A 114,924-nucleotide genomic window follows, 5' to 3' on the forward strand; every position below is an offset into this window, starting at 1 on the left:
GATAAGCGTACGCCGGACATCGCATACTTCGGACAACTAGAAACACGAAACGCGGCATGAACATAAACCAGGTGCATCTTAGCAAAGCCGTAAACCTGTCCTAAAAAGCAGGACCACTTCAGTCGTCAGAATGCCCTTTTGTTTTCGGACATCCCAAACCAGAAAATTCACAAATGGACAGCAGATGGGATCACTTCCATTTTTAGGGCCGCCTCAAACTTTGCAAACGGTCACGCACTCGACCTTCAAGGGCGTCTAGTCACATGCGAACATGGGACACGTTCAGTCACGAGAACTGAAGAGAATGGTCAGATTACGTCGCTCGCAGCCTCACACAACGATAAGCCGCTAAACTCGCCAAATGATGTAGTGGTGAAATCGGATGGCACCGTTTGGTTCACTGATCCAACCTATGGGATCAAAAGTGACTATGAAGGGTATCCTGCTCGGCAGGAACAGGAAGGGCGCTACGTGTTCCGTTTAGAGCCAGACAATGGACGATTGGATGTAGTTGCAACTGACTTTACACAACCAAACGGGCTAGCATTCTCGAAGGACGAAAGCCTGCTTTATATTGCAGATTCAGGACTGAGCGATGACCCCGAATTTGCACCTATTGTCAGGCGTCATGTTGTAAACGATGACGGGACGCTTTCCGACGATGGCATTTTCGCGACAATGGACCCAGGCATCCCCGATGGCCTACGTGTTGATGAACATGACAACGTTTGGATATCAGCTGCCGATGGAGTGCATTGTTTGGACAAGGATGGTCAGCTTTTGGGAAAAATTAAGGTGCCTGAAATCGTATCCAACCTTAACTTTGGTGGTGCCCACGGAAACGAACTCTTCATCACGGCAACATCAAGCGTCTATGCTCTCCAACTTAATACCAAGTCAGCGATCGCAAAACGATAAATCAAAATGGCCAATGTTAAGGCGAGGCATGGGGTAGCCCTGAAAATACGTCATTTCCGAGGACTCTCTCAGAAGAGGTGGTCCAAAGTTTTCGACCAGTTTGCAGCCTTGTTAAGGTGGATCAGGGCTTCATGTCAGGCTGCTAATCTCATTAGTGTCTGACGTCAGTGGCTTGTTTAAGCTGGGTATGATCCTGAAGTCAAAGCTATCTAGGCTTTTGGTGCTGGGGATCTTCGCCGCTTTGATTCGCCGTTCAATCATCCGGCGCTCGCGATCAATAAACTCCATCTCACACAGGCGTGCCAGGTAATGAACGTGATCCATTGCCCGACAGGGCATTGCACAGCAATGCACGAGAGGGGTTGTTCTCAGTAGCACATATCTGCGCTTGCTTTACGTATTCAACTTGGAACGTCGGCAAGCGCAACTTCTTAAGGTGATGTTGCAGAAGGATTTGGGGAGCCACTGTCATGCCACGGCCCCTCCCATCAGGCTCATGTAGCTTGCCGGACGTGTTGTGCCAACATTTGCCTTTGGCAGATAAGGGTAGAAGTCCAAATCCAATCTTGGTGCCCGCTTCTCAAAACGGCACAGCACAAGATGCTTTACGGCATCCATTGACCGGCAGGAGATGCGTGCATCACCGAGAGGGGTAGCCTATTGCCCCATATCAACCGCCTGCTGGATCGCACTCAGCTCAACGTCCTTCTCAAAGGTTTCCAGCAGGCGTAGAACTTGCACCCTCGCCATTGCCCTCGGACCAATGGCGGACAATTCCTCGCTCGTTCCCTCGCGTAGGCCTGCCGAACTTGTCATCAAACAGGCAATGCGATTGCAACTCGGTAAAACTCGGTGTCCGCACACGGGGTCGGACTCAAAGGATACGCGCAACAGCGATCTTGGTATTGTCATAAAGAATGGACTGCGGGATGCCATCAAAGAACGCAAAGGCAGACACGTGGCCATCACAGAACGGCTCGGTTGTCTCCGCAGGGTATCTCTTCACAAAAACTGCGTTAGAATGCGGCAGGCTCATCCCCCAGGCGCACAAAGATGCGCTTGGTTGTGTGACGCGGTTTTTTGATTTGGGCTTTGTCCACGCGCAGCATCTTCGCTATCGTCTTACGGTCCTTGTTGAAATAACGCGCGGCTTCTCGAGCAGACATACCGTCCTTCAAACAAGCACGACGCAGACGACTATAAATATCCACAGAATATATCCCCCGCCCTCCGAGTAAACGAGGGACACAAACTGGTGGAATTCTACTGAGCTACAACTGCGATATGCAGCCGCTTCTGCGGGCCATATTGCTCTGCCGTTCACATCTGTGCGATTTGAAAAGAAAGGCTGACTCCGTTGAGGCAATGGCGCTTGCCCGTCGGTTTCGGACCGTCGTCAAAGATATGACCTAAATGGCTTCCACAGCGACGGCAATGCACCTCTGTGCGTTTTGAAAAAAACGTGTTGTCATCCTTGGTCCTGACGGCATTGGACAAGGATTTATAAAAACTCGGCCAGCCCGTGCCGCTGTCATATTTTGTCGAGGCATCATAGAGCGGCAAATCGCAACCTCTGCAGGCGTAAATCCCATCGCGGGTTTCCTTGTCCAAAGGGCTAGAGCCTGCGCGTTCAGTCTTTTCTTCGCGCATCACAAGGTATTCTATTTCACTCAATTGCGCGCGCCATTGGGCTTCGGTGCGCGTGATTTCAAACGTGCCTTCAGTGGCATGAAGTTTTGTAGCCACCATGGCGGCGGTACCGGACAGAAGGAATAATCGGCGTTTCATGAGAGCCTCCAATTTGGATTTCAGGGCGTGCCCACTCTCGCAATTTAGACGCGGAAGTGGGCGACATTATTTATTTAGGCAAAAGAACACGGTTAACAACGTGGATAACGCCGTTGGACTGGTTCACGTCAGCGATGGTGACAAGACTGGCGTTGCCGCTTTCATCAAAGATATAGACTTTGCCATTTTTGACTTGCGCGGACAAGGCATCGCCCGAGACAGCTTCGAAGTGATAGAAACCATCAGAGCTTTTACCCGCAGCGCTGATGATATTAGCGGCGGACCATTTACCTGCAACCACATGCGATGTGAGGACTTTGGTTAGGGTGGCTTTGTTTTCTGGCATCAGCAAGGTTTCGACCGTGCCTTCAGGAAGTGCAGCAAATGCGGCGTTCACGGGGGCGAATACGGTAAAGGGACCCGCGCTCTGAAGCGTCTCAACGAGGCCAGCCGCCTGAACTGCGGCCACGAGGGTTGTGTGGTCTTCCGAGTTTACAGCGTTCTCGACAATGTTTTTGGACTCATACATGGCAGCGCCGCCCACCATTGGGTTTTCGGCATATGCGGCCGTCGACAAGAAGCCAGCAACAACGGCAACGTTGAACGCACGGAAAGTCGTTTTTGCGATTGAGAGTTTCATTGTGATTTCCTTTTCAAAGGGTTGGTTTGTTTTGGTTGTGATGAAAACACGCAACCCACCAATGAAAAGTTTCAAAGTAATTTGAAAGAACGAAAAATGGCCGTTAATTCTTTGAATTTAAAGCAAATAAAATTTTAAATTGTCCAAGCGGACCCGTTGAACACTCATCAAATCAGGACGAAATGATCGTTCCAACGGCCAGAACCGCCCCTGTTGGCGCTCCAGTGGGGGAGCCGCCAGTGGGCTCGTCACTGATCGCAAGCGTTCCGCCATTCATGGCCGCGATAAGAGTTTGCGGCACGGATATCATCGCATTTTCGCTCGCTGGTAAGACCCCCAGAGACACAGGCGCAGGTGCTCCGTCAGCAATGAGCCACAACTCTAGAACCCGCCCTTCGGCGGCAGAGCCAACAATCCGGTTGATATCAATTTCGCCAGAGTTGGGATCAAAGCTTGCCGTGACGACCAGTGCACGATCCTCTGCTGCAATCTCGGCGGTATAGGTCGGCGCTTGTGTGTCATCCAGCATGGAGGGGCCGAAATACGCGGCCAAAACCAGCATCGCAACGACGGCAAACACGCTGCCCTTGTGGCCAAAGAACCACGCCAGCGAAAACCTTGGCGCGGGTTCGGTGGCCCCAAAGAGGCGCGCATCAATGGCGCTCTTGAGGTGAGCGGGGGGCGTGACTTCGGGGATATCATCCGCCAAATGCACAAGCCCTTCGTCCCACTCGCGCAACAAAACACGTAAATCGGGCTCATCACGCAGACGCTTTTCAAACGCAAGACGGCTCTCCGCATCCAGAAGATGCAGCGCATATTCCCCCACGAGGGTAGTATCGTCGTCGTTATGATCGCCCGATTGGGTCATCTGCTTAAACAGTCTTTCAGTTTCGCAAGGCTTCGACGAAGCCATGTTCGCATTGTATTGATCGGCACACCCGCGCGGTCTGCCAAGTCTTGATATGTGTCGCCGTCAAGATAAGCGCCGCGTATTGATGCGGCGTGGTCAACATCCAGTTCGCCCAAACAATTATCGATCTGCGTGCGTTCGGAACTTTGCACTGCGGCGGCTTCTGGTGTCGGTCCACTATCGGCTAGCTCGACAACATCCTCGATAGACGCAGTGGAGATTTTGCGGGCTCTGAGTCTGTCGATTGACAGATTTCGCGCCAACGTAATCAACCACGTCATAGGGCTGTAACCGTTGACGACATAGCTGTTTGCCTTCTGCCAAACCCTGACAAAAACATCCTGCAAGGCGTCTTCTGCTTCGGCCCTATTGTTCAAGACACGTAGGCAAATACCAAAAAGTTTCGCAGAGGTCGCAGAATAAAGGGAAGAAAACGCCGCGCGGTCGCCCAAACCGGTGCGTACAATAAAATCCTCGATGTCAGCGACAGTGTTCATCTTGCTACGCTAATGCGAGGCCAGCACCGTGTAAACGAGCAAGTCAAAAAGTTACGCAAACACCATTGCGAAATCGACTAAACCTACCGCTAGACACTCTGCTCAAATTCTTTTCTTATTTCAGGAGTGGGGGGTTATAAATTTCCGAGACCAAGGAAAGCTTACGCTATGATCACAGATCCCGAGGACTATTTTTTGATTGGATGTGGGCGCTGCAAACGCTTTGCTACGCCAGATTGCTCGGTGCGTAAATGGGCGGATGGGCTCAAGCACTTGCGCCAAATCTGTCGAGAGGTTGGGCTTATGGAAACGGCTAAATGGGGCCATCCGTGCTATATGCACAACGGGCGCAACATTGCGTTGCTCGGCGCATTCCGTGGCGACTTTCGGTTAAGCTTCTTTAATCCCGCGTTGATGAAAGATCCCGAAAATGTCCTCGTGAAAAGAGGTCCAAACACGCAAAATGCAGGTATGATGAGCTTCACAGACAGTACCGCAGTGGCAAAAATGGAACCGATAATCGTTTCCTATTTAGCAGAAGCTATTGGCTATGCGGATGCTGGGTTAGTACCAGTTAAAGAGCCAGTGGAAATCGAATTGCCTGATGAATTGGTTGAGGCCATGGATATCGATCCCGAACTGGCTGAGGCCTTTCACAAACTGACACCAGGTCGTCAAAGAAGCTACGTGATTAATCTCAATGGTGCAAAAGCGTCTGCGACACGCACCACGCGTATTGAGAAGTTCCGTGACAAAATTATCTTGGGCAAAGGCGCGATGGAAAGGTGAACAATATCCGTCCAACAGCCCAAATAAGCGGCGAATTATAAGGCCTTAACCCACTTCGTTTGCTTTTTTTCCCTTTGCCTGTTACTGTCGGCTTAGGCGGATTTTCCGTAAACGCGACTTGAATCGCCAGTTGCAGGACAGTGTCCAAAGCGACTCGCGTCGGTTCTGGAAGGATAACTTTTGACAGATTCCACAAACGACCCGAGCACGGACGTGCCTCAGCCTATTGATACAGACTTTGAGATAGGGCAACACAACGTCACGCCATTCGGCTTTGATATCCACAATCCGGTTTTCGGGATTTCGAGTATCGCTATCATTGTTTTCGTCATCGCAACTCTGATGTTGCAAGGCCCAGCCACAGAGTTTTTCAGCTGGTTACGTGATTTCCTAACGTCGAGTTTCGACTGGTTCTTTCTAAGTGCGGCGAATGTTTTTGTACTTTTCAGTCTGTTCCTTGTGCTTTCGCCTATGGGTAAAATCCGGCTTGGTGGCAAAGAGGCGCGTCCCGATTATGGCTACCTCGGTTGGTTCGCCATGCTTTTCGCCGCCGGTATGGGTATCGGCCTGATGTTTTTCGGCGTGTCCGAACCGATGTCGCATTTTGCATCCTCGATGGGCGGCACAACGGTTGAGGCTGGCGCGCGTACCGATTGGGCCCCCCTTGGTGCTGCGGTTGGTGACACCATCGCCGCACGCGATCTTGGTATGGCTGCTACGATCTTCCACTGGGGGCTGCATCCGTGGTCAATCTATGCAATCGTTGCCCTGTCGCTGGCGTTCTTCACTTTCAACAACGGTCTACCGCTGACATTGCGTTCGGCGTTTTATCCGCTTTTGGGCGAACGGGTCTGGGGTTGGCCGGGGCACGTCATTGACACTCTCGCCGTGTTCTCCACGCTTTTCGGTCTTGCCACCTCACTTGGCTTTGGGACCGAACAGGCGCTTGCTGGGTTCAATTTCCTCTTTGGTTGGGGCACTGGCAATATCGCCAAAGTCGTCCTCATTTCGGTCATCACCGCACTGGCAACCATCTCGGTGATCCGCGGCCTCGATGGTGGGGTTAAAATCCTATCTGAGATCAACATTGGCCTCGCCTTGCTGCTCCTCTTGTTCGTAATCGTCGTTGGGCCGACAGCCATAATCTTTGATACGATTGTCTCAGGTGGCATTGCTTATGCACGCGAAATCATTCCTCTCTCCAACCCCTTCGGACGTGATGACACCAACTTTATGCAAGGCTGGACAGCGTTCTATTGGGCATGGTGGATTTCTTGGTCGCCTTTCGTGGGCATGTTCATCGCGCGGGTTTCTCGTGGCCGGACAGTGCGCGAATTCCTGACCTGCGTTATCTTGATCCCAATGCTCGCCAGTGTCGTTTGGATGGGTGCCTTTGGTGGTGCCGCTGTATCGCAAGTGATGGCGGATGCGGCGGCTCCCGTGATTGGTGTCGCACAAGAACTCAAGCTCTTTGTCATGCTGGAACAGTTGCCCTTTGCGTCGATTACGTCGCTTCTGGGTATCGTGCTGGTGCTTGTGTTCTTTGTGACGTCGTCGGATTCCGGTTCGCTAGTGATCGACACAATTACCGCTGGTGGCAAGATTGACGCCCCCGTACCCCAACGAGTTTTCTGGTGTATATTCGAAGGTGTGGTTGCCGCGACTCTGCTCCTTGTTGGCGGCAGCAGCGCGCTTACGGCACTTCAGGCGATGGCTGTTTCGACGGGCTTCCCGTTCACCATCGTTCTCCTTGCGATGTGTGTTAGCCTTTATATCGGTATGCGCAGATACGTTAAAGCAATGACCTAAACGTTCCGTCTGGCTCCCTGTTTTGGGGGCCAGACACCACTTCACAATTGCGAAGCCCTCAACGGCTACGGCTCGTCTGGATTCTTCCGAACCAGCTATATACGGTCCAAATAAGTTTGATATTCCACATCGGTAACCATAGCAGAAAGCTTTTGAATTTCTGCCCGACAGCAAGCGGTAAAGACCCTTCGGTACTCTTTTCCAAACACGTCCACAGCCGCAGTCGAGCGTGAAAACGCGTCAACAGCTGGAACCCAAGTTCCGTACAGGCGCTGTTTGATTGCCCCCCCTTCATCGATAGGCTTCCCCGGGTCAATTTTATTTTTTAATCCAATCAACGCTCCACCCAGAATGGCCGTCAGCGCGAGATAGGGGTTCACGTCCGACCCTGAAATGCGGTGTTCAAAACGGGCTGCTGGTCCCTGACTTTCGGGCACACGAACGCTGGCGCTGCGATTGTCTAAGCCCCAATTTGGCTGTAGCGGTGCATGGCTGCCTTCTTGAAACCGCCGATAGGAATTTAGATGCGGCGCGAAAATAACCTGCAATTCCCGCATGGTCGACAAAAGACCGCCGATGGCGTGGTGCAAATTTTCTTTGCCACCGTCTTCAAGTGCAAAGATGTTTTCGCCGTCTTCATTGATCAAGCTTACGTGGAAATGCATCCCACTTCCGGCGTCGTCTCCATAGGGTTTCGCCATGAAGGTCGATTCCAAATCGTGGCGTTGTGCACATCCCCAAACGAGGCGCTTGAACAAAATGGCGTAATCCGCCGCCGCAATCGGATCTGGAACATGTTTGAAATTGATTTCAAATTGGCCGGAACCTGACTCCGCAATGATAATATCCACGGGGAGATCCAGGGCTTCGCACCCCCTGCGGATTTCGCGCAGCACGTCTTCCAACTCATCCATCGCATCCAAATCATAGAGCTGGGTACCCATGGAGCCAATCGGGGGGATGGGCGCTGAGCCCAGGTTTTTGCGTTTGCGAAACAGATAGAATTCCATTTCGGCGGCCACAACTGCGGTCAGCCCAATTGCGGCAAAGCGCTCAACCATCGACGACAATTGCTGGCGCGGGTCATAGATACAAGGCGCGCCGTCTTCAGTTTCCAACGTCATCAAGAGCTGGGCCGCAGGTGTTTTGGTCCAAGGCAGCCGCTTGAGTGTGCGCATAATCGGAACACCATAACCATCAGGGTCGCCAGTGGCGAGCGCCAGTCGGGTTTCGTTCACGTCGTGCCCCCACACATCCAGCGCATACGAGGAAATAGGAAGGCGCACGTCCCGCGTCAGGAGCTTCCTCGCTCCGTCCGGTGGCATCCATTTGCCACGGAAAATCCCGTGCATATCTGGGAACAGGAGCTCAATGCGCTCAAGGTCTGGGTTCTCGGCTAAAAAATCTAGAAGGATTTTACGATCTTCAGGGCTGGGTGTCTTTGGCATTCTATTAACCTCAAGCGCCGCAATCTCGGCGTCAAATTAGTTGCTCGTCCTTGAAAAAATCGTTTGCAATTTCTCGATTTAGTCTTCAGGAATAATTTGATCAAATATTGAATTTGTGTCAAGATTGAACATGAAAAACCCTTTCGATTTCCTAAAAGCACTCGTCCCGTTTCTTTTCCAATTTCGCGCGCGATGGGGCTGTTTTTGTAGGGTTCTTGTCAACACTTTTCCATATACTAACACGTGCCCAGTGCTTTAAAATAATTTGATCAAATATGTGGTGAGTTGCAATGGGCGTCCATGCCCGCCAGTTTTTAGCTTTCACAGGAGTCCCCTAAAATGCGAGCAACAGAGATAAAATCCATCGTCGCGCAATTGCCCGATCACCTTCAGGAATGGTTGGCGGGGCGCAACCCAGAAGAAATTGAAGCTGTTGTGCCGGACATGGTTGGCATTGGGCGTGGAAAAGCCATGCCGGGCCGAAAATTTGCCAGCGAGCAAACCATGTTTTTGCCAACGTCGATTTTTTTTCAGACGATCACTGGAGGTTATGCAGACGTCGCCATTGCAAATGCTTGGGCGGAATCCGATTTGGTTTTGGTGCCGGATTTATCAACTGCGCGGGCGGTGCCGTGGACGTCTGATGTGACCATCCAAGTGATTTGCGATGTTCACACCCAAGACGGAAAACTTAGCGGTTTGGCACCGCGCAATGTACTCAAACGGGTGCTCGATCTCTATTCTGCGCGCGGGTGGAAACCCGTGGTTGCGCCTGAAATGGAGTTCTATCTTACCAAGCCCAATGTCGATCCTGATCTTCCGATTGTACCGCCGATTGGACGCTCGGGGCGCCAAGGAGTGGGGCGGCAGGCCTATTCCATTAGCGGCGTTGACGAGTATAGCGCCGTGGTCGATGACATCTACGATTTCGCCGAAGCACAGGGCCTTGAAATCGATACGGTGATGCAGGAGGGCGGGGCTGGGCAGCTTGAGATTAACCTCAATCACGGCGATCCCCTAAAACTCGCTGATCAAGTTTTCATGTTCAAACGCACCATTCGTGAGGCGGCGTTACGGCACGATTGCTATGCGACCTTCATGGCGAAACCGATGGAAAACGAGCCCGGAAGTGCGATGCATGTGCATCAAAGCGTTGTCGATATCGAGACGGGCGCAAGTGTATTTAATGATAAAAACGATCAAGCGACTGAGCTTTTTCATGGCTTTCTTGCAGGGCAACAGACCTACTTGAATTCGGTCGTGTGCCTGCTCGCGCCCTATGTAAATTCCTATCGTCGCCTCGTGCCAGGGGAATCCGCACCGATCAACCTTGAATGGGGCACGGACAACCGCTCGACGGGCCTGCGCATTCCGATCTCCAAGCCTGAATCACGGCGAGTGGAATGTCGGGTTGTGGGTATGGATGCCAATCCGTATTTAGCGATGGCGGCCTGTCTGGCCTGTGGATACTTGGGTATGGTTGAGAAGCTCAAACCCCGCGAACCAATCGTGAGTGATGCGGGCGATTTGCCCCATGAATTGCCCCATGATGTGAAGGAAGCATTAAAGGCCTTTGAGAACGCGCCCAAGGTTCAGGAACTGCTTGGGGTCGAATTCAGTCAGCTTTACATCGCAATTAAACGGTCGGAACAAAACGACTTTTTGCGTGTGATCAGCCCTTGGGAACGGGAGCACTTGCTGTTGAACGTATAGAAAATGAATGGCACCCTGCTTTTCAATCCGCAAGTAGTTAAATCCTCAACTTGGTGCGTGACAGCAATCATCCTATCGAGAAGTTTTTTCCATCTCCGGTCGCTGCATGAAATAAGGAATTGGTTCGTTGGATCGCATTTCGGATCGCGTTTTCGTTAAAAAGGACAAGAATACCACACCATCTTCCCGCAATTGATTGCTTTTAACAATATAATCGTGATTCTATTGCTGGTAGCGGTTGGAAGAACCCGCGTCGCTTTTAGAGGGCCAGCTTTGAAAGTCAGAGTCATTGGGCACACCCTCTGTTGATTGAAAGTATCACTAATTGGACACTTTGGTGAGACTAAGCGCCAGCGGAGAGGTTGCTACAACCATTTTTGGGAGAAGTGGCAATCCGAAACCACAGAAGGAACCGCCGTTGCGATGCGCGTAAATTCTACTTAGCCGACAGCATTAAGGCGGTGCATCTACGGGTCAAAAAGGACCGCAATTGAAACGGTAAAACTGTGGCGAAAATGGCGCGGGAGTGTATAGTGGTGCAAAATTGGGTAAGTTTTCTTTCATTTTGGGAAGAGTAAATGGTCGTGGCACGCGCACTGTGCCATAACGGGAATACGAGAATGTTGATGTCGCGGCTGCGCGCCAATTCTGAGTGGCCATGGTTCACATGGCATTAATACTATTCGATATTTAACCAAGGCTAGAACATAGATCTTGGAGGTTTTTTTTGGAGGACGTGAGAATGCGAAGTAATGTGCTGGGGCTGGTTTTAGCCAGAGTTTTCCTTGTTATTCTGGCGTTGGCGGTTGGGCTGTCAGAGCCTGTAAACGCTCAGACTGGACCGTTTTCAGGTGGCTGGAATCTCCAACCCGAAGCTTCATCCTTGGAGTTTCAATCTGTTAAAAAGCAGACCGTAGTTGAGTCCAGCAGCTTTGCCACATTAGCGGGCACAATCGATGAAAATGGCCTTGCCAAAATGTCGGTGCTGCTTGATTCCGTTGATACGAAAGTTGATTTACGCAATGTTCGGATGCGTTTTCTGTTCTTTGAAACATTCAAATTTCCCGAAGCGACAATCACAACCCAGATCAACCCCGCAGATTTGACCGATTTGGCTCAGGTCCGCCGCAAGCAGATCCCGTTGACATATTCGATTGATTTACATGGCGTTTCGAAAACATTTGAAACTGTGGCAACCGTCACGTTGTTGAGTGATGACCTAGTATCAATTGCAAGCCGGACACCGATTTCGGTGGCAGTGGAAGATTTTGATCTCACCGACGGTTTGGCGAAACTGCAAGAGGCCGCCAATGTTGATATCGTCCCGTCGGCGACTATATCGTTTGATTTCTTGTTCGCGCGCGCCACATCGCAAGCTGCCGTGGAACCCATATCAACCGAGCCAGCTAAGCCCGCCTCTGTCGCCCTAGAAGTTGTCGGAAATTTTGATCAGAAAGCCTGTGAAGGGCGTTTTGAAATTCTTTCGCGCACTGGCAGCATCTATTTCTCCTCCGGAAGCGCCCGCCTACAGGACACGAGCGCTCCCTTGTTAAATAGCCTCGCAGAGATCATCGCCCGTTGCCCCGATTTGAAAATCGAGGTGGGCGGCCACACGGATTCGGATGGTGGGGACGCACAAAACGAGCGTCTTTCCCGTTCGAGAGCGGCGTCTGTTGTCGATTATTTGCTCGCTAAAGGCCTTAATCCTGACATGTTGGAAAGCAAAGGTTACGGCGAAAGCAACCCCATTGCCACGAACGACACCAGTGAGGGAAAATCCAAAAACCGCCGGATCGAATTTAAGGTATTAGGTAGCTAAATGAAAAACGTTGTAAGTCCCATTCTTCAATTCCTATCGCGACCCGCCGCTTGGCTTGTGTGTGCTCTGGCATTTTCTATGTCCGCACAGACCAGTTTGGCCGAGCCACGGATCGCGCTTATCATGGGAAATGGGGCTTACTCATCCGTGACGCAACTCGACAATCCCGTGTCCGACGCGCGTCTTATGGAAACCGCGTTGATCGAAAGCGGCTTTGACGTTCGCGTTATCACCGATGCCTCTCAAATCGACATGAACCGTGCCATTGCACAGTTTGGACGCGATTTGCGCAGCGGCGGAGAAGAGACAACGGGGCTGTTTTACTACGCAGGACACGCGGTTCAATCGTTTGGCTCGAACTTCTTACTTCCCGTCGACACGCAGCTAACGGATGCTGCCGATTTAAGTTTGGTTGGTGTTCCCGCTGACGCCGTTTTGCGACAAATGTTTTCCGCCAGCAATCGCACGAATATCGTGATTTTGGATGCGTGTCGCAACAATCCGTTTGAGTCAATTCCAGCTTTGAATGACAACGGCCTTGCCGAGATGAACGCCCCTCGCGGCACGTTTTTGGCCTATTCTACGGCACCAGGCGCTGTCGCGCTCGACGGATTAGATGGAAACAGCCCGTTTACCAAAACCCTCGCAACGGAAATTACACGTGAAGGGGTATCCCTTGAGCAGACATTCAAGAGCGTACGGATTGAAGTTGTTGCGCTTACGAATGGTCAGCAGACGCCTTGGGATACATCTTCGCTCACGTCCGATTTTGCCTTCCGCGCGTCACAGCCTTTGACCCAAGAGCAAGTGCAGGAAAAACAACTCTGGGATTCCGTGCGTCATAGCGACGATCCGGTACCTATCATGTTGTTTTTGCGAGCCTACCCTGCAGGCATATTCACGGTAGAGGCGCGGGATTTGTTGAATGAGATAATGCGCGCCGAGTTGGCGGGTGGCGAGAGTGATACCACTACGGCACAGGTTGCTGCGCCGACCGTTGAGCCTGAAGTCGCTGAGAATACGGGCTCAATTGCGGATGAGGAAGCCTTGATTGGGGCCGCCCAAAGCTCGGGGAAATCCGAGGATTATGAGGCCTATCTTGAAGCTTATCCCAACGGTATCTATGCGGAACTTGCGGGTTTTGAGAAGGATATTCTCGCCCAAAAAGCCGCAGCAGCGGCTGCGCCCGTCGCGGTTCCAGAGAGTTCCGTGGCCGCGGTTGAAAGCTCGCAGCAAGACGTGACGTTTACGACACCACTTACCTCGCAAGATCCAGAGGTGGTTGGTCGAAGCATTGCGCAACTCATTGAGGGATCGCCTGCGTTCCCGCCTTTTGAAGGCTTGCCCGAGGAAGCGTGGAATGGGAAAACGTGCTCCAATTGCCACGAGTGGACTGCTGAAGCGTTGTGCACGCAGGGGAAAACCTACCTCCTAGCCAGCAATGAACGTTCCCTGTCGAAATCGCACCCTTTAGGTGGAGCGTTCAAGCAAGGATTACGTCATTGGGCTGGGGGCGGATGTTTACCCTAAGCGTGCCACGAGTTACTTCGCGGTTATTGTTCGGCGGTTGAGATGAAAAAATACACCCATTCCCCCTTGAAGTCTTTGTGTTGTTCTCGCGCCTCAGTAACCTGAGCTTTGAGGAATTCGAGATAGTTTTCGGCCGGTTCTTGCAAGGGGCGCGGATCATCATAAAGCACGACAGACGAGGCAAAGGCCGCCGCGATTTCTTGCCCGTATGGGGGCCCGATTGTCAGCTCAAGCGAGGGCTTGTCCCCACGGTCCGTGCCCACCGAAAGGGGGCTTTTGGCGTTAGAAAACTCAAGCGGGACAATCTCGTTGGGTTGGAGATGGATAACCATGCCATCGGCTGTAAAAAAATCGACGTAAACATAGCCGTCGTAGTCGGGTGCCACCAGTTCAAGCGAAAGACGTTGACCCGCGAAATACGTGTAGTTTTGGGCAAATCCAGACGCGCCAATCACACGCGGATTTGTGAGTTGTTCGGTCGATTGGGGAAGGCCCACATCGGCAATACCAGATAGGGCGCTACATTGCGGTCTAGGTAGAATAAGTAATTGATCCGTAACAGGAATTGCACTGCCAATCTGTTGTTTTAATGCGGCCAATACGGGCCCGCGCAAGGCATCTTCAGGAATGTGGCCGCGCAGCTCAAGCTGTCCAGTTTCGGGCAGAAATGTCGCTTGCAAGCGTGCGCAGGGAACGGAGGCCAGAATGGTTGCAATCCCGTCTCGTACTTCACTATGGGCACCACCGGCTTGCATCAGATCACTAGGTTGCATGAACGCCTGAATAGCGCTGAGTGACGCCGCTTCAACCACGGCATTGTCGCCACCAGACCAAGCGAGGGAGGCCTGTCCCTGCTCGGAAGGTATGTCGAGAGAGGCCGAGGGTATAGCTTGATCGGAGGGCGACGTGGAAATGGAGGCTTCGCCTGTCGCGGGGATTGCATTGCTTTCCTGTGCCGGGGCTTTCAATTGTGCGGAGGTTTCACCCCGGGGTTGGGTCGATTTGATGGTCGTTGAGGGCGGAGGTTTTGCGGCCTCCGCTACCGCTTTCGGGAGAGATGTTGCGATCTGTGTTTTCTGGGGAACCACTGGTGCTGTGGGAATTGTCGGTACCTCGGAGGGGCTCGTTTTCTGCGACGGCAATGGCTTGGTCGGCACAGAAAGACCTGCTGTTTGTAGGGTAGCGGCATTTGATTTGGGAAAGGCCCCCAGACCCAGAGTTTTGGAATCGGGTTTGCTTTCATTTGCTGCCTCAGGTGCGGTTTGCGTTTCCTGAGCTGCGACGCGTTTCACGTCTTGTGTTTTGATGTCGATTTGAGATTTAGGGAGGTTTTGTGTCTCAAACGGATCGGGCGTGACGAGATATGCGATGGCTCCGAGCGCCACGAAGTGGAGGGCAACCGAGGCGGCCATGGCGGCCAGCCAGAATGTTTTGGATTGCGTGTTCATGGCATTTCTGGCGTCACAACAAGCACCAAGTCGCGCGCACCGAGGGCTTCAATTTTTGCCATTAACGGCAGGACATGCGCAAGGTCGGCATCCTGATGTGCGTTGATGCGTACCAGCAAGTTCGGATCGTCCACAAGGCTGACGGACAGTTGTCCAAGCAGGGAGTCCAATGCGGATTCGGCACTGTTCAGAGCGAGTTCCCCTTGCGCACCAATTGAAAGGGTCGCACCGCCACCGGGCATCTCGGTGCCTGTGGTGGAGAAAGCGGGATAAACTGCAAAAGGGGCGGTGGCGTCCATTCGACCGATGAGCATGAAGAAAATGAGCAGGAAAAACACGACATCAATGAGCGGAATGATGGTTTCTGGAGGAAGACGACGGGGGCGACGGGCGAGTTTCATTCGACCGCAGCCAATTGCAAAATGCGCAGTTGAGTGACGCCTGAAGCCGTTATTGTGTCGAGCAGTGACACGAGGGATTGGGTCTTTGCATGGGGCGATGGCCAGATCAAAACGGAAGTATCCGGAAATTGCGCGACCAGGGTGGTTAGGAGCGCGGCGAGGTCGGGGAGGCGCGCTTTCTGCCCTTTAAGGCTGGGCTGCCCGTCAGAATTTAACCGAATGAGCAGTGGGGCATTGGCAGAAGGAGCTCCCTCATTTTCCGGTGTAATTGTGGTGTCAGAGGACTTCACAACGGGGATCATTCCAAGGTTGAGATATGTTGATGTCACCATGAAAAACACCAACATGATTAGCAATACGTCAATCATAGGCACTAAGGATATGATCCTTTTGGGCTCAGTGACTCGCGTAAGTTGCATATCGCTTCCTTCTGAAAATTGGGTGTCGTTTTGACTAGGGTTTCTTTTGGTTCAGTGCAAAAAGCTGGCCTGTTGAGGATTCAATTTGCTGGGCCACCCGCTCGACGCGCGTATTGAGAAGGGCCGCGCCGACGGCCGCAGGAATCGCGACCAAGAGGCCCGCTGCTGTGGTTAAAAGGGCTTGCCAAATACCGGCCGCCAAAAGGGACGCGTTTGCGGCACCCTCCGCCAAAGCGAGTTCCTGAAACGACTGGATCATGCCGAGGACTGTGCCAAGCAGACCCAACAAAGGGCTGATCATGGCGATCAATTCCAAAAGCGGAATGTGCCGCTGCAAGCCGGATATTTCTTGATTGCCGCGCCATTCTAGATCGCCGTCGATGGCATCCGCATTTTGGCCCGATGCTAAAGCCTGCATGGCTACGAGGGTAATGTTGTCAGCAGGTGTCGCCGCTGATTCCATGCATTGAATGGCTGCGCGTTTGTCGCCCGTGGCCCATTTTTCAAGCGCGGCCTTCTGCGCTTCACCATTGGAAATTGTGCCCCGAAGCTGGACGAGTTTGACACCAATGAGCGCCAGAGAACACACCGAAAGAACGAGAAGAACCAGAACGATGGGCCCCCCGCTGGTCAAGATTCCGAGGAGCTGTTGCATAGGCTATTTCTCCAGACTGGCGTTGGTGCGACTGACCAAGTCAAGGAGGGGAAAGCAGTCCATTTCCTCGGCGTTTTGTGGGCGACAAGAGGCAAGCTCATGCAACAAAAGCGCTGATATTCCGTCGCAAGTCGTTTCTGGAATTTCAAACAGTTTCAAGGTCGTGCGCGCGGCTGGAAGCGGGGCCGCGTCGATTGTGAGGAGGCGATCAATAACCCCCTCATTGTTGAGAACGGCGAAGGACATTTCAAAACCTTCGAAAGTCAGATCCGTCTGGTTGCGAAAGAGGAAGAAGGCTTGGCATCCTCCATTCTCATTTGATTCAAATTTATTCAACTCAATTGAGAGCTGTCCTGTATCCGCGCGGGCGAGTGTGGGATGCGCGAACATTGAAGATGTAATTGTGCCTGTTATTAAAGCAGCGGTACGAAAAGAATTCATGGATTAGGCTCCTCTACCTCGGTCCTTTTCACGATGCGTGGAGAGACTCGGAGCGGTCAAGGAATATTTTCTCTCCCATTCATCAGATAACTTCTGGAAATGTTTGATTTATCTGATAGCGTAAGGGCTGATATTGCGAACAAGACCCGCAGGAGTTCAAACTCGTGCTTATATAAAACTATTTTCATGAGCTAATTGGCTCTTTTATAATAATATTCCGGAGCGGTGTTTTGCGGTCCTGCACCTCAAAAAGATTGTACTGTAATCTGGTTTAATAATAGATTTGGGGTTCTGTGAGCCCAAATTGTCGGGGGAGTCTGATTTGAATTCGCTTTTAGTAAACTTCGGAGATGATGCTCCGAGTGGTGAAGATTTAGAATATGACGCTATTTTTGCCTCCTTGTTGCTTGCGGTACAGCCCGGCGAAGAGCGTCAAGTTGGAGATCAGATCATTGAGGCGGAAGCGCCCAAAGACGCGGAAATAATTGAAAAAGCGACGGCCGTTTTGGAGCGTAGTCACGATTTGCGTGCGGCTGTGTATCTGGCGGCGTCTCGTGTGCGCACGCAGGGCTTTGAAGGACTTGCTGATGTCACGGGCTATATTCGCGGCTGTTTGGAGCAGTATTGGGAAAGCTGCCATCCACAGTTGGATGACGAAGATGATGATGATCCGACGCTGCGTGTGAATACAATTTTGGGAATGTCTGATTCCGATATGATGCTCAAATGGATTCGCCTCGCGCCTCTGACTATGAGTCAGGCGTTTGGACGCATTTCGTTGCGCGATATTGCGATTTCAGAGGGTGAGGCCACGGCCTCTGCGGGCGCTGAACAGACGCTCGATGCCGCTGGGATTTCTGCAGCATTTCAAGACACAGACAGTGAAGAATTGAGGCTCATTTACGATAGCGCCCTTGCCGTACTTGAAGACGTGCGCGCGATTGACGGTATCTTTGATGAGAAAATTCCGGGCCTTGGTCCTGATCTTTCGCCCCTAGTGAAGATGGTCAATCGTGCCGTGGTGCGGTTGGGCAATGAGGTTGGCGCGGACGTTGAAGAAATCGCAGAAGAAGTTGAGGAGGGCGGCGTCGCGCCCGTCAAGGCAACCTCTGCGCCCGCTGGTACAATTTCAACACGCCGAGATGTCGAAAATGCAATCGACAGGATTCTGGCCTATTATTCGGCCAACGAACCCTCCAGCCCCGTCCCGGTAATGTTGCACCGCGCCAAACGTTTGATTGGCGCTGATTTCTTGACCATCATGAAGGATATGGCCCCTGACGGAGTTGATAATGTCATGCGGGTTGGGGGGATTTCCGACGAAGAATAACAAGGCCGAGGCACTTTGCCGCCACGAGTGCCCGAAAGTGAAAATGTACCGCTAAGTCCAACAAAACGGAGAAATATATGTCAAGTTCACAGAAGTTTATTGCGCGAAATCGAGCGCCACGCGTACAGATCGAATACGATGTTGAATTGTATGGTGCCGAGAAAAAAGTTCAACTTCCTTTCGTTATGGGCGTTATGTCGGACCTCGCTGGAAAATCGGAAGTGCCGCAACCCGGCATTGCTGACCGAAAGTTCCTGGAAATCGACGTTGATAATTTTGATAGCCGCATGAAGGCGATGAAGCCACGCGCTGCATTCTCCGTTCCTAATACCCTAACAGGCGAAGGCAATATGTCGGTTGATTTGTCGTTTGAAAGCATGGACGAATTTTCACCCGGTGCCATTGCCGCCAAGGTCGCGCCGCTCAAAGCGTTGATGGATGCGCGCAACGAATTGTCAAACCTGATGACATACATGGATGGCAAGCCTGGCGCCGAAGAATTGATCGCCGACGCAATGAATAATCCTGAACTTCTGAAATCTCTGGCGGCAATTCCTGCTGCTACAGATGCAGACGCAGGGGAGGAATAACCCATGGCTGAAGAAGCAAAAGTCGACGAAGTTGGCGCGACACAAACTCAAGAAGCCGATTTCGCGAGCCTGTTGACCAAAGAATTTAAGCCGCGCACTGATACTGCAAAATCTGCGGTCGAAACTGCGGTTAAAACACTTGCGCAACATGCGCTTGCGAACACGGGTCTGATTTCTGACGATGTACTTCAATCGATTGAATCTATCATCTCCGAAATTGACAAAAAACTGTCCGTTCAGATCAATGCGATCATTCACAACGAAGAATACCAGCAGTTGGAAAGCGCATGGCGCGGCCTTCATCATCTGGTGAATAACACTGAGACAGACGAGAACTTGAAAATTCGCGTCATGAATATCTCGAAAAAGGATTTGCACAAAACGCTCCGCAAATTCAAAGGCGCAGCTTGGGATCAATCACCGATCTTCAAGAAGCTCTACGAGGAAGAATTCGGTCAGTTTGGCGGCGAGCCTTATGGCTGTTTGGTTGGCGATTACCACTTCAACCACTCCGCTCCAGATGTTGAGCTTCTTGGCGAAATGGCCAAAGTCGCCGCAGCGGCACACGCGCCGTTCATCACGGGCGCTGACCCTTCTTTGATGCAGTTTGAAAGCTGGCAGGAATTGGCGAATCCACGTGATTTGACCAAGATCACCGGCACACCTGAATATGCCGCGTGGAATTCCCTCCGCAAATCAGAAGATTCAAAATACCTTGGCCTGACAATGCCACGTTTCCTTGGCCGCCAGCCCTATGGCGCGAATTCCAATCCTGTCGAGGAATTTGCCTTCGAAGAAGACACTGGCAATGCTGAATCCGAAAACTTTGCTTGGGTAAATGCGGCTTATGGCATGGCAACCAATATCAACCGTTCCTTCAAGGAATATGGCTGGTGTAGTCGTATCCGGGGCGTTGAATCCGGCGGGACAGTTGACAATTTGCCAACACACACCTTCCCAACGGATGACGGCGGCGTTGATATGAAATGCCCAACCGAAATCGGTATTTCGGATCGTCGCGAAGCAGAGCTTGCCAAAGGCGGGTTGATGCCTCTTATCCACCGTAAGAATACAGATATGGCGGCCTTTATTGGCGCGCAATCTCTGCATCTTCCGGCGGAATATGATGATCCGGATGCGACATCAAACGCAAACCTTGCGGCACGTTTGCCATATCTTTTTGCGACATGTCGTTTTGCACACTACTTGAAGTGTATGGTGCGTGACAAGGTCGGGTCGTACAAAAGCCGCGAAGATATGCAGCTCTTTTTACAAAAATGGATCGACCAATATATCGACCACTCGTCGAATATCTCAAGCGAGGGCGAAAAAGCCCGCAAGCCGCTTGCAGCAGCAAGTGTTGTGGTTGAAGAAGTCGAAGGAAATCCAGGGTACTACACTTCGAAATTTTTCTTGCGGCCGCATTACCAACTTGAAGGCCTTTCGGCTTCTTTGCGGTTAGTTTCAAAGCTACCGTCAGAAAAATCCTGACCGTTGGCGCGCCAAAATCGGCGCGTCATCCATCATTTTTACCGCGGAATTTACCGCAAAATTAGTTTAGGAGAATACACATGGCATTAGACATGTTTCTTGATATCGAAGGCGAAATCACAGGCGAGTCAAAAGATGGCACGCATAAAGGTGAGATCGATGTTCTTGCGTGGTCATGGGGAATAAGCAACGCAGGTAGCTTTCACAGCGGCGGCGGCGGTGGCTCGGGCAAAGCAAACTTTCAAGACATAAGCGTTACGAAATGGCTCGATTTGTCATCGCCAATTCTCCAGCTCTATTGCGCGAATGGTGACCATTTTCCTTCGGCGACTCTGACTGTTCGCAAGGCTGGTAAAAAGCCTCTCGAGTATATGATCATCAAAATGGAAAACGTGTTGGTTACTTCTGTAAGCAGTGGCGGTTCGGGCGGAGAAGACCGTTTGACAGAAAATGTCTCATTCAATTTTGAGAAATTTGAAGTGAAATACACTGAGCAAAAAGACACTGGCGAATCCGGCACAGTCAAAGAGTTCAAGTGGAACATTGGTGCAAACGAACCCAAATAGGGTTTGTTTTAGGAAATACGTCGCCCCAAAATCTTGGGGCGACGACCTTATTTTTAGAGAATTCTAGGGGAGAACGCTTTTGACCGCCGATGCAAGAGAGTTGTTACAAGCTAACGATTTGCGGGGCGCCCTCGATGCGCTTCAGTCCGCAGTTCGCGCCAATCCCGGTGACGCAAAATTGCGGATTTTCCTGTTTCAATTGCTATGTGTGATGGGTGACTGGAAACGTGCCGTGGCACAGTTGAAACTGTCTGCCGAGCTTGACCCTATCGCCATTCCAATGGCACAGGCCTATCGCGAGGCGATCATTTGCGAAGTATTTCGCGAAAAGGTTTTCGCCGGCGAGAAAGACCCCCTCATTTTTGGCGACCCGGTTCAATGGGTCGCGCTGATGATCGAGGCGAACAAAGCCTTGGCCCTCGGGAATGCCGGACAGGCCGCGGATTTACGCGGCAAAGCCTTTGACCTTGTGCCGGATATGGGCGGCGTCATTAACGGCCAGCGATTTGAGTGGATCGCGGATGCGGATATGCGGCTTGGCCCTATCTTGGAAATCATCGTCAACGGGCGATATTTTTGGATGCCGTTTAGTGCCATCCGTACCATGACCGTTGAAGCGCCCGAAGATCTACGGGATTCTGTGTGGACCGCTGCGCAACTCACTGTTCAAAATGGCGGCGAGTTTGTTGCCTTGATTCCAACCCGTTATACGGGAACTTACCAATCGGGCGACGATGCCGCCATGCTTTCACGCGCAACAACATGGTCGGACCTTGGGTCGGAGACGTTTGTCGGAAACGGACAGCGTTTGATAACGACGGATGCTTCGGAAACCCCGCTGATGGATCTGCGTTCCCTTGAAATGGATGCGCTACCGGTTGGCGAGGGGGAAACCGATGGCTGATAAGACCATAACAGAGAGATTGCAGCCCTCTTTGTTAGATCGATTGACCGATCTTGAGCCTGAAAACAAGAACGAGACCCATGATGCGCGGGTGATCAATTTACGGCGGTTGCGCGACATCATTCGGCGTGACCTTGCATGGCTGTTGAATTGCAATAATCTGGACACGATCATTGATGAAGACGAGCATCCTCAGGTGCGTAAATCGGTACTAAATTACGGTGTCAGGGAAGTATCGGGCGACTTTTCAACAGAGAAAAGAGCCGCAGAAATTCGCAAGTCGATTCATCGTGCGATCACCCTTTTTGAGCCTCGTATCAAAGAGGGTACTTTGGAAATTTTGGAACGTAAGAACAAAGATGGCAGTCAGACGATTGTTGAGTTCGACATTCGTGCGGACATGTGGGCACAGCCCCTTCCGATGGAGTTGTACCTTCGGTCACAGGTTGATTTGACAACAGGTCAGTTACAGTTGGAAAGCGATTAATAGGACAGAATGGACACACGCCTTCTTAAACACTACGAACAAGAGCTGACATTTTTGCGCGAGATGGGGGCGGAGTTTGCCGATTCCTATCCAAAAATCGCAGCGCGTTTGGGCATGGATGGTGTCGAAGTTCTAGACCCCTATGTTGAGCGGTTGCTTGAGGGAAGTGCCTTTCTGTCGGCGCGGGTGCAGCTTGAACTCGAGATGCAATATCCGGCGTTTACCAGTCATTTGCTCGAAATTATCTACCCGCATTATCTCGCGCCAATTCCGTCGATGATGGTTGCGCAACTCCAGCCCGATATGGAGAATGCGTCGCTTGCAGATGGTCACGTCATGCCCCGCAACACACGGCTTCGGTCGCGGTTAACCAATGGATTACAGACGGCCTGCGAATTTCGAACCGCTGCCGAAATGACTTTGTGGCCCATTGAAATATCTGAGGCCGAATACATTGATGGGCGCGGCGCGTTGGTTGCCGCTGGGGTTGCGTCAAATATCGAGGCGCGCGCAGCGATTAGGCTACGGATTAAACGCCACGGAAATGCCCCCATAGGTGAATTGGGGCTGGACCGTTTGAACCTGTTTTTGGGTGGGAAAGGTGCGCTGGGCTGGCAGTTGCATCAGCTTTTGTGCACTGAAAACACAGGCATCGTTGCGCGCTCTACGGATCCGCGTGCGGATTGGACCAAGCCCCTTAAGTCGCGGGTTGAGCCACTTGGTTTTTCGCGGGAGGAAGCCCTCTTGCCAACCCCGCGTCAATCCTTTGATGGATACCGTTTGTTGCAAGAGTATTTTGCAATGCCGGAGCGGTTTCATTTTCTTGAAATCGGCGATCTTTCGGCGGGGCTGTCCCGTGCGGTTGGCGACGCAATGGATGTCTATATCTTGCTGCGAGACGGGAAGCCGGAAATCGAATCTGGGGTAACGCCAGAGGCGTTTTCCCTCAATTGTGTGCCTGCGATCAACCTGTTTGAAAAGCGATGTGATCGGGTTCAGGTTTCGAGCAATAACGTTGAACATCATGTTGTGGCGGATCGCACTTCAGGCCAAAGTTTTGAAATATATTCCCTGTTGAACGTGATGGGCATTCGCGCTGAGGGCCAAGAGGATATTGAACTGCGGCCATTTTATTCCGCGGATGACTTCTCTCCGGCGGGCGACCAGCATGCGTCGTTTTATACAATAAAACGCAAAATGCGGCAGCGTACGGAAAAAGAGCGCCTCAAGGGTGCGCGGACAAGTTACTTAGGTTCCGAAGCCTATCTCACTTTGGTCGACGCGAACCAGGCTCCTTATAGTGCCGAAATGTCCCAACTTTCGGCGCGTGCGATGGTTACAAATCGCGACCTGCCGATCCTACTCCCAACTGGCGAAACCGATCTGTTTCACCTGCCCGACGGCGGGCCCGTGAGCATGGTGCGCACCCCCATAAATCCCACGCGTCCCCGTCCGACATTGGCACAAGGCGACGCGGCGTGGCGGCTTATCAGTCACCTTAGTTTGAATTATTTGTCGATCGCCGATACCGACACGGGCGAAGGCGCCGCCGCATTGCGGGAATTGGTTGGCCTTTATGCACCCAAAGGGGATCGCGCGACCAACAAGCAATTGGAGGGGATTACTTCGGTTTCAAGTCGCCCGATTGTGCGGCGAATAAGTGACGGCGGCCTGTCCACCGCCGTGCGTGGTTTGGAAATCAAGCTCGAAATGGACGAGAGCTTTTTTGAAGGTGCGAGCGTTTATTTACTCGGCTCGGTTTTGGAGCGTTTCTTTCGTAAATATGTGACAATCAACAGCTTCACGGAAACGGTTCTCACAACCCAGCAAAATGGCGAAATCGCCCGTTGGCGTCCGGAAACCGGACTGGGGAGGGTGATTTGACGCATTTCGAAAACCTCACAGAATCCCCAGAGTCCCACCATATTTTCCTCGCGCTGCGGATCATCGAAGCGCAGTTTCCCGACTCACCAGAGCTTGGGCGCTCACGGCGTCCGCGCGAAGATGCGGTGCGTTTGGGTCAAGAGGCGCGCATGGCGTTTCCACCAACGACGATCCGCTCATTTACCCCACCAGATGCCAACGGTCCGGCGCAATTGATCAATCGGTTCTTCGGCTTTTTCGGCCCGAACGGCCCACTACCTGTGCACCTGACGGAGTATGCGCGCGAACGCCAAATCAACAATCGAGACCCATCTTTCGTTGCCTTTGCGAATATGCTGACGCATCGATTGATGAGCTTGTTATACCGCGCATGGGTCACGGGGCAGCCTGCAGTAGATTTTGATCGGGGAAGCGATTCCGAGTTCGAAAGCCACGTCGCAGCGCTCGCTGGATTGCACGGCGAACACCTGCGCAACCGAGATGCGATGCCCGACCTATCCAAACGCCATTTCTCCGGCCAATTGGCGCAGGGAGCGAAAAATGCTGAGGGGCTGGTTGCGCTGCTTTCGAGTTTTTTTCACGCGAAGTTTCATTTGCAGGAATTTGTCGGCAGTTGGCTTGAGCTTGAACCAGAAGATCGCTGGCAACTTGGCGCGCCCGGTGGGCTTGGGCAAACTACAAGTGTTGGCACGCGGGTATGGTCTCGGGCGGCTAAGTTCCGGCTAATTGTCGGACCGGTTTCCCTTGAGGAATACAAACGATTGATGCCGGGCAGCATGGCGATTGAAAAACTGGTGGCGATTGTGCGCAACTATGTGGGCGATGTGTTGGATTGGGATGTGAACATTATTCTGCGCGGGGACCAAGTGCCCGCGATGATTTTAGGCCAAGATGCGCGCTTGGGGTATACGACGTGGGTCGGCGAGCGTGACACGAATAAAGATGCAGGTGAATTGTATCTAGAACCGAGAAATTTACAAAAAAACTAGCAGCCGGAATTTAGCAGGGCAGCTGTAATGGGAAGGACAATATTATGACCGAGATCAGTCGCGTTGCTTTGTTTGGAAAGCTGAATTCGCTGGGGTATAAATCCGTCGAGGGTGCCACAGTTTTTTGTAAAATGCGGGGCAACCCCTATGTTGAAATCGTACATTGGTTGGCGCAAATCGTACAGCTTCCTGACAGCGATTTTCATAAAATCATCACGCATTACAAAGTCGATCAATCGCGCCTTGCTTCGGATATGACGCGTGCATTGGATGCGCTTCCGCGTGGCGCAAGCACGATTTCCGACCTGTCCCAGCACCTCGAAGATGCGATGGAGCGGGCATGGGTTTACGGCTCGCTGTTGTATTCAGCGTCGCAAGTTCGCACCGGTCACTTGGTTCTCGGGATGATGAAAACCAAGCAGTTGCAGAATATTTTTCTTGGAATTTCAAAAGAGTTCGCGCGTATCCTTCCAGATGATTTGGCCGATAATTTCGCCACCATCACAGAAGGGTCCCCCGAAGAGTCATTGGTAGCGATGGACGGCTCGCAGACGGGTGGCGGTGCGGTTCCGGGTGAAGCATCAGGCGCGATGTCTCCTGCGTCGATGGGCAAGGAAGAGGCCCTTCAGCAGTATTGCACAGATATGACCCAGCAAGCCAAAGACGGCAAAATCGACCCTATTGTTGGGCGCGATCAGGAAATTCGCCAGATTGTCGATGTGCTTATGCGCCGTCGGCAAAACAACCCGATCCTCACGGGCGAGGCGGGTGTTGGTAAAACGGCGGTCGTTGAAGGCTTTGCCCTTCGGATTGCCCGCGGCGATGTACCGCCTGCGTTGCAAGGTGCACGCCTTTTGGCGCTTGATGTGGGTCTATTGCAGGCGGGTGCCTCAATGAAGGGCGAGTTTGAAAACCGTCTTAAGGCCGTGATTGAAGAAGTTCAGGCTTCTGCCACGCCGATTATTATGTTTATCGACGAGACGCACACGCTTGTTGGTGCGGGTGGCGCTGCGGGAACGGGCGATGCCGCCAACTTGCTCAAACCTGCGTTGGCACGTGGTACACTTAGAACGATTGGCGCGACAACTTGGGCCGAGTATAAAAAACATATCGAAAAAGATCCGGCATTGTCGCGTCGTTTCCAAGTGGTTGCAGTGGAAGAGCCCAGTGTCCCTAAAGCGATTTTGATGATGCGGGGCATCGCGTCGATGCTCGAGAAACACCACGGCGTTCAGGTCCTTGATGAGGCAATCGAAGCTGCAGTTAAGATGTCTGCGCGGTATATTCCCGCCCGCCAATTGCCCGACAAATCGGTAAGCGTGCTTGATACAACCTGTGCGCGGGTCGCGATTAGCCAACACGCCGTTCCAGCCGAAGTGGATGATTGCCGCAAGCGCATCGATTCTTTGACCACCGAGCTTGAGATTATCGACCGCGATGGTACCGCCGGTTATGACGTCGAAGATCGGCGTATGGTCATTTCGGAACTCAAGAAATCCGAAGAAACGCGTCTCGCTGAGCTGGATGTGCGTTGGGAAGCGGAGAAGGTTGTCGTCAAAGACATCCTCGACTTGCGAGCTCAGTTGCGCGAAGGCGCGGCGGCGGTTGATACTGCGAATGATCCCGTGGCCGAGGCTGTGCAAAGTGAAGACCTTCCAGAAGGGGAGGAAGCGCAAGCGGCTGAGACGTCTGTTCTGGATGCAGAAGCGCGCGCCGAGTTGATGGCGCAACTCAAAGCCAAAAATATCGAACTTCAGGCGCTTCAAGGCGAAACAGGCCTGATCCTTCCGATTGTCGATGAACAGGCCGTCGCGACGGTTATTGGGGATTGGACTGGGATTCCGGTTGGGCGCATGGTGAGTGACGAGCTGGAAACAGTTTTGAACCTTGAAACGCATCTCGCCAAGCGGGTCATCGGCCAAGATCACGCGATGAAAATGATCGCCAAACGTATCCAAACCAGCCGTGCAAAATTGGACAATCCGTCCAAGCCAATTGGTGTTTTCCTTCTGGCGGGGACATCCGGCGTGGGCAAAACGGAAACCGCTTTGGCAATCGCCGAAGTTCTGTATGGCGGTGAGCAAAATGTCATCACGATCAATATGTCCGAATATCAGGAAGCGCATACGGTCAGCAGCCTGAAAGGGGCACCTCCCGGCTATGTGGGCTACGGCGAAGGCGGCGTTTTGACCGAAGCTGTGCGCCGCAAACCCTATTCCGTTGTGCTTTTGGATGAGGTTGAAAAGGCCCACCCGGATGTGCACGAGGTGTTTTTCCAAGTCTTTGATAAAGGTGTCATGGAAGACGGAGAAGGACGGGTCATCGATTTCAAGAATACATTGATTTTGCTTACGTCAAATGCGGGCTCTGACCTGATTATGGATATGTGCGCCGACCCAGAATTGATGCCTGAAATTGATGGTATAACCAAGGCGCTGCGGGAACCGTTGCTCAAGATTTTCCCAGCAGCCTTGTTGGGTCGTCTTGTGACCATCCCCTATTATCCTTTGTCTCCGGATATGATCGGCAAGATCACTGTCCTTCAATTGAACCGTATCAAAAAGCGGACCATGGAAAATCACGGTGTTCCGTTTGAATATACCGACGCTGTGGTTGATGAAATTGTGAATCGCTGTCAGGAACTTGAGTCTGGTGGGCGGATGATCGACACTATTGTGACCAACACCATGTTGCCTGAAATTTCTTCGGAATTTTTGACGCGCATGATGGAGGGCAAGCATGTGTCCAAAGTGTCCATCGATGTGAAAGACCACGATTTTGTCTATAGCTTTGAATAAATAGACATTCTCGAATATGGTAGGCACACCTGAGGGTTCTTGGGTTTGCCTGCTAGCTTTGAATAAACTGAAAATCGGCCTGACTTGGGCACGATCGGCGCCGTAATCAAAAGGGGGATGGCATGAAAAGCAAATCAAATTATGCCATGGAGATGACTGCCGATGGGCAAGAACTTCCTGTCAAACTTATTGCCGGAATCGTTGAGGGGGCAATGAATACCGTGCCCCTAGCGCGGATCGAATTTGTGTCAAATGATCTCTTGTTAGATTTGGGTGAGTTCGTCGGCAAAAGTATGGATGTCAAGATTTTCGGAGAGGACGAAAAACAGCAGTACTTTTGCGGTATTTGCGTGTGTGCGGAATATTTGGGGTCGTCATCGGGAAATGGTCATTACCTCGCCGAAATTCGACCATGGATTTGGTTTTTGTCTAGGAAGCAAGACAATCGCATTTTTCAGAACCAGACAACCACCGAAATTGTAAAGAATGTCCTGAGCGAACACGGTTTTAGCGCTAACTTGAAAACTTCCCTTTCGGGGGCTGAGGCGGTACGCGAGTATTGCGTTCAGTACCGTGAAACGGATCTTGAATTCATCACGCGCCTTCTTGAGGAAGAGGGAATTTACTTCTTTTTTCAATACAAGGATAGTCAGGCGAAAATGGTACTGGCGGACTCGATCGCGGCGCATTCTAACGTGAAAGTCGACAGCAAACTTCCCTTTCGCGACGACGAAGCAGAACTGCAATTGGACCATTTTTATCGATGGGACGCGGCGGAGAAGGTTGTCAGCGGAAAAGTAACTCTGGATGACTATAATTTTGAGAGACCTAAAGCAGATCTCACATCTGTGGCCTCGAAGGACAGTGGCAGTCACACCTATAGCGATTACGAAATTTACAAATATCCAGGCCGCTATCTTGAAACCGAAGTTGGGGAAAATTTTTCGAAATATCAGATGGATGCGACGGCCGCAGCCTTTCAATCGTGGAGTGCCGAGGGGAATATTTTGAACCTCGGTGTTGGTGATACATTCGAGTTGATTGATCATCCTCGGCACGACACGGGGTCTGAAGACTTCATGATAACTGAACTCAAGCAATATTTTCTTTTGGAAGCAGGGAGTGGTTCCAAAATAAAGCCTTTGCTAAAAGAACGAGAAGCTTTTGGGCTGAGCGAGTATGAGCACACACGTATTCAATGCAAAGTTGTTAGAAAAGATGCCGCTTTTAGAATGCCGGAGATTACTCCTAAGCCAGAAATACACGGTTTTCAAACCGCCGTCGTAACGGGGCCGAGTGGCGAGGAAATCCATACGGATAAGTATGGTCGTATTAGGGTTCAGTTCCATTGGGATCGCGAAGGCAAATACGATGATAAGACGACGTGTTGGATCAGAACAATGATGCCAGTGGCTGGTAAAAACTGGGGCACAATTGCGATTCCTAGAATTGGCCACGAAGTTGTCATTCAGTTTGAGGAAGGAAACCCCGATCGCCCAATTTGCACAGGAGTGCTATATAACGCAGACAACATGCCACCGTATGAGTTGCCCAAAAACGCAACGCGGATGGGGATGAAAACCAACAGTTCCAAGAGCGGCGGTGGCTTTAGCGAACTTATGTTTGAGGACAAGAAGGGCGATGAGTTGGTGCGGTTTCAGTCCGAAAAGGACTACGTTCAAACCATCAAAAACAGCGCCCACGTCAAGGTCGGATACCCTTACGAAGAGGATTGCCTTAAGGCGGAAGCTGATGGCGAAAAGAGTATGAAGGTTGAGATTGAGAACAATCTGGATGAGATTATTGAAAAAGGTAATCACACATTTACCGTATCAGCGGGCGAACAAACGATTGCGGTCAAGAAGGACAAAACTGAGACGATCGAGGGGAAGTCTACGCAGGTAATTACCGGAAATGTGACCGAGACCGTCAAGCAAGGCAACGTCAAGCGAGAGATAAAATCCGGCAATGAATCCACAACGATTTCGATGGGCAATTTCACTTTGGACACTAAGGCTGGTAAAATTGACATGACGGCAATGCAGTCGATCACTTTGAAAGTCGGCCCATCAAGCATTAAAATTGACCCAAGCGGGGTAACCATTAAAGGGCCGATGATCAAGATAGAGGGCACCGCTATGATCGAGGCCAAAGCGCCGATGACCCAAGTTAAGGGCGATGCGATGCTTGTTTTAAAGGGCGGTTTGACCACCATCAACTAGGGGAGGCGCAGGATGACGACAGATTACACCGACCTCAAAAAAGTCCCAAATCAGCCCGCCGTGCGATTGCTTGCTATGGCGAATGCGAAACTGGGTACCAAAGTAAAGGCGCCCGCGAACGCCAGCGTTTCGACCGTTTTACAGGAACTCGACGGCGCGGAAGCCTATATCGATATTTTGCGTTTGATGTCTGTTGCTTTGCCGCCGCGCGAACGGTGCTGGTGGGCATGCCTTGCCGCACGCGATGTTGCTGGGCCAGATGTTGAAAGCCTTCCAGCCCCCCTTTTGGCGGCGGAAAAATGGGTGCGTAGCCCCTCGGATGAAACAAGAGAGGCGGCGCGTGTGGCCGTTGAGCTAGCGGATATGGATGACGACACAGTGCATTGCGCAATCGCGGTTGTCTTTAGTGCGGATACGCTTGGACCGGGAAACCTTGCGCAATACCCAGCGCCTGCGGGGGCCTCTCAGTCGTCGGCGTTTGGGATGAATATTATCGCAATGGGCATGGGCGAGGATATCGCGGTGACGGCGAAATTGTTGATCGACCGAGCGCTGAATATTGCCCGTGGCGGCAATGGCAATGTTACGTTAAACAAACAAAAAGACACACAGGAGATGCCGTCTTGACGCCCGCAGCTCGTATTACAGATATGCACGTTTGCCCGATGGTTACACCGGGAATTCCGCCGATTCCTCACGTTGGGGGGCCGATTGCGCCGCCCGGGGTTCCGACAGTTTTGATCGGAATGATGCCTGCCGCTCCGCTTGGAAATATGGCGATTTGCGTTGGTCCGCCTGATGCTCTGGTCAAAGGGTCCGCGACTGTTATGGTCGGCGGGCGACCCCTTGTGCGGATTGGCGATTCAACGGCTCACGGTGGCGCTGTCGCCGGGCCGGGATGTCCAACCGTTCTTGTGGGGGGATAGCCGCTACAATGACCGTTATCTTACATTTTCAATCGACGGGTACCATTCCGGGCAATGCACAGCCATTTCGGATGTCTGGGGCGTCGATGACGATTGGGCGATCCGATCAAAACGACCTCGTTTTGCCCGACCCCGACAAAGTGATTTCGGGACGCCACAGTGCGATTGAGGATCATGGCGGCAATGTTGTGGTTATTGATTTCTCGACCAATGGCACCTTCTTAAATTACAATAAAGCCGCGCTTGGCCCCACGCCCACCCCTTTGAATGACGGCGATATTTTGTCGATTGGCACCTATGAGTTGTTGGTCGAGATCGCGGCTGGAGTGCCTGCTGGAGTGCCGGATTCCTTTGAGTCACAATCTGATTATCAATCCGCCCCACTGACAACGGGCGCAGCCCAGATTATGGATGTCCTAGACGATTCATCGGGCGATGATTTCTTGGATGACCTCCTTGGTCCGAGTACGCCGATTCAGGGCCACCAAAGCGTGATACGCGACCAGATAGGGGATGACGGACTCATGCCGCCGATGGGCGATGACGACGACGATTTAATGATGCCTCGGCAAGAGGAAAATCGCGATCAGGGTGCGAGCATTTCTGAACATTCTTCCTCTTTGGAGGACTCCTTCTCAGCGTCCGCCCCAGCGTCAAGCGCAATTCCTGACGACTGGGATTTGGGCGATTTGGGCCCGATTGATGGTTCAGATGCACAGGATGCTTCGCCTTTAGACCCCTTTGCAGTCCCCCCTGTTCCCACGCCCATCGTTGAAATTCCAGAAGAGCCATTGGATGTTGCACCTGTCGCTCCGCCGCCCCGCGTTGAAGTAACATTAACGGCGCAAACTGTTGCGACACCGGTTGCCACCACAGGGGATGATCGCGCCGCGCGTGCCTTTTTGAACGCGCTGGGCGAGGGGGCTTTGTCCTGTTCGGACGATGCTCTTGAGGAAACGATGGACCGTCTTGGGAAAGTTATGCGCACGATGATCCTTGGTGTGCGCGAAATTCTCATGACTCGCGCAACGATCAAATCGGAATTTCGGATTAATCAAACCATGATCAGTCATGGCGGGAACAACCCGTTGAAATTTTCCGTTAGTCCCGAGCAAGCCATTGAGAGTATGGTGAAACCAACGACCAAAGGATACATGGATGCGGTCGCTGCGTCAGAACAAGCTCTGACGGATATCAAAGCGCATGAAGTCGCAATGATGACGGGAATGGAAGCCGCCTTGAAGGGGGTTTTGGCAAAAATGGAGCCAAAAGCTCTGGTGAAATTGATCGAGTCTGATCGTGGTTTTCGCTCTCCTTTGACGAATAAAAAGGCCAGCTATTGGGACGGTTTTGAACATAAATATCAAGAGATAGTGGATCAGGCGGAAAATGATTTCCAAGATCTATTTAGCAATGAATTCGCAAAGGCCTATCAAGACCAACTTGATAGGTTGAAGTGATGCACAGCCTAGCTGGGAGTTGAAGCAACTATATGTCGTGGGATAGCAAAGTATTGTGGACCGAGGGGCTGTTTTTACAGCCTCACCATTTCCAACAGGCAGACCGATACACCGAAGCTCTCATTGCCGGTTTGGCGCGGCGTATTGCACCTTATGCATGGGGCGTTACTGATCTCGAGATTGATCAAGACGTTCTAAAGGTTGGTCAATTCGCGATTAAATCCTGCTCGGGTTTGACACAGGACGGCACCGTGTTTCGCGTGCCCAATGTTGAAGATCACCCGCCAGCGTTGGATGTTCCCGCGGGCATCAAAGATTGTGTTGTCTATTTAAGCGTTCCGCAACGCCGTCAGGGCGCAGCCGAAGCCGATACCAGTGGGACCGAATTGTCGGCGACACGGTTTCGCTCCTCTGAGGTTGAAGTTACCGATACTACGGGCTCCGGCAAAAAGGCGGCGACGCTGACCGTTGGGAAATTACGTCTGCAATTCGCGCTTGAGGTTGATGATCTGGCCGACCGTTTGGTCATTCCGATCGCGCGGATTGTTGAGGTGCGCCCAGACCAAGAAGTGATTTTGGATGGCGCGTTTATTCCGTCTTGTCTTGACTTGCGCGCGGCCCAAACCCTCGACGGGTTTATGCAAGAGCTTGAGGGTTTGTTGAACCATCGGATGACCGTTTTGTCAGGCCGCATGAGCCAAAGTGGCAGTGCAAAAGGGGCGGCGGAAATTCAGGATTTCCTTTTGCTTCAGACAATCAATCGCGTCTTGCCCGTGATACGCCATCTCCAGATGATTGAAAATGTACACCCCATTCAATTTTATCGGGACTGTGTTTCGCTGGCAGGCGAGCTTTCGACGTTCATGGCACCGGAAAAACACCCGCCGCAATTTCCGGCGTATCAGCACCACGATCTCTCGGCGACATTCGCGCCCGTAATCCGACTTTTGCGCCAGTACCTCTCTGCTGTGTTGGAGCAAACAGCGGTTTCCATCCCGCTTGATCCACGCAAATACGGAATTTCCGTTGGTGTGATTGCGGATCGTAAACTGTTGAGTACGGCTGGATTTGTCCTTGCCGTGAGCGCGGATATCCCTGCCGAAAACTTGCGGCGGCATTTCGTAGGGCAATCCAAGATTGGCCCTGTTGAGGAAATTCGCCAGTTGGTAAATTCGGCTTTGCCTGGCATTCCGATGCGGCCCCTTCCCGTGGCGCCGCGCCAAATCCCATTCAACGCGAATTGTGTGTACTATGAATTGGATGGCACCAACCCCTATTGGGGAAAAATGACCACTTCGGGCGGCATCGCCGTGCATGTGTCTGGAGAGTATCCGGGGCTTAAAATGGAGCTCTGGGCGATCCGTAAGAGCTAGAAGAATTGTGAGATAACGATGTCAGATGACGACCCATTTGCGGAACCAAACGACAACGAACGCACAGTGATCCGCCCCAATCCGGGAGGGCGGAGGCCTGCGTCAGCGCCTTTTGGCACAACGCCTGCCCCCGCTCCGGCGGCTCCTAGTCCTGCGGATTATAATGACCCCGCGGGGTTTAACGCGCCCGCTCCCGCGCCAGCGGCGCCCGCCCCAAGCGCGCCGTCACCTCAGCAAGATCAATCCGCAGTCGAGGATTTTACGGGCCTAAATCCGATCCATGCAGCAGCTTCTACATTGTTTTCCCTCGTAAGCCGTATTCGCAACCGCGCCCAGCATGCCGATCCAGAAACTATGCGCCGTTCGGTGATTGCGGAAGTGCGGGCTTTTGAGAACCGCGCCATGCAAGCCAAGATCGATCCGCAAACGATCAAAGTTGCGCGCTACGCCATTTGTGCCACATTGGACGATGTTGTCCTCAACACGCCGTGGGGTGGCGCTTCCACGTGGGGCCAGCAATCTTTGGTCGCGACTTTCCATCGTGAAACTGTCGGCGGCGACCGTTTTTATGATCTTCTTGCACGTCTTGAAAAAGACCCCGCGCAAAATATCGACCTGTTGGAATTCCTATATGTGTGTCTATCGCTGGGGTTCGAGGGCCGTTTGAGGGTCGAGGCCGGCGGTGTTGATAAACATATGAACATCCGCACGGGGCTGGCGCGGATTATTCGCACGCAAAAGGGTGACATCGAGCATGATCTGTCGCCTCATTGGATGGGGTTGAATAAACCGTTGCGCCAGTTGTCAGCGTGGAAGCCTTTCTGGATATCGGTGGGCGCGCTGGCCGCCGTCATGACGATTGTGTTTCTAGTGCTTTCAAACCTGTTGTCGAACTCTACGGACAAAATATTGGCGCAGTTCACGGTGATTGATCCCACGGGTATTGCCGAATTGGAACGGCGCGCGCCGCCTGTTGTGGTTGAACCTTCTGTAGAAGTTATCGCGCAGAAAGACCGTGTGTCGGAGATTTTGAAGGCTGAAATCGACGAGGGATTGGTTTCTGTTTTTCAGGACGCCAACACTATTACAGTGCGGATCAAGGGCAAGGACATGTTCAAATCCGCATCGGATTCGCTCACTCCTGCCTTCTTGGTGCCGCTCTCTCGGGTCGCCAACGCGCTCAATGACACCAGAGGACAAGTCATTATCGCCGGACATTCTGACAGTTCCCCCATTCGGTCGGCGCGGTTTAAAAACAACATGGCTTTGTCGTTGGCCCGTGCGGAGATGGTTCGCAAAAGCATTTCACCCGAATTGGATGAGGCCAGCCGTTTGGTCGCCGAAGGGCGCTCTGATACGGATCCGATTGCGAGCAATGATACGTCGGAAGGCCGCGCTGAAAATCGGCGCATCGAAATTATACTGCTGCGCGAGGAACTGACGGAATGAAGAAAGTGCTTAAAGCCTTAGGATCGGGGATTGGCATTACCGTCATCCTCTCGCTCATTTTGTCGGTTTGCCTTTGGTTCCTCGGGGGCTTTCTAGGGTTTGGCGATTGGCATCCATTTGACAGTGTTATGGGGCGCCTTATTGGGTTGGCCCTTCTCTGGATTGTTGCGCTTCTGATTATTCTCACGATTTTGTTGGTCCACAGCAAACGTGACACTGACCTTGCCGATGACTTCGCAAGCATGGCCGATGAGACGGGTGCGCCAGATGAGGCCGTGACCGAAGAACTTGGTGAAATGGGCGCCAAGCTGAAGGCCGCGATGCTCGGTCTGCGCAAATCCAAACACGGGCGCAAACACTTGTACCAGCTGCCTTGGTACGTGATTATTGGCCCACCCGGTGCGGGGAAAACCACCGCGATTGTCAATTCTGGTCTGCAGTTTCCTCTCGCGGATGAAATTGGAAAAACCGCTGTTGGCGGTGTTGGTGGCACGCGAAATTGCGACTGGTGGTTTACGGACAATGCCGTTTTGGTCGATACGGCGGGACGCTATACCACCCAAGAAAGCGATGCCGAAGCCGATAACGCCGCGTGGCTTGGATTTCTGGGGCTACTTAAAAAACATCGCAAAAGACAGCCGATTAACGGGGCCATTATTGCCATCAGCCTGTCTGATCTTTCGATGCAAGATGAGCTAACCCAAAAAGGCCACGCGGTCGCATTGCGCCGTAGGTTACAAGAGTTGCGCGAAAAACTTGGGGTGCATTTCCCTGTTTACGTGCTGTTTACCAAAGCCGATTTGATCGCGGGTTTCTCCGAGTTTTACGAACCTTTGGGCAAAGTGGAGCGCGAGCAGGTCTGGGGCTTCACGCTGCCGTTGATCACCAAAAAGGCCAAAGTGTCGCCGATTGCCGCGTTTGACGAAGAATTCTCGCTGTTGTTACAACGCTTGAATGCGCAATCTTTGGAACGGATGCAAAACGAGACCGACATTCAGCGCCGTAGTATGATCGCAAGTTTCCCTGCACAGGTGGCCTCGGTTCAGGGTGTCGCGCGGACGTTTTTAGCGGAGCTCTTTCAAGAGAATAAATTCGAAGATCGCCAAATGCTTCGGGGAATTTACTTCACGTCGGGCACCCAAGAAGGCACGCCGATTGACCGTTTGATGATGGGCATGGCCCGCACCTTTGGCATTGGCCGTCAAGCGATTGGCTCGGGGCGCGGAACGGGGCGATCCTATTTTCTGACGCGCCTTTTTGATCAGGTGATCTTTCAAGAAGCGGGTCTTGTTTCGGCGGACGACAAAGTGGAGCGTCGGTATCGATGGACCAAACGCGCCGCTTTTGCCGCCGCTATTTCCGCCGCTATCTTTATGGGTGTCGTTTGGGCACAGAGTTTTCAGGGCAATACCGCCGTTGCAAAGGCCACCCAAACAGACCTCGATGCCTATCGGTCGGCCATTGCTCAAATTCCGCCAAACCCCGTCGGTGACACCGATCTGGCCTCCATTATCCCCGCGCTCAACATTCTGCGCGATCTTCCTGACAATCCACAAATGGACGCTGATCTATCGTCCGAAGGCAGGGGATGGGGCCTGTTTCAAGGCAAAATCATGAACAACCAAGAGCGCCAAAGCTATCGGGCGTCGTTGAACCAATTTTTGCTGCCACGGCTTTTCTTGCGACTTGAAAACCAACTGCAAACAAACATCAACAATCCCGATTTGCTCTATGACGCTTTGAAAGTTTACCTCATTTTGGGGCAGGTTGGTCCGCTCAATCGCGATTTAATCATCAACTGGATGCAATCCGATTGGGAACAGGCGTTTCCAGATACTCGTGGCGAACCCATGCGAGAAGACTTGCTTGGGCATTTGGACGTTCTGTTATCTGCGCCCCTTGACCCCATCGCGCTGAATAATGATTTGGTCGAGGCGGTGCAACGTGTGTTGACGCAAATGCCACAATCGCAGCGGGTGTATAACGGGATTATCAATTCCGCCGCAGCGACAGAGCTTCCTGCTTGGCGGCTCACGGATATCGGTGGCCCTGCTATTACGCGCGCCTTTAGTCGCTCATCGGGCAAGCAACTTAACGACGGGATTCCCGGCATTTACACCTACGCCGGCTTCAACGAAGTTTTTCTGGAGGAAGCTCTAGGGATCGCAACCCGCATTCAGCGCGAAAGCTGGGTCCTCGGAGAAAGCGCGCAACAGGAACAAAGCCAAGCCGCGCTTATGGCAATGAGTCGAGATGTTTTGGACCTCTACTATGGTGATTTCGTCTTGCAATACGACACGTTGCTCGGCGATCTCGATATCATTCCCATGAGTGACTTGGCGAATGCTGTCGAAGTTACCAACGTGTTGTCTGGGCCAACGTCACCCATTGGCAATGTTTTGGAAGCGGTATCTTACGAAACAAACCTAACCGCCGAGAGCGATGAAGGGAATGGTACAGCGGCGGTTGCAGATGGGGCGCAAACCATCGGAACGCGTCTGGCGCGGCGCGGGCTTTCCACGAATGGGCGGATTTTCCTTGAGGCCATGACCTCAGCGCAAACTGAAACAGGCGGTAAACCACAACCTCCGGGCCAGTTTGTCGAGGATCACTTTGCGTGGCTGCACCAATTGACAAACAAACCCGAAGGGCAAGGGTCACAGCTGGACGAATTGATCGATATCCTCAAGGATGTGTATCAGGACCTTAGCAATCTTAATTTCGCGGGTGGCATCGGTAACCCACAAGATTCAAGTGTTGCACTCCAGCGCTTTCAGGCAGCCGTCGGTCGGGTTTCAAACGGACCTATGAAGCGGTGGTCTTCGCAAATTGTTGTTGGTTCGTCAGGAATTGCAACGGAGGGAACGCGCGCTGGGATAAACGCCCAGTGGCAGCAAACGGTTCTGCCAATCTGCGAACGCGTCGCTAACAACACGTATCCGTTTACACACCGCGCCCGTGCCGAAGCAGCCATTCCAGACTTTTCGGCTTTGTTCCGGCCCGACGGGGAGATGGACAAGTTCTTCAAGGATAACCTCGCAAAATTTGTGGATGTTCAGACAAGCCCTTGGAGCTTTAAACAGGTCAACAATACCGACTTGGGGATCTCTCAGGCCGTGTTGCAGCAATTTGAAAACGCGGCCCAAATTCGTGATGCCTTCTTTGCGGGATCGCCTGTAATCAACGTTGGCTTTCAAATGACGCCCGAAGCACTCGATCCAAAAGCGCGCGGAATTCTATTGGAGATTGATGGTCAGCCCGTGACTTTTCAGCATAAAGATAAAATCCCTCGACCGGCGGCTGTACGTTGGCCCGGACCCGTTGGTGGTGCACGCATATCGTTCACTCCGGAGAAAAGAAATTCGGAAAGTGCGATCACACAAACGGGTCCGTGGGCGTGGTTTCGCATGTTAGACTCTGCGGAGGTTCGCAACACGAATGTTCCCGATAGAAAGCGGGTCATTTTTAATATTGGCGGGCGCATCGCTATCTTTCAGATGCAGACCAGCACGGCCCTCAATCCCTTTGCTTTACCGGCGCTGACCAAATTCAGCTGCCCGAAATCTTTTTGATCGTGGCTGGGTTTGGTGCCTTTGGGAAAATTCCCAGTTTGGGAGATTTCTTCCGAATTAATGTTTCGTCGGACTTTGTGCGACCGTGGGACCAGTGGCTTCAGATGGGCCTGAGTAATGTGCGCAATTCACTCGGGGAGGAGTGGCAGGCCTGCTATATGTCCGCGCCGATTTGGCGGTTTACGTTAAGCGCTGGGCTTGCGGGGCAAAATGCGGCGATGGGCGTTCTAATGCCGTCAGTGGATCGGGTTGGGCGGGCGTTTCCTCTTACGTTGGTCACGCCAATCGCCTTGCTAACTGAGGTTTCTGACGCACATTTGTCCGCAACGGCGACCTTTGAGGAATTGGAACTTGTCGCCCTAGATGCGCTCGAAGACAGCATGACCACCGAGGCGTTAAGCACGTGTTTGAGTGCCATTCCGCTCGTTGGGGAAGGTCCTCAGGCTTCGCCGAAATCCCGCAGCATATCGCCTACCAGCGTTTGGAGCGCGCGTCTTGACGAGGACACGCGGACTATCCGGTGTTCTGGGTTGCCGGATGAGCGTGAAATGGAAGGGCTTTTTAATTTAGAGGCCGCAATTTGGAACACAAATGACCAACGGATAGGGGCACAGACATGAGGGCGATACGCCATAACGCAGTGACCCATGTTGGGAAAGTTCGCAAAATCAACGAAGACAGTATCCTTGCATTAGGGGACCAAAATATCTGGGTCGTGGCCGATGGTATGGGAGGGTATTCGGGAGGCGATTTTGCGTCGCAAACGATTGTCGATGCCGTTGCGATGCTGCCGCTTGACCTTGAGCCTGCCAATCGAATGGTAGCGTTGCGTAAGGCTATTTTTGATGCGCATCAAATCATATTGGACGAGATTGAATCGCGCGGCGGCGGTACCATCGGTGCGGCCGTGGTTGCGCTGATGATTTCGGGGCAGCACCTTGTTTGTTTTTGGGCGGGGGACTGTCGCCTTTATCGGTTGCGCGACGGTAAAATTGAGCTGTTAACCTCGGACCATTCGCTGGTAGCCGAACTGGTCCACGCGGGGCAGTTGACGTGGGACGAAGCCGAGCACCACCCACAATCAAACGCGATTACGCGAGCTGTAGGGGTCGGCGATGACCTTGAGCTTGATAAAATACGTGGAACCTTGGAGCCTGGTGACCGGTTTTTACTGTGTTCAGATGGCTTGAATAAATACGCAGGGTTTGAAAAACTGCAGCAAGCGATCACGGGAGCGCCGATTGAAACCGTTTCCGAGAAGCTTCTGAATATAGCCTTGGAGGGCGGTGGCGCGGACAACATTTCCATCATCGTTGTGGATGTCGCTTAGCGAGCGGCCTACGCGTTTTGCGCGCAGGCCGATCTGATTTATGGCCGTTCTGCCGTGGTGAGTATCCGGCTGTCAAGCGAGCGAATTGTGCCTGAACGTGCCTTGAGAGCCGCCGCATAACCGCCAGCTGATTCCGTCGTTGGGCGTATGCCATCGAATATTTGCGTGTCAGAGTAGATCGCGATAATTTGGGTTTTCCCCAGCGACGTGGCATCGACATTAAACGCCAATTTACTGCCATCTGCCGCGTCATCAAGACTGTAAGCAACCCGAATGTCGATTGGTCCGCTGCGCCCATCGCGCAAGGAGGCGATGCTGTTATCTTTGATCAATACGTTGGGCAAAAGGTGAAAAACACTACCCGAAACATCCAAGGCAGATACGAATAAATACCCATCCGTGAGGTCGGCGGGCAAGGTGATGTCGATGATGGGATTGTCCCCAACAAAGAATGTGCCCGTTGGGTTTGGTGTGTTGTCTGGCCCCAATCCAAAGGTGACGCCAACGCCGCCCGTCGGGACCATAGGCAGGGCGCCACTTATCGAACAAAGAGTGGGATTTAGCACCTCGAAGTCTAGATCGAGGGATCGCTCGCCAATAATCGCGGCCAAAGTTTCCGCCAAATTTCCCTTCGTGGTCTCGTTCGCAACACGGCCCGTGACAGTGATCACGTCGGCATTGGAATAGCCAATAGCGGGCGGGTTGATGACTTGTAACTCGCCGCAATCGGCATAGCCGTTGAGTGCTGGCAGGAGCGCGGCAACCGGTAGGATTCGGGGGCCCAGTTCAATATTCGCGGTACCGGTTAAACCGGCGGGAATACCGTTTCCGGCGAATAAATCATTTAGGCGTTGCTGTTCAGACGCGTCATTGGTGAGGCCCGTGATGCGCACTTGATTGGCATTCAGGAGGACGCGCCATTCGGGCAGGCCACTAACATTATTGACCAACTGCAGGACATCTTTCCCCCAAGTTTCGGCAATCTCTCCACTGGCCAAAGTCAACTCTGCTGAGCCGCCCAACTTGGTCATTAATTGGGTCAGTTCCAGCTGTATGTCTTCGGAAGGAACGTTGCCAACCGCCTGTGCAGTTCCGTTTTCCGAACGACTGGCCACGAAGGTAAAGGGATCGGCAACAGGGTAACTCGTCGTGACAAGTCCGCCGAACAACCCAGAAAAATATCCGCCGGCGCCGCCTGCCAAAACCAGCAGGACCGCTAGAGTAGGGATAAGGAGGCTGCGCGATTTTTTAGGAGGCTGTGGATCTTGGCGCGCACTCTTGTTCTCAGTTGTTTTAGGGGAGGCGGAGGGTGTGGTTTTGGGCTTGGCTTTGGAAAGTGGGACGATGACTGTGCGGTCCATGTCCTCCAATTCCGCCGGAATTTCCGAGGTGCTATCCTGTGGGTTCTGAAGTCGATCAAGGACTGCTTGTGCCGATTGCAAACGAAACTCGCGGTCGGGATGCGTCATGGCATCAAGGAGCGATTTTAAGGGTTCCGGAACGCCAGATGTATCAAGGACCTCTGACTTTCGCTTGATGACCTCCATCGGGTTGTTGCCAATATCGGGCGCTTTACCTCGGTAGGTCGCCAGCAAAAGCGCGCCGAGGGAATAGATGTCCGCACGGGCATCCGTTTGACCGCTAAGTTGTTCGGGTGCGGCATAGGCATACTTCCCAGCGAATTCATTGCCAACAATCGTCTCGGCACCAGGGTTGGTATCCTTTGCAATGCCAAAATCAATGATCACCGCATCATGCGGATTACCGTCGCGCAGAATTATATTATCTGGTGAAAGGTCACGATGAACGATGTTTTTCTTGTGGGCCGCGACCAACCCTTCGGTGACGCGTTTGCACAAAATGAGCAGCTCGTCGGCGGGCATCCCACCGTCCTTGATTTTTCTATCAAGTCCCGGCCCTTCGACATAATCCATCACCAAATAGATCAGCCCGCTGTCGGTCTGTTGGTTGTCATAATACCGTACAATTGCATCATGACGGATTTCGCGCATGTCCTCCTCGCGAGTCATCAGCGCGCGAAAATCCTCATCCAACGAGTACTCTGGTCGCAGCGCTTTGAGCGCCATGACGCGACCAGAAATCACACTGGTGGCGAGGTACACTTCGGATGTACCACCGCGACCAAGGACTTTTTCAATTCTGTAAGTATTGTTCAGCACATCGCCGATCTGAAAAATACCGCGATTGCTATTTGAATTCACAGAATATCCTTGCGCGATTCTTTAGGGAGTTTGGAGGAACGGCTTGCACCGAATTTAGCCAAGAGCCTGAAACTCGACCCTACGGTTTTTATCGGCATTGGGGTCTGCGGGATCAAACAGATTGCGTTCGCCAACGCCAAGCGCTTCCATACGATCCTCAGGGAACCCGCAGTCAGTGACAAGGAAACGTTTAACTTCTTCGGCCCGCAATTTTGAAAGGCGTTCGTTATACTCCGCAGAACCGGAGGCATCCGTGTGCCCAAGAATACGAATTTGTTGAACATCGGCCGCTTTAAGAGCTGAACACAATTCAACCAGCTTTGGGAGTTGATCGCTACGCAAGGCCGCTGAGTCAAAATCAAAGGAAACGTTCAGATTTACTTGTTCGTCTTTGGGGACAATATCCGTGTTCAGTTCCGCTGTTGGAGCGACGGTGGCCGCAACAGTCTCTTGTGCCGCAGCATCGGTTTCGGTCGCATTTTCGTTGGCGGGAACCGCAACAACAAGGCCACGGGTTTTTTGGGCACTAAACCGTTCCGTCATTTCCTCAGCGGTCATATCGTTGTTGGATTGTGAAAATACAGGGGAGCCGAAAGTCGTGAGCGCCACCATAGCTGATGTGAAAAGGATTAAACCGTGTTTTGTCATGCCTAAAGACTCCATTGAAATGGAACATAAATGTTCTTCTTGATTACCGTAACATGGCTAGATTTTAAAATCACTTTCATAATTCTTGAAAACGGCCAGTATCACGCTGTATGTCGCGTGACTGTTGACACGCGGCAAGGCTTACCGCAAACATAAAACGAATAATTTAATCAGGAATATTTCCACTGAAGCGCCTCATCCCCATTGTTGTCCTGACGATTGTTTTGCTTTTGGCTGCCCTAGCTTGGCTGGTCATTCAAACAAGTGGCGGACAGGACGATTATTCCAATGAACCCGGAATTGACAGCGGCGCGCGGATTGAGATTGAAGGGTTGCGACAGCAGATCGAAGCGCTTCGTGGCCAGATCGAAGCTCTGCAAAATCAAGTTCAGCAATTGGGGTCGGCTCCGCAGGCTATGCCTCAGATGAACGACCAACCTTTTGTCAAAGAGGGACCAAATACCATTTTGGATGCTTATGCACAGGTGGTTTTGATTGCGAACCGACGCGAAGTAAACAAGGGAATTGTGGTGGGTGGGCCGTCTTTTTTGGAATCTTTCTTGGGGCGACCGAGGGAAGTTCTGAGCGACGATTGCGAACCGATGACCAATCCAAAACTTAAGGATTTATTGGTTTTGGCGGATGTGGGTCCGATAAAAGTGAATATGCTTCAGCCTGCGGTCGATAGTTTGAACCGCGTGTTTGAAAAAGTTCGCGCGACCGACCCCGACCTTTATGAGCGTATAAATACTGCTGGCGCGCTTTGTGTGCGGCAAATTCGGGGCACCGTTGGGCGCACGTCTACCCATTCCTTTGGCCTGGCCGTTGATCTAAATATCGACGGACACCTTGATACGCTGGGCGATGGAAAGACCCAATTGGGCCTAACCATTTTGGCGGATTTTTTTAACGAAGAAGGCTGGGTCTGGGGCGCGGGTTTCACCCGGGAAGATTCGATGCATTTTGAAATCAGTCGGCAGATGCTGGAGCAATGGCGTTTGGAAGGTAAGATTTGACGCGATTATCCTTCCATTCATGTTGCGTGTCGCCGAGAGAGACTGCCTAAAATCTAGGGGCGAAAATTGAAACAAGTCGGTGAACTACAGTCCGAGTTGAAGGACATTTTGGGAGAGCTTCGTGAATCGGTCGAAGTTGTCGGTGCCGAGTTGATCAAATCGGAGCAAGCCGATACGGCGCGCGTCACGTTGGCGATGAGTCGAATCTCAATGGTTGCCCGAAAGTTTTTGTTTTTTGTCCCCGAAATAGCGAATGCGCGCACTGCTGAAGTCGAATTGAACGGTTCGCTCTCTGCTCTTGAGACGCAGAAATGGGCCGAACTGACCAGTGAAGCCACCCATTCTCGCACATGGATGACCCAATGGTCCGCAATTGAAACCCTCATCCGCAATCAAATTCCGCCACAAAGGCGCAAATTGTTTAAACCTTCCGTTGCCACGGATGATATTTCGATTTCCCAGAATATGGTCAATGACCAATTGTTGGATTCCCTTTACAAAACTTTGAACAATACCAAGCAGAATGAAACGGCCTGCGAGCATGGGTGTTTTGCCGACATCGCCTTCCCACAGAGTGTGTTTATTGAGCATGTCCATGCCGCGCGACGTATCCTGTTGGCGCGACGTCCAAGGCATCCGGTTCGGTTTCTGGATGTGGGATGCGGCGGTGGGTTGAAAGTTTTGAGCGCTTCGGCATTTTTTGATCGCGCAGATGGGCTCGAATTTGATCCAGGTTACGTTGCCGCCGCTGAGACTCTCTTTAAGAATACCCGAGCGGATCGCTGTAACGTCATCGAAGCAGATGGGTTGAATTATGCGCATTATGATAACTATGACGTTGTGTATTTTTACCGACCCATGCGCCATATCGAAATGCTAAGACAGCTAGAGGATCAGATCATAAAAACCGTGCGACCGGGCACTTTGATCATCGCACCATACACTATTTTCGAACATCGATTTAAGGAGCTTGGATGTGCGCGGGTCGAGCGTCAAATTTATATCACCCAAGTGAGCCAATCAGATGCAGACAAATTGCGCCGCGACGCCGAATTTACCGGCAGTTTTGCGCAATTTCCCCCGCCCATTGCCTCCACTATTTGGGACCCGATCCTCAAGGCGTCGAGAGCGATGGGATTTAAGGCCGGTGTCTAATCCAAAATGAAGGTTAAGTTGGGTCAATACAAATTTGGCCTGCGATTTCACTAAAGGCGGATACTTTTGCGGGTGTGTCGTCCTGCACACCGATAATTGCCATGCGGACGTCCGAGCGACCTTGCGTGAGATCATGCATGGCATGGAGATCGTGACAGTAGAATGTGTTGCACAGAGGTGCACGCGAGGTGCGTTCAAGGGTGCAGCCTTGATCCGATTGAAACACGCAAGCCGCCCGAACGGATGCTTGGGGAAGGGCGTCCGTATAGTGGGCAATAACGTCCTCCTGAAGTAATTCCTGATTCTGACTGAGATACCCAAGAATTGTTTTTACGGTGAGGAACGCATGGTTTTCACCGCCACCTCTCGCACAACAGAACCCTTGGCAGGTACTACAGGCAGCATCGATTATTGAATGCTCGGCACTGGAATTTGGTGAAATTTCGGCGTTCTCAAGGGCACTTGAACCAAGGGCGAACGCCTCTTCGACGATTTTTTCCAAATGCTGCCGGAAGGCTTCGCGGTGCGCGGGAGGGAGGGGCTCAACTGGGTTGTTTTGGAAGGGGACGACCGCAATCAGAAGGTCGTCCGTATCGCAATTTAGGTGGAACGCGGCTGTTGCAATGGCGGATGCCTTCCCTTCTTTTGCAGAGTTTTGTCGTTCAATATAGTCTTGTTCTCTTTGGTCTTTTTGCGCCTGAACACCACGGGAAATATGCGCAAGGAAGCAAGGCTCAGCGCCACAATGCCCTGGCTGCAGGAGTTGATGCGTGGAAATGGCTGCAGTGCAATAGGGGCAAACGGGGGATGTGAGCGCTTTTTTGAAATCTCCAAACTCTTCGTCTTGTTGCATCACATTGTCCCGTGTTTTCGGTTCTTAAAAGGTCTTAAGCCGCAAGTTTCGCCAATTCAGCCGAGAGGGCCTTGGCATCAGAAATGGTTTTTTGCAAAGCCGCAAGCTTGGATTGGTCCGTCGCTCCAGAAGGTTTCGCATTCAGCACCGCATTCACACGTGCGCTGGTTTGCGGGTCCATTCCCGACAGCGCATTTTTTTGCTGGAGGATTGTGAACTTCAGTTTCGCAAGCTCACTTTCAGACGCCTTGATTTGCGCCTGTAAGTTGGCTTGCTCGGCCCGCAAATCCGAATTGCGGCTTTGGGAGGCGACAACGGCTTGCTCACGCTCATCAATCCGCGCGTCATAGCCGCCAGACGAAATTCCTTGAACACCATTAAAAAAACCGCCGTCCGCAGGATCGCTGCTTGAAACACAGGCGGACAGAAGGAAACTACAGCCGAGAATTGGTAGAAATTTATGCATCTATTTGCCCCTACAACTGGTTTTCTAGATCATTGGCGATGGCTTTCATCGACGTAATTTGTTGCGCCAAGGCGGCGAGGTCGGGGTCGATTAAGGATGTGTTATTGTTGGCCAACACAAGGCCACGAACCTGACCTAACTCGGCTTGACGTCGGTCCGCCCCTTCAATAGCCAACTGCATATTGAGCAAGTTCGCATTGGCATCGGCGAGTTCGGCGTACAAAGCTTCCGGCGATGCGCCACTATTTACCCGCGCGCGCACGGATTTAAGCTCCGCTTCCTGAACGGCCAGAACTTCCCGCATGACATTTATTGTTTGTTGAATTTCGGCGGAATTCGCGTCGATATCAGACTTCACAGCGTCGAGGCGTTGCTCATTGTTGCTGTACTGTTTCTGAAGAAACGCGACGTAGGTTCCCGCCGATCCGCCGATGACCATGCCAAAGCCAATGGCAGGGCCGATTGAAATCGCACCCCTTCTGTTCGAGCTCAAAGCCCCTGCGAGGAGAGCCCCTGCGACCGCACCTTCTAGGATGGTTTTTTGCATCGCGGTGGCTTGCCGTTGAAGTTGCTTTTCCGCGGAACTTGCTGAGACGGTTGTCGTTGGCGCAATGGCCATCTTTTTAGGACTGGTTTGCGTCGGGCCGCAGGCGACAAGGGCAAGCGAAGCCACGGTTGTAAGGAGTGTTAGCCCTCTGAAATAACGTCTACGAGCCATGCGTAACTTCCTTTTTGTGATTCATTCGCGTCAGAAATATGTTTCAAAAATAAATTTGCGTCGTTGAATAGTCGTTGGTTATTTAGCCCCATATCGCGGGAGCGCTCTTCGCCGCCAATGAGGGCGACCGTCGCCCCTTTGGGCATAAAGAGTACGGCCCGATTGAGGATTTCGTCGTAATATGTGCGACTTTGATCAAGCCTTTGTAAAATCGTATCACGAGAGTCCTCAATGGCTTGCATATCTTTTTTGGCAATTTCCAAAATGGGGAGGGCATCGGGGTTGGTCAGGGCAATTTCTGTGATTTGCACAAGCGCAGTTTGGGCGATGACACGGGTGCGATCAACGCTGCGCAGGGCAACGATATCGGTGCGCATGCGTTGCAGGGTTGTGGCGGCAAGAAACATTGAGCCTTGGCCTGCGTCGGTGAATAACTGTTCAAGGCTCGCGTCATTGGGGAGGGCCAATTGCGTACGATAGGCATTCATTGCGACTTCGATGTCGGCATTTAGATTGCGGGTTGTGCCCGCTTGCGCGGTGTCACTGGACGCGTAGAACCCCAATGCGGCCAGCGCGGCACTCACTTGTTCAATATCGGCAGAGGCGAGAAGGTCTTGGCTGTTGCCAGAAATTGTCTGGCTTTTTTGCAACATCGCCACGCGGTCGCGGGCAAAATCCGCAAACAGGCCATCGGGGAACTGCTCCAAATATGCGCTGAATTCGGCAGGATTTGTGCTGCTGGAGATTCTGCGCCATTCGGCGAATTCGAGCGTATTTGGGTCCTTCGGGGTCGCATCAATACTTGCTGGAACGAAATAATGCTCGCCCAGTACGGCTTCCTCCACCCACGGCACCTGTTGGCCCTGCGTCTCAAGAACCACTTGTTGGCGCACCCGACCCAACATTAATCGCGCCTCAAGTCCGGGGGTCGCCAAGTTTTTCAGAAGAGCAGAGGTAAACACACTGTTTGCGCCCGTGCCATCAAAGGCAACATTTCCGGGATCAGTGGCATAGGCGATGAGCAAACCCGCGCCCCCTTTGGTGCGCACCAATCCTTTTTCCACCTGCCCTGCATCGGCGAACGGGTTGTTGCGGCATGCGTCCAAAATGAGCATCCCAATGTCTGGCGCTGCGGCCTCAAAGACGTCGCGCACTTGGGTCAATGTCATCGATGCGCGGCGTAGGTCTTCTTCATTGATTGTGTCGATATCCGTGCCGATTAGGTAGTTTTGGCCTCCAATCTGAACGCCATGCCCTGCATAGAAAAACAACGCGATCTCTGCGGAAGCCGCCTCGGCTTGAAAGGCAGACAACGACACTTGCATGCCCTGCGAGCTTTGGTCGATAACTTCAGTCACGGAAAAGCCCAAACTTCTGAGGGACTCGGCCAGCGCGATAACGTCATTCTTGGGGTTTGGAAGCGCAAGATCTGGGCGGCTATAGTCTGAATTGCCGATCAAAAGGGCCACGCGACCATCCGCGAGGGCAACCGTAGGTGTGATTGCCAGTATTGAGATAAGGAGTGCAATAATAATGCGCATTTACGGTCTTTCAAAATTCAAATTGGCGATTTTCAACCCCATGTTAGCCACACCATAGGTGTAAGTATATGTTCTCATATCCGTAAATAGTATGGATTGCGATGGGTGCGACTTGAATTGCCAAGACAAGAGAGCGGTTGCAAACAGTCCTCTAGCCTGCATAAATGCCTAAAATTCTCTGGGTTTACTGGGGAGGTTCCAATTGATTAAAGGACCACGATGATGGCGAAAACTTCAGTTCTTGACGATATGTTGACCGATATGGAGTCCGCCCCGCAAGAGTTTAAACCGACGAACTTTTGGAACAGTGGCCTCAAGAAAATTGTAGACGATATTCAGGAATTTGGGATTTCCAGTTTCCGTACCCATCCCTCTGCGCGCTTCTTTTACGTTCCGGTCTATGCGTCCAATACCTATGGTCGCTGGCGCCACATTCTGGACCCGATTTTGGCCAAGCTGCCACCGCGAAAACGCAAGCGCTGGGCCACGAGACTCACGCATTCTGATCGCGCCCGCGCGGATTATCGCTTGTACCGCGCCAGTGAGCGATCGGGCGGTTTGGATCTGGATAAGGTGAGTGAAAGCACCGATGTTGACGGTGAACGTTTTGAATTTGATGGGCGGGCCTATAGTTATCCCATGCTCAATTACATGCGCGCTCTCAACCTTTTGAAGCGCGAAGTCGACACCTCGGATTTTGCAAGCTGTTTGGAAATTGGCGGCGGATTTGGCACGCTTGGCGAGATATTCCTCAAGGCCCAATCCAATGGAATTTATGTCAATGTCGACATCCCGCCCGTTGCGGCCGTTTCGACGTGGTACCTACAACAGGTTTTTGGGGCGGATCGTGTGTTGGATTATTCCCAGAGCCGCTTGATGGATGAAATTGATCTTGAGGACCTGAAAGGTAAGTATAGCGCCGTGGTCCTGTGTCCGTGGCAATTGCCAAAGCTCAAAGGACAGTTTGACCTCTTTGCGAATTTCATGTCGTTTCAGGAAATGGAACCTGACGTGGTGGCCAATTACATATCGATCATTAAGCCACTGATCGCGCGAAACGTATTGGTCCGCAATCATGCGATCGGCAAAAAAGTCGCCGAAAAGAGTGGGGATATCGGGGTTCTTGAGCAGGTCACAACTGGCTTCATCGTCGAGAAATTTGATGGTTTTGACGTCTTGGCCCGCGATAGTTTTGTTCATGGCGCCCTATCTGAGGATGGGAAATACCAGTCCGAAGTCATCGTTTTAGAACGCAGTCCTAAATCCTAAATCGCGCGCCTTGATTACGTGAAACGCTTGTTGTGGACATCGACTTGCGCGAGGTTTAAAAACTTCTAACGCTCACCTAAGTAAAACGAGCAATCAACAACCTCATAAGGGACAAAATATGCTGACCGGCTCTACAATTCTCCTGACTGGCGGAACTGGCTCTTTTGGATCGCATTTCGTTCCTATGACGCTTGAAAAATACAATCCTAAGCGAATTATCATTTATTCGCGTGACGAGATGAAACAATGGGAAATGGCCAAAATCTATGGCGATGACCCACGTGTGCGGTTTTTCATTGGCGATGTCCGCGACCGTGACCGCTTGATGCGCGCGCTGGATGATGTGGACTTCGTGGTCCATGCGGCGGCCACAAAAATTGTGCCAATCGCGGAATATAACCCATTTGAATGTGTCAAAACCAACATCAATGGCGCGATGAATGTGATCGACGCCTGTATCGACAAAGGCGTGAAGCGCTGTGTTGCCTTGAGCACGGATAAGGCCTCGAGCCCCGTGAACCTTTATGGCGCGACGAAATTGGCGTCCGACAAGCTGTTTGTTGCGGGGAATTCCTATTCTGGCGCTGATAAATGCCGCTTTTCTGTGGTGCGTTACGGTAATGTTATGGGCTCGCGCGGGTCGGTTATTCCGTTTTTCGATAGCCTCAAAGAAAAAGGGTCGCTGCCGATCACCGATCCACGGATGACTCGCTTCATGATTTCCCTTGAAGAGGGCGTTGATCTGGTTTGGCACGCGTTTGAGGATATGGTTGGCGGCGAAACTTACGTGCGCAAAATTCCGTCCATGAACATCCTCGATATTGCATCGGCGGTTGTTCCCGGAGCAAAACAAGAGACCATCGGTATCCGCCCCGGCGAGAAATTGCACGAGCAGATGATCGGTGTCGAAGATGCGCCCCACACCTATGAATATGACAAATATTTCAAAATCATTCCTGCGATTCACAATTGGTCAAAAGACCCATATCGGATTAAAGATGGCAAGAAAGTTGCTGAAGATTTTGAGTATACTTCGGACGGAAATTCTGAATGGATGGGCGTTGCGGAGCTTCAGGAATGGATTGCCGCGAACAGTGGTAAAATCGGTAAATTCTAATGATCCCATATGGCCGCCAAGAGATTTCGGATGAGGATATTGAAGCGGTCGTAAGGGTTTTGCGATCAGATTACCTCACGCAAGGCCCCACCGTTCCAGCCTTTGAAGCAGCGGTTGCCAGTTCCTGCAACGCGGCTTTTGGCGTCGCGGTGAATTCGGCGACGTCAGCGTTGCATATTGCCTGTATGGCGTTGGACCTTGGGCGCGGCGATTGGTTGTGGACCGTTCCGAACACCTTTGTCGCCTCGGCAAATGTGGGGCTATATTGCGGTGCAGATGTTTCGTTTGTGGATACGGATCCGCAAACCTACATGATGTGTCCCGACGCCCTTGCCGACAAACTGGCTGCGGCGGAACGTGCTGGAACTTTGCCTAAGATCTTGATTCCTGTGCATTTTGCGGGGCAAAGCCCAGCGATGGACCGGATTGGGGCGCTTGCCAAACAATATGGTGTGCGCATTATCGAAGACGCATCCCACGCCATTGGCGCCGCGTACAAAGGCCAACCCGTGGGCGATTGCACGCATAGTGATATCACCGTGTTTTCCTTTCACCCCGTAAAAATTGTGACCACCGCAGAGGGCGGGCTGGCGACCACCCAAGACCCAGAACTTGCACGGCGTATGGAGCTTTATCGCTCGCATGGTGTAACGCGCGATCCGGCTTCATTGACCGGTGAAGAGCTTGATGGCCCGTGGGCGTATGAGCAGGTTGCCTTGGGATACAACTATCGCATGACCGAGTTGCAGGCCGCGTTGGGTTGTTCGCAAATGACTCGCCTTGCGGAATTTGTGGAACGTCGTAATCAACTGGCAACGCGCTATGACAGGCTTCTGGCGGACCTCCCGCTGACCTGCCCAGCCCAATCGTCTGATGCTTATTCTGCGTTCCATCTCTACCCTATTCAGGTGGACAATCGGGCGGAGGTTTTTGCGGCGTTGCGGGCGGCGGGGATTGGTGTAAATGTGCATTATATTCCGGTCCATACGCAACCGTATTGGCGCAACCGTGGGTTCAACTGGGGCGACTATCCCAACGCAGAGGCCTACTATAAGCGCGCGATCAGCATCCCGTTGTATTTCGGTCTAAGCGATCAAGATCAGGACCAAGTCGTCTCGAGCCTCTCGGCGGCATTGAATGTCTCATAAACCCGTCCTGTTGGCGTATCTCAACGGAATGCCGGATGTAGAGAGCACTTATCCGGTTCTCGCGCGCCTGCATAAGCGCGGCAACGTTGATGTGCGCGCTTTCGTTTACTCGAAACTGTTGCGCAAAGAAAAGCGTCTTACACAAGCCTTCAACAGCGAAGGTTTCATGCCCGAACCGGCGTCCAAATGGCGGATGAAACTCTTTTATAAAAGCGACATCAACAAAGCCGATGCGGTTCTTACGATTGCCGATCCAAACTGGGATTCGACCACTCGCAAACAACGCGGCACGCATATTCGCACCAACGGACAACAGAGCATTTTCCTACAACACGGCGCCTATCAATTGGGTGTGAACGGGCCTCTTACGGATGGGCCTATGGCGTATTATTCGCAGCGCCTTTTGTTTTGGGAACCCCTTGGAAAAAACAGAAGCCTGTTTGAGCCTGCAAGTGCGGAGCGCGTTCAGGTTGTTGGATTTACGAAGAAAAACATCTTGCCTTCAAATGCATGGGGTCCTGAAGTCAACGACTGGGTCGCTCGATATCCCAAACGGTTGTTGGTGTGCCAATCCTTCCGTTGGGGCAAAGGGCGCTATTCTGGTGACCATATTTCGCATTTTTACAACCTGATGGATTCCATTCTCACGAACCATCCGGATATGGGGATCATCATTCGGTCACACCGTGGAAAAGTGCGTAAAAACCACCGTAGTCATGACAAAGCCCTCGCGCAGAAGCATCCGAATGTACTGTTCTCACACTACTATTCAGGCCCCTTGGCTAAGGCGTCCATTCACGACGCGATTGACCTGTGCGACGCGATGATTTCGCCGACTTCAACGACTGTGCTGGATTGTATCTATTCCGGGAAACCTGCTGCCGTTTTTGCCGAAGACGTGGAAATTTTTTCCGAGTTGCAACAGATTTCGGACGCGGAAACGCTGGAGAATTTCGTGAACTCCCTGTCGGAGCCCGATCCCGTTTATGATTTAATTCGGGCGCGGTTTGGCGCGTTTGATGCCAATTTGGACCGCGCCGCCGAAGCGATCGAAAGCCACATGTTTGATGTGCAGGCTGGTTAAGAAAACATATCCCAAGCCAAAGGTTCACCCCGTTTAAGAGTGCGATTTGCCGTTTTGCCAAGGGCGCTGGGCAGGTGTTTGGGCGCGAGGCCCAAACCAGGGCGGATTGATCTTAGGTTTTCATCCGTCAAAACTGCGCCTTCCGCAACGTCTTCAACAATATAAAGCGATCGCCGGAAGGTCGCGTTTGTACCGCCAACGCCTGCACGATCAAAACGTGGTTCGCCCAATGCTGCGTGCGCCATGCGGCAGTCGGCGACCAATTGCGTAAACTCGTCTGGCTCAAGCGAGAAGTCCGCATCTGGTCCGCCGTCGGCGCGCGCGAGGGTCATGTGCTTTTCGATGACGGTCGCTCCCCGTGCAATCGAGGCCACAGCGACCGCTGATCCCAACGTGTGGTCGGAAAGGCCAACCGTCACGCCAAAGGCTTTTGCCAAGGCTTCAATGGTGCCGAGGCGCATTTCCTCTGGTTTGGCAGGGTAGGCCGAGATGCAATGCAGGAGGCAAATTTCGGTGGCCCCACCCTCACGGGCGGCGCCTAATGCGTCTTCAATTTCGGCGTAATTGGCCACGCCAGTGGACATGATCATTGGTTTTCCTTGGGTAGCGACCTTGCGAATGAGCGGTGTATCCACGAGCTCGAAGGACGCAATTTTGTAGGCGGGAACATTAAATCCAGCGAGGAAATCAACGGCGGTGGGATCAAAAGGCGAAGAAAAACAGTGTAAATTATAGGACTTCGCGCGGGCGAAAAGGGCTTCATGCCAGTCCCAAGGGGTGCTGGCCTCCTGATACAATTCATGCAGGCTGCGACCATCCCAAAGCCCACCTGAAATGCGAAACTCGGGGCGATCAACGTCAATGGTAATCGTGTCGGCCGTGTAGGTTTGCAGCTTTACGGCGTCCGCGCCGGTTGTCGCTGCAGCATCCACCAACGCCAATGCGCGATCAAGGTCGCCGTTATGATTGCCTGACAATTCGGCAATGATATAAGGAGAATGCTCCGTTCCAATGGACCGTCCTGCGATTGAAAATTTAGGGTGCATCGCTGTTTTCTCCTTTGACTGGCTGCCAGATACCCGCGGCCAATTTCACATCGCATCGGTCAAGTCGGAACGCAAGGACTTGAGGATCATCGACGCCTATTTGACGAAATCCGAACCGCTTGTGCAAGGCAATTGAACGTGTGTTTTCAACGCGGACTTTTGCTTCAAGCGCGGTAACATCCCGCCGGTCAAACAGGACCTTCAGGAAGGTCGCCAACATACGTAGTCCGGCACCGCGTGGCGCATTTTCCGCGCCCACATAAAACCCCCACGACCAGGTTTTTCCGGCCACGATTTGCGCATTCACGTGTCCTAAATCGCGCGAGCCTTCGCTATAGATCATCCACAGACCTTCGTTTCCGCGCAAGGTTTTCCGCATCCAGCTTTCGTGATTGCTCCAAACAAGTTCATCCGTGTCGAGGCTGGCAGCACGAATATGCGATTGGTTTCGCCAGTCGTATAACGTTTGGGTATCGCCCAATTCCATTGGCCTCAGCTTTGCTTCAAGTACGTCCATCACGCGTCCAGCCCCCAAGCCGTCACACAATCCAGCGGCTGCTTTCGACATATTTCGGCACTTGGAAATTGTCCGGATGAGGGCGTGGTGTAATATGTTGGGATTGCGGGCTTGCTCCAAGGAAAGCGCAGTCACGGCCCCCGCGCGATCAAGGGCGTCGAGCACGGCTTTCTGGTTGTCCGCGGTACAAATGGCCATAGCGGGAAGGCCGAGACAGCAACGCTCCCAGCTCGTCATGCCTCCCGCTCCGATACATAAATCGGCCCGCGCCATGCGCTCGGCCATGTTGTCGGCATCCAAAGCGAGCGTCGCCTTTGGACGTGTCGCCAAAAGAGTTTCGACCTCGATTACGGTTTGGCTTGAAGATCCCATAACGACTTCGACTTCGATATCAGGAAATGCGGCGAGCGCTCGCAGTGCGAGGGGGGCCAATCCAGAGCCGTCGACCATACCCGGCGCAATAAGGATGCGTGTGACGGTATCATTTCGGCCGGCGAGGGCCGTGGGGCGCAATGCAGCGAATTCGGGTCTAAGAAGGGCAAAACTGGCACCTGTAAGTGTGGCATCGGCGGGATTGAGGCGCGCCGTTTCTGACATTCGAGTTTGATCAAGAACACGCTCGGACCCCAACGCGCGGTCATCCAAATCGTCGATCGCCATGAATTGCGCTGTATAAGTCGCGCTTCGAACTTCGTGGGTCCAGCGTGCATCCAGCCCATAGTGATCCCAAATGATCCAGTCGGGGCCGAGTTTCTGGGCGGCCTCAGCCGTCGCCCTTGCGTCCTCTTGCCATGAAGTCGCCAGCCAATTGCTGTGGGCAGGGCCCGCCGGGTCATGGGGGGGAGGTGAACTTGGACTGATATCGTGGACCTTGAAGCCAGAATCCCGAACCCGTTGTGACATGGTATTGAGCCTTGCAGCCATAACAAATTCAACGTGGTGCCCGCGCTCCGTCGCCTCGTTCGCCAATGTTAGGCACCGCATGACATGACCGCCACCAATGATCGTATCGCCGTCAGTCCGGATGAGAAGACGCATTTTTCTCCATTTCCAAAAGGGCAAACTGATGCTCGGCGCGACGCCAATCTGTAGGCGTGTCTATGTCGATACACCGTTCCGGCGGCAAAATCACCGAAGCTGCTCCGTCCCAAACGCGCGCGTTTTTATCGAGCCAAGTTTCTGCTCGGGCCCAATAGAACTGCCCCGCGTCAAAGTACGCGGGTTCCAAATCTTGGGAACGCATGGGCATTTTTTCGGGGTGCCTTGCTGCGACTCGCTCTGTTGCATCGATCATTGTATATGCGCGGTCAATCGGCGTGGCATACTCGCCAAGAGACAAAACCCAGTCAACATCCTCGGTCAATTGGTCTTTTCCTCGGGCAAGGTCGTCTCCCGAAAGAAAGAGTGCCGTCGGGTATATGCAGCATACAAGGGTTTTTGGCGGGAGGTTCAGTTTTTCCACCGCGTCACGGATCACATCCGTCGTTCCCGTGAAATCGTCAGCCAATGTGGAGTCCCGCAAAAAGGGAACTTCGGCCCCATGAGTTTGAGAGACTCGGGCGATTTCGGCATCGTCCGTCGTAACAATAACTCGGTCAAAACATGCACTCTGTTGGGCAGCCTGAATTGGCCATCCGATTGCTGGTTTCCCATGGAAATCAAGAATGTTTTTCCGCGGAATGCGCTTTGATCCACCCCGCGCAGGAAGAATTGCTATGGCTTTTTCGTGCACTGCGAACTTCCTTTGGCTTTGATCTCAAGTCGTTGACAGCAATAGATCATATCCTGTTTCACGGAACAAGGTACAGAACGCGGGCGCTCAATTGCCTTGGAACGTCGGATGTTTCAGGTATATAGCGTTGAAAGAAAAAGAAGTGATCGCCCCATGTCGCAAGAGAACCTACACGAAACCACGGCTGATCCAAAGCCAGATGGCCCGTTTCGGGATCGTCTGTTGTTCTGGTTTATTCGGATCATTTTGGCGGTGTTGCACCTCGTGCCCTATCCGTTGAGAATTCGAGTTGGTGGCTGGTTTTTTAAACATATTGTCGCCCCTGTCGCTGGATACCGGCGCCGAATCCGCGTAAATCTTGATCTTGTGCTCCCTAATATTGATCCCGTCGAAAAAGAGCGTTTAACTCGTGCTGTGCCAGAAAATTTTGGGCGCACGATGACCGAGTTGTTTTCTCCGAGCGAGTTTTTGGAAATTGCGCGGAAAACAACACTCAATGGACCAGGACTTGAAGCTCTTGAAAAGGCGCGCGCATCAAAGCAATCCGCGATTCTTGTTTCGGGGCATTTTGGGAATTACGATGTTGTTCGCGCGAAAATGATTGACCAGGGTTTTGATGTTGGGGGTCTCTATCGTCCCATGAAAAACGTGTTCTTTAATGATTACTATGTGTCGACCATTTCCAAAATCGGGCAGCCGCTCTTTCAGCGTGGGCGCCGCGGAATGGCGCAGATGGTTAAGTTCTTGCGCTCTGGGGGAACTCTGGCGATCTTGATTGACCAGCATATGGGACAAGGTGCACCGCTCACTTTTTTCGGGCAACCTGCGCAAACCGCGCTTTCTGCTGCGCAGTTGGCCCTAAAATACAACGCTGTTTTAATACCCTGTTACGCGATCCGCCAAGAAGACGGGTTGAATTTTCGAATTGAACTTGAAGAACCTGTCCCGATTGGAAGTGCCGAAGAGATGACACAGGCTCTAAATGATAGTCTTGAGAAAAGGGTTCGGGAAAACATGGATCAATGGTTGTGGATTCATCGCCGATGGAAAGCCGCAGGTTCGCTGGAGTAGGGCATTCAGCTGTTTGCTGTTCCGTGATTGATTTAATTCACAATGAACTCCGCATGCAGGGCACCGGCAGCCTTAATTGTTTTTAGAATATCTATAAGATCCCGCGAAGAAACTCCTAAGGCGTTCAACCCTTGAACGACTTCCGAGAGAGAGGTTCCACCCGACACTTCGGCTAATCCTGTTATTGGATCCTGTCGTACATCAATATTTGTACGGGGAACAACGACTTCCCGCCCATCTGAAAACGGGTTTGGTTGCGCAACGAGAGGTTCTTCCTGAATGCGAATGGTTAGGTTCCCCTGTGACACGGCAACTCTGCTAATTCTAACATCCTCGCCCATAACGATCGTGCCAGATCGCTGGTCGACCACAACGCGGGCTTTTCTTTGTGGCTCCACATCAACGTTTTCTATGCGCCCAATTGCATGAGCTGCGGAGGCCATTTTAGTGGCAGGAATATCAATTTGCACGGTTCCTGCATCCAGCATTAACGCGACCCTGCGACCGAATTCCCTATTAATCGCCCTCTCAATCCGCTCGGCAGTTGTAAAGTCCGGCGTCCGAAGTGCAAGCCGCATTTGTTTGATGGCAGCAAAGTTAAAATCAATTTCGCGTTCAACCCGCCCTCCAGCTGGAATTGTACCTGAAGTAGGTACGCCCCGCGTTATGCTCGCTGACTCTCCTTCTGCGAAAGCCCCTCCAGCAATAATCGAGCCCTGACTGACCACGTAGATTTCACCGTCTGCGGCGTTCAACGGTGTCATAACAAGCGTGCCACCAGCGAGGCTCTTTGCGTCGCCCATTGTGGAAACAGTTACGTCAATCATACTGCCCGCTCTTGCAAACGGCGGGAGGGTGGCTGTTACAAATACACCGGCAACATTCTTAGGTCGGAATTGTTCACCGGTTACATTTACCCCAAGCCTCTCGAGGATGTTTGACATAATTTCTTCTGTAAAGGGCGCGTTTCTTAGTCCGTCGCCGGTACCATCTAGGCCAACAACTAATCCATAACCAACAAGGTCGTTACTTCGGACGCCATCAAACTCAACCAGATCTTTAATCCTGACGGGTGATGCATGGGTGAGGCCGGTTGAACTCACCAGTAGGATAGTAAAAAGTGCCAGAATTCTTCTGATCATCTTAAAAAGTCCACTAGATTTAGGCGCGATAGTCGCGCAGTTACTGTGTAAAGCGTCTCGAGTTGAATTTGCACAGCTTCAAGTTCCGTCGCTGCAGTGTAGGGATCGGCTCCCAGTACTCTCGTGCGCGCCAAATCCAACGCGTGTATTTCTGTTTCGTTCTGAACGCGCATTTCGTCGATATGGGCTTCGGCAGTGCCCGTTGCTGCTCTCAAGCCTGATATTTCGTTCTCATTTGACAAAAGGGCCTCGCCAGCACTTTGAAGGAGGATTTGCCTTTCGGAGGCGAAGGCACTCATAGTCCCCTCGGAAATGAGAGCCGCGATAGCAAGACCTTTCAATACACCCCGAATTCCGGGATCGGCTGCTGTAATTTCAAAATGTGCTTCTCGCCCCGGACCAATCTTAAATGGCGAGAGCGTGGTCTGTGAGCCCGTATACCCAATTGTCTCGAACCCCCCACCCGCGTCGTCAAACCAAGAATCAATAACTGCAAGCGCCCCTGCCGCCGTTGTTTCGGTTGCAAGAAGTGGTGTTAAATCCGCGAGCATATCGTCCACGGAAGCAAGAGCGGCTGTGTCAGTCGCCCTTCCGGAAAATAGTGCTCGGCCTGTTGTTTGAGTATTTAGAGCGGAAACTACAGACTCGAATTTCTGTTTGGTATCGGAGGTGGTGGCGTCAACGAGTTCATTGTTGTTGGTATTTGAGGCCATAAGGAGCGCTGGCGCCGCCTCACCAGTTAACCCTTGAATGAAGCCAAGAACTGACTGCGCATTTTCCACGAATAATGCCGCTTCCGAATTCGCGGTTTTATACGCGCCCAGGGAAGCCGCCGCTTCTTCAATTTCACTTAAACCAGTAAAATCCCCGCGAACAGCCTTGGAGGTGTCGGCGACTCTTCCGCTAGAAAGCTCAAGGGAGAGCCTATCCATTTCTGTCTTGAGCTGTGCGTTCTGACGGCTAAGCATGAAAGTGCGCGCTTGGTCACCAAATGAGGAAAACATCATATTTTAAAGCCCCATCAATAAGTCAAGCATTTGGTCAATCGACTGAATAACCTTGGCATTCGCGGCATAACTGCGCTCAACAAGAAGAAGTTTTTGCATTTCCTGATCGGAGTCGACTCCATATGCCTTCTCCTGCGATTGCAGCGCGGTTGTTTTTGTGGCTGCAAAACTAACGTCACTTTCACGCGACTGTCTTTGCACCCCAATGGACGAAAGAAAATCAGCCGACAGATCATTCAATGAGCGAGCTGAAGACGCGAAACTGCCCGAAGCTGGTGCGATTGGGGAGCGCAGGGCATCAATCATGGCTTGAAGCTTTGACGCATCACCAACCTCACCTGCAGTCGCCGCCCCAAGACCATCTCTTAAGCGCCACACTTCGCCCCCTTGGGCTGGGTCAACAGATGCTGTTAGCGCCAAACGAGTGGAAAGTGCAGCCTCATTCAAGGGGTTAAAGGCTGCCCCAGAATCGGTGAAGAGACCTCCTGCACTGGTGTTGTCTACAGCGGGGTCGGAAAATCTCTCTACAAGATTGCGTGCAATGGCGTCGAGATCGGATTGTGCCTGAACGGCGATTTCATCCCGGACTTCGAACAAAGAAGCGAGGGAGCCGCCATTAATGCTGTTTCGTTCGGCGGTCGTATCAATCGGGTACCCGTTGAGCGAAATCCCCGAGAGCGCCCCTGATTCGAGAGTCATTTGTGGAACGATCGTGCTGACGCCAGCGAACTGAAACTCACCAGCACGGCCGTCAAGGAGCACTGCGCCACCTGTGGTGAAAAGAGCAACTGTGTTCCTGTCGCGTGCCACCTCTTTTAATGGAACAATTTCGGCAATCTGGTCAATCATGGCCTGCCGTTGATCCATCAAACCGGTGGCATCATGACCAGAAGATGTTTGCGCAAGAATGTGGTCGTTTAGCTCTTCAATCTTTTGTAAACTATCATTGAGAAACGCCACCTGCGCACCAATTTCATGGTCTGCGGACATTCGCATGTTCTGTATGTCATCAGACACGGTTTTGAATTTTTGCGTCACATCATTTGCCGCAATCAAGACGGCATTTAATCGCGGCGTGGAATCCGGCCGACTAGAGGCCTCGATGAGTGCGGTTTCAAGGGCACTGATTTCCTGATTTAGGGAGCCCGCGTCCTCAGGAATGCCAATTGTCCGCTCTAGTTCGCCAAGGAACTCGCTTAATACAGAAGCGTTTCCCAATTCCGCTTGCGCCACCCGACGATCAGAAATGAGGCCGGAGTCAACATTTCGAAATATGCCTTCGATTTGCACCCCAGCCCCATTCCCAGCCAATGACTGGGAAGAGAGCTCGAGTCTGCGGGTTGCGTATCCCTCGGTGAGGGAGTTGGCAATGTTTGAGGAAACGACTTGTGCGGCTCGCGATGAAGCCGAAAGCCCACTCAGAGCGTTCGAAAATGAAGATGTTAAACTCATTGCTTTTCCTCACTCATTTCCCCCGACTATCGCTTAATGTTAGTCGTCTCTTGCAACATTTCGTCGACGGTTTGGATGACTTTCGCATTTGAAGAATAGGCTCGTTGGGTTTGGATCAAGTTCGTGAGCTCGCCTGCGACATCTGTAGTTGAGCCCTCACGCGCAAATCCGGAAACCTCGCCGGTTGGGCCGTCGCCAGCATCCCAAAGGAAAAATGAACCTGAGTTTGGCGATACTTGAAATGCTTGATTGTTAAGGGACGTCAAAGCATTAGGGTTTGCCACGTCAACCAAGGGAACCTGATAAATCGTCCGGGTGAAACCTGTATCGTAGGTCGCGTTGATATAGCCATTGGCGTCAATCTCCACTGATGTCAGGTTGCCCACTGGTGAGCCGTCTTTCGTAATGGATGTCGGCGCAAAACTGTCTGAAAGCTGGGTCAAGCCGTTTGGATCCCCAAGCGTTCCAATGGTCATTTCCAAATTGCCACCCGCGACTACGAGGTCCAGCGTCCCATCGGTCGCATTATATGCCCCACCTGAAACGGCAACAACGGATTGCAACGTACCCCCATTTGCGCGACTGTCATCGAAAGTCAGAGTATACTCCCCGACCGTCCCACCAGCCTGTGCCGAGTCCGTAATTAGCATTGTCCATTCGTTTGAGGACCCACTCCCCGGTACCGTTGGCGTGAAAGTTACACCTAGTGTTTCCGAAGTTCCCAAGTTTCCAAAATACTCTACGGACAGCGGCAAGGTCTCGCCGGATGAACCGGCCTCAGTTTCTGTCGCGGGAAGGTTCACACCAAGATTGAGAGCGGTAGTAGGGTCGCCGGCGGATTGGTTCACATTGATAACGACGGGTTCGAGGCCGGACGTCGTATCCCGAGCGAATGTTGGAATTGTGCCATCTGCATCTGCAGGCCAGCCCAAAAGAACGAGGCCCGTTTCTGTTTTTAGAACTCCATTTGCATCTGTCCGAAAGGACCCGGTGGTAGTCATCATCATGGGGTCGTCGCCGGTCGCAGATATAGAAACCTCCGCAGTTACGGGCAACATACCGCGTCCGGAAACGGCAATATCTAGAGGATGGCTTGTGGCAATGAGAGGGCCGCGCTCGTCAATAAGACGACTTGTGGTAGCACGAACGCCCCCTGCGGAATAGGAGCCTGCGCCTGGCTCACCATTAATAACAAAGGATTGAAAAGCCGCAGTCGCACGTTTGTACCCATAGGTACCAGAGTTAGCGATGTTATCTGAAATAGTAGCCAAACGGGTTGCGTTTGCGCTAAGCCCGGCTACGCCGGCACTTAGGGAAGATGATATCGTCATGTAAATGCGCCTTTCTGCTGCACTGACCAATGGTCTACAACGACATCTACATGCGCATGCTTAACGGCCCCCTAACAATTAAAATGCGGTCTAATTTGTTTTTGCGCCGCGTTTTAGAAATCTGATCGCAGCAGGATGAGTTCAAGCCGATTGTTTCGATAAGACATTGGATCAGGGTCAATGGTTTTGCGAGATGCAAATCCCGTAACGCGTTGAACCCGTTTTCCTTCCAATCCTTCCTGCTCCAAAAGTTGGCGCATTGCCATGGCACGCGCCGTCGAAATACTCCAAGTACTGTCCGTGAGTGCGACGATAGGGACGGCTTGCGTGTGTCCATTCACGGCGACCTCATTGCGCACCAACTTAAATACACGAACCATCATCTCTGCTATTTCTCTTGTAATTTCAGTTGGTTGCGACGTTCCTTCGATGAAAAGCGGCTCCCCCGGAATATCAAAAACTTCGATCACCAACCCTTCGTCGGTCAACCGCGTGAGAACATGCGTAAGCGCTTGGTCCAGCAGGATGCTTTCGCCACCAGCCCCTAGTAAGATTTGTTGAGCTTGCTCTAGATCTGCCTCCTCTGCGGCACGCGCAGCGCTTTCCTCTTCAGATTCCAAGCCACCATTTGCACCGTCAGTCTTACCTGTTTGCTCTAGAAGTTCTTCCGGCAATGGGTTGGATGCACCAACACCGTTGTGTGCCAAAGTTTCTTCGGGAAAGGGGCTATCCCCACCAAAAAAGCTACCACCTCCACCCGAGTTCCTATTGATTGTAATTGTTGGATTGAAGTAATCAGCAATCGCTTTGCGCTGCTTCTCGTTTGTGGCGCCCAGCAACCACATAAGAAGGAAAAACGCCATCATAGCGGTCACGAAATCGGCGTAGGCCACTTTCCACGCACCGCCATGGTGCCCCGCGGCAATAATCTTCTTGCGTTTAATAATAATCGGACGCTTGCTGTTATCAACAACGCTCATGTCACCACCTCTTATATTCACCCAACCTTTTGATATCAAAGGGGTGTGAAAGTGGCGTTAACCCTTCAAATCCTAACTAATTTTTGGTTTGAGCTGCGATTGCAGATCCTGCAGCCCAACCAGACGACCATGCCCACTGGAAGTTGTACCCGCCGAGCCACCCAGTGACGTCGACCACTTCTCCAATAAAATAAAGGCTAGGAACTAAACGTGATTCCATTGTTTTGGAGCTCAACTGATCGGTGTTCACCCCTCCCAGAGTCACTTCGGCCGTGCGGTAACCCTCTGTCCCCGTTGGAAAAAGCTCCCAAGCGGACAAATAGGTCGCAATAGCTCGCAAATCCACGTCGCTTTGGTCTGCTAGGTTTCCCGTCAGGCGCATTTGGTCGGAAAAATAGTCCGCAAGCCGAGTGGGGAGCACCATGGCCAGAACGTTGGAAATTGACTTTTTCCCGTGCTCCTTGCGCAACGCTCGGAGGTCTTCAAAAAGTGTCCGTTCGGGTAGGATATGCACGTGGATAGGGTCTTTTTCATTCCAGTAACTGCTGGCTTGCAGGATGGAGGGTCCGGATAACCCACGGTGTGTGAAGAGTAAGCCCTCACTAAAGCCAGTGCCATTTGCTGTGACGCGCGCGGGCACTGAAAGACCAGGAAGCGGGCTAAAATCCTGTTTGGTATCCTCGCCAAACGTTAGCGGCACAAGGCCGGGGCGTGTTTCAATGATCGAATGGCCATACTGCTCTGCAATTTGATACCCGATGCCCGTCGCTCCCATTTTTGGGATCGATTTTCCGCCAGTAGCGACGACAACGGAGGAGGCTTGGAGCGTGCTTCCATCGTTTAAGGCGAGATCAAAAAGGCCATCGGAGTGGCGCACCGACGTCACCGAAGTTTGAAGCCGAAGCTCCACGGACGCCTTTTTCATCATCCGCAAAAGCATCGCGATGATATCTTTCGCCGTATCATCGCAAAACAACTGCCCAAGCGTTTTTTCGTGCCATGAAATGCTGTGCGTGGAAATTAACTCAATGAAATCCCACTGTGTGTAGCGTTTTAAGGCGGATTTGGCAAAATGGGGGTTTTGCGAGATGAAATTCTGAGGGCCACAATGGAGGTTCGTGAAATTGCAGCGTCCCCCGCCGGATATCCGAATTTTCTCACCCGCAGCTTTTGCGTGGTCAAGGATAAGGACAGTTTTGCCGGTGCTCGCCGCCTGGGCCGCACACATCATGCCGGCAGCGCCCGCCCCCATGACGATTACATCGAATTTTGAAATGCCACTCATACCTTGCTGAACCACAGCTGCCCATTCAATGCAAGGGGATGCTTAACCAATAAAGAGTTGGGTTAAGTAGATTGAGCCACAGTGGGACCCCTTTGGATCGACGGCTGCGCCCGTTGCGGTCATACGCATTCGGTTGCTCATGAAGTTTTCACGGTGTTTGGGCGATTCGATCCACTGGCGGGAGGCCTCACGCGCGAGACTTGCATAACTATGGGGAGGCAGCGTGTTCCCTTTGCCGTCAGCAAAGTCGCAGGTCGCCATATTCTTTACAAAAAACGGGCCACCCGTCAGCTGATATCGGTACATTCTAATAATGTTTTCGGCACCAGTCTTGACCTTGATCCCCGAATTCATGATGCGATTTTGCGTAGAGTTTTGCCCCCTAACATTGGACTTGTGTGACAGGGTGCTGTTTTTTGCCATCCACTTCGAGTGCTTCGTCGCAGGCTTTGTGAGCTTAGAGTCGCTTGATAGCGCGGGAAGTCCCGAACGACAGCGTGCGTAGTTGACTTCGATAAGGACCGCGTTGTTTAACAAGGATTCGTTGATTTTTCCAGTCGCGGGTATCGCTTTATTCGATCCCGCAATGAGTGTCCGTTCGCAGGCGGCTCCTGCAACGCTTGATAGAAAAATTACGCTGACGACGAGGCAAAAGCTACGGGCAATACTTCTCATAATTAAGCTCCTAAACTGGTTTTAAGGCCAAACCGCCTAATCTATTTCGTAAGAGCAGCAACGCCGACTACGGCGCCAAACAAGCCCACAATCGAGCTTGCCGCTGTGACAACTGATTCGGTTGCAAGCACAACATCACCGGGAACAATTTCGAATTTCTTAGCGCCAAACAACCCTTCTGCAGAAGTCAGGTCGATGGAAAACACGATTTGATCGCGTGCAGGGCCCGTTCCATCCAAACGGATCGCGGATGTGGGATAGTTTCTAAGCACGAGAATTCCCTCTGGATCAGCTCGCAAATCGTTCAATCCACCCATCATCGCGATCGCGTCGAGCGCAGTGATGTTGTCTTTGCTGAAATAGATAGTTGCCTCGTTTTTTGATGCCCCCATTCCTACAAAATAGCGCTTTTCTTCGTCGACAATAACCTTATCCCCGCCACGTAAAGTTGTGTCACGGCTTGGATCCTCATAGAGGTTATCAAGGGAAGTTCCGTAGGTCGTGTTATTGCGGACGAGGCGAATTTGTGGATTTCGGACACCACGGTCAACCCCGCCGCCTGCGGACAACAGGCTGAGGACGGTGAAGTTGCGATCTGGCAACTGGAAGCTTCCGGCCTTCATAACGCCGCCCACGAGGTCAACGGAATTCTTGCGGCCTGACACATGGACGAGTTGAACCTGAACGGCGGGAATAAGCGTCTCGATCTTGACTTGCAATTCCTTTCGAGCGCCCTCTGGGGTGAGGCCCGTAAGCAATACGTCCCCAACATACGGGACATAAATGGTGCCGCTTGGCGAAACAACGAGACCTGCGAGCTCAGTCGCTTTTTGCCCATCGGTGCTCAAAAGGGAGTTCTCTCCACTGTCCCAAATCCGGAGGCTCACAATATCACCTGCCGCAATGATGGGGCTCGCGGGTCCCGCCTGGTGTGAGATCCAAGGATATGATTTTGAAGACTGATTTCCCGGCCACTTAGCGAATTGCGTTAGGAAATCTGGTGATATGACATGCAGGGCGAATGGGGAATTTGCATCTCCAGCGCCACTAATCACCTCGCTCGAAACCGCGGCCCCCCTTGGGAGTGAGCAGGCGGCAATGCCAAGTCCTGCTACGAGTGCGAAGATTAGGTTCGTCAGCCTTGTCATTTTGGTCCCCTAAGGCCAGATTCTCGCACTATCTTGTGCCAAACCCGAAGAAAATTTTAGTTTCACACAAGATACTGTGTGCAGGGACAAGGTCAATCATACATTTAATATATGGCTATAATTGTCGGCATTAAGCGATCCTCGAAGTGTGGTGGAGTACATGAAAAACACTCTAGAGGCCAAAGCCTAAGAATTTGCTAGCAATTTTGGAACAGGTCACTTCCGCTTTTGGGAAATGCATCCGAACGGTTGAGGTTGACGCATAAATACTGCAAAACAAAATCGGAAAACATATGCGCGCGGTCCGGAAGACTCTCTTCATATTATCGGCGCAGGAGATTGTGTGTGACTTGGCAGAAACGTAGTTTGGACATTTTTCTCGCGTGTGTGGGAATTCTCTTTTTTGCCATACCCTTTGCGGTGTTGTTCTTGTTTCTTATGGCTGTCCAGGGGCGGCCAATTTTCTACCTTTCGGAGCGCATGAAGTCCCCAAACGAGGGTTTTTTACTTTGGAAATTGCGCAGCATGGAAATGTCAGCGGTAAATTCTGGTGTGACCGGTGGGGACAAACAGGCGAGATATACGCGGTACGGCAAACGTTTGCGCCGTCTAAGGCTTGACGAAATTCCACAGCTTTGGAATGTGCTGAAAGGAGATATGAGTCTTGTTGGGCCGCGCCCACCGTTGCGGCTGTATGTCGAAGATTTTCCCGAACTTTATCAGCGGGTTCTCACCTCGCGGCCTGGAATTACGGGCTTGGCCACGCTTACTTACCACCAGCATGAAACTGAACTGTTGGCGAAATGCGTGACGGCCGAACAAACCGACATTGTATATCGGCGTCGCTGTATTCCCCAGAAAGCGCGTCTAGATTTAACCTATCAAGAGCACCAATCAGTGTGTTTCGATCTGGAAATTCTGGCCCAGACGGTTGGAAAAGTCTTTTCCGTACGCAAGTCAAGAGCTCGAAAATAGTTTGAAAACAAATGGTTGCGTAGAAAATAAAAAAGCGGGCCTCATTGCTGAAGCCCGCTTTTGGTAAACCGAGGTATCAAAACTATGACACCCCGAAATTCCAGTTCACAGAACGACTTAGGTGTCGTCGTTGTTGCTTGCTACAACCGCAGCAACGGCTACGAGGCCGAGCAATGCGAGTGGTAGCCAGTTATTGCCTTCTTCTTCAGCAATGAAGACGTCTGGCATTGGCTCGGAAACAACTACTTCAGGGCTGCCGGCGAATGCTGTAGTGGCGGAAAGCGCCAAAACAGCGGTGAGTGCTGTGATTTTTTTCATGTTAGCTCCATTAATATATGCACGTACGCGAGAAAAGCATATCGTGGCTTGGGTTTACGGTAAAGTTATATTCTGTTGGTTACTCTAAAATTACTAATAGTGACACATAACCAACAGTTTCGGATACGAATTGGCGGGATTGACGAGCGATACCACTAGAATCGAGCCAATAGTCGTTTTTGAATTTGATTTCGCCAGCAACACACGATTCTTTATAGTGTTTTGTGGCATAGGATTTGTTTAAAATTTGCGTCGTTTCGGCCCCAACGAACTTCCATGTACATACAGCCTGAAGCGGCGCCACTTGATCATCGCCATCGAGATAATAGTGCGTGCGGCTATGAGAGCCTGAACTTTGAATCGATGCGGGAACGCTCGCGGACACCAGATCGGCACCAAGGGCTTTCGTACCGGTGACAAAGGGCCCCTTGAACGTATAGGAGGCTCCATTTTTGGTGCGCCACGTTTTATAGGGCCCGTTCTGTACCTGAAACGAGAGGAAAGCCATGCCTTCTATTTTCTCGACAAGAACAATAATCAGCGGTTTGGTGTTCGTTTCGATCCATGAAAGGTCGCCTTTGGCCGGAGAAGAGGATGCCGCCGTTGCCGCACCTTTGCTCGGTTTGGCCGAAGACATATATCTGCCCTTTAAGTCGCCATAAACTGCCGTACCTATGGTTTCGTCACGCTCTTCTGAGCTACAAGCAGCCACAGCCAATAGGCAGGCGGCAAGCGTTAACTTACGAGTAATAGTCATCACCGCCAGACTCTCCCTTGGCCATCTCTAATCGCGGCCGCATGATTGACACGAATACGGTCATAAAGACGGTCGTTGACGATGAGTTGAGCGCCGCCATCCCGTGACAAGACTTGCAATGCAACTTCCTGAACGCGACGCGAAGGTTTGCCTGTGAGCCAGCTTTGGGGGATTTCAAGGATGACTCCTTTATCAAAGGAGCCTTCGCCATAATCTTCTGCGCTCAGGTCGGTTAATGTTGCAAATGCCCCAACGCGCCAGCCATTTGTAAACTCACGGCGCACGGTAAAGGTTCCGCCCACATCCCCCGCCAGATACTTTCCGGCGCTGAGTTGGAAATCAAATCCACTTGCTTCGTGTTTGTAATACACCGAGGCATGACCGGTTGCGACGCCGTAGTCTTGGAAGCCGAGATAGGAGTCTGTTTCGCGTTGAACGACATAGTTCGCCTCAATACCAAAGGCGAAGGGCTGATTGACAGGCATCCAAAGCAGCTCGGATGAAATGCCGCCGAACATACGTTCGAGGTAACCCGCGCTCACGCGTCCATAGATCTCTTCCGTTGGCTGAAAGAAATACCCCAAAGTAAGATACTGGAGGGAAACAGGGCTGAAGCTCTCGTAAAGGTTGGCATCGCTGCGCACGGGTTGGATGGCGGATGTTGAAGGAGATTCATCCTTTCCAAGAGTACCAATCAGCTGGGCTTGGATCGATCCAGATAATTCCAAACCGGGAGCAAGGAACTGAAGTGTCGTGGCTTCAATACCAGCGCCCCAGCGAATGGGGTCGTCTGGATCGAACAGGCTGAAATCCATGTAGGGGTCAATAGCCCACTGGAAATCCGGATAAACGCCAGGGGCATAAATCAGGTTGGCGGGTTTTGTGGGGACAATGTCTTCAATGACTGCGCTCGCCATGATGAGCGCTTCGCCATTGGGGGCCGTTGAGTATTTTTCAACGTCACTGCGCTTCAACTTAACAACCGATGTTGCCAGCCCATTGACCATATTAACGATCTCAAAAGTTTCAACGGAGGGCGGCATGGTCCGAGTCAGCGCGCGGGCTGTGCGGCCAATTGCTTGGGCGCTATTGATGAATGTCTCGTTGCGAATGCGCACTTCAACCGATGTGCCGCGCATTGCAACAGCTTCCATTTTGACGTCGTCGAACTCCATGTGTTTTTGGAGGTTTTGTGCCAGAATTTCCTGAGATCCGGGTTCTGTCATCCAGATAGTCGAGTATTGCTCCGGGTCGTCAGCATAAACAGGACGAGGTTGCACGGCCAAGGGGGCAGGACCATAGCTCCCCAAAACCGCAGGGCGCTTGGGGCTAAATTTCATCGAGAGGCTTGCGGCGAGTTCGGATCCATACATATAATATACGCCAGCCGATATGATATCGTTGAAGCGATATTCGGCGCCGAAATTAAGGGGTGACTTACGGTCAAACAGGTCTTTTTCGCCAGCTTCAAGGGTGTAGTCGTCCGATGAATACTCTACCTTGAGCGAGAGTTTTTCTGTTGGCCGATACTCGACGCCACCGAAAACCGACATTGGGCCGCGGAAATATTGATTGGTACTAAAGGTACCGCCCTGGCCAACATCAATTGGCGGACGGGTGCCAAACGGGGAGCCAATTGAGTTGTAAGAACCAAGCCGGCCCCACCCCAATCCAATTGTCGCCCGTATTTTTGGCGAGAAGTTTTTCGTGGCGGCAATGTATTCTGCGGAGTAAATTCCTGTGCCAGCGACATCCATGATACCAACGGTCACTGCGGGCAAATACTCGGTTTCCGTCAAAAATTGATAGCGTAAATCAAAACTGCGGTCGTAATATGTTGGATACTCAATGGTGTTCCAATTATCGATCCGAGAATACCGAAATGTTCCAGATAGGCGCTTGGTTATTTGGAAAGTGCTAGACGCGCGCGTGCCCCCCGCAAAGGTCGACATTGTCACCGCAAGTTCGGCGTCCGGCATCGCTTCGCCTGACGGCATGTCGATGAGGCCCGCAATGCCCGCCAAGTTATAGGACGCGTCAGAGGCCGCAGTCGGAACCGCCAAAACAAGAGAAGCAATGCAAAGACTCGGCGCGGTGCTGCGCAGGGCGAGTCCCCGATAGCTTACTTTGTTTCTTTTGTGGCCCAGCATAAATCCTACCCGTCTAGTGTTGTTCATGGTAAAACATACCGTGAATCGTGGGGCAAGTAACAATACCCAACGGCCTTCGCTATAAGCAACAATCGTCTTGTTTACATCACATTTCGACTGCGGGGGGGGAGGCGGCTTCGGCATAACCTTCGACGCATCCATAAAGAATGTCCAAGGCTGCATTCCGATCGGTGGTCGCGATCGCGTGGCGCAGGGCCTTGAGGGCGGCGGCCACTTCAAGTTCGGATAATGATTCTTCGCGCGCACAGAAAATCTTGGCATGGGGAGTCGTAATATTGCCCTCGCCAAGCAAAAGCTCCTCGTGCATTTTTTCGCCTTGGCGCAGGCCTGTCGTCAGAATTTCAATGTCCCCGTCTGGGTTTTCTGCCGTTTTGACTGTACAACCGCTGGCTTCAATCATGCGCCGCGCAAGGTTCAGAATTTCGACGGGTTCGCCCATATCCAAAACATAGACTTCGCCACCCTGCGCAAAGGTTCCCGCCATAAGAACAAGACGACTGGCCTCTTGAACTGTCATGAAATAGCGCGTGACTTCACTGTGGGTCACCGTCACAGGACCACCGTGCGCAATTTGATTGCGAAAGAGCGGAACAACCGAGCCTGACGACCCTAGTACATTCCCGAACCGAACCATCGAAAAGACCGTATTTGAGCGCGAGGCTTGATCCTGAACGACCAATTCGGCCATCCGCTTGGATGCGCCCATAACATTGGTTGGGCGCACAGCCTTGTCTGAGGACACAAGAATAAACCGTTCCGCGTTGGCGTCATGGGATGCTTTCGCGAGAGTCGCAGTTCCAAGAACATTGTTTTCAAGCCCTGCGAGGCTGTTGATCTCAACCATAGGCACGTGTTTGTACGCCGCGGCATGAAAAACGACATCAATCTTATTTTCAGCGAAAACAGATGCAACCAATCTTGGATCGCTCACGGACCCTAGAACGGGTTTGACCTCGATTCCAAGTTCATTGGCGAAACTCGAAATGTCCATATCCGCGTTGTATAAGGCAAATTCACTGCTATCCAAAAGGATGATTTGCTTTGGTCCACAGGACAAAAGCTGCCGGCAGAGTTCAGAGCCAATTGTCCCGCCTGCGCCCGTGACAAGGATATTTTTGCCACGATAATTGTCCCCAAATTCGGTCACTTTGTGGTCGACTTTGGCCCGACCAAGTAGCTGTTGATGGTCACTCAGAGAGAAGACTTGCCCCATTTCCTCATCGCCAATCAATTCGGCAAAGTCAGAGGGTGTTAGGACTTCGAGACCAAATTTTTCAAACCGTCGAACAATGGCAACTTGCCGTGCAAACGACAGGGACGGCATGGCAAGGATGACTTTGTGCGCCTGCTTTATCTTGGCGATATGCGGGATTTGGGAAGGGCGCGCAATCGGGATGCCATCAATGGCAACGCTCTGAATGGCGGGGTTGTCGTCGGCGTAGCTTAGAATCTCATAGTGCTCTTTACTTTGGATCGCTTTGGCAAAATTCATACCTGTCTGGCCCGCGCCATAGATAATGAGGCGTTCCCGAGGATGCCCCGCGAGATAAATCATCTCGAGGATTTTCAACATCATTACGCGGCTTGTGACCGCAAACAAAAAGTAGCTATTCCCAAAAACCATGATAGTTCCCAAGGGATACTGCAGGCCGAAAAGCTTGCCAGTTGCCATAAAGGCAAGCGACAAAAGTATGGATAGTTGGGCGGTCTTGCCCGCAGCGCGAATTTCATAATCGCGAAGCCGAAAGTTTGGTATTTTAAGATAGGTCGTAAAAAGCGCCGCTAAGCAAACGAGGATTAACGTCTGGGCAATGATACTTGTGTTTGAGCCAAAGGGTTCAGTGGATGTTGATTGAACGAGAAGTGTAAATCCAAGCGCGACTGGAAGGAGTGACGTGTCCACAAACAAAAACACAAAACGTTTCTGCGCGCGTGTGAGTTTTTCAATTCTACCAAGCAATGACACTAAAATGGCCTCTTAAAACTTTTTCCAAGCGTTAAAATTGAAGGCCTGAAATGGCATACTTCAATACGTTCGCTCGGTCCCCACCGTGGGCCGCCAAAATTTCAGCGGCAATAGGTACGGGATGCTAGTGAGAAAAGAGGAAATTCGCTAGCTTTTTGATGCGGCAAGCAAAAAGACGCCGACATCGGGCTAAATTTAGCACAGATTTAGCCCGAAAATGGCTCAGTTAGTTTTGTTTCTGCTGGCTTCGACCATTTCGATCATTGTCGGCATTTCAATCATACCCGGTGCCAAAGCGTCACCAATCACAAAAGAGGGTGTTCCCCCAAAGCCAAGAGTTTTCGCAAGCGCATGAGTCGTTTCAATGTGTTCGTCGACCTCGGGCGCATTCATATCTTCTTTCAAGCGATCTAAATCTAGACCAATGCTTTTGGCAATCTTGAGCACGGACTTCTCGTCGAGCCTGCCGCGTTGCTCCATCATCTCCCAATGGAATTCCTCATATTTTCCCTGCTCGCGGGATGCCAATGCGGCGCGGGCGGCATATACTGATCCTTCACTTAGGATGGGCCACTCGCGGTAAACGACGCGTACATTTGGGTCGTTGGCGATCAATTTTTCAACGACATCGGCCGCTTTTTTGCAGTAGGGGCAATTGTAGTCAAAAAATTCGACCACCGTCACATCCCCATCAGGGTTGCCCAAAACGGGCGCATTCGGGTCTTGTTCCAGCATTTGACGTTGCGCTGCGAGGGTCTCAACTGCGGCGGCGGCCTCGGTCGCTTGTTCTTGCTGTTGCAGTAGAATGAGAGCCGAACGAATGACGTCAGGGTTTTCCAGGATTGTTTGAAGAACAAGCTCTTTAATTTGCTCTTCGGTGAAATCTTGGGCTTGAGCCGCTGGAACGAATCCAAGAAAAGTAATGAGGACAGTGGCGGTGATACGGCTCAGCATATTGGGACCCTTTGAAAGATAGTGTTGCAGCCCCTTAAAGGCGGTTTGATAAATGTGCGCAAGCATTTGTGGCGAATTTGCTCGTAAACTCACCGTGAGGCAAGCCAAGGTCCCCCGTTAAAATGTCGCGTTTCCCATCGTTTGGTCCCTGTGCCATATGTCTGTCATATCAAAAATGTTCACGACGATCTGATTTGCATGTGTTCCAAGTAGGCTCCACACATGCCCGAGTTAATTACGAGGCTAAAATGCGCATGAAAATTCTTTTGGCGGCTCTAATGACCGTGTTCGCAACGAGTGTTCTTGCGCTTGAAAGTGTTCCCTATCAATCGAATTCTCTCAATGCGAAGTTACGGTCCGCACAAGACGGAATCGCATCCGGAGCACATACCTTTTCGGCGGGTCTGCATTTAGAACTCGAAGATGGGTGGAAAACTTATTGGAGAAGCCCCGGCGAAGTTGGCCTGCCGCCAGAGGTTGATTGGAGCGCGTCGGAAAATATTGCGTCGGTAGATTTTCAGTATCCTGCGCCAACACGGTTTCGCGCCTTTGGCATTGAGAATTTCGGATATGCGCATGAAGTGCTTTTTCCGTTGCAGGTGACCTTGGAAAACCCCGGAGAAGCCGCCGTGTTGCGGGGGAACTTCTCGCTTCTTGTCTGCGCGGAAGTCTGTATTCCCGACGCCTTTGCGTTGGAGCTACCCATCGGTCAGGGGGAGGGAATTGATACGATCTCTGCTGGGTATATCGCCGAAGCGATGGCGCTTGTTCCATCCGAGCCTTCTGAAAATCTTATCGCACGCTCACATATGTCTGACCAGATTTTGACGCTGGAAATCCGTGATGAAGTGCCCTTTCAAGCGCCGGATATTTTTCCAGAGTTCGGGATGGGTTCGGCCTTTGGGGCGCCTGATATTCGGCTGTCTGAGAATGGTAAAACGCTGTGGGCTGAGATCCCAATTCTCGCGTTGGATGACGAAGTTGACGTCCAGGCGCTCACCGTCGTAGATGGCGAACGGGCGTTCACATTTGACGCGCTGCTCGGCGAAGAAATTCCCGCACCACCTTACGAGATCAGTGGCAAAGGGAGCCAAACCTCCCGCATTTGGGTCTACTTTCTCGCGCTTCTAGGCGGGTTGATCCTCAATGTGATGCCCTGCGTCCTCCCTGTTTTGTCGATCAAATTTGCATCGGCCCTCAAGGTGCGCGACCAAAGTCTTGCCCGTGTTAGGCGCGGTTTTTTGGCGTCGTCCTTCGGGGTTCTAACCTTCATGTGGGCGCTTGCCGCAGTGCTTCTCTTGATGCGCGGCATGGGGCAAACGGTAGGTTGGGGGCTTCAATTTCAGAGCCCGATTTTCCTAGTCACCATGCTTGCGGTTCTGACTGTTTTTGCCGCCAATATGTTGGGGTTATTTGAAATCTCCCTGCCGCAGTCTTGGATGACAAGGATGAACGCGACGGGAACTGGCTCGGGGTATATCGCGGATTTTTCAACCGGCGCATTGGCCGCCGTCTTGGCGACCCCCTGTTCCGCTCCCTTTCTAGGTACGGCCGTGGCCTTCGCCCTTGCTGGGAGCACGCTTGATGTTTTGGGTATCTTTACCGCATTGGGCATCGGGCTGTCCGCCCCCTATCTCCTCGTGGCATTGCGGCCCTCCCTTATCCGCGCTCTGCCCAAGCCAGGGCGCTGGATGATCACGGTAAAGTTTGTTCTTGGTCTTTTGCTGGTCGCAACAGCGCTTTGGCTGGCGAGCGTTCTGGCCACAGTTTCTGGGGTGAAGTCGGCTGGGCTTGTCCTTTTGCTGTTGGTCGGTTTGGTTCTTGTTCTGACATTTGGTCAGCGTGTGAAAGCACCCGTGAGTATCGCAATTTTTTTAGCGGCTCTTGGGGTGCCACTCGCGCTTTCTGCGCCAGAACAAACAACTTACGCTTCCAGTTCCCAAATCGAATGGCAAAAATTTGACCGCGGAGAAATCCCCAGACTTGTCGCATCGGGTAAGACGGTTTTCGTCGACGCCACAGCCGATTGGTGTCTTACATGTAAGGCGAACAAAAAACTGGTCCTAACACAGGGAAAGGTTGCGGAAGTTTTGCAACAAGAGAACGTTGTTCCCATGATTGCAGATTGGACGCGCCAAGACGAAGATATCGCGCGCTTCTTACGGTCCAACGGGCGGTTTGGTGTGCCGTTTAATATTGTGTACGGGCCCGCAGCGCCGGACGGTATTGCCCTACCCGAACTACTGACATCGGATATTGTTTTGGACGCGTTCAAGCAAGCTGAGGGCTAATTTCGCGCACGACTGGTTTTGATCATTGGCCCAAAACCACTCAAGCAAGCGCCAAACGTGACGCTAGGGGCACATTTGACTGCCTTTGCGATTGAAAGCTACAAATATGCGACACGGTTTCGGGCTTTTTCGCATTCCCCCTAGCAAATGACGCACCAAGCGAATATTGCCAGCGCAAACGCGAGAACAGGGCCACGACGTGCCCGAAATGGCCGGAGATACCCATGAATTCTGATTTTTTACCTCGAATGCGCCAAGATTGGCTGGGCAATATCCGTCCCGACCTTATGGCGGGTCTTGTTGTAGCGCTTGCGCTAATCCCCGAGGCGATTGCCTTTTCGATCATTGCAGGTGTGGATCCCAAAGTGGGTCTTTACGCGAGTTTCTCCATTGCGGTGATTGTGGCGATCACAGGCGGCCGTCCTGGGATGATCTCGGCGGCCACGGCTGCGACGGCGGTTTTGATGGTGACCTTGGTGAAGGATCACGGACTTGAATATTTGCTTGCAACGACGGTCCTCGCGGGACTGCTACAGATCATTGCCGGCCTTTTGAAGCTTGGAAGCGTGATGCGCTTTGTGTCAAAGTCGGTGATGACGGGTTTTGTGAATGCCTTGGCTATCTTGATTTTCATCGCGCAACTTCCCGAGCTTAATCCCGCGACAATCGGTGTGAACACGATGACCTTTGTGATGCTCGCGCTGGGCCTTGGGATTATCTACCTCTTTCCCTATTTGACTAAAGCTATCCCATCTCCCTTGGTGACAATCGTCGTTCTGACGGCGTTGACGATGATGTTGGGGATTGATGTGCGCACAGTTGGCGACATGGGAGCGCTGCCAGATACGCTGCCTGTTTTCCTGATCCCGCAAATCCCTCTTACGCTGGAAACATTGCAAATCATCTTCCCAGTGGCGGCTGCGATTGCAGTTGTTGGCCTGTTGGAAAGCCTGATGACCGCGCAATTGGTTGACGATTTGACCGATACTGTTTCGGACAAAAACCAAGAGTGTATCGGCCAAGGTATTGCCAATACGGCGACGGGTTTCATTGGCGGCATGGCGGGTTGTGCGATGATCGGTCAGTCGATGATCAACGTTAAATCCGGTGGACGCGGACGTTTGTCTTGCTTTGCGGCGGGTGTCTTTCTGTTGATCCTCATCGTCGGGTTAGGCGACTGGGTGGCGCGTATTCCAATGCCAGCGCTTGTGGCGATTATGATCATGGTTTCGATCGGGACGTTTAGTTGGTCGAGCATCAAAGGCTTGCGCGACCATCCCCGCGCCAGTTCAATTGTTATGTTGGCGACCGTGTTTGTGACTGTGTTCTCGCACAACCTTGCGCTGGGTGTTTTGACGGGTGTGCTGCTTTCGGGTATCTTCTTTGCTTGGAAAATCGCGGCGGTGTTCCGCGTGACGTCAACGTTGAAAGATGGCGGTCGCGAGCGGGCGTATTTGGTCGAAGGACAGATGTTCTTTGCCACCGCACCCGACCTTGCGCCTGCGTTCGATTTTGGCGAAGTGCTTGAGCGTGTGACAATTGATGTCAGCCGTGCGCATATTTGGGATATATCATCTGTTGCCGCATTGGATATGGTGGTGCTGAAGTTCCGCCGTGAAGGTGCCGAAGTTGAAATCTTTGGGATGAACGAAGCCAGCGAGACCTTGATGGGTCGTTTGGCCGAACACGACAAACCGGGCGCGCTTGAGCGTCTGATGGGCCACTAGGAGGTGACTATGTCTAAGATTATCGCATTGGTGGACGGTTCGGTTTATTCGGAAAGCGTTTGCGACCACGCCGCTTGGGTGGCGACACGCAAAGGCTCCTCGGTTGAGATCCTCCATGTTTTGGGGCGCCGCGAAGCGGGCTCCAAAAATTTGTCGGGAAACATCGGATTGGGCGCGCGCAGCAAACTCATGGAAGAGCTCGCGGATTTGGACGCCCAAAAGGCCAAACTCAATATTCAGCGTGGCCGTGCAATCCTTGAAGATGCCGAAGCGCGGGTACGTGCGGATGGTGTGAGCGAAGTGCAAACCCGCCTCCGTCATGGCGACCTAATGGACGAGTTGCATACGGCGGAACAGGACAGCGATCTTGTTGTGATCGGCAAACGTGGCGAGGCTGCAGATTTTGCGAAACTGCATCTTGGCTCAAATGTTGAACGCGCGATCCGCACCAGTAAAAAGCCCGTACTCGTGACGTCGCGCGCCTTTCGGCCAGTAAAAACGTTTATGATTGCGTTTGATGGCGGCGCAAGCTCGATCAAGGCGGTCGAACACGTAGCTCAAAGCAATGTCTTCGCAGGTTTGGCATGCAAATTGATCTTTGCGGGCGCAGATACGACGGCAAATCGCGCCACTCTTGCAGGCGGGAAAGCAATTTTGGCCAAAGCCGGATATGACGTCGATGCGCAAATCCATGACGAACGCCCCGATGTTGCGATCCATGAAGCCATCGAAACGTTGTCTATCGACATGCTTTTGATGGGGGCCTTTAGCCACTCGCGTATTCGTAGCCTGTTCATCGGCTCGACGACGACGGAAATGGTGCGCTCCTGCTTGGTGCCATTGTTGATGTTCCGCTAAGCGCCTTTCTGCGTATATATTCACGATTTGCATATCTGATCGCACAAAATAAAGCGGTGTGGGCCTTTCCACACCGCGCCGGATGCGCTATTTGAGCCGCGTCCTTGTGACCGTAACGAAGGAGTCCCCATATGGGCTATAAAGTCGCCATCGTCGGCGCTACAGGTAATGTAGGCCGCGAAATGCTAAATATTCTGGCCGAACGCCAGTTTCCAATTGATGAGATTATCGCGCTTGCGAGCCGTAAATCTATGGGCTCGGAAGTAAGCTTTGGCGACAAGACGCTCAAGACGAAGGACCTCGACACGTTCGATTTCACTGGTTGGGATATGGCGCTTTTTGCCGTTGGTTCCGAAGCCACAGCGAAGTACGCCCCGATTGCGGCGAAAGCTGGTTGTTTGGTGATCGATAACTCATCTCTGTACCGCTATGACCCACAAATCCCGCTGATCGTTCCAGAAGTGAACCCCGATGCGATCGAGGGTTACAAAAACAAAATGATCATCGCGAACCCGAACTGCTCCACCGCCCAGATGGTGGTTGCCCTTAAGCCCTTGCATGATCGCGCCAAGATTAAACGCGTTGTTGTGAGCACGTACCAATCGGTTTCTGGCTCCGGCAAAGAAGGACTCGATGAGCTTTGGAACCAAACCAAGGGCATGTATGTCCCCGGTCAAGAGGTTGCGCATAAGGTCTTCACCAAGCAGATCGCCTTTAACGTGATCCCGCATATCGATGTTTTCCTCGATGACGGTTCCACCAAAGAAGAGTGGAAAATGGTCGCCGAGACCAAAAAGATCATCGATAAGTCGATCAAAGTAACCGCGACCTGTGTGCGCGTACCGGTTTTCGTTGGCCACTCCGAAGCGATCAACATCGAATTCGAAGAGTTTATCGACGAAGACGAGGTGCGTGACATCCTGCGCGAGGCCCCAGGCGTCATGGTGATCGATAAGCGCGAAGATGGTGGCTATGTGACCCCGATTGAATGTGTGGGCGACTACGCGACGTTTATCTCGCGCATCCGTCAGGACAGCACGATTGATAATGGGATTAACCTGTGGTGCGTTTCTGACAATCTGCGCAAAGGTGCGGCTTTGAATGCAGTTCAGATCGCCGAGCTTTATGGCCGTCGGATTTTGAAAAAGGGCTAAGTCTCGGCCGTGAGGCCCAAGATGTTACCGATTACAATAACGCCTTCCGAGTTAATCTCGGGAGGCGTTTTACATTTTGGGAATGCCGAACTTTTAAATGGGCGCATGCGTTTATGACGTGAACTATCCCGATAACAATTTGTTAAGTTCTTGTTTACTTGATTCTTTTCCCAACCAAGCGCATTCGAGAAATTCCATGTGGCGGTGGGTTGTTCGGAATATGGCGAAGAAACCTTGAATTGAGGCGCAATTGGATAGGTATCTTGCTGGGTTAAAACAAACTTTAGTCGTTCCTATACCATTGGAGGCCCGTCCTCTGCTCTTGGTAGCCGTTTTATCCCTTTGCTTGCTCGTTTTTTGTCAAGTTTTGGGTAACACTGGTTAGCAAGAACTTAATCAAACTACATCATCTGGAGATACAAAATGACAAACGTTAGCCTTCAAGAAAAAGCCCGCCTTGGTCGTACTGTTGCTCTTGCTCGTTTGAAAAGTGAACGTGCACGTCAAAAATCTCTCGCTATGTTCTGCACTATTCGCGACACATCCGGTACGCCAGAACACTTCCTGCCAACTTACGACAAACCCGTGCTCCTCGAAGCGTCCCGTTTGGCCGCCTAAGACGCCGAGGGATTGCGGGTTTAGACGGGAGCGAAGAGACCAGTTTTTGGATTGTAGTATTCCAAACCACCTTCGCCAATATCCGTCCAAAGACCATGCAGGCTCATTCGTCCTTCTTCGACGGCATCCCGCACAAATGGGAATGTCATCAGGTTTTCGAGGGACACAAGAACCGATTGATGCTCAAGCGCCCTTGTGCGCTCGGCCTCATCTTCAATATGGACAACACGCTCAAAGCCGGGACGTAGAATGTCCATCCAACGGCCAATAAAGCTGGTCTTTTCCTCAAGCTCGGGGGCAATGCCGGAACACATATCATGGCAGCCACGGACGCCGCCACAACCCGAATGGCCCAGCACCACCATATTGGTGATGTGCAGAGCCGAGACAGCATACTCAACTGCGGCAGATGTGCCGTGGATATCCCCATCCGGTTTGTAGGGTGGCACAAGATTGGCAATGTTACGATGTATAAAAAACTCGCCCTGATCGGCGCCAAAGATCGAGGTCACGTGGACGCGACTGTCGCAGCACGAGATCACCATGGCCCTAGGGCGCTGGCCTTCGTCGGCCAATCGCTGATACCAAATTCTGTTTTCGGCATAGGTGGTGGCTTTCCACCCCATGTAGCGCTGAACAAGATAGGAAGGTAACGGTTTCGCGTGTTCCATAGAGTTTCCTTTGACCAGTATTCAAAGTGTTCTAAGGCGCATTTGTATGGAATTCGAGAGATTTCTGTATTTTGCGTAAACTCTTTCTAAGGTTACGCGACCTTAAATGAAATTGCCGTGGGGGCTATAATAAACCGGAGGGTGTGGTTTTGGTGGAAGCAGTTAATCTTCGACCCGATGAAAATGTGCGTCTCAATCCAAGTCGTTTGACGGAGTTGTTTGTTCAACTTGGCAATCGAGGAGCTGAGGATGTTGTTTGTCGGGCGATGGAGGAGCTAGCCGTTAGGTTGGCCGATATAGAAACCGCCTATTGGCAAGGAGAGTTCTCCAAGGTGAGCAAAGGTTCTAGGGGGCTGATTGCTATTGCGGATCAGATTGGATTGAACGGATTGGCGCAAGTTGCGCGTCACGTGGCCGCCACTGCTTCGCGCAATGATCCCACTGCTATCGCGGCAACGGTTTCGCGCCTCGTCCGTATGGGGGATAAGTCACTTACCGCGGTTTGGGAGGCGCAAAATATGACCCTGTAGCGCGGAATTTCAATTTCGACTGTATTGTTGTCCTTGCAGCTTCCAAGCATGTCTTTAGTCTGTGTGAGGTCTTTACCCTAGCACAGGCTACCCTATGTCGATGAAATTTGCCCAACTCTCCGCCGCATCTATTCCGTTGCATGTTATTTCCAAGCCGGAATGCGAATCGTTTCTATCGGGCTTGCCTGCGGCGTCGCAAAACTGGGTGGCCGCGCAGGGGTTCACTGGAAGTTTGGGAAGCTTTTGCGCGCTTCCGAATGCAGACGGAGGAATTTCCGCCGTTCTGGTCGGGTACGGCGACGCATTGGGCCGCGAGCGCGGCCGTTTCCATCTCGGCGGTGTGGCGGCCAATTTGCCAAAAGGCGCATACCATATTGCCCAAAGCCCTGAAGGTTTTGACGTTGAAGTCGAAGCACTTGGCTGGCTACTGGCGGGATATCATTTTGACAAGTATCGCAAACAGCCTGCTAGTGGCGCTGAACTTGTAGCGCCTGAGTCGGTTGATGTTGCCCGCATTGAGGCGATTGCCACCGGTGAAGCCCTCACGCGCGATTTGATCAACACGCCAACCTCGGATATGGGGCCTGAACAGCTTCAGGCGGCCTTTTTCGATCTGGCAAAAGCCCACGGAGCCGTGGCAACCGCTATCGTCGGAGAGGACTTACTCGCGCAGAATTTCCCGATGATTCACACGGTCGGGCGGGCCTCCGCCCAAGAGCCGCGTTTGCTTGAAATGCGCTGGGGGACGGCGGGGCCAAAACTTACCCTCGTGGGCAAAGGCGTGTGTTTTGATACCGGCGGGTTGAACATCAAGCCTGGTGCGTCGATGGGACTTATGAAGAAAGATATGGGGGGATCGGCGGCTGTTCTTGGGCTGGCACAGATGATCATGTCGCTTAAACTGCCCCTACAGCTTCGAGTTCTGGTCCCTGCCGTTGAAAACTCGATTGATGGATCGGCGTTTCGTCCCTCCGATATTTTGATGTCGCGCAAGGGGCTGACGGTTGAGATCAATAATACGGATGCCGAAGGGCGGTTGGTTTTGGCCGATGCGCTTGCACTGGCCGACGAAGAAGAGACCGATTTGGTGATCTCAATGGCAACGTTGACTGGGGCTGCGCGGGTTGCTGTGGGTCCGGATTTGGCCCCCTATTTTTGTGGCGATTTAGACACGGTCGCAGCATTGGAAAATTCGGCAAAGCGCGTGGCAGATCCCGTATGGCGCATGCCCTTTCACACCCCGTATGAAGCTATGATCGAACCCGGAATCGCGGACCTTGATAATGCGCCAAGCGGTGGGTTCGCAGGATCTATTACGGCGGCGTTGTTCCTGCGCCGGTTTGTGACGGATGCACCTCGATATGCCCATTTTGATATTTATGGTTGGCAGCCTACGGCGGCTGCGGCCCGCCCCAAGGGTGGTTGCGGGCAGGGAACGCGCGCTATTTTAGAAGCGTTGCCAGCAATCTTGAAACTATGACGGATCGTCGGACATATTTCGCAAATGAACGCGTTGCTCATGTCGGGTTGCGGGGGCAGGTAGACGCCGCGCATTTCGTCGAGGTTGCGGCGCGTCGGGTGTTGGTCCCTGTTGTGGACGTTTGCGCCGCGCCGCGCGGGACGCGGGTCTCCCAGTTGCTGATGGGTGCGGGGTTTGACGTTTTGGAAACGCTCAACGGGTGGTGCTTCGGGCGCGTCGTTGCGGACGGTAACGTTGGATATGTGGCTGAAGTTTCCTTGGGCGAGGCCGTCGCACCAAGCCATTGGGTTACGGCGCGTAGTTCGCATATTTACACCGAATCCAGTTTGAAATCGGCTGATAAAGCTGCGGTATCGTTTGGCTCGTCGCTGAGTGTCGTTGCCGAGTTGGAAGGGTATGTTGAGCTTTCGGGGGGAGGTTTTGTTCCTGTGCCGCATGTATCCCCTTTGTCGGAGCGGCCTTTGGATGCAGCTAAAACGGCTCTGACGTTTCTTGGCGTGCCTTATCTTTGGGGTGGGGACAGTGTGTTTGGGATCGATTGTTCGGGGCTTGTGCAGGCTTGCTTGCGCGCTGTCGGCACTATGTGTCCACGCGACAGCGATCAGCAGGAAGCCTTTTTCACCGCAGATGTGGCACCTAAAGATTTACGTCGGGGCGATTTGGTTTTTTGGCGCGGCCATGTCGCGATGATGTTGAATGAGAGAGAAATGATCCACGCAAATGCGCATCATATGGCCGTTGCGATAGAACCGTTTGAGGTGGCCCGCAGCCGTATTGGCGCGCGTGAGTTTGGCGAGATTACCTCGATGAAGCGCCCCTGAGGGGTTTTATTTTACCGCTCGGATGAGTTTTTTCTCAAGGACGCGCAGGACGGGTGTAAGTTCATGTCCGCGTTTGAGGATTTGTCCGTCCATACCGATGACTGCATAAAGCCCCTGTTTTAATCGAAGCTTGGGGCGTTTTTCGATCCGGTACAGCGGGTTTTCGGCGCTGCGGCGGAAGATTGAGAAGACGGCGACTTCTGGTAGGTGTGAGATTCCGTAGTCGCGCCACTCACCAGCGGCAACCATGCGACCGTAGAGGCCGAGAATGATCCCGAGTTCCGTGCGGTGAAACGCCACCTGTGCGGGGGCTTGGAAAGGTTTGCGGAATGCATCGACGTTCATTCTGAAATTTTGCGCCGAAATGCCCAGAAAATCAAGCCTTCATGCAAAGCGGCCGTGACAAAACCAGCCAGTCGAAAGCGCGGCTCCGTGTGCGAAATAGATCCACAATTGCTGGCCGTGTTGTGTTGTTGCACGCCAGTAGTCCCGTACGCCGTTGCGCCAATCAGGGTCATCTAGCCACCATTCCGGCGCCACACGTTCGGGGCCGGAGGCATAGGTGATTTCAAACATCTGGCCACGAAATTTTAACCGTTCGGGGGGCATTGGATCGGGCTGTGTTCCCATTAATGGCTCGGGACGCCATAGGTGGAGGGGCCGTCGCGTGGCGGGTATGGGCCACGTGGCGTCGGCTCCCATATCCACGCCATAGGCCGTGGACCACGCGGCACCAAATATGAGCGCGGCTTTCTCAGGGAGGTGGCTTGAGGCGGGGTGGCGGCGTGTGATGGCTTCAAGCCCCAAACGCGCCCCAAGACGCCCGATTAGATCGTCGAGAGCGGTGTCTTGGGCCATATTCGCGCGGGCTTGGCCGCTGGCATCGAAGTGGCCTTTGTGTTGTTGGGGCGCGAGGGATTCGGTTTGATGGGCCTCGATGCGCAAGATATCAACGCCAAACCCAACATCAATATCAGAGAGCTTCATCGCCAAGAGGGGGCGGATACGATCAGGGTCGGCGCTGGGCCGTGCGAGGCCGATTTCGATGATTTGGGACGTTTGGTCGGTGCGGAAAGCTTGGAAGCGCACGCGCCGCGCGCCACGTCCTTTTGTCTGTAGGCGTTCCGCAAGGGCAGGTAGTAACCGATCAATGCCTGCGAGCATATCCGCCTCAAGCCCGATGGGTTCTGGGAGGGTGAGGCGCACGGCAAAGTGCAAGGGCGCGCGAGCTGGGGAGACCGGTTCGGGGGCGACGCCGTGGGCTTGATCAAGACGCAACATTACGTCTTTGCCAAAGCGGCGGGCGAGGGCGGCGCGGGGCATGCCTGCGAGTTCGCCGATCTGGCGAATGCCGAGTCGTGTGAGTTGGGTTGTGATGCTCTCGGGTAGGCGTAACGCGGCGACGGGGAGAGGCGCGAGGGCGCTATGCGTTGCTCCGGGGGCGGCGATACGGGCACCGCGCGGGGCCCGCGGCATAGCGCGTGGCGTGGGGCCGCCGCGTTCCCAGTTGCGCCGTTTCGTGGCGCGGGATCGGGTGGCGCGGGCCTCTTGGTCGACGGCGTCGCCGGTGCGTGCCATGCCCAGAGGCTGCCCCGCATAACGCGCCAAGGCCCATGCCGCGCCAACGGTATCCGCAATCCCCGCATGGACCGTCAGGTTAAGCTGGAGACAGTCTTCTTCGACGGCCGCCAAAAGGGATTCCTCGCCGCCAAACAGATGTGCGCAGCCCGTGATATCAAGAATAAGCGCGGTTTCACCCTGCTCTCCGACCCAAGGCGAGAATTTCCCCGCCCATCGACGCAATGTTTTGAGGAAATCAGCCTCTGCTTGGGGGTTTTGCAGCCGTGTAATCAGCGCGGGACACATGGTGCGGGCATCGCGCAGGGGTTGCCCCATCGTGAGCCCCGCTTCAGATGCGGCCAGCGAAAGAGACGACAGGATCTGCATATTGCCCGTGTCGCGCGCCACCGCGAGCGGCGCCTCAAGGGTGCCACGCTCAAGGCGCAAGAGGCGCTCGGCTCCGAGGCGCGGGAACCAGAGAGAGAGGATGCGTTTGGCAGGCATGGGGCAGAATCACACTTTTGTTCGCATTTTGTTCTATACTAGAGTGTGCAGAAAAAGGCTTCAAGGCTGACGTGAATATGCGCTTCTGAGGTTGAAACTTTTTTGGCAATAGATCACGCTGTGCCCAACATATTTGGAGGAAGCATTATGAGAACGCGCGCAGCCGTCGCCCTTGAGGCCGGAAAACCTCTTGTCGTTATGGACGTCAATCTAGAAGGACCTAAAGCCGGAGAGGTCTTGGTTGAAATCAAGGCCACGGGCCTGTGCCATACGGATGAATTTACGCGCTCTGGCGCGGACCCCGAGGGGCTTTTCCCCGCTATTTTGGGCCATGAAGGCGCGGGTATCGTGATTGAAGTGGGCGAAGGGGTGAAAAGCCTTCAAGTAGGCGATCACGTGATCCCGCTTTACACGCCGGAATGTCGCGAATGCGAATATTGCCTCAACCCGAAGACCAACCTCTGTCAGTCGATCCGTAGCACACAGGGCGCAGGACTGTTGCCCGACGGAACGACACGGTTTTCGATGTTGGATGGCACGCCAATCCACCACTATATGGGATGCTCGACCTTCGCCAACCACACGGTTGTGCCGGAAATTGCGCTGGCAAAGGTGCGCAAAGACGCGCCGTTTGATAAAATTTGCTACATCGGTTGCGGTGTGACCACGGGCATTGGCGCGGTGATCAACACGGCCAAAGTCGAGATTGGCTCCACAGCGATCGTCTTTGGGCTCGGCGGCATCGGGCTCAATGTGATCCAAGGGCTGCGCCTTGCGGGGGCCGATCAAATTGTGGGGGTCGACCTCAACGATAGCAAAAACGAAATGGCGACACGTTTTGGGATGACGCATTTCGTGAACCCAAGTGAAGTTGAGGGTGACTTGGTCGCGCATCTTGTGGAGCTTACGGGGGGTGGTGCAGATTACACGTTTGACGCCACGGGCAACGTGAATGTCATGCGCACGGCCCTTGAGGCGGCGCACAAAGGTTGGGGTGAAAGCATCATTATTGGCGTCGCGCCTGCAGGTGCCGAAATCTCCACGCGTCCATTTCAACTTGTGACGGGGCGGTCGTGGCGCGGAACCGCATTTGGCGGTGCATCTGGCCGCACCGACGTTCCCAAAATCGTCGATTGGTACATGGATGGCAAAATCGAAATCGACCCGATGATCACCCATACGATGTCGCTGGACGAGATCAACGAAGGATTTGAGCTGATGCACGCTGGAAAATCCATTCGTTCGGTGGTGCTTTATTAACCAAGCCACTACATAGATAGCAGCAGAGACTGAATCCTGAGGATATTATGACTGAAGAAACAAACAAAAAAGACGAAGCAGTAAGCCCAACAGCGGAGAAACTGTTTTTCAAAAGTCGCAATGTCTTGGTGACAGGCGAAGTAAACGACAAGCTGGCTAAGCAAACCGTTACGCATCTTTTGGCGCTTGCCGAAGAGAATGACGACCCGATCAATATGTTCATCAGCTCCCCTGGTGGTCACGTTGAATCTGGCGACATGGTGCATGACATGATTAAGTTCATTACGCCAAAAGTGCGCACGATTGGGTCTGGCTGGGTCGCGAGTGCAGGGGCGTTGATCTTTGTCGGTGCCGATAAGGAAGACCGCTATTGCCTTCCCAACACGCGTTTCCTCTTGCACCAACCCAGTGGCGGTATCGGCGGCAAGGTGACGGATATGCAAATCCAAGCCGAGCAAATCCGCATCATGCGCGCGCGCTTTGATAATTTGTTTGCTCTGGCAACAGGTCAAACAGCCGAAAAAATCGCGCAAGATACGCAGCATGATTTCTGGCTGAACACTGAAGAAGCCTTGGAATACGGCTTACTGGGTCACGTCATTTCGACAATGGCCGAACTCAAGTAATGTAAAACATGAACACTCTAAGGGCGCGGTTCATTCGGGCCCTTAGTCTAAGTCCCGACCATAGCGGGCAAGGAACATTTCCACAGAGCCATGTACGATTTTGGCAAGTTCAGCATGTGAGAACGTCAGTTGCACCCCACAAAGTATGCGGGGGTGAATGTAGGTTTTGGTAAGTTCTAAAAACTGTTCGGCCGCGAAATTGAAGTCCGAAATATCCAATTCGCCGCGTTTGGTCGCTTCCTTCAGGTATAGAACAATGCGTTCGCGCACCAATTTGGGGCCCGAATCGTAGAATTGTTGACCAAGGTTTGGAAACCGTCCGGATTCCGCGATGCAAATTTTGAAAACGGCGATACCAAAATCGGACGTTATAAAACTCACCATACGCCAAGCGGCCTCTACCAAAACTTCTTTTGGCGGTGCGTCCATGTCGAGAACTTCGAAGGCTTCGTCGGCCTGACGCCTGCACTCGGTCTCTGAAACTTGTCCAAACAAGAGACGTTTATCGGGAAAGTAACTGTACAGTGTCGCTTTGGAAACGCTTGCTTCGCGCGCAATGTCGTCGACGCTCGCACCCTCAAAGCCGTCGCGCATAAAAATGGTGCGGGCGCCTTCAAGGACCTGGTCGAACTTACGTCCGCGTTTTATGGTGTCGGAATGCGTAGCCACTGATTGCTCCTTGTGTATCTCTTCGAACTTAAACCATTCGGTTCACTTTCAGCAAGCAACAGTCGAGCCACATAGGGTTGTTTTACGTAAACGCTTGAAACCCGCCCTTGTCAGAATTCCGCATGCGCGGTAGCCCTAAAGATTGTAGTCCCAAATCTCTGGGCGTGCGTAATAAAAAGGATCTGGCAATGAAAATGGTTTCGGTGAATCGTTGTTTTGACGGCGTTCAGGGTGTCTATTCGGCGCCGTCTAAGGTGTGCGGTGGAGATATGACCTTTGGGCTCTTTCTGCCTGCCGAAGCGCAGGATGGACCCGTTCCCGTGTTGTGGTTCCTCTCTGGCCTGACGTGCACCCACGAGAATGCCATGACCAAAGCGGGCGCGCAAATTTGGGCGGCAGAGCAGGGCATTGCGCTTGTTTTCCCCGACACCTCTCCGCGGGGAGAAACGGTTGCCAATGACGAAGCCTATGATCTTGGACAGGGCGCGGGATTCTACGTGAACGCGACGCAAAATCCATGGGCACCGAATTTTCAAATGTGGGACTATATCACGGAAGAATTGCCAAATTTGCTGGCCAAAAATTTTTCGGTCGACACAGATCGCCAGTCGATCATGGGGCACTCTATGGGTGGGCATGGTGCGCTGACCATAGCGATGAATCTGCCTGATCGGTATCGCTCCGTTTCGGCGTTTGCCCCTATCGCGCATCCTTCGCAATCCGAATGGGGCCGCAAGCAATTGACGGCATATTTGGGCAAGGACGAAGCAAATTGGGCCAAACATGATGCCACATTATTGATGCACGATGTTGGCTTTAACGGCCCCCTCTTGATTGACCAAGGCACCGACGACCAGTTCCTTGACCTTTTGAAGCCCGAAGCCCTTGCCGAGGCTATGTTTGCCCGACGTCAAGCGGGTGTTCTTCGGATGCAAAAAGGGTATGATCACTCCTATTACATGATTTCAACATTCATGGAGGAGCACATCGCCCTTCATGCAGAGGCCCTATATCAATGACAGTAATCTATGTGGACGCCGATGCTTGCCCTGTAAAATCCGAGGCCGAAAAAGTAGCGACGCGCCACAAACTCCAGATGTTTTTGGTTTGCAACGGTGGATTGCGACCGAGTGCAAATCCCTTTGTTGAGTTGATCATCGTTTCGGAGGGACCAGATGTCGCGGACATGTGGATCGCCGATCGGGCAACCCGCGGTGATATCGTGATCACGGGCGACATTCCCCTCGCGGACGCCTGTATTAAGGGCGGCGCGCGAGTTTTGCGCCACAACGGCGATCCCCTCAACGAAAGCAACATCGGTCCGCAATTGGCCACGCGCGACCTGATGCAGGATTTGCGCGCGGCCGATCCCTTTCGACAGGGCGGTGGGCGTGCTTTTTCGAAGGCTGATAGGTCAAATTTTTTGAATGCGCTTGAACGTGAAATTCAGGCATCAAAGCGTTTGCCGCCGATTAAATAGATCCCCATTCGAGGGCGCGAAAGGACGAAAAATGGCCATTGAAGCTGTGGTTTTTGACATCGGGAATGTGCTGATTGAGTGGCAGCCAGAGCGGTATTATGACGCCACCTATGGTGAGGCGCGTCGGCGGGAAATGTTTGCTGCCGTAGACCTGCACGCGATGAACGATCGCATTGATCGCGGGGAACCGTTTCGCGAAACGATCTATGCCGCCGCTGAAGAATTACCGGAATTTCGCGTTGAAATCCGCGATTGGTTTGACAATTGGATCAAAATGGCCAGCCCCGCGATTCCGCATTCGGTTCGGCTTCTTCGTACGTTGCGCGCCAAGGGTGTACCAGTTTTTGCGCTGTCGAATTTCGGGATCGAAAGCTTTGCCTATGCCGAGACCCAATATCCTTTTCTCAAGGAGTTTGACCGACGTTATATCTCTGGCCATATGCGGGTGATTAAGCCCACAGCGGAAATCTACGAGTTGCTCGAAGCGGATTGCGGCGTTGCTCCAGAGGCGCTTTTGTTTGCGGATGATCGAGTTGATAATATTAAAGCCGCCGCCGCACGGGGCTGGAAAACGCATTTGTTTACGGAACCCACGGGATGGGCCGAGTCGCTTGTTTCGCATGGGGTCTTGACGGGTTCAGAGGCAGGATTATGAAAAACGTAGCTTTTGACGAGGGGCAGGCCAATCTGGATTGGATCGGGCTCACCGATGCTTTGATCGCAGGGCACAGCTTACCACGTGCCGATATGGGCGATATGTTTTTGTACCGCACACCGGACACGGGTTTGGTGCGCGGGGCCGTCATCGATGGCTTGGGGTATTTGGTAAAAGTCGCGACAATCTTTCCTGAAAATGCGCAGCATTCACTCCCCACAATCAACGGCTCTGTTTTACTGTTCGCCGACGAAACAGGCGTGCCAGAAGCCACAGTCGATTTCCATCTGGTGACCAAATGGAAAACCGCTGGGGACAGTCTGTTGGGTGCGCGATTGTTGGCCCGTCCAGACAGTCGAGACATCACGATTATCGGCGCTGGGACGCAAGGCTCAAACCTCCATGAAGCCTATAGCGCCCTTTTCCCCGACGCACGGTTTACAATATGGAATCGTTCACCAGAAAAAGCCGTAGCCTTTGCTAAATCTCACGCAAACACACGTGCGGAGGCCGATTTGGAAACGGCGGTCAAAACTGCGGATATCGTGACCTCCGCGACCATGTCGACCGAACCTTTGATAAAAGGCGCATGGTTTCAAGCGGGTCAACACATTGACTTGATTGGTGCCTATCGTGCAGATATGCGAGAAGTTGACGACCGAGCGATAACGCGTGCGCGGATATTTGTAGACAGTCGCGACACCACCATTGACCATATTGGTGAGTTGAAAGATCCCATTTCGCGCGGTGTCATTAGTTCCGATCAAGTGGTCGCGGATTTCTATGATTTGGGCACAGGGTCTTTTTGTCGCCAAAATGTTGACGAGATAACCCTGTTTAAGAACGGTGGTGGCGCACATCTGGATTTGATGACGAGTCGCTATATTCTGTCACAGTGGAGGTAATGAATGCTTTGGTTTCTCTTCGTACTCGTGCTTGTTGCCGTCGCTACCCCGCCTATAGTTGAGCGCCAGCGCCGACCGATTTCGCGTGCGATGCAGGCCGACGCACCGGGGCGATTTTCGAAACTAACGCGCGGAGTGACTCATTATCAGTGGGTAGGGCCGGAAAATGGGCGCCAGATCGTGTGTATTCACGGCCTAACCACCCCCAGTTATGTTTGGACGGCCCTCGTGAAAGGGTTCGTGCGCATGGGGTTTCGGGTTTTGACCTATGACCTTTATGGACGCGGCCTCTCTGCTCGGCCTGAAGGAAATCAGGACCCAGAATTTTTCCGCCAGCAATTAGCGGAACTCCTTGAAGACCAAGAGGTCGACGAAGGGGTTATTCTGGTGGGCTATTCCATGGGCGGCGCAATTGCTGTTGATTATACCCAAACCCATCCACAAATGGTCGAGCGGCTCATCCTCTTGGCTACCGCTGGATTGGGGGCAACGGTTTCGCCCTTCGTGAAGTTCATGATTAACGTGCCTGTTATTGGCGACGGATTGATGTACACGTTTGGCGGAAATCTATTTGGGAAATCGTCGCGCGCGATGAATGCAGCCCTCGCCTCAGCGCCGAATATGCACCCTTGGCCGATGGAAGAACGCCAATCGCAAGGCTTTTTGCCTGCGGTCCTGTCGAGTTATCGCCATACACTTTCTGTGGATCAACTTGAGGCGCATCGTGCGATAGCGAAAAACGGCACACCAGTCCTTGCGATTTGGGGCGACAAGGATAGCGCTATTCCACTCTCGGCCATGGGGCGCCTCGCAGAAGTGAACCGAGCCGCCTATCAGGACGTGTTGAAAGGGGCGGATCACGGTTTGCTCCTCACACACTCGGACGAAATCATTCCAATTGTTCAAGAATTTTTGCGCGAAGCTGTTTAAATTCAACGACTGGCGCATCTTCCCTTTCTACCTCCAGCGATTTAAATGAGGGTATGATGGCAACTCTCCAAGAAATCTATGCCGCGCATGTGGCTGACGGCACGTATAAAAACGATACAGCACAGGTGCGCGCTTTGCCCGAACTTGAACGTCTGCGGGTTGATCTCGTTGAAAACGAGGAAAAATCACGCGGATTAAAAGGGCTGTTTTCGCGCAAACCGGTTGCGCCCCGTGGCGTCTATCTCTGGGGCGGGGTCGGTCGTGGGAAATCCATGCTGATGGATCTTTTCGTGAGTGCTTTGGGCGATATTCCAGTGCGGCGCGTACACTTTCACGCCTTCATGCAGGAGGTTCAGGGAGCGTTGCACGAGGCCCGTAAGAATGGCGCAGACGACGCGATTGCACCCGTGGCTGATGCGATTGCCCGCGATATCCGTGTCCTTGCCTTTGACGAGATGCAGATAACCGATATTGCCGATGCGATGATCGTTGGACGTTTGTTTGAGAAGTTGCACGATCAAGGCGTGGCGATTGTGACTACGTCCAACCGTATTCCGGATGATCTTTATAAGGATGGGCTGAATCGACAGTTGTTCCTACCTTTTATCGAAAAAATAAACGCGGATATGGAGGTGCACGAACTTTCCAGCGCGACGGATTATCGGCAAGATCGACTGTCGGGAAATCAGGTTTATTTTACCCCCAACAGCGCCGCTGCTCGTGCCGAAATCGAAGCGATTTGGCAGGATTTAACGCAAGGCCAAGGCGCGCCGATGGATATAACCGTCAAGGCACGCACGGTACACATTCCAGAGTTTTGGAACGGCGTTGCGCGCGCGCGTTTTTATGATCTCTGTAGTAAAATGTTGGGCCCCGCCGATTATTTGGCGATTGGGCAAGTGGTGCGACTGTTGATCCTTGAGGATATACCAGCGCTTGGACGTCGAAATTTCAACGAAGCCAAGCGATTTGTGACCCTTATTGATACGTTATACGAGGCGAAAACGCGGCTTATTTGTACCGCCGCAGCGGAGCCTGAATTTCTATATCTTGAGGGGGAAGGTACGTTTGAATTTGAACGCACGGCGAGCCGCCTGCGCGAAATGCAGAGTGCTGATTGGGGAACTTAACCGTTTTCGCGCAGGACGTTCCCAGCCAAATAGAGTGAGCCGCAAATCAAAATGCGACCGCGCTCTGACCTGTTTGCGATTTTCACAATGGCGGACAAAACGTCCGGTGCGATTTCCGCATCCATACCCACGTCTTGCGCCACGCGCGCGGTGACGTCGGCGGGTAATGTGTTGGCCTCATTTGGAATTGAAACGGCAGTGAAGGACGTCACAGACGCAGCAAGTGGGCGTAAATATCCAGCGATATCTTTGGTGTTAAGCATGCCGCAAATGATGTGCGTGTCCTTTGCGGGAAGCGTCCCTAGCAAGGAAGCGATGGCTTCTCCGGCGGCGGGGTTGTGACCTCCGTCAAGCCATACTTCGTTCAGACCCGCCGCTTGGCTCAGTGGCCCCTTGGTGAGGCGTTGCATGCGAGCCGGCCAGACCGTTTTGGTCATTGCAGCCTCGCAAGCTACCTCGTCAAAACCAAGCGCTCTGAGGCTGGCGATTGCAACGCCAGCATTCTGGATTTGATGTTCGCCAAGGAGGGTTGGCCGGGGCAGGTCAAGCAAGCCTGTTTCATCCTGAAAAATCAAGCGGCCGCGCTCTTCAAAAACATGCCAGTGTTGGCCCTGAGCGATCAGCGGAGCGCCAAGTTTGGCTGCGCGAGCTTCAATTACCGCGAGCGCGTCAGCGTCCTGTTTTCCGACAACACAAGGCACACCCCGTTTGAGGATTCCGGCCTTCTCGCCTGCGATTTCTGTAAGCGTTTCCCCGAGGTATTGTGTGTGATCGATCGATACAGGTGTGATCACCGTCAGGGCGGGGTTTTCCACGACGTTGGTCGCATCAAGGCGTCCGCCAAGGCCGACTTCAAGCAACGTGAAATCCGCAGGTGTGCGCGTAAAGGCGAGCAGGGCTGCGACGGTTGTGATTTCAAAATACGTGATGCTCTCGGGGCCGTTTGCAACATAGCATTCGTCCAGAATAGCCGCCAGCGCGTCTTCGGTTATGAGGTCCCCTGCAAGACGAATGCGTTCGTGAAAGCGGGCAAGGTGCGGCGAGGTGTAGGCATGAACCTGTTTGCCAGCCCCCTCGAGTCCCGCACGGATCATCGCTTGCGTGCTGCCCTTGCCATTGGTTCCCGCGATATGGATGACAGGCGGAAGATGCTGTTCCGGATGATCCAGAATCGCCAAAAGCCGTTCCATACGATCGAGCGTAAGGTCGATAATCTTGGGATGCAGCGACATCATCCGTTCAAGGATAACGTCCGAGGCGGCAGTGCTCACTTTTTCACGGTCTCGGAAATTTCAATTTTGGGGATCTGTGCGTCGGGCTTGGGAAGTTCGCCAGAGACAACTGGCGGCAGACCCATGAGCATCCGCACAATGGCCGTGAGTTCGGCCTTTAGATCCTTGCGTGCCGTGACGCGGTCAAGCATCCCGTGATCGAGCAAATACTCCGACCGCTGAAAACCTTCCGGAAGTTTTTCGCGCAATGTTTGTTCAATGACGCGTGTGCCCGCAAAGCCGATCAACGCATTTGGTTCACCGATCTGAACGTCGCCAAGCATCGCATAACTCGCCGTAACCCCACCGGTTGTGGGGTGGGTGAGGACAACAATAAACGGCAAGCCTTCTTCTTTGAGCATTTGGACGGCAATGGTCGTGCGCGGCATTTGCATGAGCGAAAGAATGCCCTCTTGCATGCGCGCGCCACCAGCGGCGGAGAACAGAATCAACGGACGTTTGAGTTTTACGGCACGTTCCGCGGCGGCAATGATCGCATTGCCGACATACATTCCCATCGAGCCGCCCATAAAGGCAAAGTCTTGCCCCGCGGCGACGATCGGTGTGCGGTTCATTTCGCCCTCAGCAACAAGCATTGCGTCGCGTTCGCCCGTTTTCTTTTGCGCGGCTTTTAAGCGTTCGGGGTATTTCTTCTGGTCGCGGAACGACAGTGGATCGACCGTCACTTCGGGTACAGGAACTTCGGTGAAAATACCGCCATCAAAGAGGTCTGCGAATCGGGCGCGCGGACTGATGTGCATATGGTGGTCGCACGACGAACAAACGTTCAAATTTTCCGACAACTCGCGGTGAAACAACATTGTTCCGCATTCGGGGCATTTCTGCCAAAGATTCTCGGGCACTTCGCGGCGCGAGAAAAGTGAGTTGATCGTGGGGCGAACGTAGTTTGAAATCCAGTTCATCCGAGCTTGTCCTGCTGTTTGGGTCGCGAATTTGCGTTACCCCTCAAATAAGGAATGACGCGACGAATTGCAATCAACGACGTACCGCAAGACGGATTGCAAGCCAAGAAACTCCCAGCATTGCGTATTCCAGCAGTATTTCGACGCTTGTTGGGCCAAAATCGGCCGGCCCTTCCGTGAATACGAATAGCGAAAGGCCGCTCATATTTCCGGGATATGAAACGACTAGCATGGCAAACGCGTTGTTCACAAAATGCAACCCAATCGCCGCCCCAAGGTTTCCCGTTCGCGCGACAAGGTCCGTGGCTGCGAGCGAGAATAAGCCCGCCCAAATAACGATAGACCATGCGTGTACACCGTTTGCTGGGTCGAAATGTCCAAGGGCAAAAACAAGGGTTGGCGCTCCCATCCAGACAAGGGGCGAAGAAAATCGAGCGGCGAGTTGCTGCAAAAGATACCCCCGAAAGAAGATTTCTTCGGCGCTGGTTTGGACGAGCAAGCCAAGGAGCGACAGCGGAAACAGGAGGGCCCATGTCTTTGGTGCTAGGTTTTCGACGATCTCGACGCTCCCGCTCCCGCCGTAGGGTGGGAGCAAAATGAGGGTAACATTTAACACCAGCATGGCCTTAACGGCGCGCCAAAACTGTCGAGCCATATGTGTTGGATCGCCGAGAAGTGAGAGCGCCGAGCGCTTGTGGAGGATTATGACGGTTGCCGCCGAACCAAGTGTGAGCAAACCAAACGAATACAAAATCACGAGGGTGGCCGCTGGCGCAACGTCACTTTGTTCTAGTAAGGTCGTCCCCACATCGCTCCCTGTTGCGGTGACCTCCCTCAAAAGGGGGGCAAAGGTTGAAAGGCCCATGCTGTAAATCGCGAAGGTCAATGCGATCCCCGCGACCGTCCGCCAAATCTGGCAAGTGTCACGGGCCGGTGCGATGAAGCTTTGAAGGGGGAGGTATGACATTAGGCCTCGGAGAGGGTGTGAGAGTGTGGTTGCGTGGGGATGTCGTTTTAAGTCAAAATAGGCGTAAAGATGGTTGAAATTGAGGGTTCAGCGCGTGAATATAGGTGTGAAACAAACTGTTTGCTTTCCGGAAACTATTTGACGTCATATAAGACGTTGAAGAAAAACACCAAAGCAGCAATTGATGGGCGACAAGAGTAGGCATGGCGAAACATATTTTACCGCTTTTGGATCGCGCGTTCCATTTTCGAATTTTACGCCGATGGACACGTTGGGCGCAAGAGGCGGAGGTTGTCGATTTAAAAACTTTGCGGGCTTTGCGTCGTCGTGGTCGGCAAATTAATTCCCGTGTTAATGAACTGCTCTATGTGGCCGAAAGTCGTTTGGCGCTCCCCAGAATTGGATCGACAGCTATTCAAAAACCTATGCATTCAGATTGGGCTTGGCGACCAGAACTTTGGCGCGGCCCGTTGGTGCCCCCGGGGCGCTCCGCAGTTAAGACGCGGGAAACGTTTGGGCGCGAGGTTTCTGTCTTTCACGACTGTGAAATTAGCGAGTTAACCATCCGACAACTGCGCAACCAGCACGAAGCGGATTTAGCACCGTTTGGCCTTCGCATGGACGTATTTCGTTTTGACGGTAGCTTTCTGTCCCTCGTGATCGAATTGCCCGAAAGTGCTGCGCAGGGGTTCAAGTTGAAGCATTTGTTGCGCCTTGATGCGATCATTGAAATGGAAAAGCCGCTCGAAATTTTTGCGCGACTCAATATAAAACACGGCCCCAATACAGAACAAGTTGTGCGGGAGCTTCCTTTGATTTCAGACAACGTGATGGTCGAGTTTGATCTCTCGTATACGAAAATGAATGAGAAACGCGTTGAACGTGTGTGGATCGATTTGATTTTTGAAGGCCCCGAAATGAACCAGATCATTTTGCGTGATTTGACCCTCAGCCGCCGACCGCGTGCTGAACTTTAGGAGCAAAATATGAACGCACTATCTTTGGTAAAAATTAGAATAAAAGAAGGGTATTGGGAAGGTATCCTGACGAGCGATAAAGGCGATTCCACCCCCCCACAGGTTTTGGTGACCCATCTTGAAGCCCCTCTTGAGGGGGTTGAAGTGATCGCGCAGCATGATACCAGCAACGAATGGCTTCTGCGGATTGCGATTCCGATCGAATTGCTTTCGGACGGGGTTCACACGTTTTTGATATTCGACAAGGACGAGCAAGCCCTCCTTGATAGCTTCTCGATTGTTGCTGGCGAGCCTTTGTCGCAAGATATTCGCGCCGAGATGAATTTGTTGCGTGAAGAACTCGATATGCTCAAACGTGCTTTTCGGCGCCATTGTGTGGAAACGGCACCCTAACTTAGTTTGACGCGGCGTTTTACGTGACATCCTTTTGCATGGCCGTCAGTTTGACCGCGCAGGAGGATCAATTATGACCAGCTATCCCACATTATTAGCGCCCCTTGATTTGGGCTTCACGACTTTGAAAAACCGCGTGCTCATGGGGTCCATGCACACGGGGCTTGAAGAGACCAAAGATTGGAAGCGAGTCGCACGGTTTTACGGCGACCGCGCTGCAGGTGGGGTTGGTTTGATCGTTACGGGTGGCATGGCACCCAATAGTGAAGGGGGTGTTTTCCCCGGAGCTGCTGGCCTTTTTACCGCAGAAGACATCGAAAACCATCGCGTCGTAACGGAACGTGTACACACCGAAGGCGGCAAGATCGTCATGCAAATTCTGCACGCGGGCCGCTACGCATATTCCCCAGACTGCGTTGCGCCAAGTGCCATTAGATCCCCAATTTCGCCTTTCCCACCGAAAGAATTGGACGCTGACGGAATCGAAAAACAGATTGCCGATATCGAAATGGCCGCGCGACGCGCAAAAGAAGCGGGTTATGACGGCGTTGAAATTATGGGGTCGGAGGGATATTTCCTTAACGAATTCCTCGTAACGCATACCAACAAGCGGGAGGATGAATGGGGCGGTTCCTATGAAAACCGCATGCGCCTTCCTGTTGAAGTTGTACGGCGGGTTCGCGCGGCAGTTGGAACAGATTTTATCGTCATTTTCCGCCTGTCGATGATTGACCTTGTGCCCAATGGGTCCACATTCGACGAAGTTGTACAGTTGGCCCAAGCGGTTGAGGCCGCAGGCGCGACCCTCATCAATACGGGCATTGGGTGGCACGAAGCGCGCATCCCGACGATCGCAACATCGGTCCCTCGGGCCGCCTTTAGTTGGATTACTAAGAAGCTTATGGGCCATGTTTCCATTCCCGTGATCACCAGCAATCGCATTAACAGCCCGGAGATTGCAGAGGGGATTTTGGCTGATGGTGGAGCCGATATGGTCTCTATGGCGCGCCCCTTCCTTGCGGACGCCGATTTTGTGAACAAGGCCGCCGAGGGCAGATCTGCGGAAATTGCGCCGTGCATTGCATGTAATCAGGCCTGTTTGGATCATACGTTTTCGGGAAAACTCACAAGCTGTTTGGTGAATCCACGTGCGTGCCACGAAGCGGAAATCGAAATTGTGCCAACCAACATGCCCCGCAGTGTGGCAGTTGTGGGGGCGGGCCCAGCAGGGCTATCGACCGCGATTACCGCGGCTCTTCGGGGTCACAAGGTAACTCTCTTTGACAAGGCCGAGGAAATCGGTGGCCAACTCAATATCGCGAAGAAAGTGCCAGGCAAAGAAGAGTTTTTTGGATTGGTCGATTGGTATCGCACAATGGTTGAGAAAACCGGAGTGGAGCTTCGTCTGGGTCAGGCGGTAACGGCGCCCGAGCTTATGCCGTTTGACGAAGTCGTGGTTGCGACGGGGGTTCTTCCACGCGATCCGGAAATCGCAGGCCAAAACGCTCCAAACGTTCTCTCTTATATCGACGTCATCAAAAACGGCGCTCCTGTGGGAAAGAAAGTCGTCATTATTGGCGCAGGGGGAATTGGTTTTGATGTCGCTGAATTCGTTGCGCATGACGGCGTGAGCCCTGCTGAGGACCTTGAAGTGTGGAAGCGCGAGTGGGGCGTTGGCGACCCTGAAGAAACCCGTGGTGGGCTTGCTGTTGAAGGAGCGCACCCACATCCGGCTGCGCGTGAGGTCATTATGGTGCAACGTAAAGCCGAGAAATTGGGGAAACGTTTGGGCAAGACCACGGGATGGATCCACCGTGCGACCCTGCAAATGAAAAACGTCAAGATGATCGGCGGTGTGAATTACGAGGCCATTACCGCTGAAGGCTTGCAAGTAAGCTATGGCGAAGGGCGCGAACGGCCAGAGATACTCGAATGCGATACAATTGTTCTGTGCGCAGGGCAGGTGCCAGAACGCAGTCTTGCGGAGAGATTGTCGGCCTTGGGAAAAACGGCGCATGTGATCGGTGGTGCGGACGTTGCCGCAGAATTGGACGCCAAGCGGGCGATCAATCAAGGCACGCGGCTTGCCTGTACTTTCTAGGATTTAAGGCATTAAAAACAAATGGTTGTCGGGATGAATGGTGCGAGATTCGCCGTTTGTCCCGTTTCCACTTTACGGACGATCACCCTAAATACCGCGGTATTGTCAGGCCATCAGCACATTTCCGCCTAAATTGGCCCCTAAAAACAACCTTAACGAACAAGTGGACGTAAGGGTGAAAAATGGACCGACTCACAGAAATGGAAGCCTTTGCCACAGTTGTGGATCAGGGTGGATTTACCGACGCTGCTAAGAAAATGGGGATTTCCAAATCCGCAGTTTCCAAGCACGTCTCCTCCCTTGAGGCCCGTCTAGGCGCGCGACTTTTGAATCGAACGACCCGCCGCGTTAGTCCAACTGAAATTGGACTCGCCTATTATGACCGAGCGCGCCGTGTTTTAAATGATGCGGGGGAAGCAGACGCCCTTGTCACATCCATGCAATCAGCGCCTTCGGGTCTTTTACGTATTTCCGTTGCTACAGATTTTGGTGTGAACCACCTGTCGCCTGTCCTCGGGGATTTCCTTTCAGAGTTTCCTGATATCACCGTGAATATGGTGCTCAATAATCGATTTGTTGAGTTAATTAGTGAGGGTTTTGACATGGCGATCCGCATTGGGGAGCTTGAAGACAGCACCTTGCGAGCGCGAAAACTCACTGAAACGACAAAGCGTATGGTTGCGGCTCCGTCCTATTTTAAAGAGTTTGGGCGGCCCGAAAAAATTGACGATTTAAGCGATCACAAACTGCTTCATTATTCCAGCCAATCAAGTGGTGCCGTTTGGAAATTGACGGCTCCGTCTGGGGAAAAGCGACAGGTTCGCACGTCGGGCTGGCTTTCGGTGAATGACGGACAATCGCTCCTAAATGCGGCGGTTTCCGGCCTCGGAATCGCGTATTTGCCAAGCTACCTATATGCCGACGCATTGCGCAAAGGCGATGTCATTGAAGCAATGCCAGACCTTCCCGTGGAAAAGCAGGGCATATATGCCGTCTACCCGCCGGGTCGATTCACGCAACCAAAAGTGCGCGCTTTTATCGATTTCTTGGTGAACTCATTCGCCGAAAAAGGACCAGACATTTGGTAAGCTCCATTTAACGTTTGTCTGAAGAGGTCGCCTGTGAAAACGGGTGGCCTTTTTCATTGGGCGTAGGATGTTCGCCTATTGAGTGGACGTAAGGATGACTTCAACACGACGATTGAAAGTGCGGCCTTCTTCGGTCAGGTTGCTCGCGCGGGGGGCTAAAAAACCCATTCCTTCTGCCGTGACTTGGGTCTTCGAAACGCCGTGTTTTCCGGTCAGAAGTGCAACTACGGACGCCGCGCGTTTTTTGGACAAGGCTACATTTCCACTCAAGGAACCTTCGGAATCTGTATGCCCAACAAGGGTGGTTTTGCGTTCTGGGTTGTTATTCAAATAGTCTGCGAGGGCGGCCACGGTGGCAAAATCTTCCCCCGATAAAGCCGAAGACCCCGTCGCAAATTCCAAATCGTCTAAAACTAATGTCCCCTTGTTTTCAAGAGTGTACGAGAGACTTCCAGGATCTAGAGCGCCCGAAATTTGGACCCCCTTGGTGGAGGTTGTAAGCGGGATGGGTTGTGTGTCGACCCTCCCTAAATTTGTAACTTGAATATAACCAGTGGTTGACGATTTGCTCACTACGAGGCTGGTGTATTCGGGTTTATCTTCGCCCATCCGCTGGGCTGACAAAAACCGAAAGTCACCAAGATCAATATGCATGTTCGGCTCAGGTAGTATTTCTGTTTCAAAACGGAAATCAAACCCACCACAGGATGCGGCGTCGCACTCAAATATCACATCATAACCAGCTTCGATTAATTGCTCGCGAAGGGGGGCGAGAAGTTGAAGGGTAGTTTTGTCGGAAGCACTCACGCGCCAAGCTTGTTGGGTGAAGGAGCCTTCTGCCCATATACTTTCGAAACGGCCCTTTTTCCAACCGCTAATCGGCAAAGCATAGCTCGCAAATTCCTCCACAGTTTCGGTTGCAAGCGACGCACCGAACGGCAGGTGTAAATCCATAGCTTGCGCGGGCGGAAACGCGCAGACAATTGCTCCAGCTAGTAGATATTTACGCTTAGTATTCATCTATTTTGGCCGTGATATTCCGAGTTAGGTTGCATTTGCGTCGCCGAGGCCACGCGATTTGTCATGTTAAAGAACGCCGCAACGTTGGCGATGTCCCATATGTCGCGATCAACATACCCCACGTCTCTTAGGGTTTGACGGTCCGCTTCTTCAATTGTTGCGCTTGATTTTGTCATTTTTAGGGAAAAATCAAGCATTGCGCGTTGATTTGGCGCAAGCTGTGCCATCCGATAATTCATCACCAGCATCTCGCCCAAAATGGGATCACCTGAAAGCGCCCGGACCGCTTGGCCGTGGGCAACGAGGCAATAAAAGCATCGGTTCTCGGCGGAAACAACAACCGCAATCATTTCGCGTTCCAGCTTAGAAAGGCCACTTGGGGCGAGCATCAACTCGTTATACAGTCCGGCGAATGCATCGAGTTTCGCAATATCAAACGCATGGGCACGCAAAACATTTGGGATCAATCCAAGCTTTTCAGCACAAAGGTCAAAATATTTTTGAGTGTCTTCCGGAAGAGGATCAACCACAGGAAGGTTAAGGGCTGTTGGGCTGGTTTCCGTGTTTTTCAAATTGACTACGCTCGTTTTGGGGCCAGAATTCTGTAGTGGTAGTGTCCCACAGGCTTCATGCCAAGGGAAGTATAGAGTGCGTTGCCAGCTTTGTTTGCCTGGGTAACAATAATGCTCAGTCGTTCTGCCCCATGATCTTGGGCCCAATTGGCCGCAGCACGCATTATGTTGAGAGCGACACCTTGCCGACGCAGGGATTGTTTTACCTCAAGCGAGTGTAACATCGCGGTTTTTTCGTGGATTCCGACAAAAGCAACGCCGGCCGCGTGGTTGTTTGCGCGCCCAAGGAGAGTCGTTTTGGGGGTAGTGACGCGCTCCATTACAGCGATGCGTTCGGGGCCAATTCCCGCGTCCGCCCAAATTTCGGTCATGATCGCGAGGGGCGGGAACATTGAGAAGCAAGTGAGGCGTGGCAAGGATTCCTTAAGGCTTTCAACATCCGACATATAAATGGTGACGGGGTCAATCACCGTGTATCCAAGGGCTCCGAGAGCAATATCTAGGTCATTCTCACCGTCACGGATCATAAAAAGTGGCAATTGTTGGATTGCAATCATCTCGGCTTGGGCGACTGAAATTTCCGCGTGCTCTAGGGGGGCATCGAGCGTTGCCGCGCTTACTCTCTTGCCTCCTCCCGCACCATTTCGCACAACAAACCCGCCAAGGGTTTGGCTGGACGCGGACCGCCAAGTGGCCTCGGCTACGGCATAGTAATCGACGGTCATTGTGGGAACAGTGCGGTCAGGGATGCAAATGCGGTGTCCAAGCGGCTTGGGTCTTGGCCGCGAATAACAACGTTTGAACCGTAAATACCATCGTTTTGGAACGGGTAGGACCCAAAGGAGAGATCGCTGAATTCCTTGGCTAGTTCCCCAAGCGGGGCGGCGATATCCCCTTCACCGCGTTGGATCCGAAGGGTGCGGCTTAACATCGGTTCGCCGCCAGAAAGCAGTGGCAAAACGCTTTGTACCATGGCTTGAAAAACGCTGGGAACACCCGCCATGACATGGCAATTTTCGACGGTAAATCCGGGGGCGATGGAAACCGGATTGTCAATCAGCGTGGCGGTCGCGGGGATGCGGGTCATACGCAACCGCGCTTCGTTTAGTTCGCGGCCCGTTTTTTCGTAGTGATCAGCGAGAAGCTTGCGGGCATCGGCTCGCACGTCGATGGTTTGGCTGAAGGCTTCGGCAATGCAGTCGGCGGTGATATCGTCGTGGGTCGGACCGATGCCTCCAGAGGTAAACAAATGCGTGTATTGCGCGGCAAGGGCGCGGACCGCGGCAACAATCGCGGGGGCATCATCGCTCACAACGCGTACTTCTTTGAGGTCGATGCCGTAATCCGTCAAAGCTCCCGCCAAGTGGTACATATTGGCATCTCGTGTGCGGCCAGACAGGATTTCATCGCCAATGACGAGCATTGCAGCGGTTGGGTTGGGCATCTCGCACTCCTTGATCGTTGGTGGCGCAAGGTATAGGCCAGCAATATGCGCTTTGATACCCCACTTATACCCGCCGTTTTGATCCGTCGCTACAAACGATTTCTAGCGGATGTGCGCCTCGCCGATGGGCGCGAGGTGGTCGCGCATTGTCCGAATCCGGGTTCGATGATGGGCTTGGCGGAGGTGGGGATGCGGATTTGGTTGGAGCCGAACGACGACCCTAAAAAGAAGTTAAAATATGGGTGGCGATTAGTCGAGCATAGTGACGGAAACTTCACTGGAATTGACACGGGTCGGGCAAATCGGATCGTCGCGGAAGCGTTGCTGGCCAAGAAAATTGCGCCGCTATTGGGGTATGGAAATATCCGCTCGGAAGTAAAATATGGCACGGGATCGCGGGTCGATTTTCTGCTCACAGGCGAAGCGCCAGATTGTTATCTTGAAGTCAAGTCCGCGACTCTAATGCGCGAGGCACCTATTGTGGAATTTCCCGATAGCGTGACGGCGCGTGGCGCAAGACACCTTGCCGAGCTGGCGCAAATGGTGGCCGAAGGGCATCGGGCTGTGCTGCTGTTCTTGGTGCAGCGAACGGGCGCGACCCACATTGATGTAGCGCGGGACTTGGATCGCAAATACGGGGAAGCCTATGATCTTGCTCGTAGCGCGGGCGTCGAGTTTCTGGCGTATGGTTGCGAAATATCACCTGAAAGAATTGAATTGTCGGGACAGATCCCGTTCGATCCAAGAAAATAGGCCAAAGCTCTAGCCCTTTTGCTTAGTCTCGCCTATTTAGAGATCACACTAGTTTTGGAGATAAGTTTTGAACGAAGCGCGCGGTCGTCTGACAAAAGACGGAATTCGAATTTACGAAACGGCTGATTTTGCAGGAATGCATGCGGCAGGGAAACTTGCGGCCGAAATTTTGGATGCAGTTGCCGAACATGTTGTGCCGGGAGTGACGACGGGTGCGCTTGATGACCTCATTACAGAACACGTAAATCAAGCGGGCGCGAAGTCGGCGACCATTGGCTACAAAGGCTATAAGCATGCCAGTTGTATCTCGGTTAACCACGTAGTTTGTCACGGAATTCCGGGTCCAAAAGTGGTTCAGGATGGCGATATTTTAAACATCGATGTCACAGTCATTGTTGATGGCTGGTTTGGAGATACGAGCCGGATGTATGTTGCGGGCAAACGCTCCAAAAAAACTGAACGCCTGATTCAAGTGACGCATGACGCGCTGATGGTGGGAATCGAAGCTGTCAAGCCGGGGAATACCTTTGGTGATATCGGCCACGCGATTCAAAAGTATGTTGAGAGCAACAGAATGTCCGTTGTCCGCGATTTTTGCGGCCACGGATTGGGGCGTGTTTTTCATGCGCCACCCAATGTTTTGCATTATGGCAAGCCAGGTACAGCAGCCGTGCTCGAGGCCGGAATGTTCTTTACGATTGAGCCGATGGTGAATTTGGGGCGTCCAGAAACCAAAGTTCTCGCGGATGATTGGACGGCGGTTACGCGCGATAAATCATTGTCCGCGCAGTTTGAGCATTCTATTGGCGTAACCGAAACAGGGGCCGAAATATTCACTCTTTCGCCCCGGAACCTTTACCATCCAACTTGGGTGTAGCGGGATCTGAGCGTCCTACCGCATCGTTTTTGACGGGGCACAAATTTTTGACCAATCGGTCTAGTTGCGAATGATTTGCAATTGGCCGAAAGGGGAGGTAACAAGTCTCACCACGCTTCAAAAGGAGGGTGGTTCACTTACCTCTAGACGAAAAGGAGGCTGCGCGATGAAAATCACTCTCAAATCCGCCGCCCTCACTGCCCTTGTTGCAACTGCTGCTCAAAGCGCGTTTGCCCAAGAGGTTACCCTTCGCTTTCAGCATTTCGTTTCCCCGAAATCTGCGAACCCAACTTACTTTATGCAGCCTTGGGCCGATAAAGTCGAACGCGATTCGGACGGTCGCATTAAAGTGGAAATCTACCCCCTGATGCAACTTGGAGGCAAAGCGCCTTCGCAATACGACCTCATTCGTGACGGGGTTGTGGATGGTGGTTGGGTCATTCCGGGATATCAACCCGGGCGTTTCCCCGAAGCTGAAGCCATGGAAATGCCGTTCATGGTCACCAAAAAGGGTGAAGAAGCCAGTAAGGCCGCTTGGATTTTTACTCAAAAGCACCTGATGGATGATTTCGCAGATGTGAAGGTAATAGCTGCGCATATGCATGGCCCCGGAGTGGTGCATAAAAAGGGTCCAGGAATTGCGGAAATCGCCGATTTCGACGGTGTAAAATTACGCGGACCTTCGCGTCCTGCAACGCTTCTTTTAAGTAAATTAGGGGCGAATCCGATCGGCATGGCCGTTCCAGCCTTCCCAGAAGCGCTCTCAAAAGGTGTGGTTGATGGCGGGGTTATCACGTGGGAAATGGCGCCCTCGTTGAAGCTCGACGAATTGACAGATAGCCACACCGATGTGGCGGGCGACAAATCCCTGTACAGCCTCTTTTTCATCTGGGCGATGAATAAGGACGTATATGAAGGGTTGCCCGACGACCTAAAAGCCGTGATCGACGCGAACTCTGGCTTTGAAACTTCCGCTTTGGCAGGGCGTGCGCACGACACGGGTGACATCGAAGGCAAGCAGGTCATGATTGATGCGGGCAACGAAATCGCCGAGATCAACCAAGAGCAGACCGAATTGATGAAGGCGCTGGGTGAAGAGGTGGTCGCTGAGTGGATTGAAGAAGTTTCGCAAAAAGGTCTCGACGGAGAGGCGCTTATCTCTGATGCGCGCGCTGCGGTTCAGTTAACTGAAGGCACCGCTGCGCCTTTGGAGTAACGAATGAAGTGAGGGTCGCCCATGGATTTGGGCGGCCTTTTCAAGCAATAGGCTCCAGAAACGTGACATGCGTATTACCATAGCGGCGGGTGTCGCGACGAGAAAAACCACGGGGCGCGGCTGCTGGCTGATCCTCTTCCCAAACGATCAGCGCCTTTGGGTCGATCCATCCCATTTTAAGTGCGTTTTCAAGCGCAGGAGCCCCTAAGTCTTGACCATAGGGGGGATCGAGAAATATCAAATGACAGGGCTTTTGCGCCGCAGGAAGCCCGTTGGCGGCACAGGTCAAAACGCTCGAGTCAGCTTCGCGATGTAGGATTTTGATGTTCTCGCGGACCAGCTTTTTTGCAATTCGGCCATTGTCAACAAACGTAACATGTTCGGCACCCCGACTGAGGGCTTCTAGGCCTAACGCACCAGTCCCTGCGAAAAGATCCAAAACGCGTGCACCCTCGATCGGGCGGCCAAACGCCCCCCCGTTGAGAACATTAAACAGGCTCTCGCGTACACGGTCGGACGTGGGGCGAAGATGTGCCGCGTCGTCGCCAGAGCCGACGTCCGTCAGCTTTGTTCCACGGTGTATGCCTGCGATTATTCTCATGATAGCAAAGCCTTAAGGTTGGTCGAGAGATCAGAAATTGCCGCAGGGTTTGGTGTCCTCCCAGCCTCAATTAGGCGTTTTCCGATCATATAGGCACGGGGGTCATTCATCGCATCAACGGCCAAAAGCGTGCCGTTTTGATAGTACCAATGGCTCTGGGAATTTTCCGTTTCACCTTGGCGCACAATCACTCGATCATACCCTGTGTTTAGCCCAGCGATCTGGAGTTTAACATTGTACTGATCGCTCCAAAACCAGATTTTCGGCACATACTCAACTTGAGCGCCCATCATGTTTCGCGCGACGACTTCGGCCATATCAATAGCGTTGGGTACGCTTTCTAGTCGGATGCGCCCACCCTTGTAGGGCAGAGAGGCGCAGTCCCCCGCAGCCCAAATATTCGGGTCGCTAGTTTGACCCGTCGAATCCGTCTTGATTCCGTTTTCAATCGCCAAACCTGCCGATTCAGCAAGAAGATTGCCCGGAGTTACGCCTATGCCAACGATAACAAAATCAAAGGCTTCTTGGGTGCCGTTCGAAAATTCGGCCCCAGTAACTTCGGTGGTTCCCAACAATCGCTCCAATCCCAAGCCTTCGCGAATTTTCACGCCGTGGGACGCATGAAGAGCACGGAAATAGTTGGAGGTTTCAGGGGCGGCTACGCGCCGAAGAATGCGATCTGCCGACTCGATCAAAGTGGTGTCGACACCCCTTTTGGCCGCGACTGCTGCTGCCTCAAGGCCGATATACCCCCCTCCGACGATCAATAAGCGCGCGTCCTTGCGAAAATGGGGTGCCATTGCGTCGACATCGGCAAGGCTGCGAACGCGAAAAACCTTCCTAAGTTGGCCACCGATTGCAGCGGGCAAAACGCGTGGAGAAGAACCCGTTGTGATGGCCAGCTTGTCATAGGACAGCGTTTCTCCTGCAACCGTGACTGTTTTGGATATGGCGTAAATTGCGTCAACAGGTGCGCCTAAACGCAAGGTTACCTTCAGGTCGTGATAAAAGCTTTCGGGGCGTAAATGGAGGCGCTCCCTTGCCATTTCGCCGAGTAAATAGGCCTTTGATAGAGGGGGACGCTGGTAGGGTATTTCGGCTTCGCTTCCGATCAGGGTGATGTCGCCCTGAAAGCCATCGTTGCGCAGCTTGGCAACAAGGGATGCGCCTGCTTGGCCAGCACCAACAACGATAAAATGCGACATGGGACGCGCCTCTCAGAGTATAATTTTCGTCAAGATAGAGTGCGATGAGAGGAGTTGCAAACATCACCGCCCGCAAACCCTCGTCTACATCATATTTAAACGAGAAAACGCCCGCTAAGGTCCTTAAAGAAGGAGGCTTGGATAGAAGCGGAACAACCCCCATTTTCTCATAGTTCAAAAGTCGTAATCCATGTTGCGCTCAAACTTGGGGGATGGTTTTGAAGGGTCCATATTCGGTTAGAACCTCAATTTCCCTGCCAACGGCTTTTGCTTCAGCGTCCAAAAACTGCGATACGGCATGGTTGAAGCCCTCGTCAGCAATCCAATGAAGGGAGTGGGTTTGAACGGGTAAATACCCGCGGGCCAATTTATGTTCTCCTTGTGCGCCAGCTTCGACTCGCTTCAATCCGTGTTCAATCGCAAAATCAATTGCCTGATAATAGCAAAGTTCGAAATGGAGAGCGGGGTGGTCTTCGATGCATCCCCAATATCGTCCGTAGAGCGTTTCTGCGCCGATCATATTGAGGGCACCTGCAATTGGCCTCCCGTCTTTGAGTGCAAGAACCAGTAATATGTCGTCGCGCAGTGTCTCTTGCGCAATGTCGAAAAACGCCCTTGTCAGGTAGGGAGTACCCCATTTTCGCGCACCGGTGTCTTGGTAAAATTGCCAGAAGGCGTTCCAGTGATCGGGTTGAATTTCGTCACCGGAGAGTTGAATAATTGTGCCGCCAAACCCCTGTGCGGTTGCGCGTTCGCGGCGAATATTTTTGCGTTTACGTGCTGCCAAACTTGCGAGAAAAGCGTCGAAGTCTGAGTATCCATTATTCAGCCAGTGGAATTGTTGGCTTACACGGCGCAGCAAACCCATCTGCGCGCCAGTCTCGGCTTCGTCCTCGGTACAAAATGTGATGTGTAAAGATGATAGTTTGTTTTCCGCAGCGAGTTGAACGGCACCTTGAAGAAGGGCGCTGCTGCCTTCGGCTTCAAATCCAGGTAGAGTTAAAAAACGGCGTCCAGTTGCTGGCGTGAACGGGACGGCCATCTGTAGTTTGGGGTAGTAATTTCCCCCCGCATTCTCGAAGGCTTGAGCCCAGTTGAAGTCAAAAATATACTCTCCCTGACTGTGGGATTTTACGTAAAGCGGGGAGGCCGCAATCATTTGACCGTTTTTATGGACCGTCAGGTAGCGTCCGTGCCAACCACTCGTTCCGCCAACGGATCCACTGTCTTCTAGCGCTTTGAGAAAACGGTAGGTTGTGAAGGGATCAAAGGGGCGCGCCCCGTTCACTGCCTCTGGACAGGCGCAAGCGTCCCAGTCGGATGCGGAAATATCCGAAAGTGTCGGATGGATTTGGACTTCAATTTGCGCGCTCATAGGTCCTCAGGATACTGGGATTGGGCCGAAAGAGAGTGCCCGTTCGCTTGTGTCGGTCAAGAGGGCAGGTATTGTTCGAATGTCACGTTGTCAGCAACTTGACGGGCAGCGGCCTCACTGGCGTTCGACGTGATCGTCCAGCACAGAACAGGTACACCAAGCGATTTCAACTCCTGCACACGGGGAATTGAAAGGCTATTGTGATCATGACTAATGAAGCTGCTTTTTGTGCGGTCAAAATCTTGGATGGCGGCAAGCTCATCGCGCCGATCCTGTGGGACGTGCAGCGAACTTCTGTCGTCCATAAGGCATGTTGTCAATCCGCGGGGATGATCGGGAAGTAAGTTTGCGATGACTTCTACCGAATATGGATTGAATGACATAAAAGCAATCGGCCCATTGTAGGAAACGGCGCATTGGGCCACCGCGTTTTCCAATGCGCCCACATTTGGCCCCATCGCGCCGTCTTGGTCTTTGATTTCCACAAGAAGAGGGACGCGTCCAGCGACCAACGCGAGGGTCTCCGAGAGCATCGGGATCGTCTGAGTTTCACCGTGGAGCAACTCGATTTGAACGAGGTCGCCGGACTCGCGCATTTGGATCGGGCCGTGCACGCCCGTCAGTCGAGTCATGTTGTAGTCATGGAAAACCATGGCTTGCCCGTCTTTGGAAAGTTGAACGTCCAACTCAATCCCATAGCCGCCTTCAATTGCAGCGAGAAACGCGGCGCGACTATTTTCGGGGCGTAGTGCCGAAGCATCATGAAGGCCCCGATGGGCGAGTGGTCGATCAAGAAAAGATTGGGGAAGGCGCGGAATTTGTCTCATTTGATTTCGAAAATACCTTCGATTTCAACAACGACGCCAAAGGGAAGGGAGGCTGCGGAAACAGCGGATCGTGCGTGTCGCCCTGCATCGCCGAGCGCTTCGACCATGAAGTCGGATGCCCCGTTGATTACGGCGGGCTGTTGATCGAAGTCGGGTGTGGAATTTACGAAACCAACCAGTTTTACAACGCGAACCAAACGATCCAAGTCCCCATCGCAGGCTGCTTTTACTTGAGCAAGAAGCGAAATTGCGCAACTGCGCGCGCAGGCGGCCCCTTCTTCGATTGAGATAGTATCGCCCAGTTTCCCGATAGCGAATGCGCCGTCCTTCATCGAAATTTGCCCCGAGACATACACCGTATTCCCAGTGCGCACAGTTGGCACATAGTTTGCGGCTGGTGCTGGCGCATCAGGCAATGTGACGCCGATTTTGGCCAAATTACTTTCGAAAATTCCACTCATGCGTCTGTCCTTTAAAACGGTTCCAAGGGGACGGTAGCGGGGAAATGAAGCAGTGAAAAGGGGCGATTACTCCTCGCGAAAAGCCTTGTTGAAATAATCTGCAAATGGCTTCACCAAGAATGTGAGTGGTGAACGATCCCCGATCCGGAAATAGGTCTCGACGGGCATTCCGGGGATCAATCGGCTTCCCTTAGGAAGTTTTTCTTGCTCACCTGGGTTGAGGACAACTTCGCTTACATAATACGCAAGCCCTGTTTGTTGATCAACGAGGGCATCCGGCGAGAGGTGAGTCATTGTGCCCAAGAGTTCGGGTGTGTCGCGCGTATCGAGTGCCGAAAAACGCAAAACGGTCTCTTGGCCCACGTAAACCTGATCCACGTGGATCGGATTGATCCGCGCAGAAATGACCAGCGGGCGATCTTGAGGCACGATATACAAAAGTGGGTCTGCGGGCCGAATAACGGCGCGTTCGGCAAACACCTGAAGGGAAAGAACGACGCCGCTGACGGGCGCGCGAATGTCCAAATTGCTGAGGCGCTCTTTGAGGGAGGATTCGTTTTCGCGCAGTTCCAGTTCCCGCAGTTGCAGATCGCGGAGCAGGCTAATCGTTTCTTCGCGGCGGTCGGTTCGAATTTTGAGAATTGCAAGATCAATGCCCGCCATGCGTCCTTGCGATTGCGCCGCGCTGGACGTCAATTCGCCCACAAGTCCGCGCAACCTAGCTTGCTCCCGCAGGAGGGCTAAGACCCGCGAAGCCGTAGCAAGACCGCGATCTTGAAGGGTTTGCTGCGCGTCCAACTCTTGCACAATGAGCTCAAGTTGCGTCACGAGGGCGGCTTGTTGGGCTTGGATTCCTTCCAATTGGTTGGCGATCTGTTCGCGCTGCTTTCCAAGCTGTTCAACTTCACTCGTTTGGGTTTCCGCGCGTGCTATAAAAAGGCGAGATTGACCTGACAAGACGTCCTGAACCTCAGGTCGGACCTTTGCGATCGTGAGGAGGGAGTCGTCGAATTTAATCTCGGAAGCCTTGTCGCGCTCCGCTTGAAGTCGTGCGCGACGAGCGGATACCTCATAGAGTTGCGATTGCGTGATGGAAAGCTCAGAGAGGGTGCGGGCTGGATCAAGAATAATTAGGGGTTGATTGGCTGCTACAACGTCCCCTTCGTCCACAAGTATGGATTGTACGACGCCGCCGTCCAAATGCTGCACAACCTGTCGTGAGTTGTCGACCTCGATTTGCCCTTGGGCGATGATCGCGCCCGAAATGCTAGTCGTGGCCCCCCAATAACCAAAGCCAATGACGAGAATTAAGATGGTCACGAACCCGAGGGCAACATACCTTTTGGCACCATACTTCATGGCCATTTGCGCGCTCATGTAACTCCCCCCGCGCCTTGATCCTGGCTAATTTGGTTGTGGTTTGTGACGTTCTGTTGAAGAATTTCGTTCTTTGGTCCGAATGCTTTGACCGATCCGTTCTCCATAATAAGAAGCAAGTCGCATTCCCGAATGGCGGCGGGGCGATGCGCCATTATGATGACCGAATTGCCCGCAGATTTGGCGGCACGAATGGCATGGTTTAGGGCCTCGGAGCCGACGTTGTCGAGGTTTGAATTGGGCTCGTCGAGCACCAACAAGACGGGATCATCATAAAAGGCACGCGCCAAGCCGATACGCTGAATTTGCCCTCCTGACAGGCGGCCACCCGCTCCGGACACCTGCGTGTCGTATCCCTGTGGGAGCGTCAGGATCATTTCGTGGGCGGCGGCTTTTTTCGCTGCAGCAACAACCTTATCATCGTTGATATCTTGGGAAAGCCTGCCAATATTCTGGGCAACGGTGCCCTCAAAGAGTTGAACCTTCTGGGGGAGATAGCCGATATATTTTCCAAGAACGTCTGGATCGTATTGCTCAAGGGAGGCGTTATCCAACCGGATGGTTCCCCCAGCAAGACGCCAAACCCCCGTTAAGGCGCGCGCGAGCGTTGACTTGCCCGAACCCGACGATCCAATCACCCCGAGAGCCGTACCTGCGGGCAGGGAAAAGCTCACCATTCTAAGGGCGGCCTGACTGTCGCCGGGGGGAACGACGGTGACCTGTTGTACGTCGAGTTTTGCGCTGGGCGGGGGAAGTGTTGTGCGCGGCTCTTCGGGGGGGATGGCGCTTAGAAGTTCGGACAATGATCGCCACCCTTGTTTGGCCCGCACAACATAGGCCCAGCCGCCAATTGCTTGCTCAACGGGTTGAAGCGCGCGTCCAAGAAGGATCGACCCTGCGATCATTGCGCCGGCGGACAGCTCGTTTTGAAGGACGAGATACGCCCCAAGCGCAAGCATGGCAGATTGAAGGAACTGGCGGAAAGTCTTGGTGGTCGTTGAAAAACCGCCCGCGCGATCAGAGGCGGTCAGCGTAAATTCCAAAGCACTTTCACGCGTTGAGCGCCAACGCTCAAAGGCGGCCTCGCGCATTCCCAAGCTTTGAATGGTTTCCGCTTCGAACCGAATCTCTTGGGCTTGCAAGTCGGCTCTGCGGGCGGCGAGGCCAGCCGAGAGAACAGGCGCTTTTGTGGAAATTTGGTTGAAAAAAGCCACGACCATCAGGAATGCCCCCCCCGTGACCGC

Annotated in this window: 105 protein-coding genes and 3 pseudogenes (1 of these 108 only partly in view); 55 read left to right on the plus strand and 53 right to left on the minus strand. The window is 52.6% G+C overall.

The features are described 5' to 3' along the window. Positions 1-135 precede the first annotated feature (135 nt). Positions 136-918 (plus strand): annotated as a pseudogene (locus tag AB9F26_RS00005) (SMP-30/gluconolactonase/LRE family protein); the annotation flags it as partial. Positions 919-1,089: 171 nt separating this feature from the next. Here AB9F26_RS00005 and AB9F26_RS00010 read toward each other — a convergent pair. From AB9F26_RS00010 to AB9F26_RS00040, 7 genes and pseudogenes are all read right to left on the minus strand, one after another. Next, positions 1,090-1,390 (minus strand): annotated as a pseudogene (locus tag AB9F26_RS00010) (ATP-binding protein); the annotation flags it as partial. A 185-nt stretch (positions 1,391-1,575) separates the two neighbouring features. Continuing rightward, positions 1,576-1,734 carry a hypothetical protein gene (locus AB9F26_RS00015; protein WP_369767215.1) on the minus strand — a complete coding sequence of 53 codons (159 nt, stop codon included), beginning with the start codon at positions 1,732-1,734 and terminating at the stop codon, positions 1,576-1,578. Further along, positions 1,688-2,138: pseudogene (locus tag AB9F26_RS00020) on the minus strand (IS21 family transposase); the annotation flags it as partial. The pseudogene AB9F26_RS00020 and the gene AB9F26_RS00015, both read right to left, overlap by 47 nt. A 100-nt stretch (positions 2,139-2,238) precedes the next feature. After that, on the minus strand, positions 2,239-2,706 hold the full coding sequence (gene msrB, locus AB9F26_RS00025) for a peptide-methionine (R)-S-oxide reductase MsrB (protein ID WP_369767018.1): 468 nt from the start codon (positions 2,704-2,706) through the stop codon (positions 2,239-2,241). Between the two features lie 70 nt (positions 2,707-2,776). Beyond that, the gene (locus AB9F26_RS00030) at positions 2,777-3,346 is read right to left on the minus strand and encodes a fasciclin domain-containing protein (RefSeq protein ID WP_369767019.1); all 570 of its coding nucleotides are present in this window, start codon (positions 3,344-3,346) and stop codon (positions 2,777-2,779) included. Between the two features lie 172 nt (positions 3,347-3,518). Next, positions 3,519-4,217 carry an anti-sigma factor domain-containing protein gene (locus AB9F26_RS00035; protein ID WP_335586712.1) on the minus strand — a complete coding sequence of 233 codons (699 nt, stop codon included), beginning with the start codon at positions 4,215-4,217 and terminating at the stop codon, positions 3,519-3,521. Beyond that, complete coding sequence (locus AB9F26_RS00040; protein WP_335586711.1) at positions 4,214-4,756, minus strand: sigma-70 family RNA polymerase sigma factor; 543 nt, start codon at positions 4,754-4,756, stop codon at positions 4,214-4,216. Before AB9F26_RS00040 ends, AB9F26_RS00035 begins: the two co-directional genes overlap by 4 nt. 168 nt (positions 4,757-4,924) lie before the next feature. On the opposite strand from AB9F26_RS00040, the gene AB9F26_RS00045 reads away from it, so the two are divergent. Beyond that, positions 4,925-5,545, plus strand: coding sequence for a YdeI/OmpD-associated family protein (locus AB9F26_RS00045; protein WP_335586710.1), 621 nt, complete (start codon positions 4,925-4,927; stop codon positions 5,543-5,545). Positions 5,546-5,725: 180 nt separating this feature from the next. Further along, positions 5,726-7,354: a BCCT family transporter gene (locus AB9F26_RS00050; RefSeq protein ID WP_039002353.1), complete on the plus strand. Its 1,629-nt coding sequence runs from the start codon at positions 5,726-5,728 to the stop codon at positions 7,352-7,354. Between the two features lie 95 nt (positions 7,355-7,449). On the opposite strand, the gene AB9F26_RS00055 is transcribed toward AB9F26_RS00050, so the two are convergent. Continuing rightward, positions 7,450-8,802 (minus strand): glutamine synthetase family protein, encoded by a 1,353-nt coding sequence (locus AB9F26_RS00055; RefSeq protein WP_052274834.1) that lies wholly within the window; start codon positions 8,800-8,802, stop codon positions 7,450-7,452. 339 nt (positions 8,803-9,141) lie between these two features. Here AB9F26_RS00055 and AB9F26_RS00060 point away from each other — a divergent pair, with 339 nt between their 5' ends. The 3 genes from AB9F26_RS00060 (at position 9,142) to AB9F26_RS00070 (ending at position 13,864) form a co-directional block, all read left to right on the plus strand. Continuing rightward, positions 9,142-10,515 carry a glutamine synthetase family protein gene (locus AB9F26_RS00060; protein WP_369767020.1) on the plus strand — a complete coding sequence of 458 codons (1,374 nt, stop codon included), beginning with the start codon at positions 9,142-9,144 and terminating at the stop codon, positions 10,513-10,515. A gap of 742 nt (positions 10,516-11,257) precedes the next feature. Continuing rightward, positions 11,258-12,334, plus strand: a complete 1,077-nt coding sequence (locus AB9F26_RS00065) for an OmpA family protein (RefSeq protein ID WP_369767021.1) — start codon at positions 11,258-11,260, stop codon at positions 12,332-12,334. A 78-nt stretch (positions 12,335-12,412) separates the two neighbouring features. Beyond that, entirely contained in the window at positions 12,413-13,864 is a 1,452-nt protein-coding gene (locus AB9F26_RS00070; RefSeq protein ID WP_369767022.1) for a caspase domain-containing protein, read from the plus strand. A gap of 23 nt (positions 13,865-13,887) precedes the next feature. On the opposite strand, the gene AB9F26_RS00075 is transcribed toward AB9F26_RS00070, so the two are convergent. From AB9F26_RS00075 to AB9F26_RS00095, 5 genes are read right to left on the minus strand one after another with little or no spacing between them, the layout of a single operon-like run. Beyond that, positions 13,888-15,312 (minus strand): DUF4384 domain-containing protein, encoded by a 1,425-nt coding sequence (locus tag AB9F26_RS00075; RefSeq protein WP_335586705.1) that lies wholly within the window; start codon positions 15,310-15,312, stop codon positions 13,888-13,890. After that, entirely contained in the window at positions 15,309-15,713 is a 405-nt protein-coding gene (locus tag AB9F26_RS00080; RefSeq protein ID WP_369767023.1) for an ExbD/TolR family protein, read from the minus strand. The genes AB9F26_RS00075 and AB9F26_RS00080 overlap by 4 nt, the downstream gene beginning before the upstream one ends. Then, positions 15,710-16,132, minus strand: coding sequence for a biopolymer transporter ExbD (locus AB9F26_RS00085; protein WP_335586703.1), 423 nt, complete (start codon positions 16,130-16,132; stop codon positions 15,710-15,712). Before AB9F26_RS00085 ends, AB9F26_RS00080 begins: the two co-directional genes overlap by 4 nt. Positions 16,133-16,166: 34 nt before the next feature. Beyond that, positions 16,167-16,787, minus strand: a complete 621-nt coding sequence (locus AB9F26_RS00090) for a MotA/TolQ/ExbB proton channel family protein (RefSeq protein WP_369767024.1) — start codon at positions 16,785-16,787, stop codon at positions 16,167-16,169. 3 nt (positions 16,788-16,790) lie between these two features. Next, positions 16,791-17,228: a hypothetical protein gene (locus tag AB9F26_RS00095; protein ID WP_369767025.1), complete on the minus strand. Its 438-nt coding sequence runs from the start codon at positions 17,226-17,228 to the stop codon at positions 16,791-16,793. A gap of 322 nt (positions 17,229-17,550) precedes the next feature. Between AB9F26_RS00095 and tssA the strand changes: the two genes are divergently transcribed. From tssA to AB9F26_RS00185, 18 genes are all read left to right on the plus strand, one after another. Then, the gene (tssA, locus tag AB9F26_RS00100; protein ID WP_335586700.1) at positions 17,551-18,558 is read left to right on the plus strand and encodes a type VI secretion system protein TssA; all 1,008 of its coding nucleotides are present in this window, start codon (positions 17,551-17,553) and stop codon (positions 18,556-18,558) included. 77 nt (positions 18,559-18,635) lie between these two features. Further along, positions 18,636-19,148 (plus strand): type VI secretion system contractile sheath small subunit, encoded by a 513-nt coding sequence (tssB, locus tag AB9F26_RS00105; protein ID WP_039002360.1) that lies wholly within the window; start codon positions 18,636-18,638, stop codon positions 19,146-19,148. A gap of 3 nt (positions 19,149-19,151) precedes the next feature. Then, complete coding sequence (gene tssC / locus AB9F26_RS00110; RefSeq protein WP_369756298.1) at positions 19,152-20,639, plus strand: type VI secretion system contractile sheath large subunit; 1,488 nt, start codon at positions 19,152-19,154, stop codon at positions 20,637-20,639. Positions 20,640-20,719: 80 nt separating this feature from the next. Continuing rightward, entirely contained in the window at positions 20,720-21,205 is a 486-nt protein-coding gene (locus tag AB9F26_RS00115) for a type VI secretion system tube protein Hcp (protein WP_335586829.1), read from the plus strand. Between the two features lie 79 nt (positions 21,206-21,284). Continuing rightward, positions 21,285-22,109, plus strand: a complete 825-nt coding sequence (locus AB9F26_RS00120) for a type VI secretion system accessory protein TagJ (RefSeq protein WP_039002363.1) — start codon at positions 21,285-21,287, stop codon at positions 22,107-22,109. Then, positions 22,102-22,596, plus strand: coding sequence for a type VI secretion system baseplate subunit TssE (tssE, locus tag AB9F26_RS00125; RefSeq protein ID WP_335586828.1), 495 nt, complete (start codon positions 22,102-22,104; stop codon positions 22,594-22,596). The genes AB9F26_RS00120 and tssE overlap by 8 nt, the downstream gene beginning before the upstream one ends. A 9-nt stretch (positions 22,597-22,605) precedes the next feature. Next, positions 22,606-24,480 (plus strand): type VI secretion system baseplate subunit TssF, encoded by a 1,875-nt coding sequence (gene tssF, locus AB9F26_RS00130; RefSeq protein WP_335586827.1) that lies wholly within the window; start codon positions 22,606-22,608, stop codon positions 24,478-24,480. Further along, entirely contained in the window at positions 24,477-25,469 is a 993-nt protein-coding gene (gene tssG / locus AB9F26_RS00135; RefSeq protein ID WP_335586826.1) for a type VI secretion system baseplate subunit TssG, read from the plus strand. The genes tssF and tssG overlap by 4 nt, the downstream gene beginning before the upstream one ends. 44 nt (positions 25,470-25,513) lie before the next feature. Beyond that, positions 25,514-28,267, plus strand: coding sequence for a type VI secretion system ATPase TssH (gene tssH / locus AB9F26_RS00140; RefSeq protein WP_335586825.1), 2,754 nt, complete (start codon positions 25,514-25,516; stop codon positions 28,265-28,267). A gap of 122 nt (positions 28,268-28,389) precedes the next feature. Then, on the plus strand, positions 28,390-30,489 hold the full coding sequence (locus AB9F26_RS00145) for a type VI secretion system Vgr family protein (RefSeq protein WP_369767026.1): 2,100 nt from the start codon (positions 28,390-28,392) through the stop codon (positions 30,487-30,489). A 12-nt stretch (positions 30,490-30,501) separates the two neighbouring features. Then, positions 30,502-31,116: a hypothetical protein gene (locus AB9F26_RS00150; protein ID WP_335586823.1), complete on the plus strand. Its 615-nt coding sequence runs from the start codon at positions 30,502-30,504 to the stop codon at positions 31,114-31,116. Further along, positions 31,113-31,415: a PAAR domain-containing protein gene (locus AB9F26_RS00155; protein WP_335586822.1), complete on the plus strand. Its 303-nt coding sequence runs from the start codon at positions 31,113-31,115 to the stop codon at positions 31,413-31,415. The genes AB9F26_RS00150 and AB9F26_RS00155 overlap by 4 nt, the downstream gene beginning before the upstream one ends. A gap of 8 nt (positions 31,416-31,423) precedes the next feature. Next, positions 31,424-32,875, plus strand: coding sequence for a type VI secretion system-associated FHA domain protein TagH (gene tagH, locus AB9F26_RS00160; RefSeq protein ID WP_335586821.1), 1,452 nt, complete (start codon positions 31,424-31,426; stop codon positions 32,873-32,875). A gap of 32 nt (positions 32,876-32,907) precedes the next feature. Beyond that, positions 32,908-34,248, plus strand: a complete 1,341-nt coding sequence (gene tssK / locus AB9F26_RS00165) for a type VI secretion system baseplate subunit TssK (RefSeq protein ID WP_369756290.1) — start codon at positions 32,908-32,910, stop codon at positions 34,246-34,248. A gap of 18 nt (positions 34,249-34,266) precedes the next feature. After that, the gene (gene icmH, locus AB9F26_RS00170) at positions 34,267-35,697 is read left to right on the plus strand and encodes a type IVB secretion system protein IcmH/DotU (RefSeq protein WP_369767027.1); all 1,431 of its coding nucleotides are present in this window, start codon (positions 34,267-34,269) and stop codon (positions 35,695-35,697) included. Next, positions 35,694-39,269 carry a type VI secretion system membrane subunit TssM gene (tssM, locus tag AB9F26_RS00175; RefSeq protein WP_369767028.1) on the plus strand — a complete coding sequence of 1,192 codons (3,576 nt, stop codon included), beginning with the start codon at positions 35,694-35,696 and terminating at the stop codon, positions 39,267-39,269. The genes icmH and tssM overlap by 4 nt, the downstream gene beginning before the upstream one ends. 2 nt (positions 39,270-39,271) lie before the next feature. After that, positions 39,272-39,889: a type VI secretion system-associated protein TagF gene (tagF, locus tag AB9F26_RS00180; RefSeq protein ID WP_369767029.1), complete on the plus strand. Its 618-nt coding sequence runs from the start codon at positions 39,272-39,274 to the stop codon at positions 39,887-39,889. After that, a complete protein-coding gene (locus tag AB9F26_RS00185) occupies positions 39,886-40,599 on the plus strand; it encodes a protein phosphatase 2C domain-containing protein (protein ID WP_335585340.1) in 714 nt (237 codons plus the stop codon). Before tagF ends, AB9F26_RS00185 begins: the two co-directional genes overlap by 4 nt. Before the next feature lie 38 nt (positions 40,600-40,637). On the opposite strand, the gene AB9F26_RS00190 is transcribed toward AB9F26_RS00185, so the two are convergent. Beyond that, entirely contained in the window at positions 40,638-42,821 is a 2,184-nt protein-coding gene (locus tag AB9F26_RS00190; RefSeq protein WP_369767030.1) for a protein kinase, read from the minus strand. A 54-nt stretch (positions 42,822-42,875) separates the two neighbouring features. Beyond that, a complete protein-coding gene (locus AB9F26_RS00195) occupies positions 42,876-43,469 on the minus strand; it encodes an OmpA family protein (protein ID WP_335585342.1) in 594 nt (197 codons plus the stop codon). Between the two features lie 230 nt (positions 43,470-43,699). On the opposite strand from AB9F26_RS00195, the gene AB9F26_RS00200 reads away from it, so the two are divergent. Further along, the gene (locus AB9F26_RS00200; RefSeq protein ID WP_335585343.1) at positions 43,700-44,485 is read left to right on the plus strand and encodes a M15 family metallopeptidase; all 786 of its coding nucleotides are present in this window, start codon (positions 43,700-43,702) and stop codon (positions 44,483-44,485) included. 66 nt (positions 44,486-44,551) lie between these two features. Then, complete coding sequence (locus tag AB9F26_RS00205) at positions 44,552-45,640, plus strand: class I SAM-dependent methyltransferase (protein WP_369767031.1); 1,089 nt, start codon at positions 44,552-44,554, stop codon at positions 45,638-45,640. 13 nt (positions 45,641-45,653) lie between these two features. On the opposite strand, the gene AB9F26_RS00210 is transcribed toward AB9F26_RS00205, so the two are convergent. From AB9F26_RS00210 to AB9F26_RS00225, 4 genes are read right to left on the minus strand one after another with little or no spacing between them, the layout of a single operon-like run. Beyond that, complete coding sequence (locus AB9F26_RS00210) at positions 45,654-46,493, minus strand: hypothetical protein (protein WP_335585345.1); 840 nt, start codon at positions 46,491-46,493, stop codon at positions 45,654-45,656. A gap of 34 nt (positions 46,494-46,527) precedes the next feature. Then, entirely contained in the window at positions 46,528-46,959 is a 432-nt protein-coding gene (locus AB9F26_RS00215; protein WP_335585346.1) for a hypothetical protein, read from the minus strand. A 10-nt stretch (positions 46,960-46,969) separates the two neighbouring features. Further along, positions 46,970-47,677, minus strand: coding sequence for a hypothetical protein (locus AB9F26_RS00220; RefSeq protein ID WP_335585347.1), 708 nt, complete (start codon positions 47,675-47,677; stop codon positions 46,970-46,972). Further along, the gene (locus AB9F26_RS00225) at positions 47,647-49,218 is read right to left on the minus strand and encodes a caspase domain-containing protein (RefSeq protein ID WP_369767032.1); all 1,572 of its coding nucleotides are present in this window, start codon (positions 49,216-49,218) and stop codon (positions 47,647-47,649) included. Before AB9F26_RS00225 ends, AB9F26_RS00220 begins: the two co-directional genes overlap by 31 nt. 222 nt (positions 49,219-49,440) lie before the next feature. Here AB9F26_RS00225 and AB9F26_RS00230 point away from each other — a divergent pair, with 222 nt between their 5' ends. The 4 genes from AB9F26_RS00230 (at position 49,441) to AB9F26_RS00245 (ending at position 53,836) form a co-directional block, all read left to right on the plus strand. Further along, positions 49,441-50,487, plus strand: a complete 1,047-nt coding sequence (locus AB9F26_RS00230; RefSeq protein WP_335585349.1) for a putative sugar O-methyltransferase — start codon at positions 49,441-49,443, stop codon at positions 50,485-50,487. Between the two features lie 118 nt (positions 50,488-50,605). Continuing rightward, the gene (pseB, locus tag AB9F26_RS00235; protein WP_335585350.1) at positions 50,606-51,604 is read left to right on the plus strand and encodes a UDP-N-acetylglucosamine 4,6-dehydratase (inverting); all 999 of its coding nucleotides are present in this window, start codon (positions 50,606-50,608) and stop codon (positions 51,602-51,604) included. Continuing rightward, the gene (gene pseC, locus AB9F26_RS00240) at positions 51,604-52,752 is read left to right on the plus strand and encodes a UDP-4-amino-4,6-dideoxy-N-acetyl-beta-L-altrosamine transaminase (protein WP_369767033.1); all 1,149 of its coding nucleotides are present in this window, start codon (positions 51,604-51,606) and stop codon (positions 52,750-52,752) included. The genes pseB and pseC overlap by 1 nt, the downstream gene beginning before the upstream one ends. Then, complete coding sequence (locus tag AB9F26_RS00245) at positions 52,742-53,836, plus strand: hypothetical protein (protein ID WP_335585352.1); 1,095 nt, start codon at positions 52,742-52,744, stop codon at positions 53,834-53,836. Before pseC ends, AB9F26_RS00245 begins: the two co-directional genes overlap by 11 nt. On the opposite strand, the gene pseI is transcribed toward AB9F26_RS00245, so the two are convergent. Genes pseI through pseF form a run of 3 tightly spaced genes read right to left on the minus strand, consistent with a single transcriptional unit; the run spans position 53,833 to position 57,131 of the window. Beyond that, positions 53,833-54,882, minus strand: a complete 1,050-nt coding sequence (gene pseI, locus AB9F26_RS00250) for a pseudaminic acid synthase (RefSeq protein WP_335585353.1) — start codon at positions 54,880-54,882, stop codon at positions 53,833-53,835. The genes AB9F26_RS00245 and pseI overlap by 4 nt on opposite strands. Beyond that, a complete protein-coding gene (pseG, locus tag AB9F26_RS00255) occupies positions 54,872-56,437 on the minus strand; it encodes a UDP-2,4-diacetamido-2,4,6-trideoxy-beta-L-altropyranose hydrolase (protein WP_335585354.1) in 1,566 nt (521 codons plus the stop codon). The genes pseI and pseG overlap by 11 nt, the downstream gene beginning before the upstream one ends. Beyond that, complete coding sequence (gene pseF / locus AB9F26_RS00260; RefSeq protein ID WP_335585355.1) at positions 56,415-57,131, minus strand: pseudaminic acid cytidylyltransferase; 717 nt, start codon at positions 57,129-57,131, stop codon at positions 56,415-56,417. Before pseF ends, pseG begins: the two co-directional genes overlap by 23 nt. A 153-nt stretch (positions 57,132-57,284) precedes the next feature. Here pseF and AB9F26_RS00265 point away from each other — a divergent pair, with 153 nt between their 5' ends. Further along, positions 57,285-58,202, plus strand: coding sequence for a lysophospholipid acyltransferase family protein (locus tag AB9F26_RS00265; protein WP_335585356.1), 918 nt, complete (start codon positions 57,285-57,287; stop codon positions 58,200-58,202). Positions 58,203-58,234: 32 nt separating this feature from the next. On the opposite strand, the gene AB9F26_RS00270 is transcribed toward AB9F26_RS00265, so the two are convergent. The 8 genes from AB9F26_RS00270 to AB9F26_RS00305 form a co-directional block, all read right to left on the minus strand. Beyond that, complete coding sequence (locus AB9F26_RS00270; protein WP_039002388.1) at positions 58,235-59,344, minus strand: flagellar basal body P-ring protein FlgI; 1,110 nt, start codon at positions 59,342-59,344, stop codon at positions 58,235-58,237. Then, positions 59,341-60,351, minus strand: a complete 1,011-nt coding sequence (locus AB9F26_RS00275) for a flagellin (protein ID WP_335585357.1) — start codon at positions 60,349-60,351, stop codon at positions 59,341-59,343. The genes AB9F26_RS00270 and AB9F26_RS00275 overlap by 4 nt, the downstream gene beginning before the upstream one ends. A gap of 3 nt (positions 60,352-60,354) precedes the next feature. After that, a complete protein-coding gene (gene flgK, locus AB9F26_RS00280; protein WP_369767034.1) occupies positions 60,355-61,803 on the minus strand; it encodes a flagellar hook-associated protein FlgK in 1,449 nt (482 codons plus the stop codon). Between the two features lie 26 nt (positions 61,804-61,829). Then, positions 61,830-63,134 carry a flagellar hook protein FlgE gene (locus AB9F26_RS00285; protein ID WP_039002391.1) on the minus strand — a complete coding sequence of 435 codons (1,305 nt, stop codon included), beginning with the start codon at positions 63,132-63,134 and terminating at the stop codon, positions 61,830-61,832. Between the two features lie 113 nt (positions 63,135-63,247). Beyond that, entirely contained in the window at positions 63,248-64,114 is an 867-nt protein-coding gene (locus AB9F26_RS00290; protein ID WP_369756269.1) for a flagellar motor protein MotB, read from the minus strand. Positions 64,115-64,190: 76 nt separating this feature from the next. Beyond that, positions 64,191-65,399 (minus strand): NAD(P)/FAD-dependent oxidoreductase, encoded by a 1,209-nt coding sequence (locus AB9F26_RS00295; RefSeq protein ID WP_335585360.1) that lies wholly within the window; start codon positions 65,397-65,399, stop codon positions 64,191-64,193. A gap of 42 nt (positions 65,400-65,441) precedes the next feature. Next, complete coding sequence (locus AB9F26_RS00300; RefSeq protein WP_335585361.1) at positions 65,442-66,074, minus strand: CAP domain-containing protein; 633 nt, start codon at positions 66,072-66,074, stop codon at positions 65,442-65,444. 41 nt (positions 66,075-66,115) lie between these two features. After that, complete coding sequence (locus AB9F26_RS00305; RefSeq protein WP_335585362.1) at positions 66,116-67,222, minus strand: polysaccharide biosynthesis/export family protein; 1,107 nt, start codon at positions 67,220-67,222, stop codon at positions 66,116-66,118. Between the two features lie 345 nt (positions 67,223-67,567). Between AB9F26_RS00305 and AB9F26_RS00310 the strand changes: the two genes are divergently transcribed. Continuing rightward, a complete protein-coding gene (locus tag AB9F26_RS00310; protein WP_335585363.1) occupies positions 67,568-68,197 on the plus strand; it encodes a sugar transferase in 630 nt (209 codons plus the stop codon). 117 nt (positions 68,198-68,314) lie between these two features. Here the strand turns inward: AB9F26_RS00310 and AB9F26_RS00315 are convergent, their stop codons facing one another. The 5 genes from AB9F26_RS00315 to AB9F26_RS00335 all read right to left on the minus strand — a co-directional run bounded on the left by AB9F26_RS00315 (position 68,315) and on the right by AB9F26_RS00335 (position 74,360). Then, positions 68,315-68,515: a hypothetical protein gene (locus tag AB9F26_RS00315; protein WP_039002396.1), complete on the minus strand. Its 201-nt coding sequence runs from the start codon at positions 68,513-68,515 to the stop codon at positions 68,315-68,317. A 79-nt stretch (positions 68,516-68,594) separates the two neighbouring features. Then, complete coding sequence (locus AB9F26_RS00320) at positions 68,595-69,272, minus strand: YjbF family lipoprotein (RefSeq protein ID WP_369767035.1); 678 nt, start codon at positions 69,270-69,272, stop codon at positions 68,595-68,597. Continuing rightward, positions 69,272-71,422 carry a YjbH domain-containing protein gene (locus AB9F26_RS00325; RefSeq protein WP_335585365.1) on the minus strand — a complete coding sequence of 717 codons (2,151 nt, stop codon included), beginning with the start codon at positions 71,420-71,422 and terminating at the stop codon, positions 69,272-69,274. The genes AB9F26_RS00320 and AB9F26_RS00325 overlap by 1 nt, the downstream gene beginning before the upstream one ends. Positions 71,423-71,528: 106 nt before the next feature. Further along, entirely contained in the window at positions 71,529-73,409 is a 1,881-nt protein-coding gene (locus tag AB9F26_RS00330) for a nucleoside-diphosphate sugar epimerase/dehydratase (protein ID WP_335585366.1), read from the minus strand. 222 nt (positions 73,410-73,631) lie between these two features. Continuing rightward, on the minus strand, positions 73,632-74,360 hold the full coding sequence (locus AB9F26_RS00335) for a DsbA family protein (RefSeq protein ID WP_369767213.1): 729 nt from the start codon (positions 74,358-74,360) through the stop codon (positions 73,632-73,634). A 251-nt stretch (positions 74,361-74,611) separates the two neighbouring features. Here AB9F26_RS00335 and AB9F26_RS00340 point away from each other — a divergent pair, with 251 nt between their 5' ends. The 5 genes from AB9F26_RS00340 to AB9F26_RS00360 all read left to right on the plus strand — a co-directional run bounded on the left by AB9F26_RS00340 (position 74,612) and on the right by AB9F26_RS00360 (position 81,011). Then, the gene (locus AB9F26_RS00340) at positions 74,612-76,654 is read left to right on the plus strand and encodes a protein-disulfide reductase DsbD family protein (protein WP_369767036.1); all 2,043 of its coding nucleotides are present in this window, start codon (positions 74,612-74,614) and stop codon (positions 76,652-76,654) included. A gap of 224 nt (positions 76,655-76,878) precedes the next feature. Then, positions 76,879-78,381, plus strand: a complete 1,503-nt coding sequence (locus AB9F26_RS00345) for a SulP family inorganic anion transporter (protein ID WP_369756258.1) — start codon at positions 76,879-76,881, stop codon at positions 78,379-78,381. A gap of 9 nt (positions 78,382-78,390) precedes the next feature. Continuing rightward, positions 78,391-79,239: a universal stress protein gene (locus AB9F26_RS00350; RefSeq protein ID WP_335585369.1), complete on the plus strand. Its 849-nt coding sequence runs from the start codon at positions 78,391-78,393 to the stop codon at positions 79,237-79,239. A 131-nt stretch (positions 79,240-79,370) separates the two neighbouring features. Next, entirely contained in the window at positions 79,371-80,393 is a 1,023-nt protein-coding gene (locus tag AB9F26_RS00355) for an aspartate-semialdehyde dehydrogenase (RefSeq protein ID WP_039002400.1), read from the plus strand. Positions 80,394-80,816: 423 nt separating this feature from the next. After that, positions 80,817-81,011: a hypothetical protein gene (locus AB9F26_RS00360; protein ID WP_335585370.1), complete on the plus strand. Its 195-nt coding sequence runs from the start codon at positions 80,817-80,819 to the stop codon at positions 81,009-81,011. 20 nt (positions 81,012-81,031) lie between these two features. On the opposite strand, the gene AB9F26_RS00365 is transcribed toward AB9F26_RS00360, so the two are convergent. Continuing rightward, positions 81,032-81,682, minus strand: a complete 651-nt coding sequence (locus AB9F26_RS00365) for a carbonic anhydrase (protein ID WP_369756257.1) — start codon at positions 81,680-81,682, stop codon at positions 81,032-81,034. A gap of 152 nt (positions 81,683-81,834) precedes the next feature. On the opposite strand from AB9F26_RS00365, the gene AB9F26_RS00370 reads away from it, so the two are divergent. From AB9F26_RS00370 to AB9F26_RS00380, 3 genes are all read left to right on the plus strand, one after another. Beyond that, positions 81,835-82,212, plus strand: a complete 378-nt coding sequence (locus AB9F26_RS00370; RefSeq protein WP_335585421.1) for a hypothetical protein — start codon at positions 81,835-81,837, stop codon at positions 82,210-82,212. 94 nt (positions 82,213-82,306) lie between these two features. Then, positions 82,307-83,692, plus strand: a complete 1,386-nt coding sequence (locus AB9F26_RS00375; RefSeq protein WP_369767037.1) for a M17 family metallopeptidase — start codon at positions 82,307-82,309, stop codon at positions 83,690-83,692. Continuing rightward, positions 83,689-84,513, plus strand: a complete 825-nt coding sequence (locus AB9F26_RS00380; protein ID WP_369767038.1) for an NlpC/P60 family protein — start codon at positions 83,689-83,691, stop codon at positions 84,511-84,513. The genes AB9F26_RS00375 and AB9F26_RS00380 overlap by 4 nt, the downstream gene beginning before the upstream one ends. 6 nt (positions 84,514-84,519) lie before the next feature. Here AB9F26_RS00380 and AB9F26_RS00385 read toward each other — a convergent pair whose 3' ends face one another. Continuing rightward, positions 84,520-84,858: a DUF2794 domain-containing protein gene (locus AB9F26_RS00385; RefSeq protein ID WP_335585374.1), complete on the minus strand. Its 339-nt coding sequence runs from the start codon at positions 84,856-84,858 to the stop codon at positions 84,520-84,522. A gap of 39 nt (positions 84,859-84,897) precedes the next feature. Next, positions 84,898-86,577, minus strand: coding sequence for a DNA polymerase Y family protein (locus AB9F26_RS00390; RefSeq protein WP_335585375.1), 1,680 nt, complete (start codon positions 86,575-86,577; stop codon positions 84,898-84,900). A gap of 147 nt (positions 86,578-86,724) precedes the next feature. On the opposite strand from AB9F26_RS00390, the gene AB9F26_RS00395 reads away from it, so the two are divergent. Together AB9F26_RS00395 and AB9F26_RS00400 are read left to right on the plus strand one after the other, a co-directional pair. Then, a complete protein-coding gene (locus AB9F26_RS00395) occupies positions 86,725-87,837 on the plus strand; it encodes an S-(hydroxymethyl)glutathione dehydrogenase/class III alcohol dehydrogenase (RefSeq protein ID WP_039002407.1) in 1,113 nt (370 codons plus the stop codon). A 47-nt stretch (positions 87,838-87,884) separates the two neighbouring features. Beyond that, entirely contained in the window at positions 87,885-88,463 is a 579-nt protein-coding gene (locus AB9F26_RS00400; protein WP_052274845.1) for an ATP-dependent Clp protease proteolytic subunit, read from the plus strand. 42 nt (positions 88,464-88,505) lie between these two features. Here AB9F26_RS00400 and AB9F26_RS00405 read toward each other — a convergent pair whose 3' ends face one another. Further along, positions 88,506-89,132, minus strand: a complete 627-nt coding sequence (locus AB9F26_RS00405) for a TetR/AcrR family transcriptional regulator (RefSeq protein ID WP_369767039.1) — start codon at positions 89,130-89,132, stop codon at positions 88,506-88,508. 188 nt (positions 89,133-89,320) lie between these two features. Between AB9F26_RS00405 and fghA the strand changes: the two genes are divergently transcribed. The 6 genes from fghA to zapE are packed head-to-tail and all read left to right on the plus strand — an operon-like array spanning position 89,321 to position 94,232. Then, on the plus strand, positions 89,321-90,151 hold the full coding sequence (fghA, locus tag AB9F26_RS00410) for an S-formylglutathione hydrolase (protein WP_369767040.1): 831 nt from the start codon (positions 89,321-89,323) through the stop codon (positions 90,149-90,151). Beyond that, a complete protein-coding gene (locus AB9F26_RS00415) occupies positions 90,148-90,612 on the plus strand; it encodes a YaiI/YqxD family protein (RefSeq protein WP_039002411.1) in 465 nt (154 codons plus the stop codon). Before fghA ends, AB9F26_RS00415 begins: the two co-directional genes overlap by 4 nt. Before the next feature lie 31 nt (positions 90,613-90,643). Beyond that, entirely contained in the window at positions 90,644-91,267 is a 624-nt protein-coding gene (locus AB9F26_RS00420) for an HAD family hydrolase (protein ID WP_369767041.1), read from the plus strand. Continuing rightward, the gene (locus AB9F26_RS00425) at positions 91,264-92,172 is read left to right on the plus strand and encodes an ornithine cyclodeaminase family protein (RefSeq protein WP_369767042.1); all 909 of its coding nucleotides are present in this window, start codon (positions 91,264-91,266) and stop codon (positions 92,170-92,172) included. Before AB9F26_RS00420 ends, AB9F26_RS00425 begins: the two co-directional genes overlap by 4 nt. A 3-nt stretch (positions 92,173-92,175) precedes the next feature. Beyond that, complete coding sequence (locus tag AB9F26_RS00430; RefSeq protein ID WP_369767043.1) at positions 92,176-93,102, plus strand: alpha/beta fold hydrolase; 927 nt, start codon at positions 92,176-92,178, stop codon at positions 93,100-93,102. 56 nt (positions 93,103-93,158) lie between these two features. Continuing rightward, positions 93,159-94,232: a cell division protein ZapE gene (zapE, locus tag AB9F26_RS00435; RefSeq protein ID WP_369767044.1), complete on the plus strand. Its 1,074-nt coding sequence runs from the start codon at positions 93,159-93,161 to the stop codon at positions 94,230-94,232. Here zapE and AB9F26_RS00440 read toward each other — a convergent pair. From AB9F26_RS00440 to AB9F26_RS00450, 3 genes are all read right to left on the minus strand, one after another. After that, on the minus strand, positions 94,229-95,503 hold the full coding sequence (locus AB9F26_RS00440; RefSeq protein ID WP_369767045.1) for a folylpolyglutamate synthase/dihydrofolate synthase family protein: 1,275 nt from the start codon (positions 95,501-95,503) through the stop codon (positions 94,229-94,231). The genes zapE and AB9F26_RS00440 overlap by 4 nt on opposite strands. Further along, the gene (gene accD / locus AB9F26_RS00445) at positions 95,500-96,426 is read right to left on the minus strand and encodes an acetyl-CoA carboxylase, carboxyltransferase subunit beta (protein ID WP_335585383.1); all 927 of its coding nucleotides are present in this window, start codon (positions 96,424-96,426) and stop codon (positions 95,500-95,502) included. Before accD ends, AB9F26_RS00440 begins: the two co-directional genes overlap by 4 nt. A 73-nt stretch (positions 96,427-96,499) precedes the next feature. Next, complete coding sequence (locus tag AB9F26_RS00450; RefSeq protein WP_369767046.1) at positions 96,500-97,393, minus strand: lysostaphin resistance A-like protein; 894 nt, start codon at positions 97,391-97,393, stop codon at positions 96,500-96,502. Positions 97,394-97,596: 203 nt separating this feature from the next. Here AB9F26_RS00450 and AB9F26_RS00455 point away from each other — a divergent pair, with 203 nt between their 5' ends. The 4 genes from AB9F26_RS00455 (at position 97,597) to AB9F26_RS00470 (ending at position 101,952) form a co-directional block, all read left to right on the plus strand. Further along, a complete protein-coding gene (locus tag AB9F26_RS00455) occupies positions 97,597-98,370 on the plus strand; it encodes a DUF6478 family protein (protein ID WP_335585385.1) in 774 nt (257 codons plus the stop codon). A gap of 9 nt (positions 98,371-98,379) precedes the next feature. Beyond that, complete coding sequence (locus tag AB9F26_RS00460) at positions 98,380-98,763, plus strand: hypothetical protein (RefSeq protein WP_335585386.1); 384 nt, start codon at positions 98,380-98,382, stop codon at positions 98,761-98,763. A 73-nt stretch (positions 98,764-98,836) separates the two neighbouring features. Beyond that, the gene (locus AB9F26_RS00465; RefSeq protein ID WP_369767047.1) at positions 98,837-100,864 is read left to right on the plus strand and encodes an FAD-dependent oxidoreductase; all 2,028 of its coding nucleotides are present in this window, start codon (positions 98,837-98,839) and stop codon (positions 100,862-100,864) included. A 182-nt stretch (positions 100,865-101,046) separates the two neighbouring features. Continuing rightward, on the plus strand, positions 101,047-101,952 hold the full coding sequence (locus AB9F26_RS00470) for a LysR family transcriptional regulator (RefSeq protein ID WP_039002422.1): 906 nt from the start codon (positions 101,047-101,049) through the stop codon (positions 101,950-101,952). 75 nt (positions 101,953-102,027) lie between these two features. On the opposite strand, the gene AB9F26_RS00475 is transcribed toward AB9F26_RS00470, so the two are convergent. From AB9F26_RS00475 to AB9F26_RS00490, 4 genes are read right to left on the minus strand one after another with little or no spacing between them, the layout of a single operon-like run. Next, the gene (locus AB9F26_RS00475; RefSeq protein ID WP_369767048.1) at positions 102,028-102,972 is read right to left on the minus strand and encodes an OmpA family protein; all 945 of its coding nucleotides are present in this window, start codon (positions 102,970-102,972) and stop codon (positions 102,028-102,030) included. After that, positions 102,969-103,544, minus strand: coding sequence for a peroxidase-related enzyme (locus tag AB9F26_RS00480; RefSeq protein ID WP_369767049.1), 576 nt, complete (start codon positions 103,542-103,544; stop codon positions 102,969-102,971). The genes AB9F26_RS00475 and AB9F26_RS00480 overlap by 4 nt, the downstream gene beginning before the upstream one ends. Positions 103,545-103,549: 5 nt before the next feature. After that, positions 103,550-104,269: a GNAT family N-acetyltransferase gene (locus tag AB9F26_RS00485; RefSeq protein WP_335585389.1), complete on the minus strand. Its 720-nt coding sequence runs from the start codon at positions 104,267-104,269 to the stop codon at positions 103,550-103,552. Then, the gene (locus tag AB9F26_RS00490; RefSeq protein WP_369767050.1) at positions 104,266-104,988 is read right to left on the minus strand and encodes a competence/damage-inducible protein A; all 723 of its coding nucleotides are present in this window, start codon (positions 104,986-104,988) and stop codon (positions 104,266-104,268) included. Before AB9F26_RS00490 ends, AB9F26_RS00485 begins: the two co-directional genes overlap by 4 nt. A 45-nt stretch (positions 104,989-105,033) precedes the next feature. Between AB9F26_RS00490 and sfsA the strand changes: the two genes are divergently transcribed. The 3 genes from sfsA (at position 105,034) to AB9F26_RS00505 (ending at position 107,834) form a co-directional block, all read left to right on the plus strand. Continuing rightward, entirely contained in the window at positions 105,034-105,741 is a 708-nt protein-coding gene (gene sfsA, locus AB9F26_RS00495) for a DNA/RNA nuclease SfsA (protein WP_369767051.1), read from the plus strand. 67 nt (positions 105,742-105,808) lie between these two features. Continuing rightward, positions 105,809-106,618: a type I methionyl aminopeptidase gene (gene map, locus AB9F26_RS00500; protein WP_335585392.1), complete on the plus strand. Its 810-nt coding sequence runs from the start codon at positions 105,809-105,811 to the stop codon at positions 106,616-106,618. A 166-nt stretch (positions 106,619-106,784) separates the two neighbouring features. Next, the gene (locus AB9F26_RS00505) at positions 106,785-107,834 is read left to right on the plus strand and encodes a TRAP transporter substrate-binding protein (protein WP_335585393.1); all 1,050 of its coding nucleotides are present in this window, start codon (positions 106,785-106,787) and stop codon (positions 107,832-107,834) included. Positions 107,835-107,874: 40 nt separating this feature from the next. Here AB9F26_RS00505 and rsmD read toward each other — a convergent pair whose 3' ends face one another. The 7 genes from rsmD to AB9F26_RS00540 form a co-directional block, all read right to left on the minus strand. Beyond that, positions 107,875-108,435 carry a 16S rRNA (guanine(966)-N(2))-methyltransferase RsmD gene (rsmD, locus tag AB9F26_RS00510; protein WP_369767052.1) on the minus strand — a complete coding sequence of 187 codons (561 nt, stop codon included), beginning with the start codon at positions 108,433-108,435 and terminating at the stop codon, positions 107,875-107,877. Next, positions 108,432-109,640 carry an NAD(P)/FAD-dependent oxidoreductase gene (locus AB9F26_RS00515; RefSeq protein ID WP_369767053.1) on the minus strand — a complete coding sequence of 403 codons (1,209 nt, stop codon included), beginning with the start codon at positions 109,638-109,640 and terminating at the stop codon, positions 108,432-108,434. Before AB9F26_RS00515 ends, rsmD begins: the two co-directional genes overlap by 4 nt. 199 nt (positions 109,641-109,839) lie before the next feature. Next, positions 109,840-111,015 carry a GNAT family N-acetyltransferase gene (locus tag AB9F26_RS00520; RefSeq protein ID WP_369767054.1) on the minus strand — a complete coding sequence of 392 codons (1,176 nt, stop codon included), beginning with the start codon at positions 111,013-111,015 and terminating at the stop codon, positions 109,840-109,842. A gap of 56 nt (positions 111,016-111,071) precedes the next feature. Next, entirely contained in the window at positions 111,072-111,842 is a 771-nt protein-coding gene (locus AB9F26_RS00525) for a glycerophosphodiester phosphodiesterase family protein (RefSeq protein WP_335585397.1), read from the minus strand. After that, the gene (locus AB9F26_RS00530; RefSeq protein WP_369767055.1) at positions 111,839-112,303 is read right to left on the minus strand and encodes a RidA family protein; all 465 of its coding nucleotides are present in this window, start codon (positions 112,301-112,303) and stop codon (positions 111,839-111,841) included. The genes AB9F26_RS00525 and AB9F26_RS00530 overlap by 4 nt, the downstream gene beginning before the upstream one ends. 66 nt (positions 112,304-112,369) lie before the next feature. Then, complete coding sequence (locus AB9F26_RS00535; RefSeq protein ID WP_369767056.1) at positions 112,370-113,680, minus strand: HlyD family type I secretion periplasmic adaptor subunit; 1,311 nt, start codon at positions 113,678-113,680, stop codon at positions 112,370-112,372. After that, positions 113,677-114,924, minus strand: the 3' portion of a protein-coding gene (locus tag AB9F26_RS00540; protein ID WP_369767057.1) for a type I secretion system permease/ATPase. The gene runs 489 nt beyond the window's last position; only the last 1,248 of its 1,737 coding nucleotides appear in the window; the start codon falls outside the window, past its right edge; the stop codon is at positions 113,677-113,679. Before AB9F26_RS00540 ends, AB9F26_RS00535 begins: the two co-directional genes overlap by 4 nt.

This window comes from Falsihalocynthiibacter sp. BN13B15 (genome assembly GCF_041205415.1).
GTDB lineage: Bacteria > Pseudomonadota > Alphaproteobacteria > Rhodobacterales > Rhodobacteraceae > Falsihalocynthiibacter > Falsihalocynthiibacter arcticus.

What these genes read in the sequence shown, in the direction of transcription:
- AB9F26_RS00070 (WP_369767022.1), top strand. Translation starts at nt 12,413, where the DNA reads ATGTCCGCACAGACCAGTTTGGCCGAGCCACGGATCGCGCTTATCATG.
- AB9F26_RS00345 (WP_369756258.1), top strand. Translation starts at nt 76,879, where the DNA reads ATGAATTCTGATTTTTTACCTCGAATGCGCCAAGATTGGCTGGGCAAT.
- AB9F26_RS00265 (WP_335585356.1), top strand. Translation starts at nt 57,285, where the DNA reads ATGTCGCAAGAGAACCTACACGAAACCACGGCTGATCCAAAGCCAGAT.
- AB9F26_RS00090 (WP_369767024.1), bottom strand. Translation starts at nt 16,787, where the DNA reads ATGCAACAGCTCCTCGGAATCTTGACCAGCGGGGGGCCCATCGTTCTG.
- AB9F26_RS00080 (WP_369767023.1), bottom strand. Translation starts at nt 15,713, where the DNA reads ATGAAACTCGCCCGTCGCCCCCGTCGTCTTCCTCCAGAAACCATCATT.
- accD (WP_335585383.1), bottom strand. Translation starts at nt 96,426, where the DNA reads ATGAACTGGATTTCAAACTACGTTCGCCCCACGATCAACTCACTTTTC.
- pseB (WP_335585350.1), top strand. Translation starts at nt 50,606, where the DNA reads ATGCTGACCGGCTCTACAATTCTCCTGACTGGCGGAACTGGCTCTTTT.
- AB9F26_RS00290 (WP_369756269.1), bottom strand. Translation starts at nt 64,114, where the DNA reads ATGAGCGTTGTTGATAACAGCAAGCGTCCGATTATTATTAAACGCAAG.
- AB9F26_RS00375 (WP_369767037.1), top strand. Translation starts at nt 82,307, where the DNA reads ATGTCGATGAAATTTGCCCAACTCTCCGCCGCATCTATTCCGTTGCAT.
- tssM (WP_369767028.1), top strand. Translation starts at nt 35,694, where the DNA reads ATGAAGAAAGTGCTTAAAGCCTTAGGATCGGGGATTGGCATTACCGTC.
- AB9F26_RS00115 (WP_335586829.1), top strand. Translation starts at nt 20,720, where the DNA reads ATGGCATTAGACATGTTTCTTGATATCGAAGGCGAAATCACAGGCGAG.
- AB9F26_RS00340 (WP_369767036.1), top strand. Translation starts at nt 74,612, where the DNA reads ATGCGCATGAAAATTCTTTTGGCGGCTCTAATGACCGTGTTCGCAACG.
- tssK (WP_369756290.1), top strand. Translation starts at nt 32,908, where the DNA reads ATGTCGTGGGATAGCAAAGTATTGTGGACCGAGGGGCTGTTTTTACAG.
- AB9F26_RS00400 (WP_052274845.1), top strand. Translation starts at nt 87,885, where the DNA reads ATGACTGAAGAAACAAACAAAAAAGACGAAGCAGTAAGCCCAACAGCG.
- AB9F26_RS00015 (WP_369767215.1), bottom strand. Translation starts at nt 1,734, where the DNA reads ATGACAAGTTCGGCAGGCCTACGCGAGGGAACGAGCGAGGAATTGTCC.
- AB9F26_RS00465 (WP_369767047.1), top strand. Translation starts at nt 98,837, where the DNA reads ATGACCAGCTATCCCACATTATTAGCGCCCCTTGATTTGGGCTTCACG.
- sfsA (WP_369767051.1), top strand. Translation starts at nt 105,034, where the DNA reads ATGCGCTTTGATACCCCACTTATACCCGCCGTTTTGATCCGTCGCTAC.
- AB9F26_RS00095 (WP_369767025.1), bottom strand. Translation starts at nt 17,228, where the DNA reads ATGAATTCTTTTCGTACCGCTGCTTTAATAACAGGCACAATTACATCT.
- AB9F26_RS00520 (WP_369767054.1), bottom strand. Translation starts at nt 111,015, where the DNA reads ATGAGCGCGCAAATTGAAGTCCAAATCCATCCGACACTTTCGGATATT.
- AB9F26_RS00185 (WP_335585340.1), top strand. Translation starts at nt 39,886, where the DNA reads ATGAGGGCGATACGCCATAACGCAGTGACCCATGTTGGGAAAGTTCGC.
- AB9F26_RS00030 (WP_369767019.1), bottom strand. Translation starts at nt 3,346, where the DNA reads ATGAAACTCTCAATCGCAAAAACGACTTTCCGTGCGTTCAACGTTGCC.
- AB9F26_RS00455 (WP_335585385.1), top strand. Translation starts at nt 97,597, where the DNA reads ATGGCGAAACATATTTTACCGCTTTTGGATCGCGCGTTCCATTTTCGA.
- pseG (WP_335585354.1), bottom strand. Translation starts at nt 56,437, where the DNA reads ATGCGTCTTCTCATCCGGACTGACGGCGATACGATCATTGGTGGCGGT.
- AB9F26_RS00195 (WP_335585342.1), bottom strand. Translation starts at nt 43,469, where the DNA reads ATGACAAAACACGGTTTAATCCTTTTCACATCAGCTATGGTGGCGCTC.
- AB9F26_RS00515 (WP_369767053.1), bottom strand. Translation starts at nt 109,640, where the DNA reads ATGTCGCATTTTATCGTTGTTGGTGCTGGCCAAGCAGGCGCATCCCTT.
- AB9F26_RS00225 (WP_369767032.1), bottom strand. Translation starts at nt 49,218, where the DNA reads ATGCGCATTATTATTGCACTCCTTATCTCAATACTGGCAATCACACCT.
- AB9F26_RS00395 (WP_039002407.1), top strand. Translation starts at nt 86,725, where the DNA reads ATGAGAACGCGCGCAGCCGTCGCCCTTGAGGCCGGAAAACCTCTTGTC.
- AB9F26_RS00460 (WP_335585386.1), top strand. Translation starts at nt 98,380, where the DNA reads ATGAACGCACTATCTTTGGTAAAAATTAGAATAAAAGAAGGGTATTGG.
- AB9F26_RS00045 (WP_335586710.1), top strand. Translation starts at nt 4,925, where the DNA reads ATGATCACAGATCCCGAGGACTATTTTTTGATTGGATGTGGGCGCTGC.
- flgK (WP_369767034.1), bottom strand. Translation starts at nt 61,803, where the DNA reads ATGAGTTTAACATCTTCATTTTCGAACGCTCTGAGTGGGCTTTCGGCT.
- AB9F26_RS00320 (WP_369767035.1), bottom strand. Translation starts at nt 69,272, where the DNA reads ATGACTATTACTCGTAAGTTAACGCTTGCCGCCTGCCTATTGGCTGTG.
- tssE (WP_335586828.1), top strand. Translation starts at nt 22,102, where the DNA reads ATGGCTGATAAGACCATAACAGAGAGATTGCAGCCCTCTTTGTTAGAT.
- AB9F26_RS00060 (WP_369767020.1), top strand. Translation starts at nt 9,142, where the DNA reads ATGCGAGCAACAGAGATAAAATCCATCGTCGCGCAATTGCCCGATCAC.
- AB9F26_RS00490 (WP_369767050.1), bottom strand. Translation starts at nt 104,988, where the DNA reads ATGCCCAACCCAACCGCTGCAATGCTCGTCATTGGCGATGAAATCCTG.
- pseI (WP_335585353.1), bottom strand. Translation starts at nt 54,882, where the DNA reads ATGCACCCTAAATTTTCAATCGCAGGACGGTCCATTGGAACGGAGCAT.
- AB9F26_RS00215 (WP_335585346.1), bottom strand. Translation starts at nt 46,959, where the DNA reads ATGCATAAATTTCTACCAATTCTCGGCTGTAGTTTCCTTCTGTCCGCC.
- pseC (WP_369767033.1), top strand. Translation starts at nt 51,604, where the DNA reads ATGATCCCATATGGCCGCCAAGAGATTTCGGATGAGGATATTGAAGCG.
- AB9F26_RS00350 (WP_335585369.1), top strand. Translation starts at nt 78,391, where the DNA reads ATGTCTAAGATTATCGCATTGGTGGACGGTTCGGTTTATTCGGAAAGC.
- AB9F26_RS00055 (WP_052274834.1), bottom strand. Translation starts at nt 8,802, where the DNA reads ATGCCAAAGACACCCAGCCCTGAAGATCGTAAAATCCTTCTAGATTTT.
- AB9F26_RS00430 (WP_369767043.1), top strand. Translation starts at nt 92,176, where the DNA reads ATGCTTTGGTTTCTCTTCGTACTCGTGCTTGTTGCCGTCGCTACCCCG.
- AB9F26_RS00420 (WP_369767041.1), top strand. Translation starts at nt 90,644, where the DNA reads ATGGCCATTGAAGCTGTGGTTTTTGACATCGGGAATGTGCTGATTGAG.
- AB9F26_RS00530 (WP_369767055.1), bottom strand. Translation starts at nt 112,303, where the DNA reads ATGAGTGGAATTTTCGAAAGTAATTTGGCCAAAATCGGCGTCACATTG.
- AB9F26_RS00145 (WP_369767026.1), top strand. Translation starts at nt 28,390, where the DNA reads ATGAAAAGCAAATCAAATTATGCCATGGAGATGACTGCCGATGGGCAA.
- tssC (WP_369756298.1), top strand. Translation starts at nt 19,152, where the DNA reads ATGGCTGAAGAAGCAAAAGTCGACGAAGTTGGCGCGACACAAACTCAA.
- AB9F26_RS00315 (WP_039002396.1), bottom strand. Translation starts at nt 68,515, where the DNA reads ATGAAAAAAATCACAGCACTCACCGCTGTTTTGGCGCTTTCCGCCACT.
- AB9F26_RS00535 (WP_369767056.1), bottom strand. Translation starts at nt 113,680, where the DNA reads ATGAGCGCGCAAATGGCCATGAAGTATGGTGCCAAAAGGTATGTTGCC.
- fghA (WP_369767040.1), top strand. Translation starts at nt 89,321, where the DNA reads ATGAAAATGGTTTCGGTGAATCGTTGTTTTGACGGCGTTCAGGGTGTC.
- zapE (WP_369767044.1), top strand. Translation starts at nt 93,159, where the DNA reads ATGGCAACTCTCCAAGAAATCTATGCCGCGCATGTGGCTGACGGCACG.
- tagH (WP_335586821.1), top strand. Translation starts at nt 31,424, where the DNA reads ATGACCGTTATCTTACATTTTCAATCGACGGGTACCATTCCGGGCAAT.
- AB9F26_RS00415 (WP_039002411.1), top strand. Translation starts at nt 90,148, where the DNA reads ATGACAGTAATCTATGTGGACGCCGATGCTTGCCCTGTAAAATCCGAG.
- AB9F26_RS00325 (WP_335585365.1), bottom strand. Translation starts at nt 71,422, where the DNA reads ATGCTGGGCCACAAAAGAAACAAAGTAAGCTATCGGGGACTCGCCCTG.
- AB9F26_RS00245 (WP_335585352.1), top strand. Translation starts at nt 52,742, where the DNA reads ATGTCTCATAAACCCGTCCTGTTGGCGTATCTCAACGGAATGCCGGAT.
- tssH (WP_335586825.1), top strand. Translation starts at nt 25,514, where the DNA reads ATGACCGAGATCAGTCGCGTTGCTTTGTTTGGAAAGCTGAATTCGCTG.
- AB9F26_RS00035 (WP_335586712.1), bottom strand. Translation starts at nt 4,217, where the DNA reads ATGACCCAATCGGGCGATCATAACGACGACGATACTACCCTCGTGGGG.
- rsmD (WP_369767052.1), bottom strand. Translation starts at nt 108,435, where the DNA reads ATGAGAATAATCGCAGGCATACACCGTGGAACAAAGCTGACGGACGTC.
- AB9F26_RS00230 (WP_335585349.1), top strand. Translation starts at nt 49,441, where the DNA reads ATGGCGAAAACTTCAGTTCTTGACGATATGTTGACCGATATGGAGTCC.
- AB9F26_RS00525 (WP_335585397.1), bottom strand. Translation starts at nt 111,842, where the DNA reads ATGAGACAAATTCCGCGCCTTCCCCAATCTTTTCTTGATCGACCACTC.
- AB9F26_RS00390 (WP_335585375.1), bottom strand. Translation starts at nt 86,577, where the DNA reads ATGCCTGCCAAACGCATCCTCTCTCTCTGGTTCCCGCGCCTCGGAGCC.
- AB9F26_RS00210 (WP_335585345.1), bottom strand. Translation starts at nt 46,493, where the DNA reads ATGCAACAAGACGAAGAGTTTGGAGATTTCAAAAAAGCGCTCACATCC.
- AB9F26_RS00065 (WP_369767021.1), top strand. Translation starts at nt 11,258, where the DNA reads ATGCGAAGTAATGTGCTGGGGCTGGTTTTAGCCAGAGTTTTCCTTGTT.
- AB9F26_RS00220 (WP_335585347.1), bottom strand. Translation starts at nt 47,677, where the DNA reads ATGGCTCGTAGACGTTATTTCAGAGGGCTAACACTCCTTACAACCGTG.
- AB9F26_RS00300 (WP_335585361.1), bottom strand. Translation starts at nt 66,074, where the DNA reads ATGAGAAGTATTGCCCGTAGCTTTTGCCTCGTCGTCAGCGTAATTTTT.
- icmH (WP_369767027.1), top strand. Translation starts at nt 34,267, where the DNA reads ATGTCAGATGACGACCCATTTGCGGAACCAAACGACAACGAACGCACA.
- AB9F26_RS00355 (WP_039002400.1), top strand. Translation starts at nt 79,371, where the DNA reads ATGGGCTATAAAGTCGCCATCGTCGGCGCTACAGGTAATGTAGGCCGC.
- AB9F26_RS00295 (WP_335585360.1), bottom strand. Translation starts at nt 65,399, where the DNA reads ATGAGTGGCATTTCAAAATTCGATGTAATCGTCATGGGGGCGGGCGCT.
- tssF (WP_335586827.1), top strand. Translation starts at nt 22,606, where the DNA reads ATGGACACACGCCTTCTTAAACACTACGAACAAGAGCTGACATTTTTG.
- AB9F26_RS00150 (WP_335586823.1), top strand. Translation starts at nt 30,502, where the DNA reads ATGACGACAGATTACACCGACCTCAAAAAAGTCCCAAATCAGCCCGCC.
- AB9F26_RS00380 (WP_369767038.1), top strand. Translation starts at nt 83,689, where the DNA reads ATGACGGATCGTCGGACATATTTCGCAAATGAACGCGTTGCTCATGTC.
- AB9F26_RS00075 (WP_335586705.1), bottom strand. Translation starts at nt 15,312, where the DNA reads ATGAACACGCAATCCAAAACATTCTGGCTGGCCGCCATGGCCGCCTCG.
- AB9F26_RS00040 (WP_335586711.1), bottom strand. Translation starts at nt 4,756, where the DNA reads ATGAACACTGTCGCTGACATCGAGGATTTTATTGTACGCACCGGTTTG.
- AB9F26_RS00505 (WP_335585393.1), top strand. Translation starts at nt 106,785, where the DNA reads ATGAAAATCACTCTCAAATCCGCCGCCCTCACTGCCCTTGTTGCAACT.
- AB9F26_RS00425 (WP_369767042.1), top strand. Translation starts at nt 91,264, where the DNA reads ATGAAAAACGTAGCTTTTGACGAGGGGCAGGCCAATCTGGATTGGATC.
- AB9F26_RS00275 (WP_335585357.1), bottom strand. Translation starts at nt 60,351, where the DNA reads ATGATGTTTTCCTCATTTGGTGACCAAGCGCGCACTTTCATGCTTAGC.
- tssB (WP_039002360.1), top strand. Translation starts at nt 18,636, where the DNA reads ATGTCAAGTTCACAGAAGTTTATTGCGCGAAATCGAGCGCCACGCGTA.
- msrB (WP_369767018.1), bottom strand. Translation starts at nt 2,706, where the DNA reads ATGAAACGCCGATTATTCCTTCTGTCCGGTACCGCCGCCATGGTGGCT.
- AB9F26_RS00485 (WP_335585389.1), bottom strand. Translation starts at nt 104,269, where the DNA reads ATGACCGTCGATTACTATGCCGTAGCCGAGGCCACTTGGCGGTCCGCG.
- AB9F26_RS00360 (WP_335585370.1), top strand. Translation starts at nt 80,817, where the DNA reads ATGACAAACGTTAGCCTTCAAGAAAAAGCCCGCCTTGGTCGTACTGTT.
- AB9F26_RS00085 (WP_335586703.1), bottom strand. Translation starts at nt 16,132, where the DNA reads ATGCAACTTACGCGAGTCACTGAGCCCAAAAGGATCATATCCTTAGTG.
- AB9F26_RS00270 (WP_039002388.1), bottom strand. Translation starts at nt 59,344, where the DNA reads ATGATCAGAAGAATTCTGGCACTTTTTACTATCCTACTGGTGAGTTCA.
- AB9F26_RS00285 (WP_039002391.1), bottom strand. Translation starts at nt 63,134, where the DNA reads ATGACGATATCATCTTCCCTAAGTGCCGGCGTAGCCGGGCTTAGCGCA.
- AB9F26_RS00305 (WP_335585362.1), bottom strand. Translation starts at nt 67,222, where the DNA reads ATGACAAGGCTGACGAACCTAATCTTCGCACTCGTAGCAGGACTTGGC.
- AB9F26_RS00385 (WP_335585374.1), bottom strand. Translation starts at nt 84,858, where the DNA reads ATGAACGTCGATGCATTCCGCAAACCTTTCCAAGCCCCCGCACAGGTG.
- AB9F26_RS00450 (WP_369767046.1), bottom strand. Translation starts at nt 97,393, where the DNA reads ATGTCATACCTCCCCCTTCAAAGCTTCATCGCACCGGCCCGTGACACT.
- AB9F26_RS00470 (WP_039002422.1), top strand. Translation starts at nt 101,047, where the DNA reads ATGGACCGACTCACAGAAATGGAAGCCTTTGCCACAGTTGTGGATCAG.
- AB9F26_RS00365 (WP_369756257.1), bottom strand. Translation starts at nt 81,682, where the DNA reads ATGGAACACGCGAAACCGTTACCTTCCTATCTTGTTCAGCGCTACATG.
- AB9F26_RS00475 (WP_369767048.1), bottom strand. Translation starts at nt 102,972, where the DNA reads ATGAATACTAAGCGTAAATATCTACTAGCTGGAGCAATTGTCTGCGCG.